At 71.4% G+C, this 102,925-nt stretch carries 92 protein-coding genes, 2 tRNA genes, 1 rRNA gene and 4 riboswitches; of the genes, 31 read left to right on the top strand and 64 right to left on the bottom strand.

The features are described from left to right. On the top strand, positions 1-595 hold a 595-nt coding region (locus BV907_RS18995), incomplete at its 5' end, for a PDC sensor domain-containing protein (protein WP_077490845.1). A 78-nt stretch (positions 596-673) separates the two neighbouring features. Here BV907_RS18995 and BV907_RS16590 read toward each other — a convergent pair. From BV907_RS16590 to glyA (BV907_RS16560), 7 genes are all read right to left on the bottom strand, one after another. Further along, positions 674-2,050 (bottom strand): L-serine ammonia-lyase, encoded by a 1,377-nt coding sequence (locus BV907_RS16590; protein ID WP_077490844.1) that lies wholly within the window; start codon positions 2,048-2,050, stop codon positions 674-676. 76 nt (positions 2,051-2,126) lie between these two features. Continuing rightward, entirely contained in the window at positions 2,127-3,014 is an 888-nt protein-coding gene (purU, locus tag BV907_RS16585; RefSeq protein ID WP_077490843.1) for a formyltetrahydrofolate deformylase, read from the bottom strand. A 3-nt stretch (positions 3,015-3,017) separates the two neighbouring features. Continuing rightward, positions 3,018-3,701: a sarcosine oxidase subunit gamma gene (locus tag BV907_RS16580; RefSeq protein ID WP_077490842.1), complete on the bottom strand. Its 684-nt coding sequence runs from the start codon at positions 3,699-3,701 to the stop codon at positions 3,018-3,020. Further along, a complete protein-coding gene (locus BV907_RS16575) occupies positions 3,694-6,660 on the bottom strand; it encodes an FAD-dependent oxidoreductase (RefSeq protein WP_077490841.1) in 2,967 nt (988 codons plus the stop codon). Before BV907_RS16575 ends, BV907_RS16580 begins: the two co-directional genes overlap by 8 nt. Continuing rightward, positions 6,657-6,971, bottom strand: a complete 315-nt coding sequence (locus BV907_RS16570; RefSeq protein WP_077490840.1) for a sarcosine oxidase subunit delta — start codon at positions 6,969-6,971, stop codon at positions 6,657-6,659. Before BV907_RS16570 ends, BV907_RS16575 begins: the two co-directional genes overlap by 4 nt. A 37-nt stretch (positions 6,972-7,008) precedes the next feature. Further along, on the bottom strand, positions 7,009-8,226 hold the full coding sequence (locus tag BV907_RS16565) for a sarcosine oxidase subunit beta family protein (RefSeq protein ID WP_077490839.1): 1,218 nt from the start codon (positions 8,224-8,226) through the stop codon (positions 7,009-7,011). Then, complete coding sequence (gene glyA / locus BV907_RS16560; protein WP_077490838.1) at positions 8,226-9,515, bottom strand: serine hydroxymethyltransferase; 1,290 nt, start codon at positions 9,513-9,515, stop codon at positions 8,226-8,228. The genes BV907_RS16565 and glyA (BV907_RS16560) overlap by 1 nt, the downstream gene beginning before the upstream one ends. A gap of 76 nt (positions 9,516-9,591) precedes the next feature. Between glyA (BV907_RS16560) and BV907_RS16555 the strand changes: the two genes are divergently transcribed. Then, positions 9,592-10,302 carry a GntR family transcriptional regulator gene (locus BV907_RS16555; RefSeq protein WP_077490837.1) on the top strand — a complete coding sequence of 237 codons (711 nt, stop codon included), beginning with the start codon at positions 9,592-9,594 and terminating at the stop codon, positions 10,300-10,302. A 91-nt stretch (positions 10,303-10,393) separates the two neighbouring features. Continuing rightward, on the top strand, positions 10,394-11,203 hold the full coding sequence (locus BV907_RS16550) for an IclR family transcriptional regulator (protein WP_077490836.1): 810 nt from the start codon (positions 10,394-10,396) through the stop codon (positions 11,201-11,203). Positions 11,204-11,281: 78 nt separating this feature from the next. Here the strand turns inward: BV907_RS16550 and BV907_RS16545 are convergent, their stop codons facing one another. Next, entirely contained in the window at positions 11,282-12,418 is a 1,137-nt protein-coding gene (locus tag BV907_RS16545) for an aromatic ring-hydroxylating oxygenase subunit alpha (protein WP_077490835.1), read from the bottom strand. A 72-nt stretch (positions 12,419-12,490) separates the two neighbouring features. Continuing rightward, positions 12,491-13,675 carry an NAD(P)/FAD-dependent oxidoreductase gene (locus BV907_RS16540; RefSeq protein WP_077490834.1) on the bottom strand — a complete coding sequence of 395 codons (1,185 nt, stop codon included), beginning with the start codon at positions 13,673-13,675 and terminating at the stop codon, positions 12,491-12,493. Between the two features lie 249 nt (positions 13,676-13,924). Between BV907_RS16540 and BV907_RS16535 the strand changes: the two genes are divergently transcribed. From BV907_RS16535 to BV907_RS16520, 4 genes are read left to right on the top strand one after another with little or no spacing between them, the layout of a single operon-like run. Beyond that, positions 13,925-14,275 (top strand): bifunctional 3-phenylpropionate/cinnamic acid dioxygenase ferredoxin subunit, encoded by a 351-nt coding sequence (locus BV907_RS16535; protein WP_077490833.1) that lies wholly within the window; start codon positions 13,925-13,927, stop codon positions 14,273-14,275. 38 nt (positions 14,276-14,313) lie between these two features. After that, the gene (locus BV907_RS16530; protein WP_077490832.1) at positions 14,314-16,275 is read left to right on the top strand and encodes a BCCT family transporter; all 1,962 of its coding nucleotides are present in this window, start codon (positions 14,314-14,316) and stop codon (positions 16,273-16,275) included. Continuing rightward, positions 16,272-17,204: a formyltetrahydrofolate deformylase gene (gene purU / locus BV907_RS16525; RefSeq protein ID WP_077490831.1), complete on the top strand. Its 933-nt coding sequence runs from the start codon at positions 16,272-16,274 to the stop codon at positions 17,202-17,204. The genes BV907_RS16530 and purU (BV907_RS16525) overlap by 4 nt, the downstream gene beginning before the upstream one ends. Before the next feature lie 22 nt (positions 17,205-17,226). Further along, entirely contained in the window at positions 17,227-19,734 is a 2,508-nt protein-coding gene (locus tag BV907_RS16520) for a GcvT family protein (protein ID WP_077490830.1), read from the top strand. A gap of 229 nt (positions 19,735-19,963) precedes the next feature. On the opposite strand, the gene BV907_RS16515 is transcribed toward BV907_RS16520, so the two are convergent. The 16 genes from BV907_RS16515 to BV907_RS16445 form a co-directional block, all read right to left on the bottom strand. Continuing rightward, positions 19,964-20,587 (bottom strand): MBL fold metallo-hydrolase, encoded by a 624-nt coding sequence (locus tag BV907_RS16515; RefSeq protein WP_077490829.1) that lies wholly within the window; start codon positions 20,585-20,587, stop codon positions 19,964-19,966. Further along, a complete protein-coding gene (locus BV907_RS16510) occupies positions 20,587-21,672 on the bottom strand; it encodes an S-(hydroxymethyl)mycothiol dehydrogenase (RefSeq protein WP_077490828.1) in 1,086 nt (361 codons plus the stop codon). The genes BV907_RS16515 and BV907_RS16510 overlap by 1 nt, the downstream gene beginning before the upstream one ends. Before the next feature lie 188 nt (positions 21,673-21,860). Continuing rightward, positions 21,861-22,319 carry a DUF2087 domain-containing protein gene (locus BV907_RS16505; protein WP_175637503.1) on the bottom strand — a complete coding sequence of 153 codons (459 nt, stop codon included), beginning with the start codon at positions 22,317-22,319 and terminating at the stop codon, positions 21,861-21,863. A 159-nt stretch (positions 22,320-22,478) separates the two neighbouring features. Next, complete coding sequence (locus tag BV907_RS16500) at positions 22,479-24,287, bottom strand: glycoside hydrolase family 15 protein (protein ID WP_245828039.1); 1,809 nt, start codon at positions 24,285-24,287, stop codon at positions 22,479-22,481. Positions 24,288-24,292: 5 nt separating this feature from the next. Then, positions 24,293-24,769 carry a hypothetical protein gene (locus tag BV907_RS16495; RefSeq protein ID WP_077490826.1) on the bottom strand — a complete coding sequence of 159 codons (477 nt, stop codon included), beginning with the start codon at positions 24,767-24,769 and terminating at the stop codon, positions 24,293-24,295. A 265-nt stretch (positions 24,770-25,034) separates the two neighbouring features. Beyond that, entirely contained in the window at positions 25,035-25,211 is a 177-nt protein-coding gene (locus tag BV907_RS18990; protein ID WP_175637502.1) for a hypothetical protein, read from the bottom strand. Between the two features lie 114 nt (positions 25,212-25,325). After that, on the bottom strand, positions 25,326-25,763 hold the full coding sequence (locus BV907_RS16490; RefSeq protein ID WP_077490825.1) for a nucleoside deaminase: 438 nt from the start codon (positions 25,761-25,763) through the stop codon (positions 25,326-25,328). Next, on the bottom strand, positions 25,760-26,836 hold the full coding sequence (locus BV907_RS16485; protein ID WP_077490824.1) for a zinc-dependent alcohol dehydrogenase family protein: 1,077 nt from the start codon (positions 26,834-26,836) through the stop codon (positions 25,760-25,762). The genes BV907_RS16490 and BV907_RS16485 overlap by 4 nt, the downstream gene beginning before the upstream one ends. 152 nt (positions 26,837-26,988) lie before the next feature. Next, entirely contained in the window at positions 26,989-27,924 is a 936-nt protein-coding gene (gene sucD / locus BV907_RS16480; RefSeq protein WP_077490823.1) for a succinate--CoA ligase subunit alpha, read from the bottom strand. A gap of 14 nt (positions 27,925-27,938) precedes the next feature. After that, positions 27,939-29,108 (bottom strand): ADP-forming succinate--CoA ligase subunit beta, encoded by a 1,170-nt coding sequence (gene sucC / locus BV907_RS16475; RefSeq protein ID WP_077490822.1) that lies wholly within the window; start codon positions 29,106-29,108, stop codon positions 27,939-27,941. Positions 29,109-29,267: 159 nt separating this feature from the next. Continuing rightward, positions 29,268-30,719: an NCS1 family nucleobase:cation symporter-1 gene (locus BV907_RS16470; RefSeq protein ID WP_077490857.1), complete on the bottom strand. Its 1,452-nt coding sequence runs from the start codon at positions 30,717-30,719 to the stop codon at positions 29,268-29,270. Positions 30,720-30,765: 46 nt separating this feature from the next. Beyond that, a complete protein-coding gene (gene pcrA / locus BV907_RS16465) occupies positions 30,766-33,306 on the bottom strand; it encodes a DNA helicase PcrA (RefSeq protein WP_077490821.1) in 2,541 nt (846 codons plus the stop codon). A 58-nt stretch (positions 33,307-33,364) separates the two neighbouring features. Continuing rightward, entirely contained in the window at positions 33,365-33,598 is a 234-nt protein-coding gene (locus tag BV907_RS16460; RefSeq protein ID WP_077490820.1) for a hypothetical protein, read from the bottom strand. A gap of 32 nt (positions 33,599-33,630) precedes the next feature. Then, positions 33,631-34,149, bottom strand: a complete 519-nt coding sequence (locus BV907_RS16455) for a DUF892 family protein (RefSeq protein ID WP_175637501.1) — start codon at positions 34,147-34,149, stop codon at positions 33,631-33,633. Positions 34,150-34,314: 165 nt separating this feature from the next. Further along, a complete protein-coding gene (locus tag BV907_RS16450; RefSeq protein WP_077490818.1) occupies positions 34,315-34,497 on the bottom strand; it encodes a hypothetical protein in 183 nt (60 codons plus the stop codon). A gap of 67 nt (positions 34,498-34,564) precedes the next feature. Further along, on the bottom strand, positions 34,565-35,398 hold the full coding sequence (locus tag BV907_RS16445) for an inositol monophosphatase family protein (protein ID WP_245828038.1): 834 nt from the start codon (positions 35,396-35,398) through the stop codon (positions 34,565-34,567). 34 nt (positions 35,399-35,432) lie between these two features. Between BV907_RS16445 and BV907_RS16440 the strand changes: the two genes are divergently transcribed. Continuing rightward, positions 35,433-36,083: a hypothetical protein gene (locus tag BV907_RS16440; RefSeq protein WP_077490816.1), complete on the top strand. Its 651-nt coding sequence runs from the start codon at positions 35,433-35,435 to the stop codon at positions 36,081-36,083. Here the strand turns inward: BV907_RS16440 and BV907_RS16435 are convergent. Next, positions 36,035-36,895, bottom strand: a complete 861-nt coding sequence (locus BV907_RS16435; RefSeq protein ID WP_077490815.1) for a hypothetical protein — start codon at positions 36,893-36,895, stop codon at positions 36,035-36,037. The genes BV907_RS16440 and BV907_RS16435 overlap by 49 nt on opposite strands. Before the next feature lie 82 nt (positions 36,896-36,977). On the opposite strand from BV907_RS16435, the gene BV907_RS16430 reads away from it, so the two are divergent. Together BV907_RS16430 and BV907_RS16425 are read left to right on the top strand one after the other, a co-directional pair. Beyond that, positions 36,978-37,051, top strand: a tRNA-Arg gene (locus BV907_RS16430). Positions 37,052-37,064: 13 nt separating this feature from the next. After that, on the top strand, positions 37,065-37,499 hold the full coding sequence (locus BV907_RS16425) for a DUF6314 family protein (RefSeq protein ID WP_245828037.1): 435 nt from the start codon (positions 37,065-37,067) through the stop codon (positions 37,497-37,499). Between the two features lie 87 nt (positions 37,500-37,586). Here the strand turns inward: BV907_RS16425 and BV907_RS16420 are convergent, their stop codons facing one another. Both BV907_RS16420 and BV907_RS16415 read right to left on the bottom strand, forming a co-directional pair. Further along, positions 37,587-37,988 carry an NUDIX hydrolase gene (locus BV907_RS16420; RefSeq protein ID WP_077490813.1) on the bottom strand — a complete coding sequence of 134 codons (402 nt, stop codon included), beginning with the start codon at positions 37,986-37,988 and terminating at the stop codon, positions 37,587-37,589. Between the two features lie 141 nt (positions 37,989-38,129). Further along, the gene (locus BV907_RS16415) at positions 38,130-40,025 is read right to left on the bottom strand and encodes an ABC transporter ATP-binding protein (RefSeq protein WP_077490812.1); all 1,896 of its coding nucleotides are present in this window, start codon (positions 40,023-40,025) and stop codon (positions 38,130-38,132) included. Positions 40,026-40,206: 181 nt separating this feature from the next. Between BV907_RS16415 and BV907_RS16410 the strand changes: the two genes are divergently transcribed. After that, positions 40,207-40,959, top strand: coding sequence for a hypothetical protein (locus BV907_RS16410; protein ID WP_077490811.1), 753 nt, complete (start codon positions 40,207-40,209; stop codon positions 40,957-40,959). After that, entirely contained in the window at positions 40,956-41,663 is a 708-nt protein-coding gene (locus tag BV907_RS16405) for a hypothetical protein (protein WP_077490810.1), read from the top strand. The genes BV907_RS16410 and BV907_RS16405 overlap by 4 nt, the downstream gene beginning before the upstream one ends. Positions 41,664-41,885: 222 nt before the next feature. On the opposite strand, the gene BV907_RS16400 is transcribed toward BV907_RS16405, so the two are convergent. The 11 genes from BV907_RS16400 to BV907_RS16350 form a co-directional block, all read right to left on the bottom strand. Beyond that, positions 41,886-44,939: an alpha-mannosidase gene (locus BV907_RS16400; protein ID WP_077490809.1), complete on the bottom strand. Its 3,054-nt coding sequence runs from the start codon at positions 44,937-44,939 to the stop codon at positions 41,886-41,888. Positions 44,940-45,138: 199 nt separating this feature from the next. Then, positions 45,139-45,996, bottom strand: coding sequence for a formate dehydrogenase accessory sulfurtransferase FdhD (gene fdhD, locus BV907_RS16395; RefSeq protein ID WP_077490808.1), 858 nt, complete (start codon positions 45,994-45,996; stop codon positions 45,139-45,141). A gap of 9 nt (positions 45,997-46,005) precedes the next feature. Continuing rightward, positions 46,006-48,333, bottom strand: a complete 2,328-nt coding sequence (locus tag BV907_RS16390; RefSeq protein WP_077490807.1) for an FdhF/YdeP family oxidoreductase — start codon at positions 48,331-48,333, stop codon at positions 46,006-46,008. 71 nt (positions 48,334-48,404) lie between these two features. Further along, positions 48,405-49,727, bottom strand: a complete 1,323-nt coding sequence (locus BV907_RS16385; protein ID WP_077490806.1) for a molybdopterin molybdotransferase MoeA — start codon at positions 49,725-49,727, stop codon at positions 48,405-48,407. Next, a complete protein-coding gene (locus BV907_RS16380; protein ID WP_245828036.1) occupies positions 49,724-50,086 on the bottom strand; it encodes a DUF6457 domain-containing protein in 363 nt (120 codons plus the stop codon). Before BV907_RS16380 ends, BV907_RS16385 begins: the two co-directional genes overlap by 4 nt. Then, positions 50,083-50,841: an NTP transferase domain-containing protein gene (locus BV907_RS16375; protein WP_245828035.1), complete on the bottom strand. Its 759-nt coding sequence runs from the start codon at positions 50,839-50,841 to the stop codon at positions 50,083-50,085. The genes BV907_RS16380 and BV907_RS16375 overlap by 4 nt, the downstream gene beginning before the upstream one ends. Beyond that, on the bottom strand, positions 50,805-51,305 hold the full coding sequence (locus BV907_RS16370) for an HNH endonuclease (RefSeq protein ID WP_077490805.1): 501 nt from the start codon (positions 51,303-51,305) through the stop codon (positions 50,805-50,807). The genes BV907_RS16375 and BV907_RS16370 overlap by 37 nt, the downstream gene beginning before the upstream one ends. A gap of 276 nt (positions 51,306-51,581) precedes the next feature. Continuing rightward, the gene (locus BV907_RS16365) at positions 51,582-52,322 is read right to left on the bottom strand and encodes an NlpC/P60 family protein (protein WP_077490804.1); all 741 of its coding nucleotides are present in this window, start codon (positions 52,320-52,322) and stop codon (positions 51,582-51,584) included. Positions 52,323-52,421: 99 nt separating this feature from the next. Next, positions 52,422-53,117 carry a C40 family peptidase gene (locus BV907_RS16360; protein WP_077490803.1) on the bottom strand — a complete coding sequence of 232 codons (696 nt, stop codon included), beginning with the start codon at positions 53,115-53,117 and terminating at the stop codon, positions 52,422-52,424. Between the two features lie 19 nt (positions 53,118-53,136). Further along, a riboswitch (cyclic di-AMP (ydaO/yuaA leader) is annotated at positions 53,137-53,306 on the bottom strand. Between the two features lie 221 nt (positions 53,307-53,527). Further along, a complete protein-coding gene (locus BV907_RS16355) occupies positions 53,528-54,319 on the bottom strand; it encodes a M23 family metallopeptidase (protein ID WP_077490802.1) in 792 nt (263 codons plus the stop codon). A gap of 10 nt (positions 54,320-54,329) precedes the next feature. After that, positions 54,330-54,571: riboswitch (cyclic di-AMP (ydaO/yuaA leader) on the bottom strand. 171 nt (positions 54,572-54,742) lie between these two features. After that, the gene (locus BV907_RS16350; protein WP_077490801.1) at positions 54,743-55,438 is read right to left on the bottom strand and encodes an iron-dependent transcriptional repressor DtxR; all 696 of its coding nucleotides are present in this window, start codon (positions 55,436-55,438) and stop codon (positions 54,743-54,745) included. 215 nt (positions 55,439-55,653) lie between these two features. On the opposite strand from BV907_RS16350, the gene serC reads away from it, so the two are divergent. Next, positions 55,654-56,790 carry a phosphoserine transaminase gene (gene serC / locus BV907_RS16345; RefSeq protein WP_077490800.1) on the top strand — a complete coding sequence of 379 codons (1,137 nt, stop codon included), beginning with the start codon at positions 55,654-55,656 and terminating at the stop codon, positions 56,788-56,790. A 75-nt stretch (positions 56,791-56,865) separates the two neighbouring features. On the opposite strand, the gene BV907_RS16340 is transcribed toward serC, so the two are convergent. Further along, positions 56,866-57,429, bottom strand: a complete 564-nt coding sequence (locus BV907_RS16340; protein WP_077490799.1) for a DUF3027 domain-containing protein — start codon at positions 57,427-57,429, stop codon at positions 56,866-56,868. A 2-nt stretch (positions 57,430-57,431) separates the two neighbouring features. Beyond that, complete coding sequence (locus tag BV907_RS16335) at positions 57,432-57,806, bottom strand: cold-shock protein (protein ID WP_077490798.1); 375 nt, start codon at positions 57,804-57,806, stop codon at positions 57,432-57,434. A gap of 184 nt (positions 57,807-57,990) precedes the next feature. Here BV907_RS16335 and BV907_RS19710 point away from each other — a divergent pair, with 184 nt between their 5' ends. The 7 genes from BV907_RS19710 (at position 57,991) to BV907_RS16300 (ending at position 66,099) form a co-directional block, all read left to right on the top strand. Continuing rightward, positions 57,991-58,272 carry a hypothetical protein gene (locus BV907_RS19710; RefSeq protein ID WP_342745573.1) on the top strand — a complete coding sequence of 94 codons (282 nt, stop codon included), beginning with the start codon at positions 57,991-57,993 and terminating at the stop codon, positions 58,270-58,272. Between the two features lies 1 nt (position 58,273). After that, on the top strand, positions 58,274-60,661 hold the full coding sequence (locus BV907_RS16325; protein WP_077490797.1) for a helicase-associated domain-containing protein: 2,388 nt from the start codon (positions 58,274-58,276) through the stop codon (positions 60,659-60,661). A 40-nt stretch (positions 60,662-60,701) separates the two neighbouring features. After that, the gene (locus BV907_RS16320) at positions 60,702-62,339 is read left to right on the top strand and encodes a DNA repair helicase XPB (RefSeq protein ID WP_077490796.1); all 1,638 of its coding nucleotides are present in this window, start codon (positions 60,702-60,704) and stop codon (positions 62,337-62,339) included. Between the two features lie 77 nt (positions 62,340-62,416). Continuing rightward, positions 62,417-63,130 carry a response regulator transcription factor gene (locus BV907_RS16315; protein WP_175637500.1) on the top strand — a complete coding sequence of 238 codons (714 nt, stop codon included), beginning with the start codon at positions 62,417-62,419 and terminating at the stop codon, positions 63,128-63,130. Between the two features lie 2 nt (positions 63,131-63,132). Then, positions 63,133-64,659: a sensor histidine kinase gene (locus BV907_RS16310; protein ID WP_175637499.1), complete on the top strand. Its 1,527-nt coding sequence runs from the start codon at positions 63,133-63,135 to the stop codon at positions 64,657-64,659. Between the two features lie 145 nt (positions 64,660-64,804). Continuing rightward, positions 64,805-65,086, top strand: coding sequence for a WXG100 family type VII secretion target (locus BV907_RS16305; protein WP_425441651.1), 282 nt, complete (start codon positions 64,805-64,807; stop codon positions 65,084-65,086). Positions 65,087-65,175: 89 nt separating this feature from the next. Continuing rightward, positions 65,176-66,099, top strand: coding sequence for a ribonuclease HI family protein (locus tag BV907_RS16300; RefSeq protein ID WP_077490794.1), 924 nt, complete (start codon positions 65,176-65,178; stop codon positions 66,097-66,099). 284 nt (positions 66,100-66,383) lie between these two features. Here BV907_RS16300 and groL read toward each other — a convergent pair whose 3' ends face one another. From groL to BV907_RS16280, 4 genes are all read right to left on the bottom strand, one after another. Beyond that, a complete protein-coding gene (groL, locus tag BV907_RS16295) occupies positions 66,384-68,012 on the bottom strand; it encodes a chaperonin GroEL (protein WP_077490793.1) in 1,629 nt (542 codons plus the stop codon). 271 nt (positions 68,013-68,283) lie between these two features. Beyond that, positions 68,284-69,582: an ABC transporter substrate-binding protein gene (locus tag BV907_RS16290; RefSeq protein ID WP_077490792.1), complete on the bottom strand. Its 1,299-nt coding sequence runs from the start codon at positions 69,580-69,582 to the stop codon at positions 68,284-68,286. A 1-nt stretch (position 69,583) separates the two neighbouring features. Then, a complete protein-coding gene (locus tag BV907_RS16285; protein ID WP_077490791.1) occupies positions 69,584-70,201 on the bottom strand; it encodes a LytR C-terminal domain-containing protein in 618 nt (205 codons plus the stop codon). Between the two features lie 45 nt (positions 70,202-70,246). Beyond that, a complete protein-coding gene (locus BV907_RS16280; RefSeq protein ID WP_077490790.1) occupies positions 70,247-70,558 on the bottom strand; it encodes a DUF3263 domain-containing protein in 312 nt (103 codons plus the stop codon). A gap of 30 nt (positions 70,559-70,588) precedes the next feature. On the opposite strand from BV907_RS16280, the gene BV907_RS16275 reads away from it, so the two are divergent. Together BV907_RS16275 and BV907_RS16270 are read left to right on the top strand one after the other, a co-directional pair. Then, positions 70,589-71,440, top strand: a complete 852-nt coding sequence (locus BV907_RS16275; protein WP_342745572.1) for a uracil-DNA glycosylase — start codon at positions 70,589-70,591, stop codon at positions 71,438-71,440. Positions 71,441-71,472: 32 nt separating this feature from the next. Further along, on the top strand, positions 71,473-72,351 hold the full coding sequence (locus BV907_RS16270) for a siderophore-interacting protein (RefSeq protein ID WP_077490789.1): 879 nt from the start codon (positions 71,473-71,475) through the stop codon (positions 72,349-72,351). A 151-nt stretch (positions 72,352-72,502) separates the two neighbouring features. Here the strand turns inward: BV907_RS16270 and BV907_RS16265 are convergent, their stop codons facing one another. Next, positions 72,503-74,104, bottom strand: a complete 1,602-nt coding sequence (locus BV907_RS16265) for a threonine/serine exporter family protein (protein ID WP_077490788.1) — start codon at positions 74,102-74,104, stop codon at positions 72,503-72,505. A 27-nt stretch (positions 74,105-74,131) separates the two neighbouring features. Next, a complete protein-coding gene (locus BV907_RS16260; RefSeq protein ID WP_077490850.1) occupies positions 74,132-75,244 on the bottom strand; it encodes a lipid II:glycine glycyltransferase FemX in 1,113 nt (370 codons plus the stop codon). 132 nt (positions 75,245-75,376) lie between these two features. Between BV907_RS16260 and BV907_RS16255 the strand changes: the two genes are divergently transcribed. Next, positions 75,377-75,931 carry a type 1 glutamine amidotransferase domain-containing protein gene (locus BV907_RS16255; protein ID WP_077490787.1) on the top strand — a complete coding sequence of 185 codons (555 nt, stop codon included), beginning with the start codon at positions 75,377-75,379 and terminating at the stop codon, positions 75,929-75,931. A gap of 152 nt (positions 75,932-76,083) precedes the next feature. Further along, positions 76,084-76,773, top strand: coding sequence for a haloacid dehalogenase type II (locus BV907_RS16250; protein ID WP_077490786.1), 690 nt, complete (start codon positions 76,084-76,086; stop codon positions 76,771-76,773). On the opposite strand, the gene BV907_RS16245 is transcribed toward BV907_RS16250, so the two are convergent. The 12 genes from BV907_RS16245 to BV907_RS16190 all read right to left on the bottom strand — a co-directional run bounded on the left by BV907_RS16245 (position 76,770) and on the right by BV907_RS16190 (position 91,004). After that, positions 76,770-77,465: an AAA family ATPase gene (locus tag BV907_RS16245; RefSeq protein ID WP_077490785.1), complete on the bottom strand. Its 696-nt coding sequence runs from the start codon at positions 77,463-77,465 to the stop codon at positions 76,770-76,772. The two genes, BV907_RS16250 and BV907_RS16245, sit on opposite strands and share 4 nt — an antisense overlap. Before the next feature lie 183 nt (positions 77,466-77,648). After that, the gene (locus BV907_RS16240; protein ID WP_077490849.1) at positions 77,649-79,100 is read right to left on the bottom strand and encodes an L-serine ammonia-lyase; all 1,452 of its coding nucleotides are present in this window, start codon (positions 79,098-79,100) and stop codon (positions 77,649-77,651) included. 92 nt (positions 79,101-79,192) lie between these two features. Next, positions 79,193-80,524 (bottom strand): serine hydroxymethyltransferase, encoded by a 1,332-nt coding sequence (glyA, locus tag BV907_RS16235; protein ID WP_077490784.1) that lies wholly within the window; start codon positions 80,522-80,524, stop codon positions 79,193-79,195. After that, positions 80,521-80,901, bottom strand: coding sequence for a glycine cleavage system protein GcvH (gene gcvH, locus BV907_RS16230; protein ID WP_077490783.1), 381 nt, complete (start codon positions 80,899-80,901; stop codon positions 80,521-80,523). Before gcvH ends, glyA (BV907_RS16235) begins: the two co-directional genes overlap by 4 nt. Before the next feature lie 39 nt (positions 80,902-80,940). Beyond that, the gene (gcvT, locus tag BV907_RS16225) at positions 80,941-82,113 is read right to left on the bottom strand and encodes a glycine cleavage system aminomethyltransferase GcvT (RefSeq protein WP_077490782.1); all 1,173 of its coding nucleotides are present in this window, start codon (positions 82,111-82,113) and stop codon (positions 80,941-80,943) included. A 32-nt stretch (positions 82,114-82,145) separates the two neighbouring features. Beyond that, complete coding sequence (gene gcvP, locus BV907_RS16220; RefSeq protein ID WP_139346838.1) at positions 82,146-85,061, bottom strand: aminomethyl-transferring glycine dehydrogenase; 2,916 nt, start codon at positions 85,059-85,061, stop codon at positions 82,146-82,148. A 39-nt stretch (positions 85,062-85,100) separates the two neighbouring features. Continuing rightward, a riboswitch (glycine riboswitch) is annotated at positions 85,101-85,198 on the bottom strand. 1 nt (position 85,199) lies between these two features. Continuing rightward, positions 85,200-85,298: riboswitch (glycine riboswitch) on the bottom strand. A 160-nt stretch (positions 85,299-85,458) separates the two neighbouring features. Beyond that, positions 85,459-85,644, bottom strand: a complete 186-nt coding sequence (locus BV907_RS16215) for a hypothetical protein (protein WP_077490780.1) — start codon at positions 85,642-85,644, stop codon at positions 85,459-85,461. Positions 85,645-85,760: 116 nt separating this feature from the next. After that, the gene (locus BV907_RS18575; protein WP_139346837.1) at positions 85,761-86,498 is read right to left on the bottom strand and encodes a hypothetical protein; all 738 of its coding nucleotides are present in this window, start codon (positions 86,496-86,498) and stop codon (positions 85,761-85,763) included. Between the two features lie 37 nt (positions 86,499-86,535). Then, positions 86,536-87,177, bottom strand: coding sequence for a GNAT family N-acetyltransferase (locus BV907_RS16205; protein WP_077490778.1), 642 nt, complete (start codon positions 87,175-87,177; stop codon positions 86,536-86,538). A gap of 56 nt (positions 87,178-87,233) precedes the next feature. Beyond that, the gene (locus tag BV907_RS16200) at positions 87,234-89,684 is read right to left on the bottom strand and encodes a Tex family protein (protein ID WP_245828041.1); all 2,451 of its coding nucleotides are present in this window, start codon (positions 89,682-89,684) and stop codon (positions 87,234-87,236) included. 159 nt (positions 89,685-89,843) lie between these two features. Beyond that, on the bottom strand, positions 89,844-90,701 hold the full coding sequence (locus BV907_RS16195; RefSeq protein ID WP_281250879.1) for a metal-dependent hydrolase: 858 nt from the start codon (positions 90,699-90,701) through the stop codon (positions 89,844-89,846). A gap of 66 nt (positions 90,702-90,767) precedes the next feature. Beyond that, positions 90,768-91,004, bottom strand: a complete 237-nt coding sequence (locus tag BV907_RS16190; protein ID WP_139346836.1) for a hypothetical protein — start codon at positions 91,002-91,004, stop codon at positions 90,768-90,770. Between the two features lie 113 nt (positions 91,005-91,117). Between BV907_RS16190 and BV907_RS16185 the strand changes: the two genes are divergently transcribed. The 3 genes from BV907_RS16185 (at position 91,118) to BV907_RS16175 (ending at position 94,762) form a co-directional block, all read left to right on the top strand. After that, on the top strand, positions 91,118-91,738 hold the full coding sequence (locus BV907_RS16185) for an L-threonylcarbamoyladenylate synthase (RefSeq protein WP_077490774.1): 621 nt from the start codon (positions 91,118-91,120) through the stop codon (positions 91,736-91,738). Between the two features lie 149 nt (positions 91,739-91,887). After that, positions 91,888-92,565 carry a hypothetical protein gene (locus BV907_RS16180; RefSeq protein WP_139346835.1) on the top strand — a complete coding sequence of 226 codons (678 nt, stop codon included), beginning with the start codon at positions 91,888-91,890 and terminating at the stop codon, positions 92,563-92,565. A gap of 16 nt (positions 92,566-92,581) precedes the next feature. Next, the gene (locus BV907_RS16175; RefSeq protein ID WP_077490772.1) at positions 92,582-94,762 is read left to right on the top strand and encodes a transglycosylase domain-containing protein; all 2,181 of its coding nucleotides are present in this window, start codon (positions 92,582-92,584) and stop codon (positions 94,760-94,762) included. A 43-nt stretch (positions 94,763-94,805) separates the two neighbouring features. On the opposite strand, the gene BV907_RS16170 is transcribed toward BV907_RS16175, so the two are convergent. Further along, a tRNA-Thr gene (locus tag BV907_RS16170) sits at positions 94,806-94,879 on the bottom strand. Between the two features lie 163 nt (positions 94,880-95,042). Continuing rightward, positions 95,043-95,951 carry a DsbA family protein gene (locus BV907_RS16165; RefSeq protein ID WP_077490771.1) on the bottom strand — a complete coding sequence of 303 codons (909 nt, stop codon included), beginning with the start codon at positions 95,949-95,951 and terminating at the stop codon, positions 95,043-95,045. Positions 95,952-96,168: 217 nt separating this feature from the next. Here BV907_RS16165 and BV907_RS18570 point away from each other — a divergent pair, with 217 nt between their 5' ends. The 4 genes from BV907_RS18570 (at position 96,169) to BV907_RS16150 (ending at position 101,253) form a co-directional block, all read left to right on the top strand. Continuing rightward, on the top strand, positions 96,169-97,638 hold the full coding sequence (locus BV907_RS18570) for an alpha,alpha-trehalose-phosphate synthase (UDP-forming) (RefSeq protein WP_139346834.1): 1,470 nt from the start codon (positions 96,169-96,171) through the stop codon (positions 97,636-97,638). Next, positions 97,635-98,441 carry a trehalose-phosphatase gene (gene otsB / locus BV907_RS18565; protein WP_245828033.1) on the top strand — a complete coding sequence of 269 codons (807 nt, stop codon included), beginning with the start codon at positions 97,635-97,637 and terminating at the stop codon, positions 98,439-98,441. Before BV907_RS18570 ends, otsB begins: the two co-directional genes overlap by 4 nt. Positions 98,442-98,680: 239 nt before the next feature. Continuing rightward, positions 98,681-99,763, top strand: a complete 1,083-nt coding sequence (locus tag BV907_RS16155; protein ID WP_077490847.1) for an ABC transporter ATP-binding protein — start codon at positions 98,681-98,683, stop codon at positions 99,761-99,763. A gap of 107 nt (positions 99,764-99,870) precedes the next feature. Continuing rightward, entirely contained in the window at positions 99,871-101,253 is a 1,383-nt protein-coding gene (locus BV907_RS16150) for a DUF4032 domain-containing protein (RefSeq protein WP_077490770.1), read from the top strand. Positions 101,254-101,269: 16 nt separating this feature from the next. On the opposite strand, the gene BV907_RS16145 is transcribed toward BV907_RS16150, so the two are convergent. The 3 genes from BV907_RS16145 to rrf form a co-directional block, all read right to left on the bottom strand. Continuing rightward, on the bottom strand, positions 101,270-101,902 hold the full coding sequence (locus BV907_RS16145) for a DUF2461 domain-containing protein (protein WP_077490846.1): 633 nt from the start codon (positions 101,900-101,902) through the stop codon (positions 101,270-101,272). A gap of 100 nt (positions 101,903-102,002) precedes the next feature. Next, a complete protein-coding gene (locus BV907_RS16140) occupies positions 102,003-102,548 on the bottom strand; it encodes an SRPBCC family protein (protein ID WP_077490769.1) in 546 nt (181 codons plus the stop codon). Between the two features lie 96 nt (positions 102,549-102,644). Then, positions 102,645-102,761: ribosomal RNA gene (gene rrf, locus BV907_RS16135) — 5S ribosomal RNA — on the bottom strand. Positions 102,762-102,925 lie beyond the last annotated feature (164 nt).

Below are 102,925 nucleotides of genomic sequence, written 5' to 3'. Positions count from 1 at the left end.
GGACGCCGTCCACGCCGCCCTCGACGCCACGGCCGACCGGCCGACCCCGGAGGATCTCAAGGGGGTCTACGACATAGCCCACCGGACCCTGGACGAGGCCTCGCCCGTCCTCTACGGCCTGGGCTTCTTCACCGAGTCGGCCTACTTCGGCGAGGCGGAGATCATCTGGTCCTACGTTCCCCCGGGCCGGACGGCGCCGCAGCGGCTCGACATGGACCTCGAGTTCTACGACTTCGCCAGCACCCCGTGGTGGCCCCGGGAAGGCACGGAGCACGCCGTGCAGAGCAGCTACGCCTACGTGGACGCCAACGGCTCCAACGCCTACATCATCAGCTTCAGCAAGCGCGTCATGCGGGACGGGCAGGTGGCCGGCGCGGCCACGGCCGACGTCCTCATCAGCCACCTCCAGGCCGACTTCGCCCCGCTCCTCGACGCCCTGCCCCCGGGCTCGTGCATCGTGGACCAGCTCGGCGTCGTCATCGCCACCAACGCCGGCAGCCTCATCGGCGAGGTCCTCACCCCGGCGGAGGACGGCGGCCGCACCGTGGATCTCCCGGCCGTCCCCTGGCGTCTCCACGTGGCCAAGGCAGGCTGACGGGACGCTCTTCCCGTTTAACCCAACAGGGGGCGCGTCGACGACGCGCCCCCTGCGGGCATCGAGAGCCGAAGGCCCTCAGCACTCGATGACGTTGACGGCGAGGCCGCCGCGGGAGGTCTCCTTGTATTTGACCTTCATGTCCGCGCCGGTCTCCCGCATCGTCTTGATGGCCTTGTCGAGCGAGACCTTGTGGGTCCCGTCCCCGCGCAGGGCAATGCGCGCGGCGTTAATGGCCTTGTTGCTCGCCATGGCGTTGCGCTCGATGCAGGGGATCTGCACGAGCCCGCCCACGGGATCGCACGTGAGGCCGAGATTGTGCTCGATCCCGATCTCCGCTGCGTTCTCGACCTGCTCGGGCGTCCCGCCCAGCACCTCGCACAGGCCGCCGGCGGCCATGGCGCACGCCGAGCCCACCTCGCCCTGGCAGCCGACCTCGGCGCCGGAGATCGAGGCATTGATCTTGAACAGGATCCCGACGGCGGCCGCGGTGAGCAGGAAGCGCACCACGCCGTCGTCGTCGGCCCGGGGGACGAACTTCTCGTAGTAGTGCAGCACGGCGGGCACGATCCCGGCCGCCCCGTTGGTGGGCGCCGTGACGATGCGCCCGCCCGAGGCGTTCTCCTCGTTGACCGCGAGCGCGAACAGGTTGACCCAGTCCATCGCACGCATCGGGTCCGTCCCGTCGTCGGTCGCCTCGAGGTCGGTCAGGAGCTTGGGCGCCCGGCGGGACACCTTGAGCCCGCCCGGGAGGAGCTTCTCGGTGCGCGTGCACCCGTTGTGCACGCACTCCTTCATGACGCCCCAGATGTGCAGGAGCTCGGCCCGCAGCTCCTCCTCGGTGCGCCAGGACAGCTCGTTGGCCAGCATGATGTCGCTGATCCGCAGGCCCTCCCGCCGGCAGTGCGCGAGCAGCTCGGCACCGGTCGTGAACGGGTACGGCAGGATCGTCGAGTCCTCGACGATCCTGTCGGCCCCGGCGGCGGCCTCGTCCACGACGAAGCCACCGCCTACCGAATAGTACGTGCCCTCGCGCAGGATCCCGCCCGCGCCGTCGAACGCCCGGAACACCATCCCGTTGGGGTGGGCGGGCAGGCTCCGGCGGCGGTGCATGATGACGTCGGTGTCCCGGCAGAACGGCACGTGCCGCTCCCCCGCGAGCCGGAGCTTGCCGTCCGCGGCTGCCTGGGCCACGCGCGCGTCCGCGGTGTCGGTGTCCACGGTCTCCGGGCTCTCGCCCTGGAGGCCGAGGATCACGGCCTTGTCCGACCCGTGGCCGTGCCCGGTGGCACCGAGGGAGCCGAACAGCTCTGCTTGGACCCGCTCCGTGCGGTCGAGCAGCCCGGCGTCGCGGAGCCCCTCTGTGAAGAGGCGCGCGGCGCGCATGGGACCGACCGTGTGCGAGGAGGACGGCCCAATGCCCACGGTGAACATGTCCAGCACGCTCAGCGCCATACCGCACGTCCCTCCGAGGTGTGGGACGCGGTCCCGGCGGCCCAGGTCACGCCGGCCGCTGTGCCGCCGGGGCAGGTCACCGCAGCACGACCGTCCGGTTGCCGTTGAGCACAACGCGCCCCTCGCAGTGCCAGCGCACCGCGTTGGAGAGGGCCTTGCACTCGGCGTCGCGGCCCACGGCCACGAGGTCCTCGGGCGAGTGGGTGTGGTCCACCTCGATGACCTGCTGGGCGATGATCGGGCCCTCGTCGAGCTCGGCGTTGACGTAGTGGGCGGTGGCCCCGACCGTCTTGACGCCGCGCTCCCAGGCCTGGTGGTACGGCTTGGCGCCCTTGAAGGACGGCAGGAAGGAGTGGTGGATGTTGATCACCTTCCCGGCCATCCGCGTCGCCAGCGCGTCCGAGAGCACCTGCATGTACCGGGCCAGGACCACGAGCTCGACGCCGTAGCTGTCCACGAGTGAGAGCAGCTTGGCCTCGGCCTCGGGCTTCGTCTCCGCGGTGACGGGGATGTGGTGGTACGGGATCCCATGCCACTCGACGAGCCCGCGGTGGTCCTCGTGGTTGGACACGACGGCCACGACCTCAACCGGCAGCTCCCCGATCCGGGCGCGGAACAGCAGGTCGTTGAGGCAGTGCCCGAACTTGGAGACCATGAGCAGCACGCGGGTCTTCTCCCCCGCCGGCCGCAGCCTCCACTCCATGCCGAACCGCTCCGCGATCGGGCCGAACTCGGCGCGCAGCCGCGCGCCGTCGTCCGAGCCGTCGCTGGCGGCGGCGCCGCCCGGCGCGGGCGCCTCGAAGTGCACCCGCATGTAGAAGTGCCCCGCGCGGCGGTCGCCGAACTGCTTGATGTCTACGATGTCGCACCCGCGCTCGGCGAGGAACCCGGAGACCGCCGAGACGATCCCGGGCCCCTCGGCGCAGTTGAGCGTCAGGACGAACTCAGGCGCCTGCGCAGCCATGGCCTACGGCACCTCCGGGGCGGCAAACTCACGCATCGCGTCGATCAGCCAGCGGCCCACGTGGTCCGCGAACGAGGCGCGCGGCAGGACGCGGAACGCGTCCTCGCCCGTCTTCCACACGAGCACCGGCACGTGGTCGAGCGAGGTCACGATCGCCTGGCCCACGGCGAAGGCCCGCGGGTGCAGGTCGAACGAGACGCCCTTCTCGAGGACGAGGCGCGCGCCCGGACCGGTCAGCTCGAACGTGGTGCGGTTCGCGGAGAGGTCGACGACGCCGCCCGGCGTCCGTGCGCCGGCCTCGCCGAGCGCCGAGGCCACCCGGGCGGCCTCGGCGGGGCCGCGGTCGGACGTGAAGTTCTCCGGGCTCTCGTCGCCGACGGCCAGGAACTCGTCCGGCCCGATCCACAGGACCGTGAAGCCGCCGCCCGCCGTCGTGCCCGCGTGGCCCGTGGGCAGCGGTGCGCCGAGCGCGGCCTCGACGGCCGCGGCGCCCTGGGAGCCGGGCACGGCACGGAGGCCGAGCTGGACCAGGAAGGGGATCTCGCGCACGGCCACCGCGCGCTGGGCACCGGCGGCGGCCGTGGCAGCGGAAGCCGCCTCGAAGGCCTCGGCGAGCTGGGCGGCGGGGCTGCGGCGCAGGGCCGACGCACCGGCGGGGACAGTCAGTTCAGCAATCGTCTCAGCCATCACGGCGCTTCCCTTCGGGGTCAAAGAGGACGGTTTCACCGACCAGGACATCCACGAGCCGGTCCCCGGCGACGGCGGTCAGCGTCTCGCCGATGCGGTTGCGGCCGTTCTTGATGAGGGCTAGGGCGAAGGAACGCCCCAGCGCCGCCGAGTGGTAGCTCGACGTGACGTGCCCCTGCATCGGCACGGGGCCGTACGCGGGGCTCGTGGAGATCCCCTGCTCGATGACCTGGGTGCCCTCCGGGAGGCGGAAGGACGGGTCGACCGGGGTCAGGGACACGAGGTGCTTGCGGTCCGTGCGGGCCGTGTCGATGCGCGAGTAGGAGCGCTTGCCCACGAAGTCCTTGGCCTTGGACACGATCCACTCCATGCCCGCGTCCTGCGGGGTCACGGTGCCGTCGGTGTCCTGCCCGACGATCGGGTAGCCCTTCTCGGCGCGCAGCACGTGCATCGTCTCGGTGCCGTACGGGGTGATGTTGAACTCGGCGCCGGCCTCGGCGACGTCCTCCCAGACCTTCAGGCCGTACCACGTGGCCACGTTGATCTCGAAGGCGAGCTCGCCGGAGAACGAGATGCGGCACACGCGGGCGGGGATGCCGGAGGCGAGGGTCGTCTCGCGCCAGGCCATGAACGGGAACGCCTCGTTGTCGACGTCGAGCTCCGGGGCCAGCTTGGAGATGACCGCGCGGGACTTCGGGCCGACGACGGCGACGGTGGTCCACTGCTCGGTCACGGACGTGAAGTTCACGTCGAGCTCCGGCCACTCCGTCTGGTGCCACTCCTCGAGCCAGTCGAGGACCTTCGCGGCGCCGCCGGTCGTCGTCGTCATGAAGAAGCGGTCCTGGTCGAGGCGCAGGGTCACGCCGTCGTCGAAGATCATGCCGTCCGGGCCGCACATGACGCCATAGCGGGCCATGCCCGGGGCGAGCTTCTTGAACGCGTTGGTGTAGATGCGGTTGAGGAACTCGCCAGCGTCCGCGCCCCAGATCTCGATCTTGCCGAGCGTCGTGGCGTCCATGAAGCCCACGGACTCGCGCACCGCGCGGCACTCGCGCAGCACGGCGTCGTCCATCGACTCGCCCGGCTGCGGGAAGTACCAGGGACGCAGCCACTGGCCCACGAGCTCGAACTCGGCGCCGTTGGCGACGTGCCACGGGTGGGCCGAGGTGATGCGCTCGGGGTCGAAGAGGTCACCGCGCTTGCGGCCCGCGACGGCGGCGAAGGCGATGGGCGCGTAGGGGGCGCGGAACGTCGTCGTGCCGATCCCGCCGATGCCCGGAGCCTCACCGTTCTCGCCCTTGAGCGCTGCCGCGATCACGCCGATCGCGTTCACGCCCGAGGTCTTGCCCTGGTCGTTCGCGGTCGAGATCGAGGTGTAGCGCTTGACGTGCTCGACCGAGCGCATGCCCGCGCCGGTCGCGCGCAGGACGTCGTGCACGGACTGGTCGCGCTGGAAGTCGACGAAGTGGGTGGTCCACTCCCCCGGCTCGCCGGTCTCGCCCGGGACGAGCCAGACCTGGCGGGTCGGCGCGGAGGCCGTGGCCGGGTTCGTCGGCAGGCTCGAGGCGTGGACGCCGGCCTCGGTCACGAAGCCCGCGTTGAACGCCGCGACGGCGCCGGCGTGCGCGCCCTCGGCGACGCAGTCGCCCAGGGCGTAGGAGCCGCGGGCCGAGCCGACGACCTGCTGGGCCGCGACGGAGCTCGCCGGCACGAAGCCCGCGAGGTCCTCGTCCCAGCGCAGCTTGCCCTGGCGCTGGCTGAACAGGTGCACGACGGGGCTCCAGCCGCCGGAGACGGCCAGGAGGTCCGCCTCGATCCGCTCGGCCTCGCCGGTCAGCTCACCGGCGGCGGAGAGCCCGCGGACGACGACGGCGCCCAGGCGGGTGCCAGCGCCGGCCTCGGTGCCCGCCACGGCGGAGCCCGAGATGACGCGGAGCCCGGCGGCCTCGGCGGCGAGGGCCACGGCGGACTTCTCGGCGCGGGCGTCGACGACGGCCGGGACGGCCACGCCGGCGGCGGCGAGGTCGAGGGCCCCGGCGTAGGCGGAGTCGTTGGTCGTGAAGACGACCGCGGAGGAGCCGGGGCGCACGCCGTAGCGGTTGAGGTAGGTGCGCGCCGCGGAGGCGAGCATGACGCCGGGGCGGTCGTTGTCGGCGAAGACAACGGGGCGCTCGTGGGCGCCGGTCGCGAGGACGACCTGCTGCGCGCGGATGTGCCACAGGCGCTGGCGGGAGACGCCCTGGGCGTTGAGCTCGCGGGCCTTCTCGGTGCCGAGGTGGTCGGTGCGGGACTCGAGCGCGACGACGTAGTTGGAGTCGTACGAGCCGAACGCGTTCGTGCGGTTGAGGACCGTGACCTCGTCCGCGGCGGCGAGCTCCGCGGCGGCCGCCGCGATCCACTCGGGCGCCGGCACGCCGTCGACCGTCTCCGCCGGGGAGGTCAGGAGCGAGCCGCCCAGCTCGGGCTGGTCGTCGATGAGGATGACGCGGGCGCCCGAGGCCGCGGCCTGGCGGGCCGCGGAGAGGCCCGCGGGGCCGCCGCCGATCACGAGGACGTCCGTGTGCACGTGCTTCTTGTCGTACACCGCCTCGTCCTTGCGCGGGTCCAGCTGGCCGAGGCCCGAGAGGTACTCGGCGCGCAGGCCGTCGACGAGCTCAACGGTCGAGGCGGGGAGCATCGACTCGTCGATGCCGCCGGCGCCGCGGTCGATGACCTTCAGGAGCGCGTTGGGCTCCTCGACGCCCGCGGCGAGGATGCCGCGCGGTCGGCCCAGGTACAGGGACGGGGCAGTCTCGATGACGCCGTGGGCCAGGAGGGCCGAGGCGACCGTGTCGCCCTTGAAGCCCGTGTACTCGGTGCCGTCGACCGTGAAGGTGACGACGCCGTCGCGCTGAACGCGGGCGGCCGGCGCCTGCTCGGCGGAGAGGCGGAACGCCTGGGTGGACTCGGCGGGGCTCACTGCTGGCCTCCATTCGTGCTGGTCGCGGATGCCGTGCCGGCAGGGGCTGCCGGGGCGGCGCCCGTGTAGACGCTCTTGAACTCATAGGTGACGGTGTCGCGCAGGGCGTTGAACCACTTGCGGCAGCCGGCGGTGTGGACCCAGCGCTCGGCGAAGAGGCCCTTGGTGTTCTCGCGGTAGAAGAGGTACTTGGCCCACTCCGCATCGTTCAGCTCGGAGGGGTTCTCGGGGTAGGCCACGTGGGCCTGGCCGCCGTAGTGGAACTCGGTCTCGTCGCGGGGCCCGCAGTTCGGGCAGGTGATCAGTAGCATAGGGACTCCTGGCTGTGTCTAATCCCGGGCAGCCCGGTCAGTGGGCCACGGCGGCGGCGCCGTGCTCGTCGATGAGCGCGCCGGTCTCGAAGCGCTCGAGGGCAAAGGGGGCGTTCAGCGCGTGGGGCTCGTCCTTGGCGATCGTGTGCGCCATGGTCCAGCCGGCGCCGGGCGTGCCCTTGAAGCCGCCGGTGCCCCAGCCGCAGTTGACGTACATGCCCTCCACGGGTGCCTTGCCGACGATCGGGGACGCGTCGAGGGTGACGTCGACGATGCCGCCCCACGTGCGCAGGAGGTGCGCCCGGGAGAAGATCGGGAAGAGCTCGACGGCGGCGGCCATCTGCTCCTCGATGACGTGGAACGCCCCGCGCTGGCCGTAGCCGTTGTACGCGTCGATGCCCGCGCCCATGACGAGCTCGCCCTTGTGCGCCTGGGAGACGTACACGTGGACGTGGTTGGACATGACGACCGTCGGGTGGACCGGCTCGTGCAGCTCGGAGACGAGCGCCTGGAGCGGGTGGGACTGGATCGGCAGGTCGAAGCCGGCGAGCTTGGCCAGGACCGAGGAGTGCCCGGCCGCGCACAGCGCCACCTTCGGCGTCGCGATCGTGCCGCGGGAGGTCTGGACGCCGACGACGCGGTTGCCGTCCTTGACGAAGCCCGTGACCTCGCAGTTCTGGATGATGTCGACGCCGAGCTCGTCCGCCTTGCGGGCGAAGGCCCACGCGACGTGGTCGTGCTTCGCGATGCCCGCGCGCGGCTGGTACGTCGCGCCGAGGACCGGGTAGCGGATGTCGTCCGACGTGTTGAGGATCGGGCAGAGCTCCTTGACCTGCTCGGGCTCGAGCCACTCGGCGTCGACCCCGTTGAGCTTGTTCGCGCCCACGCGGCGGACGGACTCGCGCACGTCCTGGAGCGTGTGCGCGAGGTTCATGACGCCGCGCTGGCTGAAGAGGAAGTCGTACTCGAGCTCCTCGGGCAGGGCCTCCCACAGCTTGAGCGAGTGCTCGTAGATCGCCGCGGACTCGTCCCACAGGTAGTTCGAACGGATGATCGTCGTGTTGCGGGCCATGTTCCCGCCGGCGAGCCAGCCGCGCTCCAGGATCGCGATGTTGGTCATCCCGTGGTGCTTGGCCAGGTAGTAGGCCGTCGCGAGGCCGTGCCCTCCGCCGCCGACGATCACGGCGTCGTAGGAGGGCTTCGGGTCCGGGTTGTGCCAGAGGAACTCCGGGTGTTCGGGCAGCAGGTCCGCCATCACTGGGCTCCGTTCGTGAGTGAGGGGTAGAGGGGGTGCTTGTCGGCGAGGACCGTGACGCGGGCGCGCAGCTCTGCGGCCAGCTCGTCGTCGAACCCGGGCTTGAGCGCGGCCGCGATGATCTCGGCGACCTCGGTGAACTCGGCGGCGCCGAAGCCGCGGGTGGCCAGAGCCGGGGTGCCGATGCGCAGGCCCGAGGAGACCATGGGGGGCCGCGGGTCGAACGGGACGGCGTTGCGGTTCACGGTGATGCCGATGCGGTGCAGGCGGTCCTCGCCCTGCTGGCCGTCGAGGTCCGAGTGGCGCAGGTCCACGAGGACGAGGTGCACGTCGGTGCCGCCGTTGACGACGCCGACGCCCGCCTGGGTGAGGTCCTCCGTCAGGAGCCGCCCGGCGATGATCCGCGCGCCCTCGAGGGTGCGGCGCTGCCGGTCCCGGAACTCCTCCGTCGCGGCGAACTTGAAGGCCACGGCCTTGCCGGCGATGACGTGCTCGAGGGGCCCGCCCTGCTGCCCGGGGAACACCGCGGAGTTGATCTTCTTCGCAAGGGCCTCGTCGTCGGTCAGGATGATGCCGCCGCGCGGGCCGCCGAGGGTCTTGTGGGTCGTCGTGGTGGTGACGTGGGCATGGGGCACGGGGTTGGGGTGCAGGCCCGCGGCGACGAGGCCCGCGAAGTGGCTCATGTCCACGAGCAGGTACGCGCCGACGAGGTCCGCGATCCGGCGGAACTCGGCGAAGTCGAGCTGACGCGAGTAGGCGGACCAGCCGGCGATCATGAGCTGCGGCTTGTGCTCGACGGCGAGGCGCTCGACCTCGGCCATGTCGATGCGGTGGTCCTTCTCGCTCACCTGGTACGGCACGACCTTGTAGAGCCGGCCGGAGAAGTTGATCTTCATGCCGTGCGTGAGGTGGCCTCCGTGCGCCAGATCCAGACCCATGATCGTGTCGCCGGGCTTGATGAGGGCGTGCATGGCCGCCGCGTTCGCCTGCGCGCCGGAGTGCGGCTGGACGTTGGCGAAGCCGGCACCGAAGAGGGCCTTGGCCCGGTCGATCGCGAGCTGCTCGATGACGTCCACATGCTCGCAGCCGCCGTAGTAGCGCTTCCCGGGGTAGCCCTCGGCGTACTTGTTCGTCAGGACCGACCCCTGGGCCTCCATGACGGCGGTCGGGGCGAAGTTCTCGGACGCGATCATCTCGAGGGTGCCCTGCTGGCGGCCGAGCTCGTCGGCGATCGCCGCGGCGATCTCGGGGTCTGCCTGGCTGAGCGGCAGGTCGAGAAGATTCTGCATGTTCCCTCCTGGGTCTGACATCCACTTTGATATCTGACTAATCATCAACTGATATATTAGTTCTGAGATCGATAGTATGGTTGAAGTCACAGGGAGTCAACCGATACCCGGAAGGAGGCGGAAGGTGACCATAGCGGCCGTGGAGGGCGCGGCGTCGTCCGTATCCCTCGCCGAGCAGGCGTACCTCACGCTGCGCGATCGGCTCATCATGCTCGAGATCCGTCCCGGCGATCCGATCAACGACACGGCGCTCGCCGCCGAGCTCGGTGTGGGGCGCACGCCCGTGCGCGAGGCGCTCAAGCGGCTCGAGGTCGACCACCTCGTCGTCTCCTATCCGCGCCGCGGCACGTTCGCGACGATCGTCGACATCACCGAGCTCGCTGACGTCTCGGAGATCCGCGAGCAGCTCGAGCCCCTCGCGGCGCGCCGGGCGGCCCGTGCGGCGTCGACGTCCATGCGCGCGCGTCTGCGCGAGACCGCCTCGACGATCGAGGGGCTCGCCGAGCCCATCGACCAGCGCGAGCTCATGCGCTACGACATCACGGTGCACCGGCTCATCTACGAGGCCGCCGGCAACCCGCACCTGACCGACGCGCTCATCCGCTACGACAACCTCGCGACCCGCATCTGGTGCCTCGTCCTGGACAAGGTGCCCTCCGTGGCCGGGCACATCAAGGAGCACGCGGACCTCCTGCGCGCGATCGCCGACGGCGACGCCGAGACCGCGGGCCGCATGGCCCTCGAGCACGTGACGAGCTTCGAGAAGACGATCCGTCAGGCCCTCTGAGCACGGGCCCCCACAGCCCCAGGTCCCGATGCGGCGCGCTCTGTGACGCGCGAGTAGTGTCCGTCGCCACAGCCGAAGTAGGATCGGGGCTATGGTGGCGAGTGGTGCACTGGAACCCGACGGCGAGGTCGAGGGACCCCAGCAGGGGGGCGTGCAGTCCGTCGACCGCGCCCTCGCGATCCTTGAGATCCTGGCCCGTCAGGGCCACGCGGGCGTGAGCGAGATCGCCGACGAGATGGGCATCCACAAGTCCACCGCCTCGCGCCTCTTGAGCTCCCTCGTGAACCGTGAGCTCGTCCACCAGAACAGCGAGCGCGGCAAGTACCAGCTCGGGTTTGGGATCCTGCGTCTGGCCAACTCCGTCCCGGGGCGCCTGAGCCTCGTCCGGGAGGCGCGGCCCGTGCTCGAGCGGCTGGCCGAGGATGCCAAGGAGACCGTCAACCTCGCGGTGCTGCGGTCCAACTATGCGGTCAACGTCGATCAGGCCATGGGGCCCTCGACGCTCGCGACCTACGACTGGGTGGGCAGTCTGACCCCGCTCCATGCGACCTCCAGTGGCAAGGTGCTGCTCGCGGCCCTGCCTGCCGAGGACAGGGACCGCATCCTGAAAGAGACGGGCCTCCCCCCGCGGACCCCGCTCACGATCACCGACCGGCGCAGGCTCGAGAAGGAGCTCGTCGAGGTGTCCCACAGGGGCTACGGCGTGACCCGCGAGGAGTACGAGATCGGGATCAACTCCGTCTCGGTGCCGATCTTCAACCACGTGGGCGCCGTGATCGGCGCCGTGAGCGTCTCCGGGCCGGTCTTCCGCTTCGACCCCGAGGAGATGCCCGAGCTCATCGAGCTGCTCAAGGAGGGCGGCCTCGAGATCAGCGCGCGCATGGGGTACATGCGGCGCTAGCCGCACGCCAGGCGGACTGGCCCCCCGACGCCGAGGGGGCCCGTCGATTACGACGGACCCCCCAGAGACACGCTGCTGCTAGGACTTCGGGACGACGTCGCCGACCTTCTCCTGGACCCAGTCGTGGAAGGCGCCGATGTGGTGCTCGCTCGGGACGAGCACACCGCCCTTGGAGTAGATCTTGGAGTGCATGCCCGGCTGGGTGCGCTCGCACGCGTCGAAGTCCTGCTGGTTGACGCGGTGGAACAGCTCGACCGAGGCCGTGACGTCCTTGCCGCTCTCCACGACGCTGGGGAGGTAGAGCCAGTCGCACTCAACGATCGTGTGGTCCGCCGCGAGCGGGAACATGCGGTGGATGATCACGTGGTCGGGAACAAGGTTCACGAACACCGTCGGCTTGATGGTGATGGCGTAGTAGCGGCGGTCCTGGTCCTCGCTCACGCCGGGGATGTGGTCAAGGCCCTCCGAGCCGTCCACGGTGAAGCCCTTGATGTTCTCGCCGAACTCGGCGCCGTGGCCCACGAAGTACTGCGCGGCCAGCCCGTCCGCGAACTCCGGCAGGACCTCGGTCAGCTCGGGGTGGATCGTGGCGCAGTGGTAGCACTCCATGAAGTTCTCGATGATGAGCTTCCAGTTGGCCTTCACGTCGTACTTGATGCGGCGGCCGAGGGCCAGGTTGGCCACGTCGTAGCCGTCGATCTTGTGCACGTCGCCCAGGCGCTCCTCGACGGCGCCCATGACGTCCTCCTCGAACGACGGCGGCTCGTCAGCGAGGCAGACCCACACGTAGCCGAGGTACTCGCGGATGGCGACCTTGACCAGGCCGTACTCGTCGCGGTCGATGTCCGGCATCTTCGTGAGGTTCGGCGCGGCGATGAGCTTGCCCTCGAAGTCGTAGGTCCAGGCGTGGTACGGGCACTGGAAGTTGCGGGCGGCTTCGCCCTGCTCCTCCATGCACAGCTTCACGCCGCGGTGGCGGCAGATGTTGTAGAAGGCACGGATCTCGCCTTTGCGGGTGCGGGAGATCAGCACGCTCTCCCGGCCGATCTGCACGGCGCGCCACGCGCCCGGCTTGTCGAGGTCGGCGGAGCGGATGGCGCAGAACCACATCTTCTCGAAGATGCGCTCCTGCTCGGCGCGGAAGACGGCCTCGTCCACATAGGTGGAGCCAGGAAGTGTGGGGATGAGGCTCGGGGAAATGACTTCGGCAGACAACGTGTCCTCCTTATAGACAATCTCGACAGCTGGAAAAACTCGGGCGAGGGCCGGAGGCCCTCGGGGTGGAATTCAGGACAGGGCGGCGGCGCCGGCCAGAGTGGCAGGCACGATGCTGCGCCGCCGCTTCGCGAAGAGGCGGGGCTGGTTCATGCCGAGGACGGCGATCGGTGCATCGCCCCGGTAGTAGACGGCGAGGAAGCTGTGCTCCGACGGATCGCCGGCCTCGATCTCGACGCGGTCATGGCCTTCCGCGTGGCCAGCGAACTGGAGCTTGACCCCGTGGACGTCGGACCAGAAGTAGTGCGGCTTGTGCTGCCGCTGCGGTGCCTCTTCGTCGAGGAGCGCCTCGACCGCGAGCGCGGCGCGCTCCAGCGCACCGGTCCAGTGGCTGCTGAGGCGGTGGGTGCCGGTCGTCTCGTCGAACCACGCTGCGCAGTCGCCGACGGCGACCACGCCCGGGGTCCCCGTGCGCCCCATGGCGTCGCACACGACGCCGGGCTGCAGCTCGAGGCCGGAGCCCTGGAGCCACTCGGTGTTAGGCTCCGCACCGATCCCGACGACGACGAGGTCAGTCGCGATGATGCGGCCACCGGCGAGCCGGACGGCCGTGACACGGCGCCGGGACGTGACGAAGCCGTCCACCGTGGCGGAGGGCACGAGCTCGATGCCGTGCGCGCTCTGGAGGGCGGCCACGACCGAGCCCATCTCCGCTCCCAGCTGCGCAGCGAAGGGCACGGGCTTGGTGTCGAGCACCGTGACCTCGAGACCGCGCGAGGCGGCGGAGGAGGCGACCTCGGCCCCGATGAAGCCCGCGCCGACCACGAGCAGGCGGCGCCCGGCGATGAGCTCTGGGCCGAGCCGCGCCGCGTCGTCGAGCGTGCGGAGCGTGTGGACATTCTCCACGTCGGCCAGCTCGGGCAGCTGGCGCGCCCGCGCCCCGGTGGCGATGACGACGCCGTCGGACGCCACCGAGCGGCCGTCCCGCAGGCGGACCGTCCGCGTCGCGGCGTCGAACGACACCGCCTCGGCGCCGAGGAGCCACTCGGCGTCGAGACTGTCAGTATCGGTCTCCAGGGACAGGTCTTCGGCCGTGATCTGGCCGAGCAGGAAGTCCTTGGACAGTGGCGGCCGGTCGTACGGCCGGTGGGGTTCGTCGCCGATGACGACGAGCCGCCCCTCGAAGCCCTGGGCCCGGGCTGCCCGCGCGGCGGACAGCCCTGCCAGTGAGGCTCCGACGATGGTGAGCGTCTCCATGTCGGCCCCCTTTCCTCAATTGCTGATTACGCAACATCAAGCGCGATATGCAACAGCGTGATCCAGACCACGCGGCATGTCAAGACGCGGTCTCCGGAGGCCTTCACATGTCGCCGGAAGAGGCCTGACCCTTGACAGAACTCTGTGACGAGGAACACCCTGTTGCATATAGCGAAGCGTGTTGATGGATGCGAAACCCAGCACTCGCTTTCAGTCCCCAGGTCCCCTAAGGAAGTAGAGGTCGACCAAATGCACAAGGCCTGCCCGCTCAGTGAGCTCGCGCCGGGGGAAGCGCTCCGGCTCAATACCGCGCCCCCCATCGCGGTCTTCCATACCGAGGACGGCGAGCTGTTCGCCCTCGATGACACCTGCACCCACCAGGACGCCTCCCTCGCCGACGGGTATGTCGAGGACTGCTGGGTCGAGTGCCCGCTCCACGCGTCCCGCTTCAACCTCAAGACGGGCGAAGTGGACGCGCCGCCGGCAAAGCTGCCGGTCCGCCGCCACGAGGTCACCGTGATCGACGGCGACATCATGGTCATCGAGTCCGACGAGGCTCCGAACCTCCCGCCCGGCCTGACCCCCCATGGCCACGTCTAAGCCCCCTGCCCACGACGTCAATCACAAGGAAGCCCCCCATGGCGATCAACAGTGACCTCAAACCCCCAACACCTGAGAAGAGTCCCCTCGGCAACGACGCCGACGGCACCGCCGAAGAAACGGCCGAGCAGCTGATCGAAGCAGCGGTCCCCGACGAAGTCGAAGCCAACATCGTGACGGATGTCGAAGAGCACGAGCAGATCCTTCAGGAGCTGCGCCAGACGAAGGCGGAGCAGGCTGTCGCTGCGCGGCGCAACCGCAAGCTCACCCTGGACAAGGTCACCTTCGGGATCACGGGCGCCATCGCCGTCGCCTTCGTGGTCTGGGGCTTCACCGGGCGTGACAGCCTGTCCGCGACGTCCAAGGGTGCCCTGAACTGGGTGATGGAGTACACGGGCTGGCTCTTCATGCTCCTGGCCTCCCTGTTCGTGATCTTCGTCCTGTGGCTGGCGCTGGGCAAGTTCGGCAACATCCCCCTGGGCAAGGACGGCGAGAAGCCCGAGTACAAGACCGTGTCCTGGGTCGCGATGATGTTCGCCGCCGGCATGGGCATCGGGCTCATGTTCTACGGTGTGGCGGAACCGCTCTACCACTACATCTCCCCGCCGCCGGGCACCGTGAACGGCCAGACCCCCGAAGCCATCCAGACGGCCATGGCCACCTCGATCTTCCACTGGACCCTGCATCCCTGGGCCATGTACGCCGTGGTCGGCATCGCCATGGCCTACGGCACCTACCGCCTGGGCCGCCGCCAACTGATCTCGGTCGCCTTCACCTCGCTCTTCGGCATCCGCACCGTCGAGGGCCCGGTCGGCAAGTTCATCAACATCCTGGCCATCTTCGCCACCCTGTTCGGCACGGCCGCGTCCCTGGGCCTGGGGGCGCTGCAGATCGGCTCCGGCATGACCTCCAACGGCTGGTTCGGCGAGGTCGGCACCCCCGTGCTCGTGGTGATCGTTGCCGTCTTGACCTTCTGCTTCGTCGCCTCGGCCGTCTCCGGGATCAGCCGCGGCATCCAGTGGCTGTCCAACATCAACATGGTCCTGGCAGTCGTGCTCGCCCTCGTCGTCTTCGTCGCGGGGCCCACCCTGTTCATCCTGAACCTCATCCCGTCCGCCGTGGGCGACTACGCCCGCGACCTGGCCGAGATGTCGTCCCGCACCGAGGCCGTGGGCGATGAGGCCCTGCGCGAGTGGATGTCCGGCTGGACCATCTTCTACTGGGCCTGGTGGGTTTCCTGGACGCCGTTCGTCGGCCTCTTCATCGCCCGCATCAGCCGCGGCCGCACGATCCGCCAGTTCGTCACCGGCGTGCTGCTCGTCCCGAGCCTCGTGTCCGTCATCTGGTTCGGCATCTTCGGCGGCACGGCCTTCCACATCCAGTCCGAGGCCGACAAGGCAGGCACCCCAGGCCTGGTCACGATGGTCGACGGCGCCCCGACCGTGAGCTTCAACGGAGCCCTGTTCGACCTGGTCAACAACCTGCCCCTGCCCGCCTGGGGGATCACCGCCCTTATCGTCCTGGCCATGGTCCTCGTGGGGATCTTCTTCATCACGGGAGCCGACGCGGCATCCATCGTGATGGGATCGCTCAGCTCCAACGGCGCGGAGGAACCCCGCCGCGGAGTGGTCATCTTCTGGGGCAGCCTCACCGGCGCCGTCGCCGCCGTCATGCTCCTGGCCGGTGGAGACGTACCCTCTGAAGCGCTGTCAGGCCTGCAGCGCATCACCATCGTCGCGGCACTGCCCTTCGTGGTCGTGATGCTCCTGCTCTGCTTCGCCCTCGCCAAGGACCTCCGCCGCGACCCGCTGTCCCTGCGCCGCCGCCTCGCCGACAACGTCGTCGAGCGCGCCATCCGCACGGGCGTCGAGCAGCACGGCGGCGTCCAGTTCGAGCTCGTGACGAGGTGCCCGAGCGACAGCGATGACGAGGAGCCAGACGCCCGCGCTTCGGCGACCGAAGCGGGCCCAGACAGCACAGCATCGAAGGAGAACAAGTGACAGCAGTGGCCGACGGCCACTCCGCAGTACGCACCCCGGCCGAGGCGGCTTCCGCCTCGGCCGGGGGCCGCACGCGGACCGCCGACTTCGTCCTGACCCTCTCGTGCCCCGAGCGGCCCGGGATCGTCCGCGCCATCTCCGCCTTCCTGGCCGACCGCGGGTTCGACATCGTCGAGCACCAGCAGTTCGACGACCACGTGAGCGGCAAGCTCTACCTCCGCACCGCGTTCACGGGCGGGAGCGCCGAAGCCGTTGAGGCGGACGCCCTCGCCTCCGAGTTCGAGGCCACGGCCGCCGAGTTCGGCATGGACTTCGAGCTGCACGACGGCCGCCCGCAGCGGCTCCTCGTCATGGTGTCGAAGGCCGGACACTGCCTCAACGACCTGATCTTCCGGTGGAAGGCGGGCAGCCTCGGCGCGGAGATCGCCGTCGTCGTCTCCAACCACGAGGTGCTCCGGCCGATGGCCGAGGCCGCCGGCCTGCCCTTCATCCACGTCCCAAACACGTCCGGCTCGAAGGCCGAGGCCGAGGCCCGGCTGCTCGAGATCGCCGCGGAGTACCAGACGGACCTCGTCGTCCTCGCCCGGTACATGCAGGTGCTCTCGGACGAACTGTGCCGCGAGCTGCGCGGGCGCGCGATCAACATCCACCACTCGTTCCTGCCCGGCTTCAAGGGCGCCAAGCCGTACCACCAGGCCTACGACCGGGGCGTCAAGCTCATCGGCGCGACCGCCCACTACGTGACCGCGGACCTCGACGAGGGCCCGATCATCGAGCAGGAGGTCTTCCGGGTGGACCACAGCCTGGACGCCGACGCCCTCGTGACCGTCGGCCGCGACGCCGAGTCGCAGGCCCTCGCCCGGGCGGTCACGTGGCACTGCCAGCACCGCGTCCTGCTCAACCGCACCCGAACCGTCGTCTTCCGCTAGAGACATCCCAGGAGAGAACCCCATGACAGCTTCCCCCCGCGTCGTCATCATCGGCGCCGGCATCGTCGGCACGAACCTCGCGGACGAGCTCGCGAACCGCGGCTGGACGAACGTCACCGTCGTCGATCAGGGGCCACTCGAGCTCGCCGGCGGCTCGACGTCCCACGCCCCCGGGCTCGTGTTCCAGACCAACGCGTCGAAGACGATGACCGAGTTCGCCCGCTACACCGTGGACAAGCTGCTCTCGCTGACCTCCGACGGCGTCTCGTGCTTCAACCAGGTCGGCGGCCTCGAGCTCGCCACGACCGAGGCCCGGCTCGAGGAGCTCAAGCGCAAGCTCGGCTACGCGACGTCGTGGGGCCTTGAGGGCCGGATCATCGACCCGGACGAGTGCGAGAAGCACTACCACCTGCTCGGGACAGAAGCGGGCGCCGAGCGGACCCCGGTCCTCGGCGGCCTCCTCGTCCCGAGCGACGGCCTCGCCTCGGCCGCCCGCGCGGTCCAGCTGCTCATCGGCCGCGCCCGCGAGGCCGGCGTGACGTTCCTCGGCTCCACGACCGTGACGGGCGTCGAGCAGACCGGCGGCAAGGTCACCGGCGTCGAGACGGACAAGGGCCTCATCCCGGCGGACATCGTCGTCTCCTGCGCCGGGTTCTGGGGCCGGGAGCTCGGCCGCATGGTCGGGCTCGAGGTGCCGCTCCTTCCGCTCGCGCACCAGTACGTCAAGACCACGCCCGTGGCCGAGCTCAAGGGCCGGAACGACCTGCCCGGCGGCGCGACCCTGCCCATCCTGCGCCACCAGGACCGCGACCTGTACTACCGCGAGTGGGGCGAGCGGATCGGCATCGGCAGCTACGCCCACCGGCCGCTGCCGGTGGACATGGCCACCCTCCCCCAGGTCCCCGCCGAGGAGATGTCCGACCGCCGCATGCCCTCCCGCCTCGACTTCACCCTCGAGGACTTCCTCCCGGCCTGGGAGGACAGCAAGGCCCTGCTCCCGGCCCTCCGCGGCGCGGAGATCGAGGACGGCTTCAACGGCATCTTCTCGTTCACGCCCGACGGCGGCCCGCTCATGGGCGAGCACCCGGACCTCGACGGCTTCTTCGTCGCCGAGGCCGTCTGGGTCACGCACTCCGCGGGCGTGGCCAAGGCCATGGCCGAGCTCCTCATCGAGGGCGGCTCGCGCACCGACCTGCACGGCTGCGAGCTGTCCCGCTTCGAGAAGGTCCAGACCTCCGACGCGTACGTCAGCGAGACCTCGCAGCAGAACTTCGTCGAGATCTACGACATCCTGCACCCGCTCCAGCCCAAGGAGTCCCCGCGGGACCTCCGCGTGAGCCCCTTCAACGTCCGGCAGAGGGAGCTCGGGGCGTTCTTCCTCGAGTCCGCCGCGTGGGAGCGCCCGCACTGGTTCGAGGCCAACCGCGGCCTCCTCGAGGAGCTGCCCGCCGAGTGGCAGACGCCCGAGCGGGACGCCTGGTCCGCTATGTTCCACTCCCCCATCTCCGCGGCCGAGGCCTGGAAGACGCGCACCGCCGTCGCCCTCTACGACATGACGCCGCTCAAGCGGCTCAGCGTGAACGGCCCCGGCGCCCTGGCCCTCCTCCAGCGGCTCAGCACCGGCAACATCGCCAAGAAGCCCGGGGCGGTGACGTACTGCCTGCTCCTCGCGGAGGACGGCGGCATCCGCAGCGACGTGACGGTCGCCCGGCTCGGGGAGGACACCTTCCAGCTCGGCGTCAACAGCAACGTCGACTTCGACTACCTGCGCGTCGAGGCCCGGAAGCAGTCCACGGCCGATCCGGCCCAGTGGGCGCACGTCGCGGACATCACCGGCAGCACGTGCTGCATCGGCCTCTGGGGCCCGCTGGCCCGTGAGGTCATCGGGAAGGTCAGCGACGACGACCTCAGCAACGACGGCCTGCGCTACTTCCGCGCGAAGGAGATCCACATCGGCGGCATCCCTGTCACGGCGATGCGTCTCTCCTACGTCGGCGAGCTCGGCTGGGAGCTGTACACGTCCTCCGAGTACGGGCTCAAGCTCTGGGACCTGCTCTTCGAGGCGGGCCAGGAGCACGGCATCATCGCGGCCGGCAGAGGGGCCTTCAACAGCCTCCGCCTCGAGAAGGGCTACCGCCTCTGGGGCACGGACATGACGACCGAGCACGATCCGTACCAGTCCGGCCTCGGCTTCTCCGTGGCCAAGGACAAGGAGGGCTACGTGGGCTTCGAGGCGCTCGCCGAGCGCAAGGCCGCCAAGCCCGCGAAGGTGCTGCGCTGCCTCACGGTCGACGACGGCACGTCCGTGGTCCTGGGCCGGGAGCCCGTGTACGTCGGCGGCGAGCCCGCCGGGTACGTCACGAGCGCCGCCTACGGGTTCACCATCCGCAAGCCCATCGCCTACGCGTGGCTCCCGGCCGCCGTCGAGGAGGGCAGCCAGGTCGAGATCGAGTACTTCGGCCGGCGCGTGGCGGCCACGGTCTCGGCCGAGCCGCTCGTGGACCCGGGCATGGAGCGCCTGCGCGGCTAGCCGCCGCTCGGAGGCCCGTCAAAGCCTGAGAGAGGTGGCCACCCAACCCGAGAGGGGTTGGGTGGCCACCTCTTGCGTCGTTGCGGGGTCACCTCCCAGCGTTGCGGGGTCACGTCCCAGCGTTGCGGGGTCACCTTCCGTCGGCTCCCTGCCGCACAAGAACGACGACGGCGACACCCCGCGAGGGGATGTCGCCGTCGTCGTCAGCTCACGCCGTGCGGCGCCGCCGCTACTTGTCCGCCAGCCGGGAGAGCGTCTCGCGCTCGGCCCCGATCGTCGTTGACTCGCCGTGCCCGGTCCGCACCACGGTCTCCGCCGGCAGCGGCAGGAGCCGCTCGCGGATCGAGGTCAGGATCGTCGGGTAGTCGCTGTAGGACCGCCCCGTCGCGCCGGGCCCGCCGTTGAAGAGGGTGTCGCCGGTGAAGACGGTGCCCTCGCTCGCGAGGAGGAAGCACGTGGACCCGGGCGAGTGGCCCGGCGTGTGGATCGCCTCGAGGGACGCCCCGCCCACCTCGAAAACGTCGCCGTCGGCGAGGAAGCGGTCCGGGCGGACGTCGGGGTAGACCTGCGACCACAGCACCATGTCCTCGGGGTGCAGGTGGATCGGCGCGCCCACGGCCTTGGCGAGCTCGAGCGCGACGCCGATGTGGTCGTTGTGCGCATGCGTCAGGAGGAGCGCGAGGACCTTGCGGCCGCGGACCTGCTCGAGGATCGGGGCGGCGTCGTGCGGGGCGTCGATGATGACGCACTCCTCGTCGTTGCCCACGACCCAGACGTTGTTGTCCACGTCCCACGTGCCGCCGTCGAGGGAGAAGGTCCCGGACGTGACGGCGTTCTCGATCTGGACGGCCATCAGAGCTCCACCACCGATCGCAGGACCTTGCCCTCGTGCATGCGCTCGAAGGCCTCCTCGACCTGGTCGATCGCGATGCGCTCGGTGACGAAGGCGTCGAGGTCCAGGTTGCCGAGCTTGTACTGCGCCACGAGCATCGGGAAGTCCCGGCTCGGGAGGCAGTCGCCGTACCACGAGGACTTGAGCGAGCCGCCGCGGCCGAACACGTCCAGGAGCGGAAGCTCGAGCTGCATCTGCGGGTTCGGGACGCCGACGAGGACGACGCGGCCCGCGAGGTCGCGCGCGTAGAACGCCTGCTTGTACGTCTCGGGGCGGCCGACGGCGTCGATCACCACGTCCGCTCCGTGCCCGCCCGTGAGGGCGCGGATCGCCTCGATGGGGTCCTCGGTCGAGGAGTCGACGCCGTGCGTCGCGCCGAGGGACTTGGCCATGTCGACCTTGTTGGCGTCGATGTCGACGGCGATGATCGTCGTCGCGCCGGCGAGCTTCGCGCCCGCGATCGCCGCGATGCCCACGCCGCCGCAGCCGATCACCGCGACGGACTCGCCGCGCTTGACCTCGCCCGTGTTGATCGCGGCGCCGATGCCGGCCATGACGCCGCAGCCGAGGAGGCCGACGGCGGCGGGGTCGGCGTCGTCGTCGACCTTCGTGCACTGGCCGGCCGCGACGAGGGTCTTCTCCGCGAAGGCTCCGATGCCGAGGGCGGGCGTGAGCTCGGTGCCGTCCTCGAGCGTCATCTTCTGCGTCGCGTTGTGCGTCGCGAAGCAGTACTGGGGCTGGCCCTTCGCGCACGCGCGGCACGAGCCGCAGACGGCGCGCCAGTTGAGGATGACGCGGTCGCCCGGCTTGACGTCGGTGACGTCGGGCCCGACGGCGCTGACCACGCCGGTCGCCTCGTGGCCGAGGAGGATGGGGAACTCGTCGGTGATGCCGCCGAGCTTGTAGTGCAGGTCGGTGTGGCAGACGCCGCACGTGAGGATGTCGACGAGCGCCTCGCCGGGCCCGGGGTCCGGGACGATGACGGTCTCGACCGTCACGGGCGCGTTCTTCTCCCTGGCGATGACCGCCTTCACTCTGTGAGCCATATTGCTTGTCTTCCCTTCCCGCGTCCGGGCAGGCTCATCGGCGCAGCAGGGAGCCATCCGAGGAGCCGGCGCGGGCGATGCGGACATTATCACGTTGCGGATAACGCAACAACACGCATATAGCGCGTCTTAGACAGGATATGGCACCCGTCACAGAAGGTGTCAATGGGGGTCCCCCGCGTGAAGGTTCAGCCTAACCGCCAATACGCGTGGCCATCCGCCTCGCGGGCCACGAGGCCCTCGTCGACGAGCGCGCGGCGCACGCCCGGGATGTCCAGGACCTGGTCACCGAGCCTCGCGTTGAGCTCCTTCTCCGGAATGCGCTCGTCAGCGCCGAGCACCGCATCGGCGACCTTGCCGAGAACCTCAAGCCGCAGGCGGTGCTGGCGGGGCAGGAGGTCGACCTTCCCCTCGGGCTTCGGCTCGAGCGTCCCCCGGGCGTGGTCCAGGAGTGCGCGCAGTCCGGGCCCGCTGATCCGCACCCTCCCATCGGGGAGCTCCTCCAGAGCGCCGGCCGCGACGAGGAGTCGGTCCGCGTCGGGATCGCCGGGGACGCCCGCCCCGCCGCCGATCTCGACGTCGGCGAAGCGGCGCCGCATCTGATGGTTCGCGAGGGCCGCCATCATCTGGATGAGCTGCTGCTGCATGCTTCCACTGTGCCGCATCCGGCGCGCCCTCGGGAGAGTGCCGTCGGAGGGCGTTGTCGTACCCGGAGTGGCCACAGGGCGTCGAGATGTGTACTAGGAATGGCAAAACGGCGGCGAGATGCGTACCCGGAACGTTCTCGCGGGCGCCTCGCCAAGGATCTAGGCGCCCCTCCCCTGCCCGGTGCCCGCGGTGTCGCGGAGGGCCAGGGCCGCCTGCACGAGCGCGGCGTGCGTGAGGGCCTGCGGGAAGTTCCCGAGCTGCTCGCCCGTCTCCGGATCCAGCTCCTCCGCGTAGAGGCCCAGCGGCGTCGACCGCTCGAGCAGCGATGAGAAGACCGCGACGGCCTCGTCCCGCCGGCCGGTCAGGGCCAGCGCCTGCACGAGCCAGAACGAGCACGGGAGGAAGGCCCCTTCGGTCCCGGGGAGGCCGTCGCGGCCGGGCGGGTAGCGGTAGACGAGGCCGTCGTCCCCCGCGGACAGCTCGCTCCGGATGCGGTCGATGGTGGCCCGGACCCGCGGGGACGCGGGATCGTCGAAGCCGAGCAGGGGGAGCATCAGGAGGGCCGCGTCGACGTCGTCCGCCCCGTAGGCGCGGGCGTAGCTGCCGGTCGCAGCGTCCACTCCGCGCTCCCGCACCTCCGCGGCCAGGGCAGCGCGCGCCTGCTCCCAGCGGCGCCGTCGGCCCCGCGACACGCGGTGGCGCTCGGCCAGGCGCAGGGCGCGGTCGAGGGCCAGCCAGCCCATGAGCTTCGAGTGCACATGGTGGGCGGGCGACCCCCGGACCTCCCAGATGCCGGCGTCGGGCTCGCGCCACCGGGCGGCGACCAGGTCGGCGAAGGCCCGCATCGCGCGCCACGTCTCCGAGTACAGGCGGTGCCCGCCCTTCTCGAAGACCCACGCGGCGTCCAGGACCCACCCGTAGCCGTCCAGCTGATGCTGCTCGGCGGCGAGGTTCCCGAGGCGCACGGGCGTGCTGCCCGCATAGCCGGGCCACGCCAGCTCCCTCTCGCGCGGCACCGTGCGGCCCATGAGCGTCAGGAGGGCGGGCAGGCGGGGGCGGGCCAGCCTGCTCGCGTGCAGCAGCCAGCTCAGGAAGCTGCCGGCCTCACGGGTCTTGCCGACGCCGAGGAAGGTCGCCACCCCGATGCTCGCGTCCCGGGGCCAGGTGAAGCGGTAGTCCCAGTTGCGGACTCCGCCGGGGTTCTCGGGCAGCGACGTCGTGGGGGCGGCGACGGGCGCCCCCGACGGGGAGTAGGTGAGCAGCCGCAGCGTGAGCAGGCTCCGCACGACGGCGGGCCGGAAGGGGAGGTCGGAGACGATCTCCGCGGCCCATGCCTCCCAGCGGGCCTCGTCCGCGGCGACCAGCTCCCACGCCGCCGCCGGGTCCACGTAGACGAGCGGCTCGCCGTAGGCGACGCCGAGCACGAGCGTGAGCGGCCGGCCGGGGGCGACGACGGCCCTCACCGGGGTCCCGGGCTCCAGCTGCAGCGTCGGCTCGCACCGGAGCGAGAGCGCCAGGGGGCCGGACTCGCAGACCAGGTGCCCATTCCGCCTCGACCACCGGCACTCGCGGGGCCTGGCGGGCCGGGGATCATAGTGCACCTCGACCTCCACTGGCTGGCCCTCGGCCGCGAGCCGGCGTACGAGGAGGCTCGTCGGCAGCAGCCGGCCAGAGACCTCGGCGACCATGGCCTCGGTGAGGGTGAGCCGCCCGCCGTCGGCCGCCCACACGGTCTCGAGGGTGGCGGAGTCGCCGCGGTAGCGGCGGGACACGAGGGTGCTGGGCCGGGCGGGGCCCACCCGGAAGGAGCCCGCGCCCGGGCCCCCGACGAGCCGCCCGAACACGGGCGGGCTGTCGAAGGCGGGCGCGCACATCCAGTCGATCGACCCGGAGCCCGAGACCAGCAGGGCCGTCCTCGTGTCGCCGAGCAGGCCATAGTCCCCTATCGGCACCGGGGGGATCGGCACCGCGCTCACCGGGCCCCGAGGAGCAGTCCGAGGACGACGCCGTAGAGCACATGCGCTGCGGCGGCGACCGCGGGCGTCTGGACGCCGTAGTTGAGGCCCAGCAGTCCGGGAGGCTCGAGGCCCGCGCGGCTCGACGGGCCCGCCCGGTGCGAGGCCATCCGCGGGTGGACCCCGGGCAGGAGCGGGAGGATGAGCGTCAGCGCCACGGCGCCGTGTAGGAGCCCGAGCAGCCCGCCGAGCCACCAGCTGCTCCAGCCCAGGAGCGCGAAGGTCCAGGCGTAGCCCAGGGCGAACGTCTGCCCGGCGATCAGATGGAGGAAGAAGCCCACGACGCGCGCGCGGTCGGGGTCTGGGGTGACGAGGGTGCCGAGGACCAGGGGCAGGTCCAAGCGGGTGAAGCCAGCCATCTGCGCGGCGATCATCACGGCGGTGAGGGCCCCGGTGGCCATCAGCCCGAACAACGCCCAGCCTGACCAGTCCATGCCAGACACTTCCTGTTACGTCCTCGTGTGGCATGTAGAGCGGCGCAGGAGCGGCCGCTATTCCCGGCACGGCACCTGGCACACGACGAGGCTCGGCACGCGCTACGCGACCGCGCTGCCCTCGTCGGTGCAGGTGTTCCTCGGGACGCTCGGCCCCGAGCGCGTGCGCGAGCTCCTGACAAGCGGCGCCGTCGCGTACGCGGAGGCGGACGACGCCGGCCTGGACGCCTATGCTGCCCGGCTCGCCGGCAACCAGGAGCGCCGGCTAGGCGTCCTCGCGCTCGCCGACGTCGATCCGCAGCACCCCGAGCCGGTAGCCGTGCTCGGTGCCGGGGACGGTCGGGCCCCGGGCGGCAAGGACCGGTTTCGCCCGAGGCCGGTCCGTCCTTGCGAGACAGGTCGGGAACGCACCGGTCTCGCAGAGCGGCACCTGTTTCGCCACGAGACCGGCGGCAAACAGCGCCGACGGCCTTGGCGGCTCGGCCCCCCGGACGGCAATCCCGCCCGAGACCGGTCCGTCCCCGCGAGACAGGTCGGGAACGCCCGATCTGTGACGCTACTCGGCGATGTCCTCCGCCCACAGCTCGGGATGCTGCCGCTGGAAGGCCTCCATCATCTCGATGCAGCGGCGGTCGTCGAGCACGACGACGTCGACCCCGCGCGAGCGCAGGAGCTCGAGCTCCCCTGGGAAGCTCCGCTGCTCGCCGACCACCACGCGCGGGATCTTGAACTGGATGACCGTGCCCGCGCACATCGCGCAGGGAGCGAGCGTCGTGTAGAGGACCGTGTCGCGGTAGGTCCGCTGCCGGCCCGCGGCACGGAGGGCGGACATCTCGCCGTGCGCGATCGGGTCGCCGCCCTGGACCCGCTCGTTGTGGCCGACGGCGACGACCTCGCCACCGCGGACCAGGGCTGCGCCGATGGGGATGCCGCCTTGCTGCAGTCCGTCCCGCGCCGCCGCGAGGGCTGCCTCGAAGCCCGGATCGCCCGTCACCGGCTGCCTCCCGGGACGAGCATGACCTTGATCGCCCGCCGCTCGTCCATGGCGGCGTAGGCCTTGGCGGCGTCCTCGAGGGGCATGACGGCGTCGAACACGAGCCCGGGGCTGATGGCCCCGGAGAGGACGTCCTCGAGCAGCTCGGGCAGGTAGTGCCGGGTCGAGGCGGCCCCGCCGCCGACGCTGATGTTCTTCGAGAAGAGCACGCCGATGGGCAGCTCGGCTCCGCCGGCCGGGACGCCGACGAACCCGAGGCTCCCGCCCGGCCGCGTGCAGCGCAGCGCCTGGTCCATGGACTCCTTCGTGCCGACGCACTCGAGCACCGAGTCGGCTAGCACCCCGCCGAGCAGCCCGCGGACCTTCTCGGCGGCCCCCGGGCCGCGCTCGGCGACGACGTCGGTCGCCCCGAGCCGACGCGCGATCGCGGCGCGGTCCTCGTGCCGGGACATCGCGATGATCCGCTCGGCCCCGAGCCGCTTGGCCGCGAGCACCCCGCAGAGGCCGACGGCGCCGTCGCCCACCACCACGACGCTGCGCCCGGGCCCGACGCCGGCGGCCACGGCGGCGTGGTGTCCCGTGCCCATGACGTCGGAGAGCGTCAGGAGACTCTTGAGCAGGTCCTCGTCGGGCACGGTGACCCCTGAGACTCCGGGGACGGGCACGAGCGTCCCGTCGGCGAGGGGCACACGGACCCTCTCGCCCTGGCCGCCGTCGACCGGGAGTCCGTCCTCGTCCGCGCCGCCCCACGAGGCGCGATGCTCGCACGCCACCTGGACGCCGTTGCGGCAGGGCGGGCACACTCCGCACGAGACCGCCCACGGCGCGACGACGAAGTCCCCGACGGAGAGCGTCGAGACCGCGTCGCCGAGGGCCTCGACGACGCCGACGAACTCGTGCCCGATCGGCTTCGGCCGGGCCACCTCGCGCACGCCGCGGTACGGCCACAGGTCGGAGCCGCACACGCAGGAGGCGACGACGCGCACGATGGCGTCGCCGGGGAGCCGGATCTCCGGGTCCGGGCGGTCCTCGACGCGGATGTCGCGGGTGCCGTGGATCATGGTCGCGCGCATGGGGCTCCTCACGCTGGGGCCGAACGGATACGGGATCCAACCTACCGCTGGTCCCTCCCGGCAGAGCGGAGGACGGCGGCCGGTCACCTTCCCTGGGGAAGGCGACCGGCCGCCGTCGTGCGTTCTGCCGGAACTGTCGGAACGTCAGCAGATCAGAGGTTCGACTCCGGGAGGTGCACCGGGTAGACCTCGCGGAGGAGGTGGGCGGTCTCGGACGGCGTCTTGCCGACCTTGACCCCTGCGGCCTCGAGGGCCTCCTTCTTGGCCTGGGCCGTGCCGGAGGAGCCGGAGACGATGGCGCCGGCGTGGCCCATGGTCTTGCCCTCGGGGGCGGTGAAGCCCGCGACGTAGCCGACGACCGGCTTCGTGACGTTGTTCTTGATGAACTCGGCCGCGCGCTCCTCGGCGTCGCCGCCGATCTCGCCGATCATGACGATCGCCTTCGTGTCCGGGTCCGCCTCGAACGCGGCGAGGGCGTCGATGTGGGTCGTGCCGATGACCGGGTCGCCGCCGATGCCGATCGCGGTCGAGAAGCCGAGGTCGCGCAGCTCGTACATCATCTGGTAGGTCAGGGTGCCGGACTTGGACACGAGGCCCACGCCGCCCTTGCCGGTGATGTTGGCCGGGGTGATGCCCACGAGGGCCTCTCCCGGGGTGATGATGCCGGGGCAGTTCGGGCCGATGATGCGCGTGGTCTGCTTGCCCTCGGCGTCCTTGCGGGACTGCGCGAGCGCCCAGAACTCGGCCGAGTCCTGAACCGGGACGCCCTCGGTGATCACCACGACGAGGCCGATCTCGGCCTCGATGGCCTCGACCACGGCGTCCTTCGTGAAGGCCGGCGGGACGAACACGATCGAGGTGTCCGCGCCGGTCTCGGCCATGGCCTCCTTGACGGAGCCGAAGACGGGCAGCTCGATGTCCGCGCCGTGCTGGTCCTGGTGCTTGACCGTGGTGCCGGCCTTGCGGGCATTGACGCCGCCGACGATGTTGGTGCCGGCCGCGAGCATGCGGGCGGTGTGCTTGGAGCCCTCGCCGCCGGTGATGCCCTGGACGATGACCTTGTTGTCCTTGTTGAGGAAGATCGACATTGTTCTCTCGTCCCTTACTTCGAGGCGTTCGCCAGCTCGGCGGCCTTGTCGGCGCCCTGGTCCATGTTCTCGGCCAGCGTCACGAGCGGGTGGTTGGCCTGGTGGAGGATGCGTCGGCCCTCGTCGACATTGTTGCCGTCGAGGCGCACGACGAGCGGCTTGTTGGCCGAGTCGCCGAGCTTGTTGAGGGCGCCGACGATGCCGTTGGCGACGGCGTCGCACGCCGTGATGCCGCCGAAGACGTTGACGAACACGCTCTTGACCTGCTCGTCGCCGAGGATGATCGAGAGGCCGTTCGCCATGACCTCGGCCGAGGCGCCGCCGCCGATGTCGAGGAAGTTCGCCGGCTTGACGTTGCCGTGGCGCTCGCCCGCGTAGGCGACGACGTCGAGCGTGGACATCACGAGCCCGGCGCCGTTGCCGATGATGCCGACCTCGCCGTCGAGCTTGACGTAGTTCAGGTCCAGGGCCTTGGCCTTGGCCTCGAGCGGGTCCTCGGACTCCTTGTCGACGAGCTCCTCGTGCTCCGCGTGGCGGAAGCCGGCGTTCTCGTCGATCGAGACCTTGCCGTCGAGCGCGATGATCTCACCCGAGCCCGTCTTGACGAGCGGGTTCACCTCGACGAGCGTGGCATCCTCACCCTTGAAGACGTCCCACAGCTTGACGAGCACGCCCGCGATCTTCTCGCGCAGCTCGGGGGCAAAGCCCGCGGCCTCGACGATCTCGGCGGCCTTGGCGGTGTCGATGCCGACGGCCGGGTCGACCGGAACCTTGGCGAGGGCCTCGGGCCGCTCGACGGCGAGCTGCTCGATCTCCATGCCGCCCTCGACCGAGCACATGGCCAGGTAGTTGCGGTTCGCGCGGTCCAGCAGCAGCGAGAAGTAGTACTCCTCGGCGATGTCGGCGCCCGCGGCGATCATGACCTTCTTGACCGTGTGGCCCTTGATGTCCATGCCGAGGATGTTCGTGGCGTGCCCGTGAGCCTCGTCAGCGGACTTCGCGACCTTGACACCGCCGGCCTTGCCGCGGCCGCCGATCTTGACCTGTGCCTTGACGACGGTGACCCCGCCGATCTTCTCGGCAGCAGCCTTGGCTTCCTCAGGGGTGTGCGCAACGATTCCGGCCAGCACGGGCACGCCGTGTGCCTCGAACAGATCGCGCGCCTGGTATTCAAACAGGTCCACGGTTCAGTGTCCTCTACGTCGAAGTAGTTCTGACTCGGAACACCCGTGGTTCGCCGCGGGAGCTACCCTGCGGCGGGCCCAGTGCTCCAAGGGGAAACTCTAGCCGCTTGGTTCCGGCGGAGGGCCCTGAGGGCGGTATTCGTGACGAAGGGCACAGCTCTACATCGTGTAGAATTCGCGGCCTGCGGCGGCGACCGATGCGGCGAGAACCGTGTCGTTGCGCGAGATCGCGTAGTGGACCACGGCCGCGACGGCGGCACCGATGAACCACGAGAACGGCGCGAGCGCGCCGAACGCCGGAACGAGGGCGAGGATCACCGCGGGGACGGCCGAGACGGCGAAGGAGACGATGGCCTTGGCATTCCAGCCGCCCGTGTAGGCGTAGTACCCCTCCTCCCGGAACAGGTCCCGGACCACTACATGCTGCCTGCGGAGCACGTAGTAGTCGATCATGATGATGCCGAACAGCGGCCCGAGCAGCGCCCCCAGCCCGCCGAGGAAGAGGTTGACCACGACCGGGCTGTTGAACAGGTTCCAGGGGGTGATGAGGAGGGCGATCACGGCGGCGGCCAGCCCTCCCCGCCTGAAGTCGATCTTGGCCGGCCACACGTTCGAGAGGTCATAGGCCGGCGAGACGAAGTTCGCGACGACGTTGATGCCCAGCGTCGCGACCGCAAAGGTGACGGCCCCCAGCAGCATGGCCCAGATGCTGTCGATCCGCCCCACGATCTCGACGGGGTCGTAGATGTGCTCGCCGTAGACCGCGAAGGTGCCCGCGGTGACGACGACGGAGACCACGGAGAACGCCATGAAGTTCACCGGCAGCCCCCACAGATTCGCGGTCCACACGGCCTTGCGCGTCGGCGCGAAGCGGGAGAAGTCGCAGAAGTTGAGCAGGAGGGTGGAGAAGTAGGTCACCGTGAGCGCCACGGCGGCGGAGAAGGCGTGGGCGACGCCGAAGGCTGCCGTTCCGCCGGGGAGGTCGAGGGAGACGGTCCAGCCGGCGTTGGCGAGGATGTAGACGACGAGCAGGGCCATCACTGCCCACACTGCGGGCCCGGCCCAGTCCTGGAACCGCCGGATCGTCTCCATCCCGTGCCGCAGGAGGTAGAGCTGGAGCGCCCACATCAGCAGGAACCCCATCCAGCCGAGGGTCGACTCGCCGAGGAAGTCGTTCCGCGTCAGCCCCTCCAGCTCGGGCCAGACCTGCAGGGCGATGACGATGACGGCCCGCGAGGCGAGCCACGTCTGGATGCCGTACCAGGCGATGGCCACGAAGGCACGGATGAGCGCGGGCAGGTTCGCCCCGAACGTCCCGAAGGAGATCCGGGCGAGCACCGGGTAGGGGATCCCCATCTTCTGGCCCGCATAGCCGGAGAGGTTCATCAGGAGGAAGACGATGATGATCCCCACGACCAGCGCGAGAAAGACCTGCCACGCGCCGAGGCCCAGAGCGAACAGCCCGGCGGCGAAGGTGTAGCCGCCGAGCGAGTGGATGTCGGACATCCACATGGCGAAGAGCGAGTAGAAGCCCCATCTGCGGTGCTCCGCCGGCGCGAGGTCTTCGTTGTAGAGACGCGCGCTCACGTCCGGTGGGATCGGCTGAGGCATCGTCACCGCCCCCTTCCAGGGCTTCTGGCGCTGTGGATTCGGTTGTTCAGCTCACCTTCGTCAGCGGCGCGTAGCGCAGCAGGAGCCGCTTCTCCCCCACGGAGAAGCTCACCTTCGCGACGGTCTTGTCGCCGTTGCCCTCGACGCCGATCACGGTGCCGTTGCCGAACGCGGTGTGGTTGACCCGGTCTCCGACGGCGACGGCGATGACCTCCTTCTGCGGCTGCACGCGCCCGGCCTTCTGGGCGGGGCTTGCCGAGATGGTCTGGAACTGGCTGCTCCGGCTCGTCCCGGCCCCCCACGACGAGCCGCCGTAGCGCGCGTCGGAACTGCCGTAGCGGCCGAATCGATCGCTGGCGCTGCCGACGGCTGGCGGCCGCTTGGAGCCCTCGCGCTTCCAGTCGATGAGCTCGGCCGGGACCTCGCCGATGAACTGGCTCGCGGGGTAGTACTCGCTCTGGCCCCAGAGGCTGCGCACCTCGGAGCGGGTCAGGTAGAGCCGCTTGCGGGCGCGGGTGAGCCCCACGTAGGCGAGCCGCCGCTCCTCGGCGAGCTCCTCGGGGTCCGTCGCGGAGCGCCGGTGCGGGAACACGCCGTGCTCCATGCCGGTGAGGAACACCACGGGGAACTCGAGGCCCTTGGCGGTGTGCAGGGTCATGAGGGTCACGACGCCCTGCCGCCGCGCCTCGGCGACGACGGCGTCGACCTCCTCCTGGCTCGCCCCCTCGGGCGCGTCCGGGATCTGGTCCGCGTCGGCGACGAGCGAGACCTGCTCGAGGAAGTCCCCGAGCGTGCCCTCCGGGTTGTCCCGCTCGAACTCGCGCACGACGGCGACGAGCTCGGCGAGGTTCTCGACGCGGGACTCGTCCTGGGGGTCGGAGGAGGCGCGCAAGGTCGCGAGGTAGCCCGTCTGCTCGAGGACGGCCTCGAGCGACGCGGCGGCGCCCGAGCCCTCCGCCACGGCGGCGAGGTCGTCGAGGAGCTTCACGAAGGCCCGGACGGAGTTGACCGAGCGCGTGGCCATGCCGGGCGCCTCGTCGGCGCGGCGCATCGCTGCCATGAACGAGATCCGGTCCCGCTGCGCGAGCGCGGCGATCGTGCCCTCGGCCCGCTCGCCGATCCCCCGCTTCGGCTCGTTGAGCACGCGGCGGAGGTTGACGTCGTCGTCCGGGTTGACGAGCACGCGCAGGTAGGCGAGGGCGTCCTTGATCTCCTTGCGCTCGTAGAAGCGCGTGCCGCCCACGACCTTGTACGGCAGGCCCACGCGCATGAGGATCTCCTCGAGGCTGCGGGACTGCGCGTTGGTGCGGTAGAAGATGGCCACGTCGCCCGGGCGGAACTCGCCGGAGTCGGTGAGCCTGTCGATCTCCTGGGCGATGAACCGGGCCTCCTCGTGCTCGTTCTCCCCCGCGTAGCCGATGATCTTCTCGCCGTCGCCCTCCGCCGTCCAGAGGCGCTTCTCGGGGCGGTTCGGATTGCGGGAGATGACGGCGTTCGCCGCCGAGAGGATCGTCTGCGTCGAACGGTAGTTCTGCTCGAGCTTGATCGTCCGGGCCTCCGGATAGTCCTTCTCGAACTCGACGATGTTGCGGATGTCCGCGCCGCGGAACGCGTAGATGGACTGGTCCGAGTCGCCGACGACGGTGAGTTCAGCGGGCTCCGGGCCGTGCCCATCTTCCGCGGCGCCCACGATCTCCCGCACGAGCGCGTACTGCGCGTGGTTGGTGTCCTGGTACTCGTCCACGAGGACGTGCCGGAAGCGCCGGCGGTAATTCTCCGCGATCGCGGGGAAGGCGCGGAACATGTACACGGTCTGGGCGATGAGGTCGTCGAAGTCCATCGCGTTGGCCTGGCGCAGGCGGTCCGTGTAGCCCCTGTAGACCTCGGCGACGCCGGCCTCGAAGGGGTCGTTCATGTTCGCCCGGGCCGCGAAGTCCTCCGCGTCGACGAGCTCGTTCTTCAGGGCCGAGATCTTGTGCTGGACCGCCTTGGGCGCGACCTTCTTGGGGTCCAGCTCGAGGCCCTTGTGCACGAGGGTGATGAGCCGCAGGGAGTCGGCGGCGTCGTAGATCGAGAAGTTCGAGTTGAGCCCCACACTCGAGGCCTCGCGGCGCAGGATCCGCACGCACGAGGAGTGGAAGGTCGAGATCCACATCCGCTGGGCGCGCTCGCCCACGAGATGCTCGATGCGCTCGCGCATCTCCGCCGCGGCCTTGTTCGTGAAGGTGATCGCGAGGACCTCGCCGTGGTGCGCCCTGTGGGTCGCCAGGAGGTAGGCGATGCGATGCGAGAGCACGCGGGTCTTGCCCGAGCCCGCGCCCGCGACGATGAGCAGCGGACGGCCCGTGTGCGTGACGGCCTCGAGCTGCTGGGGGTTGAGGCCCTCAAGGAGCCTGGCCGCGGCGGCCTCGTCCTCGCGCCGGGCGTCCTCGGCCGGATCCGACGCCGGGAGCCAGCCCTCGGGGAGCTCCTCGCCAGCTCCGTCCTCCCCCGGGGCAGGGGGCAGCTCCTCGGCGTCCGGTTCCTGCGCGCCCCCGGGCATGCCGGGCTTGGGCACGTTGGCAAAGGGATCGAAGAGCATCTCCATGATCCCTCCATTTTAGGTGGGCCCGCCGACACTTCTGGGCAGTGCCTGCCGACCGCCGCTAGTCGCCCGTGGAATCGCGGCGAACGCCGTAGTGGTGCCCCTCACTGTCGGTCTCGACGTCGATGCCCTCGAGCTCGCGCTGCTCCTTGACGTCCTCGGGATTGTGCCCGTGCCGCTCCGCCTCGTGCGCGTCACGGCGGTTGGCCGCCCCATACACGTTGCGCAGACGCCCCATAGCCCGCATGAACGCGTGCACGCGGCTCTCCGGGGCTCCCGGCTCGTGCCGTTTCATGGTTTCCTCCTCACTCACAGCGTGTCCGGGACTCACAGCGTGTCCGGGCGCGTCGCCTGCATCGTCTCGCTGCTCGCGAACACCTTGCGCATGAGCTCGAGGACCCTGTTCCGCGACGAGAGCTGCTCGACGACGCACTGCTCGAGCCGCTCGGCGATCGAGGCTCCCACCCATTCGCGCGCGTAGATCGTGAGCGGCTCGTAGGCCGCGATGGCGTTGTACTGGACCTCGAGCGCGAGCGGCAGGACCGCGAGGTCTGCGATGGCCTCGTCGGTCTTCCGCAGCACGGCGTGCGCCTCTCGGTCGAGCCCGTCCGCAAGGTGGCCCGGTGGGACCGCGACGTTGCGCTCCAGCTCGGCGAAGAGGTCCTCGAGGACGGCGGCGTGCAGCCGCGCCTCCTCCGCCAGATCCAGGACGAGCGCATTGACCTCGCGGCGCTGGGAATGCTGCTCGAGGACGCCGAGGGTCACAATGCCCCGGCGGCTCGTGCCGCGCGCGATGCCCAGCCGGTACACGAAGAGTTCATGTGCCTCGGTGAAGTGCTCGAACATGACAGTCCCTCGCCTCCTGCTGGGGGGCGGGTGTGAGTCTGGAACACTTGGGGAACATCCGCCCCGGTCGTATGCCCATTCTCCCGCCCCCTCAGGGCGTGGGCAATGGACGGTGCCGGGGGCATCCCCCGGCACCCTGCTGGCCATCGCGCTGCGCGCCGGCCATCACCCGTCGGCGCTGCGGTGCTGCTCCGCGATGTCGGCGGGATCGGCCTCGACCACGATCTCCTCGGAGTCGAACAGCCCGTCCTCCTCGTCCCAGACCGTCAGGTCCGGCTCCACAACGAAGTCCTCGGACGGATCCTCCTCGCGGCGTGCCTGCTCGCTGTCGTTCTCGATCATGACCACGTCGTCCTCCTTCCGCTCCTCGGGTGGGTCCAGCACAGCACCGCCGATGCGGCAGGTCAAGGGCCGCTCAGGTCAGCCGCGCGGAGGCGAGCGCCGCGACGATCTCGCGCACCGCCGTCGGCCCTCCCGCGGCGAACCACGTGAGCCCGTTGACCTCGACGGTGTCGGTCGTGCCGCCCGCTGCGGTCACGATCGCCTTGCCCGGGAGCCAGTCCCACTGCGGGCACGAATGCTGGAACCAGGCCCCGATCTCCCCCGCCGCCACGCGGGCCAGGTCACACGAGCCGGACCCGAGGATCCTGATCGACGCCGAGGCGACGGCGGCGGCGTGCCACGGCATGGCCGAGAGCGGCTGCTCGAGCCAGCGCGGCTGGATCGACGTCGCCACGCCCGTCACGCCGAGCCTCTCCTCCGTGGGTCCGGCGAGCGGGCTCCCGTTGAGGGTCGCGGGCGTGTCCACGCCGCCCCGCCAGAGCTTGTCCTCCTCCGGCTGGTAGATCGCGCCGAGGAGCGGAGTCGGGTCGTCGTCGGCCGTCGAGGCATCGCCGCGCAGGGCGATCGCGGAGCACCAGTAGCTCGAACCGGTGAAGAAGTTGAGCGTGCCGTCCACCGGGTCGATCACCCACGTGCGGCCCGAGGCAGAGGCGACGGAGGCGCCCTCCTCGCCGAACACGCCGTCGTCCGGGCGGCAGCGGCGCAGCTGTCCGAGCACGTAGGCCTCGGCGGCCTTGTCCGCTGCGGTGACGATGTCCGAGACGGACGTCTTGCGCTCCGCTGTCAGGCCCGCGCGGCGCATCGCGAGGGCCAGGCCGCCCGCCGTGCGCACGAGCTCGGCGGCCAGGTCGGCGTCGGAGAGCGCGGGGTCGAGGTCGGGCAGGGAGTCAAGGGGGTTCTCAGCCACGCAGGCCAGCCTACCGGGGCCGGATAATGGAGGCATGTCCAAGACCCCCGCCCAGCGGGCCCGCAAGCACGGAAACCGCGCCGCCGTCGCCCCCGGGGCCCGCGCCGGCCAGCCTGCCAACCCGACCACGCAGCGCACCCCCCGGCAGGCCGAGGGGAACGCGAAGCTCATCATCATCGCCGGGCTCGTCGCGAGCGCGTTCATGTTCTGGTACCTGCACCTGCTCACGCTCCAGCAGATGACCCAGCTCTCCGGCGGGCTCGCCATGCCGGACTCGCTCGTCGGCGGCTTCTCCCCCGAGTACATCGCCCAGCTCGCCGGGGCCATGAATGCGGACGCGCTCGGCCAGCTCAACTACGTGCACAAGACCGCCGGCACGATCTTCCCGCTCGCCGCGGGCTTCACGTTCCTGCTCGTCTTCGGCACGTGGCTCACGGCCAAGGCGCTCCGGTGGGCGGCGTTCGCTCTCGTGGCCGCGTTCGCCGTCGTGCGGCTGTGGGGGAACGTGGCCATCGACGCGGCCCTCGCTTCGCCCGCCGACACGGGCGCGGCCGTGCTCGCCTCGGTGCTCGTCGTGCTCGGGTGGGCGTTCCTGCTGCTCATGCTCGCGGGGGCCGGCGCCACGGTGCTTGTCGCTCAGCGCCGGGCGCGCGCCGCCGCCCGGGAGGGCACGCCGAGGCGATAGGCGATCACGGCGCCCGCGAGCGCGATGCCCGCCGTGATGGGGTAGCCCATGAACCGCTCGAGCGTGCCCGGCTCTGCGACCTCCATGCGCAGCGCCCCACCGACGACCGTCGCGGCGAACGACGCCGCCCCGCACAGGAGCACGGCCCACGCCGCAGCGGTGCGGCGCAGCCACAGGACGCCCAGGACCACGAGGGCGAGAGAGCCCGCGAGGAAGTAGGCGCCCGCGCCCACGAGGTGGACAGCCTGCACGGCGTCCTGGGGAACAAGCCCGACGACGATGACGCCCGTCCCGGCGAGCCCGAGCAGGACACGCACGGCGAGGGTCGCGGCCCACGGGACGGCTGCGGCCGGATGGCCGGAGCGGACCGCGGCGACCACCGCCCGCCCGGGGCGCGGGGCACCGCCGGGGGTGCCCGCCGTCGTGCGCGCCGCGAGCGCGGCGGCGAGCCGGGCCTGCGCCCGGACCGCCGGCCCGTGGGCCGCGACGCGGAGCACCGCGGAGGTGATGAGCAGGGCGGCAAGGACCATGCCGGCACCCTGCAGCGCGAAGGAAACGTTCATGAGCGCGTGCAGCGGGGAGCAGATCTCCCGCGTGCCGTGGAGCCCGCATGAGACCTGGCCGAGGTCGCTGATGAAGCCGAGCCGCCGGCTGTACGGGACCGGCCCGGCCCACCACGCGATCGCGGCGGCCTCCGCCGCGAAGAACTGCGCGACGCTCACCGCCGACCACGCGCCCAGGTACTGCCGGACGCCGTCGACCCCGGCTATGCCCTCCCGGTCCGTTCCCCTGCTCCGCGACGCCCTCGACATGGGCCCCAGCCTAGCCACGCCGGGGCGGCGCTTGGGGCAGCGCAGAGCCGGTATGCTTGAGCGTGCCCGGAGTTCCGGGCGGGCCCCCGTAGCTCAGTAGGATAGAGCGGCCCTCTCCTAAAGGGCAGGCCATCGGTTCGATTCCGGTCGGGGGCACTTGCCGTATCCAGTGCCGGACCTGCACGCGTACCTCGCGGGGACGTGGGACGTCGAGCGGAGCCTCACGGACCGCGCCACGGGCGCGCGCGGCAGCTTCGCGGGCACCGTCGCCTTCGAGCCGACGGACGACGGCGGGCTGCGGCAGAGCGAGTCCGGCACCCTGCGCTGGGGCACGCACGAGGGCCCCGCCGAGCGCGAGTACGTGTGGGCGGCCACGGGCTCCCCCGCTGCGATGGACGTCTTCTTCCCCGACGGCAGGCCGTTCCACCGGGCCGACTTGGCCCGCGGGGCCTGCGACTCTGACCACTGGTGCTCCCCCGACGACTACCGCGTGCGCTACGAGGCCCTCGGCCCCGACGAGCTGCGGTACACCTGGGATGTGCACGGCCCGGCCAAGGACCTCCTGCTCGAGAGCACCCTCCGCCGCCGTCGCCCCCACAGCTGACCCGGGGTCACCTCCCTGCGTTGCGGGGTCACCTCCCTGCGTTGCGGGTCACCTCCCTGCGTTGCGGGGTCACCTCCTGCCACCGGGTCACCTCAGGGCCGGAAGAATGTGATCCGTCAAAAGTGGCGCGAGGTCCGGCCCGGCCTCAGCGCCGGGATCAATCCATCGCAGCTCGGCGATCTCAGCGGCTGGATGCACCTCCGCCGGGTCATGCGTCCCCGGCGCGCGGAAGACAGTGGCTTCGATATCAATGCCTGCCTCGTTGGCGGCCGCGGCGACCCATACCCCCATGGGCTCGAGGGCTGACGCCGGGACATCGATGCCGACTTCCTCGGCGAGCTCGCGGCTCGCGGCCTCGGCAGCGGTCTCGCCGGGCTCAGGCTTGCCGCCTGGATGCATGAAACGGTCTGTGCCTCGCTTGCGGACGGTCAGGAGCCGCCCCTGCGCGGAGAAGACGCAGACGGCGGAGACAACGATGCGGTCTGCCACGGTTCGAGCTTAGCCAAAGCAGTGACCCCGCGTCGCTGGGACGTGACCCCGCATCCCAGGGACGTGACCCCCCAACGCAGGGAGGTGACCCCGCATCCCAGGGACGTGACCCCCCAACGCAGGGAGGTGACCCCGCAACGGTCAAGTGATCGTGTAGTCCTCGGCGGTGGCCGACGCCTCCGCGAACTGCGTGTAGTACAGCTCGGCGTAGCGCCCCTCGGCCGCCAGCAGCTCGCCGTGCGTGCCGCGCTCGACGATCCGCCCGTCTTCCACGACGAGGATCATGTCCGCCGCGCGGATCGTCGAGAGCCGGTGCGCGATCACGACGGCGGTCCGCCCCACGAGCGCCTCGGTCAGGGCGGCCTGGACGGCCGCCTCGTTGGTCGAGTCGAGCGCCGCGGTCGCCTCGTCGAGGATCACGACCCGCGGCGACGCGAGCAGGAGCCGGGCGATCGTGAGCCGCTGGCGCTCCCCGCCGGACAGGCGGTAGCCGCGCTCGCCGACGACCGTCTCAAGGCCGTCCGGCAGCGAGCGCACCATTGCCTCAAGCCGGGCCCTGCGCAGCACGTCCCAGAGCTCGGCGTCGGTGGCCCCGGGACGGGCGAGACGGAGATTGTCCGCGATCGACTCATGGAACAGGTGGCCGTCCTGGGTCACCATGCCCACGGTGCCCCGCATCGAGGCGAAGGTCGCGTCCCGCACGTCCACGCCCCCGATCCGCACGGCGCCGGAGTCGACGTCGTACAGCCGCGCGAGCAGCTGGGCGATGGTCGACTTCCCCGCGCCGGAGGAGCCCACGATCGCGACGGTCTGGCCGGGGTCGACCCGGAACGAGACGCCGTGGAGCACCTCCTCGCCGCCGCGGGCGTCGAGGACGGCGACCTCCTCGAGCGAGGCGAGCGAGACCTTCTCCGCGCTCGGGTAGGCGAACCGCACGTCATCGAACTCGACGGCCGCCGCGTCGTCAGGCAGGGCCCGCGCGTCGGGCTTCTCGCGGATGAGCGGCGTGAGGTCTAACACCTCGAAGACACGCTCGAAGCTCACGAGCGCGCCCATGATCTCGACCCGCGCGTTCGAGAGGCTGGTGATGGGCGCGTAGAGGCGCGTCAGCAGCAGTGCGAGGACGACGACGTCGCCCGCCGCGAGGCTGCCCCCGATCGCGAGCCAGCCGCCCACCCCGTAGACGAGCGCGAGGGCGAGCGCCGAGACGAGGGTGAGCGCCGTGATGAACGTGAAGGTGAGCATCGAGCTCCGGATGCCGATGTCGCGCACGCGACTCGCACGGACCGCGAACTCACGGGACTCGTCCGCGGGCCGGCCGAAGAGCTTGATGAGCGTCGCGCCGGGGGCCGAGAACCGCTCGGTCATCTGCGTGCTCATCGCGGCGTTGTGCGCCGAGGCCTCGCGGCGGAGGTCCGCCACGCGTGAGCCCATGCGCCGGGCCGGGACGAGGAACACGGGAAGGAGCACGAGCGCCAGCACCGTGACGAGCCAGGACGTCTGGATCATGACGGCGACCGTGAGCACGAGCGCGACGGAATTGCTCACGACGCCGCTGAGTGTCCCGGCGAAGGCGGCCTGGGCTCCGATGACGTCGTTGTTGAGCCTGCTCACGAGGGCGCCCGTGCGGGTGCGGGTGAAGAACGCGACGGGCATCTTCTGGACGTGGTCGAACACGGCGCGGCGCAGGTCGAGGATCACGCCCTCGCCGATCGTCGCCGACAGCCAGCGCGTGAGCATGCCGAACGCAGCATCCGCGACGGCGACGCCGGCGATGAGCGCCGCGAGGAGCACGACCGTCTCCAGGCCCTCGCGGGCCACGATCGCGTCGACCACCCGTCCCGCGAGGATGGGAGTCGCCACGGCCAGGAAGGCCGTGACGATCGAGCACGCGACAAAGGCCACGAGCCGCAGGCGGTGCGGGCGCGCGAAGGCCAGGACCCTGCCGATGGTCTCGCGATGGAACGGGTTCCGCCCGCCGTTGTCCCGCGTGATCTGGTGCAGCGAGCTCCACGCCGCGTTGTACATGCTGCTCATAGTGCTCCCGCCGTGAGGGTCCGGACCGGAAATGAAAGGCCCGCCGACTCGCGATTGGGGGGTGCGCGAGCCGACGGGCTGCAACCAGCATAGGCCACTGCGACGGGGACGTAAAATCTACTCAGCAGCGAGCCGCAACGGCCGCACACGAGCAGTCGGACGCCGACGAGGAGGGGGGACCGTGCCCGTCTCTGCCTTGGATTTCCGGCATTGGCTGCAGGAACTCGCCCCCGGTTCGAGCGCCGCCGACGTCTCCCGGCTGTCGGGGGTCAAGCGCAGCACCCTCGCCCAGCAGCTCGTCCGCGGGCGCGTCGCGGAGGCGACCGTCGTCGCCGTCGCCCGCGCCTACGGGCAGAACCCCGTCCTCGGCCTCGCGCGCTTCGAGCCGTACCGCGAGCTCGCCGTGAGTGTTGCCCCGCCCACCGATGCCGAACTCCTGAGCCAGGTGCCCACGGCCCGTCTCCTGCACGAGCTCCTCGTCCGCGGCGAGCATGCGGGAGGGCCGCCGGCCGCGGAGCCCGTGGGCGCGCTCCCGCAGGCCGGCGCCGCCCCTGCGGCGGGCGAGCCGACCGTCCGGCAGTGGGTCGAGGCGATCGACGACGGCGAGCTGCGCCAGCGCGTGAGCCACGCCTCCGGGATCGCGCCGCAGAACTTCTCCGCCCAGCTCAGCGCCAACCGGCTCAGCCCCGAACTGGCCGTGAGCACGGCCCGCGAGGCCGGCGTCGGGCTGCGCAACGGGCTCGTGGTCACCGGCCTCGTGACGCCGCGGGAGGCGGGCTGGCCGCCCGAGGCCTTCGAGCAGGCCGTGCTGCGGCTGGCCGACGCCGACCTGGCCCTCATGGCCGCCGACAGGCTTGCCGCCCTCGGCCGGGCCCTGCGCCGCGAGGAGCGGGACGCGCATGCGACGCGCCGGGTCTGGGAGCACCTCGGATGACGTGGCTCGCCTGGACGACGTTCGCCGTGGCCCTCGTCCTCGCGCTCGTGCGCGTCCCCGCGGCCCTGCGGGGCGAGAACCGGCTCATGCTCGGCCTCTTCGCCCTCTTCGCCGCCGCGATCCTCCTGAGCATCGGCGGCCCGTACGTCGCGATCGACAGCCTGCTCGGGGGCATCAACCTCGCGAACCTTCTGCTGCGCTTCATCATCTACGGCGTGTGCCTCCTGCTCGCGGTGCGCGTCTCGCGCGCCTTCGCCGCGCGCGGCGCCGAGGGAGTCCTGCTCGGGCCGTGGGGTCTCGCCGCGCTCGCGGTCGTGGCCGCCGGGACGGTGCTGTCCTTCCTGCTGATGAACCAGATGCCCTCGAGCGTCGGGCTCTCCGCCCTCGACAACGACCCGTGGTTCGACGTCTACGCCGGGCTCGGCCGGATCTACCCGACGTTCACGGGGGTCGTCCTGCTCCCGTCCCTGTTCCGCTCCGCCCGTGGCGGGGTCCGGGGCCCGCTCCGGGCCGCCGCAGGGCTCCTCGGGACGGCCTACGTGCTGCTCGCGTGCACCAACACGTTCGTCCTCATGCCCACCGGCTGGACCGGCGTCATGCAGGTGATGAACTACGGCACCCTCCTGCTGCTCTTCTCGGGCCTCGCGGTCATCTGGATCGCCGCGGTGAGGGGCCGCCGCCGGGCCCGGACCGCGCCCGCCTGAGGCGAGCTTCCACCGCAGCGGGGCGTAGCGGAGCGTAAAAAATCCACTCGTTCGCGGAATAAAGTTCACATTTTCATTAGTCCATGCCACAATCATGATTGTGTGAGCACGGCCTGTCAGGGGGACAGGGGTTCCTTGCATTGGGGGGATGAGTGGCGGCGGCCCGCAAGGGCCGCCACCACTCAGCCATTTAAGCCGAGGCATCGTTCGGTCCCGCCCGGCTCAGGCGCCGGGCCGCCGGAACCGCAGCGTCACGATCTCGAAGGGCCGCAGGCGCAGCCTTGTCCGCCCCTCTCCGAGGTCCTCGGCCGGATGGGGTGCCCCCGCGGCGAGGGGGCGCTCGAGCAGGTCAACGGCCTCGATCGCAGCGCAAGGGAAGCCCGCGGTGACCTCGGTCACGGTGCGCGAGCCGAGCGACTCGTAGAGCCTGACGACGACATCGCCCGTACCATCCTCGGCGAGCTTGACGGCCTCGACCACCGCCGCGGGATCGGCCACGGCGACGAGGGGCTCGACAGCCCGCCCACCCCGGACCCTGCGCTCGGGCAGGTTGACGCGGTAGCCCTCGCGCACGGCGTCGGCGATCCCCGCGCCCGGCAGGACGGTCACCGTGAAGCGGTGCGTCCCGGAGTCGGCCCCGGGGTCCGGGTAGAGCGGCGACTTGAGCAGCGAGAGCCGCACCACCGTCGTCGTTCCCCCGTCCGGGCGGATGGCGTGGGTGACGTCGTGGCCGTACGTCGCGTCGTTGGCCACGGCCACGCCGTAGCCGGGCTCGCCCACGTGGATCCAGCGGTGCGCGCAGACCTCGAACCGGGCCGCGTCCCACGACGTGTTCGCGTGCACGGGCCGGAACACGTGCCCGAACTGCGTCTCGGCGGCGCTGCGCTCGGCCCGGAGGTCGAAGGGGAAGCCGAGCTTGAGCAGCTTCTGCCGCTCGTGCCAGTCCACCTCGGTCTCGATCCTCAGGGACGCCGCCCCCGGCGCGAGGACGATGCGCTGGCGCGCGCGGGAGGCGCCGAAGGGCCGCTCGACCTCGAGCACCGCCTCCCCCGGCGCCCCTTCGCCGGCGCGCACCGCGTCGGCCCGTGGGAAGGCCTCGACGCTGTGCCGGTAAAACTCGTCGAGGTCCCACGCGTCCCACTCATTGGGCGTGTCTCGGTGGAGCTGGAAGAGATTGCCCGCAGCACCGGGCGCGATGGCCTCGCGCCCCGTCGCGGCGTCCACGAGCGAGACGAGGAGGCCGCGCTCGTCGACCTCGGCCCGAACGAGCCCATTGTCGAGCAGCCAGCGGCGGCCGCCCGGCGTCGTCCGCTCCTGGACGCGCGCGGGTGGGCCGGTGCGCACGACGGCGCCCGCGGCCAGGGCGGGCACGCCGTCGCGCTCCTGCGGGGCGGCGTTGAGGAGGAACTCCGTCTCCCCCGGGCCGAGGAGCGCGCGGGCGGCCTCGGCGATGAGCCGCTCGGCGTCGCCGACGATCTCGCCGTAGATCCGCTCGGCGTCGCGGTGGACCCAGGCGATCGCGCTGCCGGGGAGGATGTCGTGGAATTGCAGCAGGAGGGTCTGGTGCCAGAGCCGACGCAGCTCGTCAGAGGGGTAGCCGGCGGCCGCGCGCACCGCCGCGACCGTGCACCAGAGCTCGGCCTCACGCAGCGCATGCTCGGCGCGCCGGTTGCCCTGCTTCGTGCGGGCCTGGGCGGTGTAGGTCCCGCGGTGCTTCTCGAGGTACATCTCCCCGACCCACACGGGCGGTGGCTGGTACTCCCGCTCGGCCTCGGCAAAGAAGATCCGGGGCGAGGCAACCTCGACCCGCGGCGAGCCCTCGAGGTCGGCCCAACGCCGCGCGGCGGCCATCATCTCGCGCGTGGGCCCGCCGCCGCCGTCGCCGTGGCCGAAGGGGATGAGGGAGAGGCTCGCCCGCCCGTGCTCGCGGAAGTTCCGCTCGGCGTGCGCGAGGTCGGAGGCGCGCAGGTCGGAGTTGTAGGTATCCGCGGGCGGGAAGTGCGTGAAGACGCGCGAGCCGTCGATGCCCTCCCACAGGAAGGTGTGGTGGGGGAAGCGGTTGATCTGGTTCCAGGAGATCTTCTGCGTCAGGAACCAGCGGTTCCCCGCCGAGCGCGCGATCTGCGGGAGCGCCGCGGAGTAGCCGAACGTGTCCGGGAGCCACGTCTCCTCGCATTCGACGCCGAGCTGCTCGAGGAAGTAGCGCTTGCCCTCCAGGAACTGCCGGGCCATGGCCTCGCCGCCGGGCATGTTCGTGTCCGACTCGACCCACATACCGCCCACGGGGACGAAGCGGCCGTCGGCGATCCTCTCCTTGATCCGGTCGAAGAGCTCCGGGTAGTCAGCCTGGATCCAGGCGAACTGCTGGGCGGAGGAACAGGCGAAGACGAAGTCAGGGTCCTCGTCCATGAGGGCGATGACGTTGGAGAACGTGCGGGCGCACTTGCGCCTAGTCTCGCGCAAGGGCCACAGCCACGCGGAGTCGATGTGCGCGTGGCCCGTGGCGACGAGCCTGTGGGCGCTCGCCGAGGCCGGCTCGGCAAGCACCTCAGCGAGGGCCTCGCGCCCCGCGGCGGCCGTGCCGGCGACGTCGTATGGATCCACGGCGTCCGCCATCCTCTCGAGCGCGCGCAGGATCCTATGGCGGCGGGGCCTGTCGTCGGGGAGCTCGTGCATGAGCCCGCTCAGGCACGTCACATCCTGAACGAGCTCCCACGCGGTCGTGTCCCGCTCGGCGAGCACGAGCCTGCCGAGCCGGTAGAGCGCCTCGGGGCCCGCGGTCTCGCGGGCGCCGAGCGGCGTGGGCTGGAAGGTCCAGCCCTGGGCGATGTCGGGGTTGGCCGCCGCCTCGACGTAGAACTCCAGCCGCGGCCCGCCGCCGAGAAGCGCGACCGGGACGTAGTGGTTGCGCGGGTTGAGGGCCTTGGCGGTCGTGCCGTCGGAGCGCCATACGAGCCCCTCGCACTGGAAGCCGGGCAGCTGGTGGCTGAATCCGAGGTCGACGATGGCCTCCACGTCGGTGCCCGGCCCTCCCCAGCCGTCAGGGACCTCGGCCGTGAGCCGGAGCCACGTCGTGCCCCAGGCGGCCCCCCAGGCGTCCCCGGAAGCTGCCGGCGAGTACCTCTGGGCGAACGCCTCCTCGGCACGGACGGGCTCGCCGGGGGCATCCCACCGCTCGACGCCGAGCGCGAGTGCCCGGCGGTAGATGGCCGGTTGGAGGCGCTCGCGGAGGAACCTGTCGACGCGGGCCTCGGTGATGCGCCGGTCGTCATGCACGGAATGATCCAATCAGTTGACTAACCTCTTGGCATTCCAACCTACTCTGCCGTAGGCCCCAGCGGAACCCCCTTTCCCCACTCCCGTTTCGGGTACGTATCTCGACGCGTTTTCGCCCTCCCGGGTACGCAGAGATGTACCCGAAAGGGCGAATCGGCGACGAGATACGTACCCGAAACGTCGGGGGTGGTCGTCTGGGTCAGGAGGTGGGGAAGCGGTCGTGGCCCGCGTAGACGTTGAAGCCCGTGCCCCGGCTGAAGCCGACCAGGGTCACGCCGGACTCCTCCGCGAGCTCGGCCGCGAGCGACGACGGCGCGCTCACCGCGGCGAGCACGGGGATCCCAGCCATCGCGGCCTTCTGGACAAGCTCGAACGACGCCCGGCCGGAGACCTGCAGGACCGTCCCGCGCAGGGGCAGCATGCCCTCGCGCAGCGCCCAGCCCACGACCTTGTCCACGGCGTTGTGCCGCCCCACGTCCTCGCGCACGCACAGCAGCTCTGCCCGCGCGCCGTCGTCCTCGATGCGGAACAGCCCGGCGGCGTGCACCCCGCCCGTCCGGTCGAAGAGCGCCTGCGCCTCGCGCAGTCGGTCGGGCAGGGCGGCGACGACGCCCGGGTCCAGCCGCACACCGTCGTCCGCCGGGCCGTGATGTCCGGCGCGGCGAACGGCCTCGATCGAGTCCGTCCCGCAGATCCCGCACGAGCTCGAGGTGTAGACGTTCCGGCCGATCTCCGGCGCGACGACGCCCGGCCGCAGCTGGGCCTCGACGACGTTGAAGGTCTGCACGCCGTTCTCGTCCTCGCCCGCGCAGAAGCGCTCCGCGACGAGCTGCCCAGGCTCCCAGATGACACCTTCGGACACGAGGAAGCCGGCGACGAGGTCGAAGTCGTGCCCCGGCGTGCGCATGGTGACGCTGTAGGACATGGTCCCGGCGGGGGACGTCAGCCGGATCTCGAGGGGCTCCTCGACGGCGAGCACGTCCTCACGATGGCGCACGGGATGCTCGCTGCCCAGGACATAGCGGTGCACCCGGCGCCGCTGGCTCAGCCTGCCCACGACTGCATCCTAGCTCAGCTGGCCCACACGGGCCTCGTCACCGCTGGGCACGTGCGGCTCGAACCGGACCGTGAGGGCCTTGAAGCCCGGGGTGTTCGACTCGCGGGCCACGAGGTCGCGGTGGACGAGGACGTTCGCCTCGGGGAAGTAGGCCGCAGCGCAGCCCCGCGCCGTCGGGTAGGAGATGAGCCGGAAGCGGTCGGCCCGCCGCTCCTCACCGCGGAAGACGCTCACGACGTCGACGAGCTGGCGGTCCTCGAAGCCGAGCTCGGCCAAGTCCTCGGGGTGGACGAGGACGACGCGTCGGCCGTCGCGGATGCCGCGGTAGCGGTCGTCGACGCCGTAGAACGTCGTGTTGTACTGGTCGTGGCTGCGCACCGTCTGGAGGATGAGGTGCCCCTTGGGGGCCTCGAGGTACTCGAGCGGGCGCACCGAGAACTGGGCCTTGCCCTGGTCCGTCGCGAACGTGCGGGTGTCGCGCGGCGGGTTCGGCAGGACGAAGCCGTTCTTCGTGCGGATGCGCTCGTTGAAGTCCTGGAAGCCCGGGATGACGCGTGAGATGTGGTCGCGGATGACGTCGTAGTCCTCGGCCATCGCGCGCCAGTCAACCGCGTGGTCCTCGCCGAGGGTCGCGGCAGCCATGCGGGCGACGATGACCGGCTCGGAGAGCAGGTGGTCCGAGATGGGCTCGAGCCGACCCTGGGTCGAGTGAACGCAGGACATCGAGTCCTCGACCGAGAGGAACTGCTTCCCGCCCGGGTGCTTGTCGTCCCGGTCGGTCCGCCCCAGCGTGGGCAGGATGAGCGAGGTCTTGCCGGCCACGATGTGCGAGCGATTGGGCTTGGTCGAGATGTGGACCGTGAGGCCCGCATTCTGCATGCCGGCCTCGAGGCCCTCGGTCTCGGAGTTCGCCTGGGCGAAGTTGCCACCCATCTGCACGAACACGTCGACTTCCCCCGCCTCGAAGGCGTGGAGGGTCTCGGTCGAGTCGAACCCGTGGTGCCGCGGGGACGTGATACCGAACTCCTTGTCCAGTGCCTCGAGCAGCCACTCCTTGGGCTTCTCCCAGATGCCCATCGTGCGGTCGCCCTGGACGTTGGAATGACCCCGCACGGGGCACGCGCCGGCGCCCGGCTTGCCGAAGTTGCCCTGCAGGAGCAGGAGGTTGATGATCTCCCGGATCGTGTCCACGGAGTGCGGCTGCTGCGTGACCCCGAGGGCCCAGCAGATGATCGTGCCCTTCGAGCGTGCGAGCATGCCGGCGACCTCGGAGATCGCCAGACGCGAGAGGCCTGTGGCCTTCTCGGTCTCCTCCCAGTCGATCGTCGCGCGGGCCGCGGCGTAGGCCTCGAAGCCCTCGGTCTGCGACTCCACGAACGCGCGGTCGACGATCGTGCCGGGGGCGCGCTTCTCCTCCTCGAGCAGGAGGTGGCCGAGGGCCTGGAACAGCGCGAGGTCGCCGCCGACCTTGATCTGCAGGAACTCGTCGGCGATCGAGACCCCGTCGCCCACGACGCCGGCCACAGTCTGCGGGTCTTTGAAGTTCAGCAGCCCTGCCTCGGGGAGGGGGTTCACGGCGACGACCTTGCCGCCGCCGGCCTTGCAGTCGGCCAGCGCCGAGAGCATGCGCGGGTGGTTCGTGCCCGGGTTCTGGCCGACGACGAACACGAGCTCGGCGCGGTGGATGTCCTCGAGCGAGACGGTGCCCTTGCCGATCCCGATCGTCGGGTTGAGGGCGGAGCCGGAGGACTCGTGGCACATGTTCGAGCAGTCCGGGAGGTTGTTCGTCCCGACGCTGCGCGCGAAGAGCTGGTACATGAACGCGGTCTCGTTCGCCGTGCGGCCCGAGGTGTAGAAGACGCAGCGGTCCGGCGTCGAGGCCCGGATGTGCTCGCCGACGAGCTCGAAGGCGTCAGTCCACGAGATCCGCCGGTAGCGGTCGTCGCCGGGGCGCAGGACGACCGGCTCGGTGAGGCGGCCCTGCTTGCTGAGCCAGTAGTCGGTCTTGTCCTTGAGCGTCTCGAGGGGGTGCGCCTCCCACCACTCCGGAGTCACGGCAGAGACCGATGCCTCCTCGGCCACCGCCTTGGCGCCGTTCTCGCAGAACTCAGCCGCCTTGCGCCGCCCGTCCGACTCCGGCCACGCGCAGCCGGGGCAGTCGAAGCCGCCGCGCTGGTTGAGGCGCAGGAGCGCCCGGGCCGTGCGGGCCGGACCGGCCTGCTCGAGCCCGCGCTGGAGGGCCACGGTCACGGCCTTGAGCCCGGCCGCCGCGGTCTCGGGGGCCTCGACGTGGAGGGAATCCTCATTGATGTCCGTCACGGGCGAGTTGTGAGTCATGCAACCTATCGTGCTATGCGGAACAAATTCGCGGTAGGGGGTTCCACGATGCGGGCGTCCCCCTGCCATCCTCAGCCATCGAGGGCGCTCCAGTCCACAGGGTCCTTCGACGCCACCGAACGCCGCTTCGCCCTGCCCTGCCCGGCCCCGCCCGACGACGGCGCGGCGAGCGGCCGCCCCCACGGGAGCGGCAGGCACGGGACGGGTTCGCCCAGCTCGGCTCCGTGCGGCGGGACGACCATGAGGCCATCCGCCGAGGCCAGTCCGCGCAGCATCCCCGAGCCGACGCCCGTCGCCGGCGAGGCCATGCCGTAGACCCGCCGGAACGGGATCACCCGGGTGCGCTTGAGCTCGGCCTCGAACACCTCGCCGCTCGGAAGCTCGACGGCGGCGAGCGGCTCGCGTCCCGACAGCGCCGCAAGCAGCGGCTCGCCGACGGTGACGAGCCCCACGATGGCCGCAAGGGGATTCCCCGGCAGGCCGAGGAAGAACCTGCCGTCGGGAAGCTCGGCGAGGACCGTCGGGTGGCCGGGGCGCATCGCCACGCCGTCGACGAGGAGGCGCCCGCCCATCGCGGCGACCGTCTCGCGGAAGTAGTCGGTGCCGCCCTTGCCGGTGCCACCGGTGGTGATGACGACGTCGGGCGGCGCCGCGCCGTCGTGCTCCGCAAGTGCCGCCGCCCACTCCTCGGCGCCGTCGCCAATCTTCTCGTGGCCCACGAGGATGCCGCCGTAGGCCTCGAGCAGCGGCGGGATGAGGAAGCTGAAGACGTCCCGGACGCGGCCCGGACCCGGCAGCCCGCTCTCCTCGACCTCCCCGCCGGTGCGGACGAGGGTCACGAGTGGCCGGCCGGTGACGCGGAGCGTGTCGTAGCCCGCGAGGGCGGCCAGGGCCACCTGGGCGGGCCCGAGCACGGTCCCCGCCGGCAGCAGGGTCTCCCCCTCCTTGGCCTCCTGGCCCGCGGGGCGGATGTCGGCGCCGCCGCCGGGCGACCCGGGAGGCGCGCCCGGCCCCGTCCGCAGGTGCGGGAGACCGTCCTCGTCGGGGACGACCTCGCCGCGCTCGCGGCGCAGGACGGCGCGCGTGCCCGGCGGCAGGGCACCGCCGGTGACGATCGGGCTCGCCTGGTGCGCGGTGAGCGGCTCGCCCGGCTCGGCGAGGATCCAGGGGCCGGTGCCGCTCACGGCCCAGCCGTCCATGGCCGAGGACGCGTAGTGTGGCATGTCCCGCAGGGCGGTCAGGTCCTCGGCGAGCGTGCGGCCCGCGGCGCGGGCGAGCGGGACCTCGGACGGCGGGAGCGGACCGGCCCCCCGGGCGGCGGCCTCGCGCGCCTCCGTCCAGGTGTGCTCGAGCGCGTGGTGGTGGGAGTCGGCCGCGTCGGAGCCGGCCGTCATCCCTCGGTCCCGGCCGCCCCGTGTGCCTTCGCGAGGCTCAGGGCGGCCTGTATCGCGGACTCCATGGCGGGCCGTTCGTCGGCCTGGCCGCGGCCGACGGCGAGCCCGGCAGCGTAGGCGGCGATGAACGTCGTCAGCGGGGCGGCGGGGCGGACCACCCGGTGGGCGGCGACGCCGGCAAGGCCGAGGATGGCGCCGATGTCGATCTGCACGTCCTCCAGGCCCAGCTCGTCGAGGAGCCGGTCGCTCCACGAGCGCAGGAGCGCGTCCAGGTCCGGGGTGTCGTTCGGGCGGGCGGCGCCGGCCGCATCGGTGCCGGCGTCGTCCGCACGGCCTGCGCCTGTCGAAGGCTCGCTCATCGGGGGTCCTCTCGCCGTGCCGCGGCCCCCGGCGACTCCGGGCGGCCGATGCCCCAGCGCTCGGCGGCCTCCCAGGTGTCGACGTCGTCGGACAGGCCCGGCGGCAGCGGCAGGGGCAGCAGGTCAAGCCTAGCAACGAGCTCGCGCAGGGGCCGGTCGGCGAGGCCCTTCTCGCGCTCGATCTCCGCGACGGCTCGCTCGAGCGGCCCGCGCCGGTAGAGCGCAAGGAGCGGCTGGTTCCTCCCCGACTCGTCCTGGCCCACGATCCCGTCGACGGCCGGATCCGCCGCCGCGGCCCCGAGGAGCAGGGCGACCGCCTCGCCCACGCGCGGCAGGTCTGCGGCGAGCAGCGCCGTCCAGGGACCGCCGTCGGGGCCCGCCCCCGCGGAGGACAGGGCGGCGAGCCCTGTCCCGAGCGCCGCGAGCGGGCCGCCGAAGCGAGGCTCCTCGAGGGCGTAGACGACGCGCCGGGGCGAGGGCCTGCCCGCCGGCATGGCGGCAGTCCGCGGCGGCCCGCCGAGCTCCCCGGGCCCGGGGCCGACGACGACGGCCATCCGCGCAGCGCGCACCGCACCGAGGGCGCGCTCAAGGAGCGAGAGACCGGCGTAGTCGAGCTGCGGCTTGGGGTATCCGCCGAGGCGTGTGGCCCGGCCGCCCGCGAGCACGACGGCATCAAACTCCAGACCCACCGCGCCGGTGGCCCCGGGATCCGTCCCGTTCAGGCCGCCGACTCCGGAGCGAGGAAGGGGCTCCACTGCTCGACGGGCTTCTCGAGCTCCTTGATCTGCCAGAACGTCCCGGCCGGAGGGGCGGGCGTGAAGCGCAGCTTCCAGCCCATCTCCCCGGGGGTGTGGTCACCCTTGACGTTGTTGCAGCGCAGACAGCATGCCACGAGGTTCTCCCACGAGTCCGCGCCCCCGCGGGAGCGGGGCAGGACGTGGTCCACGGTGTGTGCCGCCTTGCCGCAGTACGCGCATGTGTGCCCGTCGCGACGGAGCACCCCGCGTCTCGTGACGGCGGTGGCGTAGGTTCGGCGGGGCCTGATGTACCGGTTCAGCAGGATCACCGACGGGCGGCCCAGCACCTCGCGCGGTCCGACGACTGGATCGCCGTCTTCCGCGACAATGCTCGCCTTGCCGGCGAGCACGAGCACGAGCGCCCGGCGGAAGGTGACAACCGCGAGCGGTTCATATCCTGCATTCAGAACGAGTGTGCGCATGCGCGTTCCTCTTAACGGCCGCACCCGGTCAGGGGCACAGGGCCGGCTGCCCTGTGCGTAGCCGGGCTGGATCGACTCTTCCAGCCTACTGAACGCGTCAACCGTTCACCGAACACAGGGGCTGCCCGAGCCAAGGTGTCCGCGAACGTTCACATGCGCGACACCTGCCGCTCGTCCTCCCCGGAACGCACAGGACGCCCCCTCCTGAAGCGGAGGGGGCGTCCTGTGCAGTGCGTATCCGGGGCCGTTCGCTACCCCGTGCACGTGTGGGATGTATCAGCCGCCGACGCGGATGAACACGGGGCCGGAGCCCACGTTGACGGAAAACAGGGTCGTGGTGTTGCCGTTCCAGCCGCCGTGCACGGCCTGGCCGTTGCCGACGTAGACGGCGATGTGGGCCCGGCCCATGCCGCCGTCGGCGTAGTAGGCGAGGTCGCCCGGCTGGGCCTCGGCGGCGCTCACGGTGCGGCCGAGGGACAGGTAGCCGGCCGGCCAGCCGTGGTAGTTGATGCCGACGGCCGCGAGGGAGTTGGTCACGAGCATCGTGCAGTCCTGCGAGACGCCGAGCTGCGCGTAGGCCGCAGAGGCGATCGCCGCGCCCATGCCGCTCGAGGCGACGGAGGCGACCGGGGTGGACGAGGCGACCCGGAGGGTCGCGGAGGCCTGGACGGTCGGCTCGGCCTCGGCCACGGGGGCCGGCGCCTCGACGACCGGGGCGGCGACGGACTCGACGGCCGGGCGCTCGAAGCTCAGGGCGGCCGTGGCCTCGGCGGAGACCGGGGCCTGGACGGCGGCCGAAGCAGCCTCGAGGGCGACCGGGGCGGAGGCCTCTCGCTGGGCGGTGGCCTCAGCGGCGTTGGCGGCGACGCCGCTCGTCAGGACGAGACCGCCGGCGGCGGCGATGACGGCGGCCTGCCGGCCCACGCCGCCTGCGTTCTCGGTGACGGCCTTGGCGATGACGGCAAGCGAGGACGTGGCCTCGGCTCGATGGCGGGCGATGCCTGCACGAGTGGTCATGGTTTCTCTCTTTCGTGTCCTCGGGCCTCAGGGGGAAACGGCCCGTGGCGGGCGCTGCGGTCAGGGGGCACCGCACCGCCCGGAGTCGGGGGGGTGGTCTCAGTTGAGGGTGTAGAAGACCGAGGAGCCGGTCGCGTTCACGGCGTGGAGCAGGGTTCCCTGCGAGGGGTTGAGGGCGCTGATCATCATCCCGTTGCCGACGTAGATGCCGACGTGGGCGCCACCGTTCTGGACCACCAGGTCGCCGGGGGCCGGAGTGGCCGTCTGCGTCATGACGCTCCACGCCTGGACGCGGGGGATGCTGATGCCGGCCTGCGCGTGGACCCACTGGGTGAAGCCGGAGCAGTCCCAGCCGGAGGGCGTGGTGCCACCCCAGACATACGGGCTGCCGATGCCGGTGTAGGCGATCGCTGCGAGGGAGGATCCGGCGACGCTCGAGCCGTCGAGAAGGCCGGCGACCTTCTGGCTCAGGGTCTCCGTGACCGTGGACTGGGTCTGGACCTGCTCGACGACGGGAGCGGCCACCGAGGCGACGGCGGGACGCTCGAAGTCGACCTGCGCCTGCTCGGGCGCGACGACGGTCGGGGCAGCGGTGCTGGCCACGTCGGAGAGGGCAGATGCCTCCCGCTGGGCTTCCGCGGCCTGGGCAGGGAGCCCGGCCGAGATGATCAGGCCCGATGCGGCCGCGATCACCGCAGCCTGACGGCCGATGGTGCCTGCATTGTCGGACATGGCGGACGCGACAGCCTCGAGCGGGCTGGTGCGGACCGGAACGGCGCGATGACGCGCAGTCATGGTGCGTGACGACACAGAAATAGCCTCTCCCAGTGCCTGCGAGGTGAGCTGTCGGGTTCGGATTGGAAGTATCCGGCCTCCCGGCTCGCGCCGGGCTGCTTGACCCCAAGGCCCTTACAAGGAGGACCGAAAGTGGTTCCCCCGCCTCTGCCAGACGAGTGTGCGAACGGACTCCGGGAAGTGGCAGAGCTAGGCATGCTCCCCGGATGTTCCAACTTGGTAGGAGCCGGAACAAGAACGACCCTACCGGACCCCCATCAAAAAGTCACATTCGGATCACGGCCCGATTACCGCGTGTCACGAAACGGACACGACAGATTCTTGAGGGTCGACGCGAACGAGCCCCAGAGCTGCGACAGCCCGGGGCTCGTGCGGCGACAGGAGGGGTGACAGGAGAGAAGGCGAAGGGCTCAGAGCCAGCCGTTGGGGTCGACGACCTCGCCGTTGACCATGACCTCGAAGTGGAGGTGGCAACCGGTCGAGGCGCCGCTCGTGCCGCTCAGGGCAATGAGCGCCCCGCGCTCGACCTTCTGGCCCACCGAGACCGATGCGGAGGACAGGTGGTTGTACGTGGTCTCGAGACCGTTGCCGTGGTCGATGACGACGCGGTTCCCCCCGCCGTAGGGGTGCCAGCCGGCAAAGGTCACAGTGCCGCTCGCGGCGGCCTTCACGGCGGTTCCGCACTGGGCAGCGAAGTCCTGGCCGCGGTGGAACTCGCCGGCCCAGCCGCTCAGGGGGCTCACGCGGTAGCCGAAGGGCGAGGACGCGACCATCGAGTCGAGCGGGGCGCCGAGCGTGTGCTTCGCCTGGGCAGGGGACACGCCGCCGGCGGACTGGACGCTGAGGAGCTGCTTGAGGCGGCCGTCCGGGTCCACCTGGCTGCCGACGGAAGTGCGGCTGAAGGCCACGACGGCCTCGCCCGAGGCGGTCACCTCGGGCTGCTGGGCCGTGTCGGCGACAGCAGGGGACATTGCGGCCTCGGTGCCCGCGGTCGGGAGGGTCACCGTCAGGACCAGGCCGGTCGCGGCCAGGGCGACGCCGGCCTTCTGGCCGACACCGGCGATCTCGGCGAGCTGGCGGACGGGGCCGGGGCGGGCGGCGGCGCGGCGGCCGCGGCGTGCGGCGTCGCGCGGGCGGAGGCCGTGGGCCTGGGCGGCCGGTGCCTCGGCGCGGCGGCGGCCGGTGGCAGCTTGCTGGGTCAAGCGACTTTCCCTCTCTGTACGGAAATCGCCTGCGAAGTTAGCTGTCGGGTTCGAGCCACAGAGTTCGGACTCGGCCCAGCCGCCGAAGGGATCCGGCACACGGGTAGCCAGGGCTGAACCTGCGTGCCGGAGCTTTCGAGCATGCTGCGGGCTTCACCCCAAGGTGGCTCGCGCCGCCACTGGTGGTTCCCCCGCCTCTGCCATGGATGGAACACCCCCAGTCCCGCTGGCAGAGCTCGGCGTACGGGCGGAGGTCACGCCGAAATCTCGGCGCTTGCCCCCCAGCATAGGACACTAGGGGCCGGATGTAATAATTCCGTGACCTTTAGTGAGACGAAACTCACATCCCAAATGTCACAACTGAATTAGTCCAAGACCTAGAGATTCTGTGCTTTTGTGTTCGCACGTGTGAAAACGGGCAAATCAGCCGATCGAAACGAAGACGTGCGAGGCAACCTCGAGCGGCAGCTCGAGGGCGCCGTCGACGCTGGCGACCCGCACGGAGATGTAGTCGCCAACCCGCGCGAGGGTCACCTTGGCCCCGGGGCGGATCCCGCCCTCCTCGAGCTGCTGGAGGAGTTCCGGGTCGACCTGGATCGGCTCCGCGAGCCGGCAGACGACGACGCGCGACCCGGGCGCGTACTCGTCCATGGCATCGACGAGCGTCACGACGCCCTCGCCGAAGCCCTCGGCGGGCGCCCCGCCGAGCGCCTCGAGGCCGGGGATGGGATTGCCGTACGGGGACTCGCTCGGCCGGCCGAGCAGCTCGAAGAGCCTCCGCTCCACCCGCTCGCTCATCACGTGCTCCCAGCGGCAGGCCTCGTCGTGGACGTAGGCCCAGTCGAGCCCGATGACGTCCGCGAGGAGGCGCTCCGCGAGCCGATGCTTGCGCATGACCTCGACGGCACGCGTGCGGCCCGTGGCGGTGAGCTCGAGGTGCCGGTCCCCGGAGACGACGACGAGCCCGTCCCGCTCCATGCGGGCCACCGTCTGGGACACGGTCGGACCGGAGTGGCGCAGCCGCTCTGCGATGCGCGCGCGCAGGGGGACGATGCCCTCCTCCTCGAGCTCGAGGATGGTCCGCAGGTACATCTCGGTGGTGTCGATGAGGTCGGACATGCGAGGCATCTGCTCCTGGGGACGAAGTGTGTGGGCGGTTGCGGCCGCAGCCACAAGTCTAGCTTATTTTGACCTGCTCAGATTAGTATTCGCCGGTCAGCCCGGCGTCTCACACCGTCCTCGAATTTCCGCGCCCCGGAGCGCGTGCGGCACACTTGTGCGGGGCGGAGGGGCACGGTCTCCGCCCGGACCCGAACCGTCAGGAGGCTTCACCCGTGGTCGAGACCAGCCAGCTTCTTCAGATCCCCGCCGAGATCCTCCCGGCCGACGGCCGCTTCGGCGCTGGCCCGTCGAAGGTCCGCGGGGAGCAGGTGGACGCGATCGCCGCGGCGGGAGCGAAGCTCCTCGGCACGTCCCACCGGCAGGCACCCGTCAAGAATCTCGTCGGCAGCATCCGCGAGGGCCTCAAGGAGTTCTTCAAGGCTCCCGAGGGCTACGAGGTGATCCTCGGCGTCGGCGGCTCGACGGCCTTCTGGGACGTCGCCTCCTTCGGCCTCGTCCGGTCCAAGGCCCAGCACCTCTCCTTCGGCGAGTTCGGCTCGAAGTTCGCCAAGGCAACGGACAAGGCGCCGTTCCTCGAGGGGTCCTCGATCCTCACGGCCCTGCCCGGCACGCGTCCGCGGCCCGCGGCGGAGGCCGGCGTCGACGTCTACGCGTGGCCGCAGAACGAGACCTCGACCGGCGTCGCCGCGCCCGTGCAGCGCGTCTCGGGCGCCGACGAGGGTTCGCTCGTCGTCATCGACGCGACGAGCGCCGCCGGCGGCCTCGCCGTCGACGTCTCGGAGAGCGACGTCTACTACTTCGCCCCCCAGAAGAACTTCGCGTCCGACGGCGGGCTGTGGCTCGCGCTGTTCTCCCCCGCTGCCCTCGAACGCGCCGAGGAGATCAAGGCCTCGGGCCGCTGGATTCCGGACTTCCTCGACCTCAAGACGGCGATCGACAACTCGAAGCTCAACCAGACGTACAACACGCCGAGCCTCACGACCCTCGTGGGCCTCAACGCCCAGGTGGAGTGGCTCAACGCCTCGGGCGGGCTCGACTGGGCCACCGCCCGCACGGCAGACTCCGCCGGCCGCGCCTATGCCTGGGCCGAGGCCTCGGAGTACGCGACCCCGTTCGTGGCCGACCCGGCGGACCGCTCGAACGTCATCGTCACCGTCGACTTCGACGAGTCGATCGACGCCGCCCAGGTCGCCAAGGTCCTGCGCGCCAACGGCGTCGTCGACACGGAGCCGTACCGCAAGCTCGGCCGCAACCAGCTGCGCATCGCGACCTTCGTCGCCATCGAGCCCGAGGACGTCACGAAGCTGACCCAGTCCATCGATTGGGTCGTGGGCCAGCTCAAGGGCTGACACCCGACCCGGCAGCAGACGACGGCGGGCCCCCACCTCAGGTGGGGCCCGCCGTCGTCTGGGGGGTGACTGCGCCTACGCGTCCTGCTCCTCGCTGGCGTCCTGCACCGCGGCTGACTCCACGTCGGCGGCGTCCTGCTCGGCGGCGTCCTCCCCTGCGGCGTATCGCTCGCCGGCGTCGTGCTCGGCGGCGTCCCGCTCGTCCGTTTCAGACACGTCGGTTTCAGACGCGTCCCTTTCCGACACGGCCAGGTCCTCGGCTGCCTCACGGTCCTCGGGCCGCACGCGCTCGGCCCAGGGGACCCACTCGGGGGCCAGGACTGCGTCCTCGGACGGGACGAGGCCGACCTCGTTGACGGTGACCGCCTTCGATCGGGCCACGCGCGCGACCGTCACGAACCAGTACCAGCCCCGGTACCCGGCCAGGCGCGATTCGAACAGGTGCGTCACCACCCGCTCGCCCTCGCTCTTGGCGGCCACATGCTCGCCGACCTCGTCGGCGCGGACGGTCTCGAGCAGCGCGCTGCGCGCGGCCTCGACCGCCGAGGCGAGGAAGGCGTCCGGCTTGCCGACGCGCCAGACGGGGACGCCGGCCTTGCGCTTCGGCGCCGACGAGGAGGGAGCAGTGGGAGCGACCATGGCTAGGCGTCGAGCTGGTCTGCGACGCGGCGGAGCGCGGCGGCGATCGCGGGGCCCTTCTCGGGGTAGCTGCCCTTGGCGAGCTGGCCCGAGAGGTTGTCGAGGACGCTCACGAGGTCCTGGACGATCGGGGCGAGCTCGCGGGCCGGGACCCGCTTGGCGCGGGCCACGGACGGGAGCTTCTCCAGGACGCGGACGCTGAGGGCCTGCGGCCCGCGGCGGCCGTCCGCCACGCCGTACTCGAGCCGCGACCCGGTCTTGATCTCGGCGTCGGCGGGCACGGCGGAGCCGGGCAGGAAGACCTCCTGCCCGTCGTCGCCAGCGATGAAGCCGAAGCCTTTCGCCTTGTCGAAGAACTTGACCTTGCCAGTGGGCACTGCCACAACCCCCATCTGTGAGGAATCGAAAAGAGAACACCCGCTGTCGGCGGACGGCACTCCCGGGCAGGGAACGGCCTGCCCGTGACGCGAGCGCTCGTGTACTGCTTCTAGGTTACTGTCTCGCACCGACCGTGTCGGCCTGTTTCCCGCGCCCCTTGCCGGTCGCTGTTAGGTTGTAGCCATGGTGCCTTCCCTTCCCCAGCAGGGACCCTCAGAGCAGACGGGCGGACAGCGCCCGCTCGGATCCGACGGCGCGCACGGCTGGCGCCGGGCCGCGACCGTGGGCGGTGCCCTCCTCGCGGGCCTCTCCCTCGCTGCCTGGGCGGCCACGCTCGCGCTCGCATCCGGGGGCGCGACGGCGCCCGCGTGGGTCACGGCGCTCGCGCTGTACGGCCTGCCGGTCGCCTTCCTCCTCATGGCGGCGGCCATCGTCGCCGGGGTCCTCGAGCGCAGGCGCCACTGAGATGTCGTCGATCCGCGCACTCGCCGAAGAGCTCTCCTCCCGGGGCAACGACGCCCTGCGCCGGCTGTTCTCAGCCCGCCCTGACCTCATCACGCCGGGTGTGCCGGATTTCGCCGCCCTCGCCGCCCGGGCGTGTGCCCGCATCAGCCTCCAACGCGCGCTCGAGTCGCTCTCCAGGCCCGAGCTCCAGGTTCTCGAGGCACTCGTCCTGACGACCAACGAGGACGAGGGACGCAGCGGCAGCAGCGTCGAGCTGCGTCACGCCGTCGGCGGCGCAACCCTCGGCACCCTCGAGACGCTCCTTGCCACGCTCTCCCAGCTAGGCCTCGTCTACCGCGCCGACCCCCCGGACACGATCCACTCGGCCTCGGGCAGCCGCCGCAGGTACTACCTGCCCGTCGCCCGCATCCGCGAGGTCCTCGGCAACTATCCCGCGGGGCTCGGCAGGCCGTACACGGATCTGGCAACGGCCTCTCCCCTGTTCGCGGAGCATGCCGCGCGGATCGCCAATGCGATCCCCGGCGCTGCGCAGCAGCAGCCGATCGAGCACCATATCGCCGCCGCGTATGCGCTCGAGCGCTGGGCGGCCCTGCCGGACGCGCTCGACGGCGCTCCCCCGCGGACGCACGAGGTCCTCGCCAAGTTCGAGAACTGGCCGGTTGGCGCGATCCCCCACGCGGCGGCGCGGATCCGACCCGGACGGCGCACGGACAACCCCGTCGACTGGCTCCTGTCGCACGGCCTCCTCGTCCCGCTCGACGACGAGCACGTCGAGTTCCCGCGCGCAGCGGGACTGGCCCAGCGTGGCGGCAAGATCGTCCCCGAGCTGGCCCTCGCGGCCCCGCCGATCGAGACCGCTGGCACGACCGACCTGCTGCGCCGCAACGCAGCGCTCGGCGCGATCGCCGACGTCCTCCGCCTCGTGAGCGCCCTCGCCGTCGAGGCCTCCGAGCGTCCCGTCGAGACGCTGCGGTCCGGGGGCGTGGGCACGCGCGAGCTGCGCCGCGTCACGGCGGCACTGCGCGCGGAGGCGGACTCCACGGTCTTCGCCCTCGAGCTCGCGGCGGCCGCCGGCGTCCTGGCCCTCGACCCGGACACGTCCTCGTGGCGCGCGACCGGCGCCGAGGAGTGGCTCGCCCTCTCGCGGCCCGAGCAGTGGCTGCTGCTCGCCACGGCGTGGCTCGACACGACGAGGGTGCCCTCCCTCGCGATGTCCGCCGAGGGCAGCGACCAGCTCGCCCCGCTCTCGGGCGAGGGGCAGCGGCCAGACGCCCCCGCCGTCCGGCGCCGCGTCCTCGAGGTCGCCGCGGCCCTCGCCGATGAGGCGGGCCTGCCCGAGGGACGCTGCGCCGTGGCCACCCCGGAGGCGATCCGGCGCCGGATCGACTGGCTCCAGCCGCGCCTCGGCCGCCGGCTCCGCGGGCTCCTCGAGGGGACCCTCGCCGAGGCCGCCCTCCTGGGCTTCACGGGCTCGGGAGCCCTGACCCGCGTCGGCGCGGCCGTCCTCGCTGACGACTTCGACGCGGCGCGGGACAGGCTCACGGAGCTCCTGCCCGCGAGCGTCGACCGGGTGCTGCTCCAGGCGGACCTGACCGCCGTCGCGCCCGGCTACCTCGATCCCGTGCTCGCCCGGCGGCTCTCCCTCCTCGCGGACCCCGAGGGCCAGGGCCCGGCCACGATCTACCGCTTCTCGGCCGCGAGCCTGCGGCGGGCGCTCGACGCCGGCGAGGACGCCTCGTCGATCCGCGCGTTCCTCGCCGAGCACTCGTCCACGCCCGTCCCGCAGCCGCTCGCCTACCTCGTCGAGGACACCGCTGCACGGCACGGTCGGATCCGGGTCGGCCGCGCGGGCAGCTTCATCGCGAGCGACGACGAGGCCGCCCTCGCGGGGCTCCTCGCCGACCCGGCGGCGCGGCAGCTGGGCCTGACGCAGATCGCGCCGACCGTCGTCGTGAGCAACGCCTCCCCCGGCGAGGTCGCCGCCGTCCTGCGCGAGCTCGGGCTCGCCCCCGCCGTCGACGCGTCGCTCGACCCGGTCGTCAGGCTGCGCCGCCGGCCCGGTGCCAACCCGCTGCCGACCCCGCGGCCGCGCGCCGCCACCCCGGACCCCGAGGCCGTGGAGGCGCAGCTCGCCGTACTCCGGACGCAGTCCCCCGTCGGGCCGCTCGCCGACGAGGCGACGCCGCTCCTGGGCATCGAGACGCTGCAGAAGGCCATCCGGCTCAAGCGGGCGGTACGCTTGAACATCGTCGATGCGCTGGGCAACTCGACCGTCGAGGAGCTGCGTCCCGTCTCGATCTCCGCGGGGCGCGTGCGCGTCTTCGACCCGGAGCGGGAGACCGAGAGGGTCCTGAGCGTGCACCGGATCATCGACGTCGAGCTGGCCTAGCGCCGGCTGCTGCGGGAGACGTTACGGCCAAGGAGGAGTTGTGGGCGACGGACCGCTCATCGTCCAGAGCGACAAGACGATCCTCCTCGAGGTCGACCACCCCGACGCCGTCGACGCCCGGCACGAGATCGCTGCCTTCGCCGAGCTCGAGCGCGCCCCCGAGCACGTCCACACCTACCGGATCACGCCCTTGGGGCTGTGGAACGCCCGCGCCGCCGGGCTCGACGCCGAGAAGGTCCTCGACGCCCTCCTGCGCCGCTCGCGCTTCCCCGTGCCGCACGCGCTCCTGATCGACATCGAGGAGACGATGTCCCGCTACGGGCGGCTCCGCCTCGAGAAGGATCCGGTGCACGGGCTCGTCATGCGCACCGAGGACTACCCCGTGCTCGAGGAGGTGATGCGGGCGAAGAAGATCGCGCCCATGCTCGGTCCCCGCATCGACGCCCAGACCACGGTCGTGCACTCCTCGCAACGCGGCGCGCTCAAGCAGGCCCTGCTCAAGATCGGCTGGCCCGCCGACGACCGCGCGGGCTACGTCGATGGCACGCCCCACCCGATCCGGCTCGAGGAGGAGGGCTGGTCGCTGCGGCCGTACCAGAAGGTGGCCGCGGAGAACTTCTGGGCCGGCGGCAGCGGCGTCGTCGTGCTTCCCTGCGGCGCGGGCAAGACGCTCGTGGGGGCCGCGGCGATGGCCCAGTCCTCCACGACGACGCTCATCCTCGTGACCAACACCGTCTCCGCGAGGCAGTGGCGCGACGAGCTGCTCAGGCGAACGTCGCTGACCGCGGACGAGATCGGCGAGTACTCGGGCGCGGTCAAGGAGGTCCGCCCGGTGACGATCGCCACCTACCAGGTGCTCACGTCCAAGCGCGGCGGCCTGTACCCGCACCTCGAGCTCGTGGACCGGAACGACTGGGGCCTCATCGTCTACGACGAGGTGCACCTCCTGCCGGCGCCGATCTTCCGCATGACGGCGGACCTGCAGGCCCGCCGCCGGCTCGGGCTCACGGCCACGCTCGTGCGCGAGGACGGGCGCGAGGGCGAGGTGTTCTCGCTCATCGGGCCCAAGCGGTACGACGCGCCGTGGAAGGACATCGAGGCGCAGGGGTACATCGCGCCGGCGGACTGCGTCGAGGTCCGAGTGGACCTGCCCCGGGACGAGCGCATGGCGTACGCGATCGCCGAGGACGCCGACAAGTACCGGCTGTGCGCGGCGAGCGAGACCAAGACCGGCGTCGTGACGCGGCTCGTGTCCCGCCACGCCGACGACCAGCTCCTCGTGATCGGCCAGTATCTGGACCAGCTCGAGGAGATCGGCGAGCGCATCGGCGCTCCGGTCATCACGGGCTCGACGAGCGTCAAGGAGAGGCAGCGGCTCTTCGACGCATTCCGGGCGGGCCAGGAGCGGCGGCTCGTCGTGTCGAAGGTCGCGAACTTCTCGATCGACCTGCCCGAGGCGTCCGTGGCCATCCAGGTCTCGGGCTCATTCGGCTCGCGTCAGGAGGAGGCGCAGCGGCTGGGGCGGCTCCTGCGCCCCAAGGCGGACGGCCGGGCGGCGCGCTTCTACGCGCTCGTGGCCCGGGACACGCTGGACCAGGACTTCGCCGCCAAGCGGCAGCGCTTCCTCGCCGAGCAGGGGTACGCGTACCGGATCCTCGATGCGGGCGAGATCCCGTGAGGCTCGGCTAGCCGTCGAGCATTTGCCGACCGGAAGCTCAGGAGACGTCCAGACGATTCACAGAAACTGGGCGCACCATGGGAACCGTGAAGAAGACAGAACCCGAGGCCAAGCTGCTCGTCGTCGACGATGAGCCGAACATCCGCGAGCTCCTCTCCACGTCCCTGCGCTTCGCGGGCTTCGAGGTCATCGCCGCCGGCAACGGCCGCGAGGCCCTCGCCGCCGCCGAGGAGCAGGCACCGGACCTCGTGGTCCTGGACGTCATGCTGCCGGACATGGACGGCTTCACCGTGACCCGCAAACTGCGCGCGGCGGGCCGCCACGTCCCCGTCCTCTTCCTCACCGCCAAGGACGAGACCGAGGACAAGGTCCAGGGCCTCACCGTCGGCGGAGACGACTACGTGACCAAGCCGTTCAGCCTCGACGAGGTCGTCGCGCGCATCCGCGCCGTCCTGCGCCGGACGCAGCCCGTGCTGGACGACGATGCCGTGATCCGCGTCGATGACCTCGAGCTCGACGACGACGCCCACGAGGTGCGCCGCGGCGGCGTCATCATCGACCTCTCGCCCACGGAGTTCAAGCTCCTGCGCTACCTCATGCTCAACCCCAACAGGGTGCTCTCGAAGTCGCAGATCCTGGACCACGTGTGGGAGTACGACTTCAACGGCGATGCCTCGATCGTCGAGTCCTACATCTCCTACCTGCGCCGCAAGGTCGAGGCCAACGGTCCGAGCCTCATCCAGACCAAGCGCGGCGTCGGCTACGTCCTGCGGACTGCGGAGAAGCGCTGACCGTGCTGGCCCTCTGGAAGGGCGCGTCGCTGCGCTCGCAGCTCATCGTGATCATGATGGTCCTGCTGACCGGCGCCATCTTCCTCACGGCCGCCGCGACCGTCACCCAGCTCAAGACCTTCCTCGTGGGCCAGCTCGACGACAAGCTCGAGAACGCCTCGATCTTCGCTCAGAAGAACCAGAACATTGCACTCCTGACGGACCCGAACCCGCTCCTGCCGAACGACTTCGTGCTCGTCATCTATGGCGAGGACGGATCCCAGCCGCGCCTCTACTCGAATGTGTCCAATGCCCCGGGCCGGCCCGACGTCGCCGTCCTGACGCCGGACGAGGCCGGCTGGATGCAGTCCGTGCAGGAGATCCGACAGTCCCGCGGCACCGAGCGCGACGTGGACTGGCGCTACACCGCGATCCCCGTGCGGGTCCTGGACACCGGCGAGCGAGCGACACTCATGATCGCGCTGCCCCTGACGAATGTCGACAACGCCGTCCAGCACACGCTCGGACTCACCGCCGCCCTCGGGATCATCACGCTCGCGTCCGCCTTCCTCATCGCGACATGGACCGTGACACATGCGTTCAGGCCCCTGAGACGGGTCGAGAAGACCGCCGCCGCGATCGCCGCCGGTGACCTGTCGCAACGCGTCGACACGGAAGCGCCCGGGACGGAGCTCGGCAGGCTCTCCTCCTCGCTCAACGCGATGCTCGCGCACATCGAGGTGGCGTTCCAGGCCCGGATGGCCTCGGAGGCGCGGATGCGGCGGTTCGTCTCGGATGCCTCGCACGAGCTGCGCACGCCGCTCGTGACAATCCGCGGCTTCTCCGAGCTCTATCGGCACGGAGCCCTCGGGACGGACGACGACGTCGCGACCGCTATGGGCCGGATCGAGAGCGAGGCCAAGCGCATGGGCGCCATGGTCGAGGACCTCCTCACCCTCGCCCGGCTCGACGAGCAGCGCCCCGTCCAGCTCAAGCCCGTCGACCTCCTCCCCCTCGCCCACGACGCGCTCGTCGACGCTCAGGCGGCGGCGCCCGAGCGCGCCTTCCGGCTCGTGGGGCTGGACGACGGCGGGCGACCGGGTCCCGCCCCGACGCTCGGCGACGAGGCCAAGCTGCGCCAGGTCGTGGGCAACCTCGTGGGCAACGCGCTGCGCTACACCCCCGACGGGTCGCCCCTTGAGATCGCTGTCGGCACGCGGGCGTCGGGCACCCGGCACGCGGCGGTCCTCGAGCTGCGGGACCACGGGCCGGGCATCGCCGCGGAGGACGCGACGAAGATCTTCGAGCGGTTCTACCGCGCGGACACCTCGCGCACACGCGACACAGGCGGCACGGGGCTCGGCCTCGCCATCGTGGCCGCGATCGTGGGGTCGCACGGTGGGACCGTGCGGCACGAGGAGACCCCCGGCGGCGGGGCGACGTTCATCATCGAGCTCCCCCACGTGGCCGTCCCCGAGCGGCCGGCCGAGCCGCCGTCGAGCGCCGCCGAGCCGGGCCGGGCGGTCGACGCGGCCTCCGAGCGGTCCTGACTCCTCCTCCACAGGGGCCCATTTCGGGCGCGTTATCCACAATCCGCAGGATCCGGCTCCGGGCGACCGGGAGGACTCCTAGGCTCGAAGGGCAGGCGCGGCGCGGCCGCGAACCGACCACGGAGAGCAGGATGGAATGGCCATTGTGAAGGTAGACACCGACGCGATCGACGTCAGCGCCCAGCGCGTCCTGGCGACGGCAGAGCGCGTCCAGGCGGAGGTCCAGACCATGAAGGGCGATCTCGAGAACCTTCGCGGCAGCTGGCAGGGGCAGGCAGCGAACAGCTTCCAGGCGCTCGTGGCCGACTGGGCGCGGACGCAGGCCCAGGTCGAGGCCTCGCTGGCACAGATCGGAGGAGCGCTGCGCAGCGCGGGCAGTGCCTACGGCTCGATCGAGAGCGACAACGCCCGCCGCTTCGCCGTCTGAGCCCTACGGCAGCGGCCGGAACCCGGCCGGGCCTTGCCCACCGTCAGGCGCGGGCCCGTCCACCGGTGCGGTCTGGCAGGATTGAGGCCATGACCATCACCGCCGCTGCAGACGGCTCCGCCCTCGGCAACCCCGGCCCCGCAGGCTGGGCCTGGTACGTGGACGACTCCCGCTGGCATGCCGGCGGATGGCCCCACGGGACGAACAACCAGGGCGAGCTCATGGCCGTTCTGGACCTGTTCCGGGCCACCGCGCACCTCCCTGAGGAGCCGCTGCGCATCCTGTGCGACAGCCAGTACGTGATCAACTGCGTCACGAAGTGGATGCCGGGATGGAAGAAGCGGGGATGGAAGAAGGCCGACGGCAAGCCCGTGCTCAATGTCGACCTGCTCCACCAGATCGACGCCGAACTCGCCGGGCGCACGTATACCTTCGAGTGGGTCAAGGGCCACGCAGGGCACACCCTCAACGAGGCCGCTGACGAGCGGGCCCGCGCGTGCGCGCTCGCCTTCCAGTCCGGCGCGGCGCCCGTCGAGGGGCCCGGCTTCGACGGGGTCCCCCACGGGCGCGTCCTCGCCGAGGCCGAGCAGCCGCTCGACACGCAGCAGCCCGGCCTGTTCGGCGACGAGTCGCTGCCCGGGGCGGCCGCGACTGGCGCCTCGTCGGCCGCCGAGAAGGACATTGAGGCGGTCGTCGAGCTCGAGCAGGAGCTCCTCGACCCAGAAGTGCGTGCGGACTATGGCCAGCTCGCCTACCTCCTGCACCCCGACTACTCCGAGGTCGGCGCCTCCGGGCGGCTGTGGGGCCGGGAGGAACTCATCGAGGAGCTGGTCGACGGGCCCGAGCTCCAGGTGCGCTTCGAGCTGGTGGACGCCGCGGCCGTGGGACCGGACGTGGTCCAGCTCGTCTACCGCACCGTCGGGGTCCAGGGCTCCGCCCTGCGCTCGTCGCTGTGGCAGCGCACCGACGGCCGCTGGCGGCTGCGCTTCCATCAGGGAACCCCGGAGGCCTGACGCCCCGTCCAGGCCCCCGTTTCGGGTACATATCTCGTCGCCCAATCCACGTTCCGGGTACGCATCTGGACGCACATTCCACGTGTCGGGTGCAGGCCTCGTCGTCCGTCCGCCCTGGAATGTCCGCGAGCGCCTGAACGCTCCCAAGTGCCGCCCCCGTCATGCCCCCGCACGCCGACGGCGGGGCCCCCACCGCAGTGGAGACCCCGCCGTCGTGCTTCTGCCGCGTACCCGAAACGCCGGAATCGCGACGAGATGCGTACCCGAAAGGGAGGGGGTGGGGGTTAGAAGCCGCCCATGCCGCCCATCTCGTCGCCACCGGGCATGGCCGGGGCGGCCTTCTCGGGCTTGTCGGCGACGACGGCCTCGGTCGTGAGGAAGAGGCCGGCGATCGACGCGGCGTTCTGCAGCGCCGAGCGGGTGACCTTGACCGGGTCGTTGACGCCGGCCGTCAGGAGGTCCTCGTAGACGCCCGTGGCGGCGTTCAGGCCGTGGCCGGCGGGCAGGCTGCGGACCTTGTCGACGACGACGCCCGGCTCGAGGCCGGCGTTGAAGGCGATCTGCTTCAGCGGGGCGTCGATGGCGACCTTGACGATGTTGGCACCCGTTGCCTCGTCACCCTCGAGCGTGAGGTTCGCGAACGCCTTGGCGCCAGCCTGGATGAGGGCCACGCCGCCACCAGGGACGATGCCCTCTTCGACGGCGGCCTTCGCGTTGCGGACGGCGTCCTCGATGCGGTGCTTGCGCTCCTTGAGCTCGACCTCGGTGGCCGCGCCGGCCTTGATGACGGCGACGCCGCCGGCCAGCTTGGCGAGGCGCTCCTGGAGCTTCTCGCGGTCGTAGTCCGAGTCGGAGTTCTCGATCTCGGCGCGGATCTGGGACACGCGGCCGGCGATCTGGTCGGCGTCGCCGGCACCCTCGACGATCGTGGTCTCGTCCTTGGTCACGACGACCTTGCGGGCCTTGCCGAGCAGCTCGACCGTGGCGTTCTCGAGCTTGAGGCCGACCTCCTCGGCGATGACCTGGCCGCCGGTGAGGATGGCGATGTCGGTCAGCATGGCCTTGCGGCGGTCGCCGAAGCCCGGGGCCTTGACGGCGACGGACTTGAAGGTGCCGCGGATCTTGTTGACGATGAGCGTGGCCAGGGCCTCGCCCTCGACGTCCTCGGCGATGATGAGGAGCGGCTTGTTGGTCTGCATGACCTTCTCGAGGACCGCGACGAGGTCCTTCACCGAGCTCACCTTGGAGTTGACGATGAGGATGTACGGGTCCTCGAGGACCGTCTCCTGGCGCTCGGCGTCGGTGACGAAGTACGCGGAGATGTAGCCCTTGTCGAAGCGCATGCCCTCGGTGAGCTCGAGCTCGAGGCCGAAGGTGTTGGACTCCTCGACGGTGATGACACCCTCCTTGCCCACCTTGTCGAGGGCCTCGGAGATGAGCTCGCCGATCTGGGTGTCGCCGGCGGAGATGGACGCGGTGGCGGCGATCTCCTCCTTGGTCTCGATCTCCTTGGCGGACTCGAGGAGCTCCTTGGTGACGGCGTCGACGGCCTTCTCGATGCCGCGCTTGAGGGAGAGCGGGTCGGCGCCGGCGGCGACGTTGCGGAGGCCCTCCTTGACGAGCGCCTGGGCGAGGACGGTGGCGGTCGTGGTGCCGTCGCCAGCGACGTCGTCGGTCTTCTTGGCGACCTCCTTGACGAGCTCCGCGCCGATCTTCTCGTACGGGTCGTCGAGCTCGATCTCCTTGGCGATGGAGACACCGTCGTTCGTGATCGTGGGGGCGCCCCACTTCTTCTCGAGGACGACGTTGCGGCCACGGGGGCCGAGGGTGACCTTGACGGCGTCGGCCAGCGTGTTCAGGCCGCGCTCGAGACCGCGGCGGGCCTCCTCGTCGAATGCAATGATCTTGGCCATGACGGCTTGGAGTCCTTCCGGGACGTGACTGTCTTAGTGGCCACCTGCTGCAGCGCCCGCGACGGCCGGCTCCCTGGCCCGCTACGCGAACGGTCCTGGTCGCCTCACCCCAGCGAGGTGTTCCCTTCCCCCCGCTGGCGACGGCGCCTCGCCGGCCCGTCCGGGCCCGCTCGGTTAGCAGTCTGCCTGCGGGAGTGCTAGGTCAATCATTAGCACTCGACCCCTCCGAGTGCAAGCGCGGGGGACGCCGGATGAGGCCCCGGGCGGCGCCTCAGCGGGCGACCGTGACCTCGCCGTCGACCTTCGGCAGGTTGTCCGCACCGAAGCGCAGCACCATGAACCGCGCCGTCGTGATGTCCCCGTGCCCGTCGAACGCCACGGGCCCCGACTGGCCCTCGTAGTCCACGGCCCTACCGGCCCGGGCGAGCTCGAGGCAGGCTGGCAGGCCAGTGCAGTCCGTACGGTCCGGGCTCCCCGTGCCTGGGTCCCCGCCCGAGACCGCGGTGAGCCGCGAGGCGATGGAGGCGCCAGCATCGTCCTCGGCGACCGCGGCGGCGAGGATCGCGAGCGCTGCCGCGTCGTAAGCCTCGGCGGCGAACGCCATGTCGGTCAGATCCTCGTCCTGGCCGAGGATTGCGGTCTGGAACTCGGCGCTCGGGAAGACGCCCGGGACGACGACGCGCGCGCCCTCGAGGGAGCGGGCCGCGAGCGCGGACCCGTAGCGGCCCACGAGCCCGTCCGAGAGCACGAGCCTGCCGCCGGAGAGACCCGCCTCGGCAAGCTGGGCGAGGATGGCCGGCCCGCCGTCGTGGGCGACGACGGCGACGGCGTCCGCTTCCTGGGCGCCGAGCGCGGCGGCCGCCGCGTCGTGGCCCCTGAACTCGGCGCTGCCCGCGTCCTCGAGGCCGGCCGCGCCGAGCGCCGCCTTCGCCCCGTCGGCGACGGCCTTCCCGCGGGAACCGGCCTGGTTCAGCACCGCGACGCTGCGTGCGCCGGACTGGCGCGCGAGCTCGACGAGCGCGGCGCCTTCGGCGGCCTCCGCGGCCGTGGTGCGGAAGTAGAAGCCGCTGCTCGGGTACGAGCTCAGCGGCGTTGAGGTGTTCGCGGGCGAGATGAGCGTGACCTTGGCGTGGGCGAGGACGTCGATGGCGGCCGGAGCGCGGCTCGAGTCGGTCGGTCCGATGACGACGTCGGCACCCGCCTCGACGAGCCGCCGCGCCGCCGCGCCCGTGTCGGCGGACGGCTCGGCGTCGAGGAGCTCGACCGGCTTGCCCGCGTGCCCGCCCGCGGCGTTGGCCTCCTGGACGGCGAGGACGACGGCGGCGAGCTGGGCGTCGTTGAGGTAGGCCGACTCGCCCTCGTTGTCGAGGAGGAGCCCGATCCGCAGCACGCCGTCCCCCGAGGGTCCGGGCTGCGCAGTCCGCGCGTCTCCGCCCGGCGTGCACGCGGCGAGCGCGAGGGCCGCCGCGGCGCCGCCCGCGAGGGCACGGAGGAGGCCGGCGCGGGCCTTGCCCGCCCTGTGGGGTCGGGGGTCAGCACCGCGGCGGGTGCGCGCGATCAAGGCGGCCATGTCAGCCGGCGTACCCGGGGCCGATCACCGCGGCGAGCGGGATGCCGAGGCCTGGCGCCTCGAGGACGGTCGGGATGCCGAGGTCCGCCGCGAGCGCCTGGGCGGAGGCGGCGTCCCCCGCGCTCCGGTAGAAGACGATCGATGTGTTCACGGGCCCCCCGCTCCAGTTCCCCACGGACGTGACGGCCCAGCCGGCCGCGCGGGCCTGGTCGCCGACCCGGCTGGCGAGGCCCGCAGTGCCGGTCGAGTTGTAGACACCGACCTCGAGGGCGCGGTTGGCGCCGCCGGACGAGGCCGCGGTGGCCGTACCGGCGGCCGACGGCGAGGGGCTCGCCTCCGTCGGGCTGGCCGACGGCGAGGCGCTCGTCCCCGTCGAGCTCGGCGTCGGGGCCCCGCTCGGGGCGGCGGACGACGGCAAGGGGACACCGGCCATCGAGGACGTGTCGGCAAGGCGCGGCATGAGGAAGAATGCGGCCGCGCCGATGATCAGCGCGGCGATCCCGGCCGCGATGATCCAGCCCAGGCCGCGCCGAGGCTCCGTTGACCGGGTGCGGTGCACGCCCTGGCGGCGCGGGGACTCGGGGACTGCATCGAACTCGTCGCGGAGGTAGGTGCTCATGCCTGCGTGGGGTCCTCGGTTCTCGGCCTGCTGGGAGGGGCAGCGTCAGGCGTCCCCGCCGAGACGGCGGGCGGTGCGCGCGCGCTGCCGCGACGTCCTCAGTCTACGCAGCCTCTTGACGAGCATCGGGTCGTGCGCCAGTGCCGCCTCCGTGTCGATGAGCGCGTTGAGAAGCTGGTAGTAGTGCGTCGCCGAAAGGTCGAAGAGCTCGCGGACGGCCTGCTCCTTGGCGCCGGCGTATTTCCACCAGCCGCGCTCGAGGGCGAGCATCTGCACGTCGCGTTCCGAAAGTCCCGTGGTGGGGCGACCCTGCGCCCCAAGATCGAGCCCATGGGTCTTCTGCGCTGCTGCCGACATGCCCTCCAGTCTAGGGAAGGAACTACAGGCATGTCATTCGACGCGGCCGCCGGGGCCCCGGCCTCCTCTGGCAGACTGGGTGCGGTGATGGACTCCGAGCCGCTCTTCGACCTGCCCGTTGCAAGGGCAGGCACCGCGGCGTCCCGCCCGTCCGGCGCAGCATCCGACATCCCGCCTGACCCGGAGGCCGACGCGCGGGACCTGGGCGGCATGGCCGGCGCGCCCCTCGAGGAGCTTGTGCACTCTGAATGGGTGCACGCGCTCGCTCCCGCGGAGCCCGCCCTGCGGCGCTCACTCGGCGCGCTCGCCGCGGAGGCCGGGGACGGCGCCGTCGTGCTTCCCCCGCCCCGCCGGATCCTGCGGGCCTTCCAGCAGCCGCTCTCCGCGGTGCGCGTCCTGCTCCTCGGCCAGGATCCGTACCCCACGCCTGGGCACGCGATCGGGCTGAGCTTCGCGGTCGACGCCGCGGTCGCCCCGCTCCCCCGCAGCCTCGCGAACATCTACCGCGAGCTCACCGCGGACCTGGGTGTCCCCCCGCCGCACGACGGCGACCTCTCGCCGTGGGCGGACGAGGGCGTCCTCCTGCTCAACCGGGTCCTGTCCGTGCGCGCCGGCGCGGCCGGCTCGCACCGGCGGCTCGGCTGGGAGGAGGTCACCGACGCGGCGGTGCGGGCCGTCGTCGCGCGCGGCGCCCCGCTCGTCGCCGTGCTCTGGGGCAAGGACGCCCAGTCCGTGAGGCCCCTGCTGGGAACGACGCCGGTCATCGCCTCCGCGCACCCCTCGCCGCTGAGCGCGTCCCGGGGCTTCTTCGGCTCGCGGCCCTTCAGCCGCGCCAACGAGCTCCTCGCGTCACAGGGCGCCGCTCCCGTGCGTTGGGCCTGAGGGCCGGCGGGCCAGCCGGTAGTCTGGGGCGCATGACTCTGCCCGCCCAGACCCCCGTGCCACAGGACGCGGCCGAATCCGGCCCCTCCACCCCGGCCAGGAAGGCGCGCCCGACGCTCGACCTCGTCGTCGTCCGCACCGAGCAGCTGAGCCCCCACCTCGTGCGCGTCGTGGCCGGCGGTCCCGGCTTCGACGCGTTCGCCGACAACGGCTTCACGGACAAGTACGTCAAGGTGTCCTTCCCCACCGCGCTGCCCGGCGGGACGTGGCCCGAGGGCCCCGTGGACCTCCCCGCGCTCAAGGAGCAGCTGCCGCCCGAGCAGTGGCCCGTGATCCGGACGTACACGGTGCGCTCGTTCGACCCCGAGGCCCGCGAGCTCGCCCTCGACGTCGTCGTCCATGGGGACGAGGGGCTCGCCGGCCCGTGGGCCGCCGCCGCGCAGCCAGGCGACCGGATCGTGTGCGCGGGCCCCGGCGGGGCCTACTCCCCCGATCCCGACGCCGAATGGCACCTCTTCGCCGGCGACGAGGCCGCGCTGCCGGCGATCGCCGCGGCCCTCGAGGCGCTCCCCGAGGACGCCAAGGGGCTCGCGTTCCTCGAGATCGGCTCCGCCGACGACGTCGTCGAGATCTCGGCGCCCGCCGGCGTTGAGGTGCGATGGCTCTCGCGCGAGGGCTTCCCGGCCGGCGAGACGCTCGTGCTGGCGGAGGCCGTGGCCGAAGCGACGTGGCTGCCCGGCACGCCGAACGTCTTCGCGCACGGCGAGCGGGGGGCCATGAAGGAGCTCCGGGCCATCTTCAAGGAGCGCGGGATCCCGCGCGAGAAGCTCTCCCTCTCGGGCTACTGGGCCCTGGGCCGCGCCGAGGACCAGTTCCAGGCGGAGAAGAAGCTGCCCATCGGGCAGATCTGAGCGGCCGGGCCTGACGCTGGGGCGTGCGAATCTCCCCGGCTTTGGCCTTCAACCTGCGGCGTGTCGGCCCATTCTCCGGCGTGTCGGGGCGCTCGTAGCCTCAAAGCTGGGGAAACCTGTACGGCGGAGGCGCGGACCGCACGTGAGGGCGTCAGCGGCGGCGGGACCTCCGGCGCTGCTCGAGCGCCGCGACATTGCGCGTGAAGGGCCGGGCGAGGTTGTCCCCGAGCACGATCCCGCCAGCGGCGCCGAGGATGATCGCCATGGCGGTGAGCATCCCGCCCGCCCCGGTGACGATCTGCGCGGCGTCGACGCTCGCGACGTACATGGACCGGAAGATCGTCAGACCGGGCAGGAGGATGAGCGCGGCGGGCACGGCGACGACGAGTTGCGGCGCCCCGAGCCGCAGTGCCACGATCCGTGCCAGGAATCCCATGACGACGGCGCTCGCGGCCGGGGCGATGCTGTCCCCCGCCCCGAGCAGCCCCACCGCCGTGAGGGCGAGGTACCCGGCCACGCCGACGCCCGCCGTCGGCAGCACGAGCCGTCGCGAGGTCTGCTCCGTGACGGCGATCGCCGCGACGGCGGTCGCGATGAGCAGCACTTGGACCACGTACGGGTAGGCGGCCGGGAACGTCTCGGTGACGTCGATGCGCTCGACGCCGAGCAGCTCGCCCGCCGCGGACGCGACCGCGATGCCTCCCACGACGGCGGCGAACGTCAGGAACGCCGAGAGGAACCGGCCGGCGGCGGTCACGGGGAAGCCGTTGATGGCATCCTGCGTCGCGGAGACGAGCCGCGCCGTCGGCAGGAGCAGCAGGATGCCGCCCACGACGACGATCGCCGGCGCGATGGGCAGCTGGGCCCAGTACAGCAGCAGCGCGATGATCGTGACGAGGAACGAGCTCGCGAGCGTCGTGAAGAAGTCCGGGACGCGCCAGCGGCCGAAGACCCGCGCGACGAGCGAGATGAGCAGGTTCGAGCCGAACGCGATGAGCGAGGCGAGCTGCCCGCCGCCGAGCACGGCCACGAACACGGCGGCGAACACGCCGAAGGCGGCCGTGACGGACCACTTGGGGAACGGCTTGGCGCGCCGCGTGATGCCCTGGAGGCGGCGCATCGCCTCGTCCCGGCCCACGCCGCCGGAGGCAATCTCGCTCACGAGCTGGTGCACGAGGGTCAGGCCAGCGTAGTTGGACGTCCACGAGCGCACGACGCGCAGGAGGTTGATGGGAGTCCCGTCCTGGGGCGCGTAGTTGATCGCCACGGACTGGTTCGTGATGTCAACCTCGACATGCTGGAGCCCGAACGCGGCCGTGACGGCGATGATCGACGTCTCGACCTCGAGCGCGCCGGCGCCGTAGCGGAACATCGTCTCGGCGAGCTTGAGCACGAAGTCCAGGGTCCGGCGGGCCGAGTCGTCGGCGCCCTGCCGGATCGTGAGATTCGCGTAGGGGCTGCCAGCGAGGCGGTCCACGATGCTCAGCGGCGCCGTGGGCGGGTTCTCGCCGCGCACGAGCCGGGCCAAGACCCGTTTGGCGGCGGCGTTGGCGCGGACCTGCGAGGCGGTGATCGGCTCCCCCGGGGTCGCGGGTCCGGCCACCTCTGGCACCGGTGAGGTCAGGGGCGCCGGCACCGGCTCGGCGGCAGCGGGCGCGGCGGGCACGTCGGTGAAGGCGACCGGGGTGATCTTGGGGATGGCCCCGGCCGGGATGTCCCCGCCGGAGCGGTCGGTGTGCTCCGTCTCAGCCATGGGCCCGTGTCCGTTTCGTGCGAGGCCTCAGTAGAACTGCTGGCCGGTGCGGCGCGTGTACAGCTGGCGGGCGATCCGCTCGCCAGCGAGGGACCAGGCCCTGTACCGCGCCGGGTCGATGACGAAGTCCCAGCAGCCCACGAAGTCCGTGACGGTCTTCGAGAACGAGGTCTTGAACAGGCCCAGGCCGTGGAACGGGTGCTCCTTGTCCTTCACCTGCGCGGCGGGCGGGGTGCCGCAGAAGTCGTACTCGGTGCAGCCGAGGGCCTTGACGTCGTTGATGGCGCGCCACTGGACGAGGTGCGAGTCGCCGTACTGCGAGCGGTTCTGCAGCGAGCCCCCGTCCTTGTACGTACCCTTGCGGCCATAGTTGATGACGAACGCTCCCACGGACGGGCGGCCGTTCTCGTAGACGAAGTACAGCCGGCCCTGGCCGCGCGAGGTGAACTCGGTCCAGAACTGGCGGTAGTAGTCCAAGCCGCGCACCTGTGCGCCCGTGCGGGACTTGGTGGTCAGGGTACCGGTCATGAGCTCGTGCATGGTCCGGTAGTTCGCGGCGGTGGGTTCGGCCTCGACGACCTCCACGCCCTCGCGCTCGGCGCGGCGCACGGCGTTGCGCCCGCGCGAGGAGATGCTCTTGAGCACGAGGTGGGGCTCGGAGCCGATGTCCAGGACCGCCGTCGAGTCGTTCGGCTGGAGGTTGGGGACCTTGACCAGGCCGGCTCGCGCGAGGACGGCACGGGCCTCCTCCGAGTCCACGATGTCCGGCTCGATCTTGACCGCGAACACGCCGAGGCGCTCCCGGCGCACGAGGTCGCGGACGGCGTCGAGGGCCGCGGGGATGTCCTCGACGGAGGCGACGTCGGGGCCCTTGATGAGGTACCAGAAGCGACCCAGGAGTGGGAAGGACTTCTCGAGCACGAGGTTGTAGCTCGGCTGTGCGGCTTCCCCTCCGGCGCCGCCGGTCGGCTCGAGCACGAGGTGACGGATATCCCAGCCGAAGTTCCGTTTGACCGCCGCGAAGGCCGCGGACTGCAGGAGATTGCCACCGTTGGGGTTGGCCGTGACGTGCTTGTCCCAGTTCTCGATCTCGGACTCGCTCGCGAAGCGTGCATTGAGGCTGGCGGAGAGGGTGGTCACGGGCACGGGATCCCTTCGGTCTGACTGCGGGCCCTTGCCAGTCTAGCCAGTCTGCGACCGGCGCCCGCCCCACTCGCCGGTGCCGGGACGCGGGTCGGTTTGGGTCCGGCCAGAGAAGGGAAAGCGGAGGGCATGGCACACAACATCACTGGCAAGAAGGTCGCGTTCCTCGCGCGCAGGGGCGTCGAGCAGGCCGAGCTCACGGAGCCGTGGAAGGCGGTCGAGCGGGCCGGAGGGCAGCCCGTCCTGGTCTCCCCCGAGGAGGGACACGTCACGGCCATGAAGGGCGACTGGGAGCACGGCGAGTCGTTCCCGGTCGACGTCCCCCTCTCCGCCGCGAGCGCGGACGACTTCGACGCGCTCGTCCTGCCGGGCGGCACGCTCAACGCGGACAGGATGCGGCTCGAGAAGGAGGGCGTGGCCCTCGTGAAGTCCTTCGTGGAGGCCGGGAAGCCGGTCGCGGCCATCTGCCACGGCCCGTGGATCCTCATCGAGGCCGACGCGGTCCGTGGCCGCACCATGACCTCGTACCCCTCCCTCGAGAGCGACCTGCGCAATGCCGGGGCCGAGTGGGTGGACCAGGAGGTCGTGACCGACCGCGGCCTCACGACCTCCCGCAGGCCCCGCGACCTCGAGGCGTTCTGCCGCGCGATGATCGAGGAGATCGCTGAGGGCCGGCACGGCTAGGGCAGGCTTCGCAGGCCTGCCCGCCCCGCTCCTGCGAACCAATCTCACCAGGCCCCTTGACGGACCCTTCGGACCGTTATACATTCAAGACGCATAAAAAATGTCGTCGACAATCGACAACCGCGCTCGTGCCCGGCACCGAGGAGAAGACCATGGCATTCGACACCCTGCCGAAGTTCGTCACGTTCGACATGAACGGAACGCTCATCAAGTTCGCGATCAACGACACGATGCGTGACGTCCTCGGCGACCGGCTCCCTGCGGAGGTCGCCGATGAGTACCTGCGGATCTGCAAGGCGTACCGGATCGACGAGTGCATGGGCGCGTACAAGCCCTTCCACCAGATCGTCGCCAACTCCATGGAGCGCGCCTCGCGCAAGGTCGGCCTCGAGTTCCGCGCGGACGAGGCACGCGAGGTGTACGACCGGATCCCCACCTTCGGCCCGTACCCCGGCGTCACGGCGGCGCTGAACCGCCTGGCCGAGGCCGTCCCGCTGGTCATCATCACCAACAGCGACACCGCGCAGGCCGAGCGCCTCGCAGAGAAGCTCAAGGCCCCGTTCGAGGTCATCATCACGGCCGAGCAGATGGGCTGCTACAAGCCGCGCCTCGCCGCGTTCGACTACCTGTTCGAGAAGCTCGGGGTGACCCCGGACGAGCTCGTCCACGTCTCCGCGAGCCCGATGTACGACCTGCGCTCCGCGGCCGTCATGGGGATCGAGAAGAAGGTGTACGTGGACCGCGGCTTCGAGCACGACGAGCACTGGCTCGGCTACGAGCGCATCACCGACATCGCCGATCTTCCCGTCCTCTTCGGCCTGCCGCGGCCCGACGCCTCCTAGGAGAGAGCTCTACCGCCCCGCGGTTCCCGCGCGGGTGAGCCGGAGACCGCGGCGCCCAGCGCGCCGTCGACCGCCGCGAGCACGCGGGCTGCCGCCTCCTCCTCGGTGCCCGAGGCGTCCACGCGCAGGAATCCGGGGAACGCGCCGAGGGAGCGGTAGGCGGCGTCGAAGGCCGCGAGATCAGCCTCCGTCTCGACGTCGGTCCCGCGCCGGCGCACACGCTCGGCGGCGAGGGCTGGCGGCACGTCGAGGTACACGACGAGGTCCGCCGGCGGCAGCCTGTCCGCGAGCCGGCTGAACCAGCGGGGCGTCGCGACGCCCCGCGCGGCGTCGAGCGCGAGCTGGCACACGGCGTGGCGGTCGTGGACGACGACGGCGGGCGGCCGGGCACGCGAGGCGAGCCGCCGCTCGCCGCGCAGGAGATTCGCGGCCCGCACGCCCGCTTCGAGGAGGCTCAGTCCCCGCGCGCCGAGGACGCGAATCGCCGTCGTGCCGGCGCGGCGGGCGAGCGTGTCGAGCCTGCGCCGGCCTCCGGGGGCGGCGAGCAGCTCGCTCTCGATGCCCCGCGCGGCGAAGGCGTCGGCGAGGGCGCGCGCCGCCGTCGACTTGCCGGAGCCGTCGACGCCGGCCAGGACGATTCTCATGGGCGCGCCGCCCAGGGAACCGGGCTGGCGGGGCGAAGGGTAGGACATGGGGACCTCCTGGGGTTGACCACAACCCTAGAGAAGGAGCGTCAGCCGCCGCTGGGCGTCCCCTGTGCGCCGGCTGAAAGCCCTCCCCCCACACACACAACGCCGCATCGCAACACGCTGTTATGGCAGCGCCATAACAGCGTGTTGCGATGCGGCGTTGGGCGTAGGAGGGAGGGAGGCTGGTCAGCACTCGACGACGTTGACCGCGAGGCCTCCCATCGCCGTCTCCTTGTACTTGTGGCTCATGTCCTTGCCGGTCTCGCGCATGGTCACGATGACCTCGTCGAGCGAGACGCGGTGCGAGCCGTCGCCCCACAGGGCCATCTTCGCGGCGTTGATCGCCTTGGCCGCGGCGATGGCGTTGCGCTCGATGCACGGGACCTGGACGAGCCCGCCGATGGGATCGCACGTGAGGCCGAGGTTGTGCTCCATCGCGATCTCGGCCGCGTTCTCGACTTGGGCGGGGGTGCCGCCCATGACCTCGGCGAGCCCCGCCGCCGCCATGGACGACGCCGATCCGACCTCGCCCTGGCAGCCCACCTCCGCGCCGGAGATGGAGGCCTGCTCCTTGTAGAGGACGCCGACGGCGCCGGCGGCGAGGAGGAACGTGACGACGACGTCGTCCTTGTCCTCCTGCGTGGCCTGGTCCATCCCGGGCGCGTAGTTGAGGGCGTAGTAGAGGACGGCGGGGATGATGCCCGCGGCCCCGTTGGTGGGGGCCGTAACGACCCGCCCGCCCGAGGCGTTCTCCTCGTTCACCGCGAGGGCGATGAGGTTGACCCACTCCTGCCAGTACTTCGGGTCGCGGTCCTTGTCCTCTTTGAGGAGCCGCTCGTGCCAGTCGGGCGCGCGGCGGCGGACCTTGAGCCCGCCGGGCAGGAGGCCCTCGCGCTTGAGGCTGGATTCGACACAGCCCTCCATGACGGACCAGATGTGCTTCAGGCCCTCGCGGATCTCCTCCTCGGAGCGGGAGGCCTTCTCATTGATGAGCATGATGTCGCTGATCGAGAGGCCCTTGGAGGCGCACCGGCCGAGGAGCTCGGCGGCGGTGCGGAACGGGAACGGGAGCTCCTTCTTGGACTCGTCGAGCTCTGTCTGGGCGGACTGCTCCTCGCCCTCGCGGACGATGAAGCCTCCGCCGACAGAGAAGAAGGTCGCCTCGTGGAGCAGTTCGGGTGAGCCGGAGGGGCCGTCGGCACCGGCCGAGCCCTCGGCGTCGGCGGCGCCGTCACCCGCAGCGAAGACCTGAAACCGCATGCCATTCGTGTGCCGGGGCAGGACGGTGAGCGGGTGCAGGACCATGTCCTCGACGCCGTACGTCAGCAGGGCCCCGCCCGCGAGGTTGAGCTTGCCGGTGCCGGCGATCGAGGCGAGGCGCTCCTCGACTTGGTCGGGGAGGATCTCCTCGGGTTCGAAGCCCTCCAGCCCGAGGAGGACGGCGGTGAAGGTGCCGTGGCCGTGGCCCGTGGCCGCGAGGGAGCCGTACAGGTCGACGCGCAGCGACGCGACCCGGTCGAGGAGGCCCTTCTCGCGCAGTTCGCGCGCGAAGACCGCACCGGCCCGCATGGGCCCGACGGTGTGGGAGCTGGAGGGGCCGATGCCCACGGAGAAGAGCTCGAAGACGCCGACTGCCATGTCGACCACTCCTTCCTCGAGAAGACGGTGAAGGGTACGCGCGCCCCGCGGGCCGGCCGGTGGGCCGGTGCGGGGCGCGCGCGTCCCGGTGCTCAGGCGAGGTCAGCCACGCCCGGGTAGAGGGGGTGCGCCGCCGCCAGGGCGTCGACGCGGTCCTTGAGGCCGGAGAGGTCCTCGTCCGGGCCCGCGATGAGGGCCTGGGCGATGATGTCCGCGACCTCGCGGAAGGCGGCCTCGCCGAAGCCGCGGGTCGCGAGGGCCGGGGTGCCGATGCGCAGGCCCGAGGTGACCATCGGGGGCCTCGGGTCGAACGGGACGGCGTTGCGGTTCACGGTGATGTCGATCGCCGCGAGCCGGTCCTCGGCCTGCTGACCGTCGAGGGCGGCGTCGCGCAGGTCCACGAGGACCAGGTGCACGTCGGTGCCGCCCGAGACGACGCCGATGCCGGCGGCCCGGACGTCGTCGGCCGTGAGGCGCTCCGCGATGATCTTCGCGCCCGCGAGGACGCGCTCCATGCGCTCCCGGAACTCCTCGGACGCCGCGATCTTGAACGCGACGGCCTTGCCCGCCACGACATGCTCGAGCGGGCCGCCCTGCTGGCCCGGGAAGACCGCCGAGTTGATCTTCTTGGCGATGTCGGCGTCGTTCGTGAGGATGATGCCGCCGCGCGGGCCCGCGAGGGTCTTGTGCGTCGTGGACGTCGTCACGTGTGCGTGCGGCACGGGCGAGGGGTGCAGTCCCGCGGCGACCAGGCCCGCGAAGTGGGCCATGTCCACCATGAGGAAGGCCCCGACCGAGTCGGCGATCCGGCGGAACTCGGCGAAGTCGAGCTGGCGCGCGTAGGCGGACCAGCCCGCCACGATGAGCTGCGGCCTGTGCTCCTGCGCGAGCCGCTCGACCTCGGCCATGTCGATGCGGTGGTCGTCCTCGCGCACCTGGTACGGGATGACGTTGTAGAGCCGGCCGGAGAAGTTGACCTTCATCCCGTGCGTGAGGTGGCCGCCGTGCGCGAGGTTCAGGCCCATGATCGTGTCGCCGGGCTTGATGAGCGCGTGCATGACGGAGGCGTTGGCCTGCGCGCCGGAGTGTGGCTGGACGTTCGCGTACTCGGCGCCGAAGAGGGCCTTGGCGCGGTCGATCGCGAGCTGCTCGATGACGTCCACGTGCTCGCAGCCGCCGTAGTAGCGCTTGCCCGGGTAGCCCTCGGCGTACTTGTTGGTCAGCACGGAGCCTTGGGCCTGCATGACGGCCACGGCCGTGTGGTTCTCGGATGCGATCATCTCGAGGCCGCCGCGCTGACGGGCCGCCTCGGCGTTGATGCTCGCGGCGATCTCGAGGTCGAGGACGGCGAGGTCGGCGTCGAGGGAGGCGGAGCGGACCTGCTGGAAGGCGGCGGCGTCCTGCCTGATGGCCCCGGCGTTCACAGCTCGCCGCCGTTCTTGGACGCGTACTCCTCGGCGGAGAGCAGCGGGCCCTCCTCGGACACCTCGACCGCGAAGAGCCAGCCCGCGCCGTACGGGTCCTCGTTGACCAGGGCCGGGTTGTCGATGGCGTCCTGGTTGACCTCGACGATGGTCCCGGTCACGGGGGAGTACAGGTCGGAGACGCTCTTCGTGGACTCGATCTCGCCGCACGTCGCACCCGCCGTGACCTCGCTGCCGACCTCGGGCAGGTCGAGATACACGACGTCGCCGAGCGCGTCGGCGGCGACCTGGGAGACGCCGACCTTGGCCGGGGCGGCGGCGGTGTCGAGCCATTCGTGCTCTTCGGAGTACCGGAGGCCGGTCTGGACCTTGCTCATGTCAGTGCTTCCTTCTTTCGTCGCTGGAAAGGCTGGGGGCTACTTCTGGCGCTGGTAGAACGGCAGCGCGACGACCTCGAAAGGCTCGGCCTTGCCGCGCAGGTCAGCGTCGAGGCGCGTCCCGGGGGCGGAGTGCTCGACGTCGATGTACGCGAGCGCGACCGGGTAGCCGAGCGTCGGGCTCGGCTGTCCCGAGGTGACCTCGCCGACCTTCACGCCATCCTTCAGGACCGGGTAGTGCGAGCGGGCCGCACGTCGCCCGAGGCCGCGAAGGCCCACGAGGCGCTGGCCGCTCGTGGCGCCCTCGCCGTCGTCCTTCGCCGCCTGCAGCGCGGCGCGGCCCACGAAGTCGCCCTCCTTGCTCTTGAGCGCGACGACGCCGCCGAGGCCCGCCGCGAACGGGGTGCGCTCGCGCGAGAGCTCGTTGCCGTAGAGCGGCATGCCGGCCTCGAGGCGCAGCGAGTCGCGCGAGGCGAGGCCGCAGGGGATGAGCCCGTGGCCCTCGCCCGCCGCGGCGAGCGCCTTCCACAGCTCGGCGGCGCGCCCGTTGGGCACGAACAGCTCGAAGCCGTCCTCGCCCGTGTAGCCCGTGCGGGCGAGGAGCACGGGGATCCCGGCGGCCTCGAGCTCGACGGCGGCGTAGTACTTCAGGCCGACCACGGCCGCGGCGTCGTCGGGGTGGACGACGGCGAGCACGATCGCCTCGGCGTTCGGGCCCTGGACGGCGACGAGGGACGTCTCGGCGGAGGCGTCGCGCAGCGTCACGGCGGCCGCGCCGCGAGCGGCCTCGAACGCGGCCAGACGGGCCTCCAGCTCGGCGGCGACAGTCGGGGCATTGCCCGCGTTCGGGACGACGAGGAAGTCGTCCTCGGACACGCGGTAGACGATGAGGTCGTCGATGATCCCGCCGTCCGTGGCGCAGATGAGCGAGTACTTGGCCTTGCCGACAGGGATCGCCGAGAGCTTGCCGACGAGCGCGTAGTCGAGGAGGGCGCCCGCGTCGGGTCCCGTGGCCCAGATCTCGCCCATGTGGGAGAGGTCGAAGAGGCCCGCAGCCTCGCGCACGGCCCGGTGCTCGGCGAGCTCGGAGCCGTACTTGAGGGGCATCTGCCAGCCGCCGAAGTCGGTGAAGGATGCCCCGAGGGCGGCGTGCTCCTCGTGGAGCGCGGTGTGCTTCTCTGCAGCGGTGGGCGCAGTGGTGGTCTCAGTCATGGAGGTCTCCTGGGAGGTGGGGAGCGGCCGCGTCAGTTCTCGAGGGCTGTGTTCTGCTCGAACGCTTCGAGCGGCGGGCACGCGCACACGAGGTTGCGGTCGCCGCCGGCGCCGTCGATCCGGCCCACGGGCGCGAAGTACTTGTCCTGGGTGCGGGTCCGGCCCGGGAAGGCCGCCTGCTCGCGCGTGTAGGGCCGCTCCCACTCGGTGGACACGACCGCGGCAGCCGTGTGCGGTGCGCGGCGCAGCGGGGAGTCCGCGAGGGCGAAGTCGCCCGCGGCGACCTGGTCGATCTCGGCGCGGATCGCGATCATCGCCTCGATGAACCGGTCGATCTCGCCGAGGTCCTCGGACTCGGTGGGCTCGACCATGAGGGTCCCGGCCACCGGGAAGGCCAGGGTCGGGGCGTGGAAGCCGAAGTCGATGAGGCGCTTGGCCACGTCTTCGGCGGTGACGCCGGTCTTGGCCGTGAGCTGGCGCAGGTCGAGGATGCACTCGTGCGCGACCAGCCCGCCCTCGCCCGTGTAGAGGACGGGGAAGTGCTCGTCGAGGCGCTTGGCGATGTAGTTCGCCGCGAGCAGCGCGGACTTCGTGGCCTCGGTCAGGCCGTCCCCGCCCATGAGCTTGACGTAGGCCCACGAGATCGGCAGGACGCCGGCGGAGCCGAAGCGCGAGGCCGAGATCGGCACGTCGCTTCCGCCCTGCCAGTCCGCTGCGTTGCCCGGCATGAACGGGGCGAGGTGTGCTCGCGCAGCGACGGGGCCGACGCCGGGGCCGCCGCCGCCGTGCGGGATGCAGAAGGTCTTGTGCAGGTTCAGGTGGGAGACGTCGCCGCCGAACTGGCCCGGCTGGGCGAGGCCGACGAGGGCGTTCATGTTGGCCCCGTCGATGTACACCTGGCCGCCCGCGGCGTGGACCGCGTCGCAGACCTCGCGCACGTCGGCGTCGTACACGCCGTGCGTGGACGGGTAGGTGATCATGATCGCCGCGAGCCGGTCCCGGTTCGCTTCGATCTTGGCGTAGAGATCCTCGTGGTCGATCGTGCCGTCGGCGGCGGTGGCCACGACGACGACCTTCATGCCCGCGAGGACGGCGGAGGCGGCGTTCGTGCCGTGCGCCGAGGCGGGGATGAGGCACACGTCTCGCTGGGCCTCGCCGCGGGAGTGGTGGTAGCCGCGGATCGCGAGCAGGCCCGCGAGCTCGCCCTGCGAGCCGGCGTTCGGCTGGATCGAGACCTGGTCGTAGCCGGTGATCGCGGCGAGGTCCGCCTCGAGATCGGCGATGAGCTCGCGCCAGCCCTCGGTCTGGGAGTCCGGGGCGAAGGGGTGGATGCCGGCGAACTCGGGCCACGTGATGGCCTCCATCTCGACCGTCGCGTTGAGCTTCATCGTGCACGAGCCGAGCGGGATCATCGTCCGGTCGAGCGCGAGGTCGCGGTCAGAGAGGCGGCGCAGGTAGCGCAGCATCTGGGTCTCGGAGCGGTAGGAATGGAACACCGGGTGCGTGAGGTAGGCGCTCGAGCGGTGCGCGGCGTCCTCGAGGCCGAACCCGCCGGCCGGCTCCCCCGATCCCGCGGTGTCGACGCCGTCGCCCGGCGCACCCGCCTGTGTTGACGCAAACACACCGGCGACGGTGTCCACAATGTCAGCCGTCGTCGCCTCGTCGCACGAGATCCCGACCGTGTCGGCGTCGACGAGGCGCAGGTTCACGCCCTGCTTCTCGGCCGCGGCGACGAGCGCGCCAGCGCGGCCCGGGACGCGGGCGGTGACGGTGTCGAAGAAGCTGCGGTGCGCGATCTCGACGCCGGCGCCCTCGAGGGCTGCGGCGAGCGAGCGGGCGTGCGCGTGGGTGCGCTGCGCGATCGCCTTGAGGCCCTCGGGTCCGTGGTAGACGGCGTACATCGAGGCGACGATCGCCAACAGCGCCTGCGCGGTGCAGATGTTCGAGGTCGCCTTCTCGCGGCGGATGTGCTGCTCGCGGGTCTGGAGCGCGAGGCGGTAGGCGGGGGTCCCGGCGTCGTCCTTCGACACGCCCACGAGCCGGCCCGGGAGCTGGCGTTCCAGGCCCGCGTGCACCGCCATGAACGCCGCGTGCGGGCCGCCGTAGAACAGCGGGACGCCGAATCGCTGGGCGGAGCCGACGGCGATGTCAGCGCCCTGCTCGCCCGGGGACTTGATGAGGGTCAGTGCGAGGAGGTCGGCGGCGACCGTGACCATCGCCCCGCGCTCCTTCGCCTCCGCGATGAGGGCCGTCGCGTCCGCGACCCGCCCGGACGCGCCGGGCTGCTGGAGCACGACGCCGTTGATCGGCCCCTCGGGCAGACCCTCCGAGAGGTCCGCGACCTCGACCTCGAAGCCGAGCGCCTCGGCGCGGCCCTTGACGATCGAGATCGACTGCGGGAACAGGTCCGCGTCCAGGACGGTCCTGCCGTTGGAAGCGGCCTTGTCCTTGTTGGCGCGGCGCATGAGCAGCACCGCCTCCGCGACGGCCGTGGCCTCGTCGAGGAGGGACGCGTTGGCGATCGGCAGGCCCGTGAGGTCCTCGACGGCGGTCTGGAAGTTCAGCAGCGCCTCGAGCCGGCCCTGGGAGATCTCCGGCTGGTACGGCGTGTAGGCCGTGTACCAGGCCGGGTCCTCGACGACGTTGCGGCGGATCACCGGCGGGGTCACGGTGTCGTAGTAGCCCTGCCCGATCATCTGGACGCGGGGCTGGTTCTTCGCGGCGAGGCGGCGCAGGGCGGCGAGTGCCTCGGTCTCGCTGAGCGCGCGGGAGAGGACGAGCGGCTTGTGCTGCTTGATGCTGTCCGGGACGGCGGTGGCTGCCAGCGCATCGGCGCTGTCGAAGCCGACCGTGTCGAGCATGTGCTTGATGTCCGCATCGCGCCGCGCGCCGATATGGCGCTCGACGAAGGCTGCGGGTGCTGAAAGGTCCGTCACGGGGAACTCCATCAATCTGGCCGACCCGAAGGTGCGGCGATGTAACAGGTTCCTCCCCGCTCTGTATCGGACCTGAGAGATTCCGCCGGCTCTCGGGCCGGCTTGCACCGTCGGTGAGTCCAGCATCGCTGGGCTGCTTTCCAGAGTTGCCTTGCCGCGACGGTACAGGTGCCTGAGAGATTCCTGGGGAGGTGTTGCTCCTACGGCGCCTGCTTGCTCATGCTCGCAGGACTCTCCCGCCGCAGATCAGAGGCTTATTCGGTTGTGCTGCCTTCCAATTCTGCTATGCCCGGCGTCATTACGGCAAATGCCGGGCCCCTGGAGGGCGGCATCCCGGCCGGGTGGCCAGTACAGGGGGGCCCGGCGATCCGAAGATCACCGGGCCCCGCCGGACGCCGCAGCCACGCGCTCAGCGAGCGGCCTGCGAGCGCCTCGCCCATCGATCGGTCGCCACGTCCGCGGACCGGTGCACGCTGCGGATCGCACCGAGCAGCATGGTCGCACCGACAAGGGCCAGGATCGCCAGGACAAACAGCAGCCCACCCAGGGCAACGGTGCCGAAGAACACGGCCGTCTGAAGGTTGAACTCGAACATCGCTCCACTCGCTCTGGGCCCCGCGCCTCCCGGGACCCCACTCAATTCTGAGGCCGCTCCGAGGGGCGCACGGCGTGTCCACGGTGTGAGTTCAGACACACTGGCGCCGAGGCCGGTCAGGAGCAGGATTCGCCGCTGCCGCCGCCTGACGAGTACCCGGGCAGGCCATCGAGGAGGGTGCCGATCCCCTCGTCCCCTTCGGTCCGGCACTCGGCCGTGGGCGAGGGCGGCGGGGAGGGTGCCGGCGTCGCCGAGATGGTCCGTGCGGGGGCGGGCGCGGGGGCTTGGGCGGACGGCGCTGCGGCCCCCGGGGCCGCGGGGCTCGCGGCGGGCGACGACGGACTCCCGGTCGGAAGCGGCGTCGCGGTCGGGGCCTGCGACGCCAGGGCCGGCGGGAGGGCGGTCGGCGACACCGACGGCGGCGGGGACGACGGCGAGGGCGAGGATCCCGCCGTCGTGCCCCCGACGCCGGGCGCGGGGGCGGGGTCCGGGGACGTGAGGCCGCTCAGCGCCGAGGTCCAGGCGCCGAGGACGCCCTGCAATGAGGCGGCGCCGAGGGCGAGGAGGAGGGCGACGACGGCGCCCCAGATCAGGGCGGTCGGCACATAGCGCGCGGTCGCGGGGCGGCGGCCGGACGGCCTCCAGATCAGGGCCGCGCACAGGACGGCCCCGGCGACGACGAGGACCACAAGGGGTGCCGCGGCGAGGCCCACGATCGCCGCCGCCGCGAGGAGCGCCCCCGCGGCGGCCGCAGCCAGAGTGCGGACGGAGAGCCGGGAAGGTTCGCGAAGCTCCCGCCGGGACCTGAGCGGCCCTCCGGCGGTTCCTGCGCGGGGTCGAGTTAGAGCTGGCACCGCGGCCCATTGTGCCATGGGTCCGTGAACGGGTCTGTCACGCCCCCGACGGCGTCCGTTCCTCCCATTCGCTGCGCAGGATCCCGCACACGACGGCGTCGTACAGTTGGCCGCGGACCTTGCGCGCCTGCCGGAACCGGGCCTCCTCCAGGAAGCCGAGCTTCTGGCCGATGCGGAGCATGCCGGCGTTGCCGCTCCACGTCGCGTAGTCGAGGCGGCCGCTGTCCGTGGCGCCGAAGAGGTATCCGGTCCACAGGGCGAGGGCCTCGGTCCCGTACCCGCCGGACCAGTGGGCCGGGTCGAAGATGACGAGGCCCATGCGGCGCCACGGGAGCAGGCCCGTGCCCTCGGCGTCCTGCTCGCCCGGCTTCTCCTCCCAGTACCACGAGACCTGGCCGACGAATTCTCCGGTGGCCGCGTCCGCGACGGCGAGGGCCTCCCGCGGTTCCGGCCAGTCGCCGTCGCGCACACGGCGCTGGAGGCCGTCGCACCAGCGGTTCGCGCCCTCGGCCGTCCAGCGGGAGTAGAACGGGCCATCGTAGAGCTGCCACTCGTGGACTCCCCGGCTGCCCCCGCCGGGGGCGGGTGGGACGATCCAGCGGCGGTAGGACTCGACGTCGTCGTGCGTCCAGTCGCGCAGCACGACGCGCGAACCGGTCAAGAGGAGGGGTTCGGTCACGCGCCCACCCTACCGACCCGCGGTGACCATCCCTGCCCGACTGGCCCGGCTCGCCGTCAGCGGGCCAGGCCCGCCCGCCGGAGGGCGTCCGCGAGGGCCGTGTCGGCCGAGCCGCCCTGGGGCTGGCCGCCCTGCTGCCCTTGACTCCGCTGGCCCTGGCCTCGACCGCCCCGGCCGCGGCCCCCCTCGCGCGACGCTGCCTCGCCCGACGGGCGACGCCGGTCCTCGCCGCCGCGGCCGCTCTTCCCGCCGCGCTCGGCACCGGGCTCGTCGTCGAGGCGCAGCGTGAGCGAGATCCGCTTGCGGGCGACGTCGACGTCGAGAACCTTGACCGTGACGACCTGCCCAGAGGTGACCACCTCGCGCGGATCCGAGACGAACTTCGTGCTCATCGCCGAGACGTGCACGAGCCCGTCCTGGTGCACGCCGAGGTCGACGAAGGCCCCGAACGCCGCGACGTTGGAGACGGTCCCCTCGAGCACCATCCCGGGCCTGAGGTCCGAGATGGTCTCCACGCCCTCGGCGAGCGAGGCCGTGACGAACTCGGGCCGCGGGTCGCGGCCGGGGCGAACGAGCTCGGCCATGATGTCCCGGACCGTCGGCAGGCCGAACCGCTCGTCCACGAACTGCGCCGGGTCGAGCGTGGCGACTCGGTCCTTGGAGCCGCCGGCCGCGGCGAGGATACGCGCGGCGAGGGCGTAGGCCTCGGGGTGCACGGCGGAGGCGTCGAGCGGCTGCTTCCCCCCGGTGATCCGCAGGAAGCCCGCGCACTGCTCGAAGGCCTTGGCGCCGAGCCGCGGGACCTTCTTGAGCTCCGCGCGCGTGGCGAAGGCGCCGTTGGCATCCCGGTACTCGACGATGTTCCGGCTCAGGGTCGGGCCGACTCCGGCCACCCGCGAGAGCAGGGCCGGCGAGGCCGTATTGACGTCCACACCGACGGCGTTGACGCAGTCCTCGACGACGGCGTCGAGGCTCCGCTCGAGCTTCGCGGGCGTGACGTCGTGCTGGTACTGGCCCACGCCGATGGACTTGGGGTCGATCTTGACGAGCTCCGCGAGCGGGTCCTGGAGACGCCGGGCGATCGAGACGGCCCCGCGGAGGGAGACGTCGAGGTCCGGCAGTTCGGCGGAGGCGAGCGCGGAGGCGGAGTACACGGAGGCCCCGGCCTCGGACACGATGACCTTGGCGTTGCGGGGCTTGCCCAGGCGCGTGAGCAGCTCGCCGGCGAGCCTGTCGGTCTCGCGGCTCGCGGTGCCGTTGCCGACTGCGACGAGGTCGATGCCGTGCCTGCGGGCGAGCCCCTCGAGGGTCGCGAGCGCCTCGTCCCACTTCTTGGCCGGGGCATGCGGGTACACGGTCGCGGTGTCCACGACCTTCCCGGTCGGGTCCACGACGGCGACCTTCACTCCCGTGCGCAGCCCCGGATCGAGGCCGAGGACAGCGCGGTTCCCGGCGGGGGCCGCGAGCAGGACGTCACGCAGATTCGCCCCGAACACCTTGACGGACTCCTCCTCCGCCGCGTCGAAGAGGCGGGCGCGGAGATCCGACTCGAGCTTGGCGAGGAGCCGGCCCTGCCATGCGACCCGGACGGTCTGGGCAAGCCACTTCCCGGCGGGCGTCCCGGAGCCGCCGCGCACGCCGAGGGCGCGCGCAACCGCATTCTCGTAGCCGGCGCGGGCCTCGGCGAGGCCGTCTTCGTCGCGCGGATCCGCCTCGGCGATCTCGAGGGACAGGGCGCCCTCGCGCTCGCCACGCAGGAGCGCGAGGACCCGGTGGCCGGGCACGGAGGCGACGGGCTGGACCCAGTCGGCGAAGTCGTCGTACTTGCCGGCGCCGTCGGCGGCCCGGCGCTGGGCCGGGGCCGTCGCGGAGCCCTCGGAGGCCGCGCCGCCCTTGGCCGCTGAACGCAGCCTCCCGCCGGAGAAGAGCCGCTCGCGCAGCGCCGAGACGAGCGTTGCGTCCTGGCCGACCCGCTCAGTGAGGATTGCTCGGGCGCCCGCGAGCGCCTCGGCCGCCCCCTCGATCCCGTGCTCGGGGTTGAGGTAGGCGGCGGCGAGGGCCTCGGGGTCCCGGGAGGGATCGGCGAGGATCGCGTCGGCGAGCGGCTCGAGGCCGGCCTCGCGGGCGACCTGCGCGCGCGTGCGGCGCTTCGACCGGTAGGGGAGGTAGAGGTCCTCGAGCTCGCCCTTCGTCGCTGCCGCGAGGAGCGAGTCGTGGAGTGCGGGGGTGAGCGCGCCCTGCTCGGCGACCGAGGACAGGACTGCCCGCCGGCGGTCCTCGAGCTCGCGCAGGTACCGCAGGCGCTCCTCGAGCTCGCGCAGCTGCGCGTCGTCGAGCGTCCCCGTGGCCTCCTTCCGGTAGCGGGCGACGAACGGGACCGTCGCCCCGCCGTCGAGGAGTTCGACGGCGGCGCGGACCTGCCACGCCTGAACCCCCAGCTCGCCGGCGATCGTCCGGGCGATCGCCGCGGCAGTCTCCTCGGCGCTGGGCAGGGCGGGCTCGGCGATCGTCGTGCCGGCGGCCGGGGCGGCTGGCCCCTGGGCGGGTGGCGCGGCGGGACGGTTCACGGTGGGGGCAGGCTCAATGCTCACCGTCCTACTGTGCACCATCCCTCCGACATTCCGCGCAGCCTTTCGGCGAACGTCCCCCGGGCGCCCGATCCCCTCTCAGCCCCCGATGCCCCAGCTCAGCGCGAGCGCAACGACCCCGGCCTTGCCGAGCGTGAGCAGGGCGGCGCCGACGCCTGCCACGGCGTAGAGCCCCACGGGCACGAGGACGAGCCATTCGCGCCAGGACCCGGCGTCCCCGAGGACGGGGATGGAGAGGTGGCCGCCGCGGCGCCACATCCACCGGATGACGGGCACCTTGTGCAGCGCCCGCGGCCGGCGGAGCCGGAGGGGCCACAGGAGGTTGCACCCGCCCGTCGTGAGCATGTCTCCGGCAATGTGGACGGCGGCGCCGAGTCCGACGGCCAGCGGGAACCAGTCCTGCTCCTGGGGCGCGTACAGCGCGATGAAGAGCGCGAGCGGCACGGAGAGGATCCACGGCAGCTTCTGCAGGCCGTCCGGGAGGATCCCGAGGACCTTCGCGGCGAAGGAGACGAGAAGGAGCGAGACGAGCCCGGCCCCGACGTAGACCGTCCCCCACTCCTGCGTCTCAAGGGTCCATTGGCCCGCGAGCCAGGCGAGAGCGACGAAGAACCCGACTCCGAGGAGGGAATGCGTCCCGTTCCGGTGGCCGCCCGAGACGGCGCCGATCGCGCGGCAGAGAAGGCTCGAGACGGGCGGGAGGGACTGGGCGATGGTCGCGCTGCGATGGTCGGCGTCGGGCAGCAGCGCCGCGCCCGCGGTGACGAGTGCGCCGACGACCACGCCGACGGGCGTGGCCTCGATGACGGGCCAGCCGAGGTCGATGGCAGCCGGGCCGAGCCCGAGGGGCGCGGTGGCGCCGGAGAGGTCGATGTGGACATGCGTAGTCACTGCGACCCAGGCTGCTGCGCCACAGGCCGCGTGGTGGGCTCCCATCATGCTGTGGAGCCCTCCCTCGCCGGATGAGGGACGGTGCGATGGCAGTGCTTCACGCGCGGCGGCTCACGCGAGGCAGTCGGCGCACGCGCCGGCATCGAGATCGGCATCCCTCAGGACGCGGCCGCAGTCTCGGCACTCGCTGTGGAGGGCCAGGTCGGCGCAGCCCGCGCACCGGTGCACCTCGAAGTCCGCGAGCGCCGAACCGCAGTCGAGGCAGGCGTCCTCGACGACGGCCAGGCCTGCCCGCCGTGCCTCGTGCCCGCCGGAAGCTTCACGTGTCATCACTGCTGCTGTGCTCATGGAACGAGGCTACGGACGCCCTCCGACATTTCTCCGGCTCCCCCGCCGCGCAGGGCCCGATCCGCCGCGAGGAAACCGCTCCACGTCCCGAGCGGCGGCGTAGGCTGTCCAGCATGGCGAGATTCTTCGACGTCCATCCGGTCGACCCGCAGCCGCGCGCGATCAGCCAGGCGGTGCAGATCCTGCGGGACGGCGGCCTCATCGCATACCCGACCGACTCGTGCTACGCGCTCGGCGCCGTCATGGGCAACCGCGAGGCGCTCGACCGCATCCGCCAGATCCGTCAGCTCGACGACAAGCACCACTTCACCCTCGTCTGCCGCGAGTTCTCCCAGCTCGGACAGCTCGTGGACATGCCGAACGACGTGTTCCGGGCCATCAAATCCGTGACCCCCGGCCCCTACACGTTCATCCTCCCGGCCACGCGGGAGGTCCCCAAGCGCATGCTCCACCCCAAGAAGAAGACCGTGGGCGTGCGCATCCCGGACCACCCGGTCGTGCAAGCGCTGCTTGCCGAGCTGGGCGAGCCCCTGCTCTCCTCGACGCTGCTCCTGCCGGGCGAGGACGAGCCGCTCACCGATGGGTGGGAGATCAAGGAGCGCCTCGACAACGCGGTGGACGCCGTGATCGACGATGGCGCCACGCGGTCCGAGCCGACGACGGTCGTCGACTTCTCCTCGGGCACCGCCGAGATCGCCCGGCGCGGAGCCGGGGACCCGAGCCGCTTCGAATAGGGCGCGCGGATGGCGGCGGGCGTTGAGGGACGCCCGCCGCCGGGTGAATCCTGACGGGGATAACAGGTCTTTGGCACGCTCGACAGTTCCAGTCATGGGACTGTTGAGGGGGACGGATCCTAGAATGGAGGGAGCCAGAGGAGGTCCCCATGGGACATATCCACTATCGGGTCCGGCGCCCGCGGCACGGCCGCCCGTACCGCGCTCCCGCAGCGGTCGTGCGCCGAACGCCTTCCCTCCCCCAGCCCCAGCCACCCACCGGGCGGGGGCAGATGCGGAAGGAGGGCCTCGGCGTCGTGAGCCGGAACACGACCGCCGCCTGGCGCGGTCTCCTCGCGCCCGACGGCACCCCGCCCGCCCGCCCTCTGCAGATCGCCTACGTGCGCCGCGCGGTGTGGCGCGAGACGGGCACGATGCCCAGCCTCAAGGGCCTCACCATCGGGCAGGCCGAGCGAGTGCTCGGGGCCGTCGGGGCCGACGCCCGCCCCCTGTGGCGCGCGGGCCGCAGCGCGGGGGCCGCCAATCTCGCGGCCGTCGTCACGAAGTGGCTCATCGTCGTGCTGCTCTGCATGGAACTCCTCGCTCTCGGACGCATTGCGGGCGTGCCGTTCGTCCTCGTGGTCATGGGCGTGGCGACGCTCGCCTTCACTCGCCGCCAACGGCGCCAAGCGTTCGAGGACAGGCACTACCGGGGACCCGGGGCGCCCGGAACCACATCGGAGACCCAGGACGGCCAGCCCCCGCCCGATGGACCAGTGAAGCCTCCGCGCGGTAGCCCCTACGACGTCGCCACGTACCTGAGGCGCCTCAACGAGGACGGACCCTAAGGATGTGACATGACCCATGAGCTTTCTCGATGGCATGCCCACAGCTCTCAAAAGTCTCACCACCTTCTTCGCCGTCAGCGCCCTGTGCGGGGTGCTCGCCGTCGGCTTCCTCGCGCCCGTGACCGTGGCGACGTGGGCCGCCGCGGACAGCTCCGCGAAGTTCTTCGACAGCCTCCCGACGGAGCTCGAGGTGACCCCGCCGGCACTCGTGACGAAGATCCTCGCGGCGGACGGCTCGCTCATCGGCACCGTCTTCACCCAGAACCGGACCCCGGTGACTCTCGACCAGATCTCGCAGCACGCCAAGGATGCCCTGATCGCGATCGAGGACTACAGGTTCTACGAGCACGGCGGCGTCGACCCGACGGGCGTCGTCCGGGCCGCCATCGCCAACCTCCGCGGCGACCGGCAGGGCGCGTCGACCCTCACGCAGCAGTACGTGGCCAACGTCCTCAAGGAGAACAAGCTCGCCCGCGGCGGCGATCCGGCGGCCGTGCTCACCGGCCCGAAGAGCCTGGGCGACAAGCTGCGCGAGATGAAGCTCGCCATCGCACTCGAGAAGCGCTATTCCAAGGAGCAGATCCTCGAGGGGTACCTCAACATCGTCTACTTCAGCACGCACGCCTACGGCATCCAGGCGGCGAGCCAGTACTTCTTCACGGTCGACGCCAAGGACCTGTCCCTGCCGCAGGCCGCGCTCCTCGCGGGGATCGTCAATGGGCCCTCTGTCTACAGCCCCACGACCCAGCCCGACGCTGCGCTCGAGCGGCGCAACCTCGTGCTGGACACGATGCTCGAGCGCGGCTACATCACCCAGGAGCAGCACGACGAGGCCGTGGCGACCCCGATTGAGCTGCGGCTCAGCCCGTCCCGGCAGGGCTGCGCCTATGCCGTCCAGGCGCAGTACTTCTGCGACTACGTCCTGCACCAGGTCCTCAACGATCCGGCGTACGGCGCCACCCCCGAGGACCGCGCCCTGACGGTCCAGCGCAGCGGCCTGGTCATCACGACCACGCTCGACCCGCGGCTCCAGGGGCCGGCCCAGACCCAAGTGGACGCGACAGCGGGCGCAAACCCGGACAGGTGGGGCGCCTCGCTCGTCACGGTCCAGCCGGGGACGGGCAGGGTGCTGTCGATGGCCCAGAACACCCGGATGCTCGAGGGCCAGGGCCTCGACTTCGTCACGAGCTACAACTTCAACGTCGACCGCACCGACGCCAACGGCAACCAGCTCGGCGGCGCCGGCGGCTTCCAGCCGGGATCCGCGATGAAGCCCGTGACGCTCGCGGCCTGGCTCAGCGAGGGCAAGCCGACCGATCAAGTCGTCAACGCGGCCCAGCGCCGCTACCCGCTCAACCACCCGTGGAGGAACACCTGCGCACGTGTCACCGGAGCGTTCGACGACACAACGGTCAGCCTGGGGACCGCTCCAGACCTTCGGAACAACGACGAGGGCTGGTACCGGCCCCTGACCGTCCGCGAGGGCGTCTACAACTCGATCAACACCGCGACCTTCGCCTCCGCGGCAGGCCTGCGTGACTTCTGCAGCATCCAGCGGGCCGCGGACGCCCTCGGGATGCACGACGGCGAGGGGCGGGCCGCGCCGCTGGACATGTCGACCCTGGGCAACCTGCTGGGCGGCCCGAACGTGTCCCCGCTGACGATGGCGAACGCGTTCGCGACCTTCGCGGCGAACGGGACGCACTGCGTACCGATCTCGATCACCGAAGTGAAGGACGCGAACGGCAACAGGCTCGGTGGCCAGACGCCGCAGTGCCGCGCTGGGGCCCTGTCACCCGATGTCGCGAAGGCTGCGACGAACGTCCTCCAGGACGTCCTGACGAAGGGCTCGGGGTACCACATCAAGGACAACTCCGACCGGACCATCTCCATCGGCGCGCCCGCCGCCGCCAAGACCGGGACGAACCAGTTCAACAGCCAGACCTGGGTCATGGGGTACACACGCGGCCTCTCCACCGCATCGTTCTTCGGGGAGGCGCTGGGCAATCCGGAGGACCGCGTGGGCCGCAACGTCGTCATCAACGGGAAGTTCTGGCCCAACATCGACGGCGCCTACATCGCCGGGCCGCAGTGGGCCTACTACATGCGCACCGTGCTGGTCCATTACGACCGTGGGGGCTTCGATCCCCCGCCCCCGCACCTGATCCGCGCCGGGGCTCCTCCGCCCCGGCCCTGACCTCCCGCCCCCTGCGCTGACGGGCGACGGCGGGGGTCTGCAGAGCCCCCTGCCGGATTCGAACCGGCGACCCTCTGTTTACAAGACAGATGCTCTGGCCAACTGAGCTAAGGAGGCGCGGCGCCCGGCGCGGCTCGGAGCCGTCGGACGCTCCCACCAGCGTAGCGTGAACGGCGGGTCGGCGGGGAATTGTCGCTCGCGCTGCGCTGGACCCGCCAGAGATGGGACGGGCCCGGCCCCCCGCGAGGGGACCGGGCCGGCGTCGTGCGCGTGCGAAGCGTCAGGCGGCGGCAGGCACCTTCGCCGCCACCGCGGCGTCGACGAACTGGTCGAAGCCCTGCTGGGCGGACTCGCCGATGCCCCACTGCTTGCCGTCGACGAACGCAGTCGGGGTGCCGGTCACGCCGGAGGCCGAGGCGAGCTGGGTGTCGTACTTGACCATCGGGCGGTAGGTCTTGTCCTCGACACACTGGTCGATGGTGGCGCCGAGGCCGCGGGCGATTTCCTTGAGCTTGTCGTCGGACAGGCCCGCGCCGCCCTCGGCAGGCTGCTGCGCCATGAGCTCGTCGACGAACGCCGCGTAGTGCTGCGGCGTCGAGTTCACGACGCATGCGGCGGCGTTCGCGGCGCGCGAGGAGTAGTTGGTCGTGGACTGGCGGTCCAGGAAGCCGATGGCGCGATACTCCACGGTGACCTTGCCCTCGTCCCGCAGCTGCGTGAGCTTCTCGCCGTACGTTGCCTCGAACTGCTTGCAGGCTGGGCAGATGAAGTCGATGTACAGGACCACCTTGACCGGCTCGCCCGCGGGGGATGCCTCGACGCCGGGGGCGCTCGCGGGCTGGCCCGCTGTGGGCTGCGATGTGGGCGCGGGCACGGAAGCGACGTCGACCGTCGAGGCCGGCACGGCGGTCACCTCAGTGCCCTTGCCGAGGGTGACGCCGCCGTACTGGTTCGAGTTCGCCGCGCGCGGCCCCGTGTCCGCGATGGGCGCGTTCTGGCGGAGGGAGGTCGTGACGACGAGCGCGACGACGGCGACGACGGCGACGAGCGCGGCCACGACGCCCCAACGGAGGAGGAGCTTGTTGCGCTTCTCCCTCTTGAGCTGCTCCTCGCGGATCTGGCGGGCCTTCTCGCGGGCGGCCGCGGTACGCTCGGCCTTGGTCTGTCGTGGCTGGTTGGCGGGGCTCATCGTTCCTCGTGATCGGTTCGCGGCGCGCACGAAGCACGCACGTGGTCGGCGACGGGGTCAGTGTATTCCAGTGCGCTGGACTGGCCCGGGCCGGGTAATTCCTCTTCGCGCAACGAGCCGCGCCCGCCCGCAGTTCCCCGCCGCTGTGTGACGTGCGGCTCAGGCCCACGGGTAGGGTGGACGGCAAGACCAACGGACCAAGTCCAGGGAGCCGAACGTGAGTCAGAAGACCGTCAGCAGTCCGCTCGAGGATCAGGAGGATAGCACGCGGCCGAACGCCGCGCCCTCGGACGCCTACGACTTCCTCGTCGTCTCGAACCGGCTCCCGGTGGACCGGGCGGGCGACGGCGACGACAACGGCTGGCGGCGGTCGCCCGGCGGCCTGGTGACCGCGCTCGCGCCCATCATGGAGAAGTCCGACGGCGCGTGGGTAGGCTGGCACGGCGCGGCGGACGAGGAGCTCGAGCCCTTCGAGCACGACAGCATGGCCCTCGTGCCGGTGCCGCTCAGCGCGGACGAGCTCGAGCTCTACTACGAGGGCTTCTCCAACGCCACGCTGTGGCCGCTCTACCACGACGTCATCGCCCCGCCCGAGTTCCACCGGGCATGGTGGGAGGCCTACCAGCGCGTCAACCAGCGCTTCGCGGACGCTGTGATCGCCCACGCGGCCCAGGGCGCCATGGTGTGGGTGCAGGACTACCAGCTCCAGCTCGTCCCAGCGATGCTCCGAGCCGCGCGCCCCGACCTGAAGATCGGGTTCTTCAACCACATCCCCTTCCCGCCGCAGGAGATCTTCGCCCAGCTTCCGTGGCGGCGGCAGGTCCTCGAAGGCCTCCTCGGCGCCGACCTGCTCGGCTTCCAGCGCCCCAACGACGCCTCGAACTTCGCGCGCGCCGCCCGCCGCTTCACCGCTGCGACGGGCAAGGGCACGCGCCTGGCCGTCATGGAGGGCGGCCGCGAGCGCCTCGTCCGCGCCGAGGCCTTCCCCATCTCCATCGACACCCAGCGCATCTCCGAGCTCGCCTCACGGCCGGACATCATCGAACGGGCGCGCCAGATCCGCCACGACCTCGGCGACCCGAAGACGATCATGCTCGGCGTGGACCGCCTCGACTACACGAAGGGCATCCGCCACCGGCTCAAGGCCTTCGAGGAGCTCCTGACGGACGGGCGGGTCAAGGTCGGCGAGGTCACGCTGATCCAGGTCGCGAGCCCGAGCCGCGAGCGCGTCGAGCAGTACCGGCTCCTCCGCGAGGAGGTCGAGGGCACCGTGGGACGGATCAACGGCACGTTCGACACGATGCAGCACACCGCCGTCCGCTACCTCCACCATTCCTACCCCGTCGAGGAGATGGTCGCGCTGTACCTCGCGGCCGACGTCATGCTCGTCACGGCCCTGCGGGATGGCATGAACCTCGTGGCCAAGGAGTACGTGGCGGCGCGGCGCGACGGCACCGGGGCGCTCATCCTCAGCGAATTCACGGGCGCGGCGGACCAGCTCAAGCAGGCCCTCCTCATCAACCCGCACGACATCGCCGGCCTCAAGAACGCCATCACGACGGCGATCACCCTCCCCTCGGGCGTCGCGGGCCGGCGCATGAAGGCGATGCGGAGGCAGATCCTCGTGCACAACGTCGAGGAGTGGTCCTCCATCTTCCTCTCCCGCCTCACGGAGGTGTGCCGGTGAGCCTCGACGGGCCCCTGCAGGCGGCGCTGCGGCGCCTCGCCGGCGTCGAGCGCCTCCTCGTCGCCCTGGATTTCGACGGCGTGGTCTCGCCGATTGTCGAGCGCGCGGAGCAGGCGCGGCCCACCCCGGCGACGGCCGACGCCGTCGTGCGCCTCGCCGCCCTCCCGCTGACCTGGACGGCGTTCGTCTCGGGCCGCTCGCTCGCGAGCCTGCAGTCCGTCGCGTCGCCCGACCCACGGACGCTGCTGATCGGCAGCCACGGCGCCGAGGTGCGGCTCGGCGGCGAGGAGCACCCCGTGGTCCTCGACCCGGACCAGACCGCCGCCCTCGCGGACCTGCACCGCGTCTGCACGGAGGTTTCGTCCCAGGCTCCGGGGACGTGGGTCGAGGAGAAGCCGGCGGGCCGCGTGCTGCACACGCGCCAGGCCAGCGCCGACGTCGCCGAGGCCGCGGTCGCGGAGGCACGGCGGCAGCTCGACGGGCGCACGGACATCTTCCTCAAGACGGGCAAGCAGGTCCTCGAGGGCTCGGTCGTGCACGCGACGAAGGGCGAGGGGCTCGCGTTCCTCCGCCAGGTCGCCGAGGCCGACGGCGTGTTCTTCGCAGGCGACGACGTCACCGACGAGGACGGGTTCCGGGCCCTCGAAGCGGCGGACGTCGGGATCAAGGTCGGGCCCGGGGAGACGGTCGCACGGTTCCGGGTCGACACGACCGAGGACGTCGCGCGCATCGTGGAGTTCCTCGCGCGGCTGCGCTCGGAGCTCACCGCCGAGCGGACGGCTGGGGAGGCCGAGCCCCGCTGACACCCGGGCGTCCACATCATGGGATGTTGCGGAAGTCACATTTCCTCCCGCGTGTGATGCATGCCATACTCGAGTCTGTGAGCGAGGGCACTGCCCCCGCTGAGGTGGTTGTGCCAAAATGGGCGCCGTCAGGATCGACGGCCTGTTCTGGCCGGGCTCCTTTCGCACACAACTGAACAACAAGAACCATTCACTACGGATCGTCCGGCACGTACCTGCCGGTGAAGGGATTGATGACTGTGGCTACAGTTACTTTCGATAATGCGACGCGTCTGTACCCGGGCACTGACAAGCCCGCCGTCGACAAGCTCAACATCGAGATCGCAGACGGTGAGTTCCTCGTCCTGGTCGGCCCGTCGGGCTGTGGCAAGTCGACCTCCCTCCGCATGCTCGCTGGCCTCGAGGACGTCAACTCGGGCCGCATCCTCATCGGCGACCGCGACGTGACGGACGTCCCGCCGAAGGACCGCGACATCGCGATGGTCTTCCAGAACTACGCGCTGTACCCGCACATGACCGTCGCGGACAACATGGGCTTCGCCCTCAAGATCGCCGGCATCTCCAAGGAGGAGCGCGCGCAGCGCGTCCGCGAGGCCGCCAAGCTCCTCGACCTCGAGCAGTACCTCGACCGCAAGCCGAAGGCCCTCTCCGGTGGCCAGCGCCAGCGTGTCGCCATGGGCCGCGCGATCGTCCGCAACCCGCAGGTCTTCCTCATGGACGAGCCGCTCTCGAACCTCGACGCCAAGCTCCGCGTCCAGACCCGCACCCAGATCGCCTCCCTGACGCGCCGCCTCGGCGTCACGACCGTCTACGTCACGCACGACCAGGTCGAGGCCATGACGATGGGCGATCGCGTCGCCGTCCTCAAGGACGGCCTCCTCCAGCAGGTCGACACCCCGCGCAGGCTCTACGACCGCCCGGCGAACGTGTTCGTCGCCGGCTTCATCGGCTCCCCGGCGATGAATCTGCTCGAGCTCCCCGAGGTCGACGGCGGTGTGAAGTTCGGCGGCGCCGTGTACCCGGTCTCCCGCGAGGTCCTCTCCGAGGCCCACGGCAGCACGGTGACCCTCGGCGTCCGCCCGGAGGACCTCGAGACGGCCTCCGTGGGCGACGGCCTCGAGGTCGAGGTCGACGTCGTCGAGGAGCTCGGCGCCGACGCCTATGTGTACGGCCACACGACGCTCAACGGCGAGAACCACGACATCGTCGCCCGCGTCGACGGCCGCCGCCCCCCGATGAAGGGCGAGAAGATCTGGGTCCGCCCGCAGCAGGGCCACGTCCACCTCTTCGACACCAAGACCGGCCTGCGCCTCGGCGACTGACTGTTGCGAGACGCCTGACGCCGTCAGCTGTGCCCGCCGGGTCTCCCGGCGGGCACAGCCGTGTGCGGGGCTGGGTGACGCAGACTATCGAGGGAAGAATGGGAAACATGACGGAACAGAGCAGCGCCACGTGGCAGGACGAGCCCACGGACTACGACGAGTTGGGCAAGCTCCCCCGGCGCGAGCCGCTGGCCGAGCCGCCGTCCGCTCCCGTCCTGGGTTCCCTGAGCATCACGGCCGCTGCCGCCGACCCGGAGCTTCTGGACCTGCCCTGGCACATCCGGCTCGAGGAGTGGCCGGACGAGCACCTCGCCGCCCTACCCCGCGGCATCTCGCGCCACATCGTGCGCTTCGCCAAGCTGGGCAACTCCGTCATCGCCGTCAAGGAGACCGGCGAGCACATCGCCCGGCACGAGTACCACATGCTGCGGAAGCTCCAGCGGCTCGACGTGCCCTGCGTCGAGCCGGTCGCCGTCATCCGCGACCGGCAGGCCCCCGACGGCACGCCGCTCGACCCGGTCCTCGTGACCCGGCACCTGAAGTTCTCACTCCCCTACCGCGCGCTCTTCTCGCAGACCCTGCGCCGCGACACGCTCACGCGCCTCATCGACGCGCAGGCCCTCCTGCTCGTTCGCCTCCACCTCGTGGGCTTCTACTGGGGCGACGTCTCGCTCTCCAACACGCTCTTCCGCCGCGACGCGGGCGCCTTCGCCGCCTACCTCGTTGACGCCGAGACGGGCGAGCTGTACCCGGACCTCTCGACGGGCCAGCGCGAGTACGATCTCGAGATCGCCCGCGTGAACATCGCCGGCGAGCTCATGGACCTCCTCGAGGGCGGGCTCATCGACGAGGAGGTCGATCCGGTCGCCACGAGCGAGCGGATCATGGACTCCTACCGGAACCTGTGGGCCGAGCTCACCGAGAAGGAGTCCTTCGAGCTCGGCGAGCGCTGGCGCGTCGGGGCGCGCATCCGCCGTCTCAACGAGCTCGGCTTCGACGTCGAGGAGTACGCGATCAAGACGACGCCGGACGGCGCGACGATCCAGCTCCAGCCAAAGGTGGTCGACGCAGGACACCACCAGCGCCGCCTCCTGCGGCTCACGGGCCTCGACGCGCAGGAGAACCAGGCCCGGCGCCTCCTGAACGACATGGACTCGTTCCGCGCGGACAACTTCCCGGATCAGGACGAGGAGATCAGCGCGCACGCATGGGTCAGCCAGGTCTTCGAGCCCGTCGTCAAGGCCATCCCGAAGGAGCTCTCCGGCAAGCTCGAGCCCGCCGAGGTCGTGCACCAGGTCCTCGAGCACCGCTGGTACATGTCCGAGAAGCTCGACCGCTACGTCCCCCTCGCGGAGACGCTCCAGTCGTACATCGACAACGTCCTGCGGCACCGCCGGGACGAGGCAGCGATCATGCTCAACCCCGACACCCAGACGCTCAAGGTCATCGAGACAGAGGACGCGCGGCACAGCGAGGACGACGACGACTGACGCCCGAGCGGGCCCGTCAGGCCACGTGCTCGGCGAGCCACTCGACGAGGGGGCGCAGCTGCCGCCACCGCTCGCGGATGCGATCCTCGGCCGCCGGCTCGTCGAGCCAGTCCGGCTGCCCGAAGGTGATGCCCGCGGTGAGCGACTTGTGCTTGAGCAGCTCCGCCCTCGGGTGGTCTTTCGGGAACTCCCGCGGCACGGTCTTGAGCCGCTCGCCGCCGATCGTGAACCCGGCACCCTGCACGTCTCCGACGACACGCTCGAGCTCGGCGCCCGGGCCCTCGGCGTTGACCGCCCGCCGGAAGCGGGCCACGGTCTCGGGCGTGTGGGCGTGGAAGCCTCCGCCGACCATGAGCCCCGACGCGTCGAGGTGCAGGTAGTAGCCGATGCCCTCTGCCGCCGCGACGAACCCTCCCTGGTGGGTCTTGTACGGAGACTTGTCGGGGCTGAACCGCACGTCCCGGTTCGGGCGGAACGCCTTGCCGGGCCCGAACTCCTCGGACATGGCGTCGAGCAGCGCGAGCATGGGCTCGTGCACGGCCCGCTCGTACACGTCCTTGTGCTCGATCCACCAGTCGCGGGTGTTGTTCTCTTCGAGCTCGGCGTAGAAGCGCGGACCGTCGGCGGGGAAACCCTCGAATGCGCCCATGCCCAGCATCTTCCCCCGCGCCTCGGGACGCGTCCAGAGGCCGGGTCGGCGGCGCGCAGGGACTTCATCGTCCCGTCCAGCACGGCTGCGCCCCGCGAGGCTACTGGGCGGAGCCCTGGGAGCCCATGAACCGGGCGTAGCGGGCAAAAGCGCGGGGCAAGAACTCCGCGTAGACGGCGCGTTCAGCGTGGTCAACCTCGCTCGTGGCCCATCCGACCTGCACGAGCTCGACCCTTGTCCCGCCGGCAGCGACAGGAATCCAGCGGATCTCGACCTCCGTCGAGCGGCCCGCCGGTCCTCCCTGGTGCCAGGCCAGACCGAGTCGAGTGGGCGGCTCCCACGCCGTGACGTCGGCCCACTCCGTGAGATCGCCCTCGGCAGACGTCTCGACGAGCGACCCTTCCTCGAAGCCGGCGTAACTCCCCGGACCGTGCACGCTCAGGTCCTCGAAGGGCCACCAGAGGTGCAGGTACTCTGTGAAGCCCGCGAAGGCATGGTCCAGTGCCGCCGGCACGTCCACGGCGCATTCGACCGGTCGAGCAGGCGCCATGGGCGCCGCGGAGGCAGACGCATCCGCGGGGAGCGGCTCGGGATGCGAGAAGAGCGGAGCCGTGGGGACAGGGCGGAGCTCGTCCTCGGCGTTCATGGCATTCCTCCTCGGGTGGGCTTGGTGGTCTCGCGTGGGCGTGGTTGTTAAATGCCGGAGGGCCCCCTGGTGTGGGGGCCCTCTACGGGTGGTGTTGTCCGGCGGTGTCCTACTCTCCCACACCCTGTCGGGTGCAGTACCATCGGCGCTGTGGGTCTTAGCTTCCGGGTTCGGGATGGGACCGGGCGTTTCCCCCACGCTATGACCGCCGTAACCCTGTGTCCCGGCCCGCACGCGCGTGGTGTGGGTGGGAAGTCTTGTGGTCACGGTGTTTCGTGAGCGTTATTCGGTTGTGGTGGTGCCCCTGCCGCTGCCCCCCGTTGGTTGGGGGGCGGGGTTTGTTGTCTGGGGACCGTAGAGTGGACGCGTGCAGTTCC

Source organism: Sinomonas mesophila (assembly GCF_001999765.1).
In the GTDB taxonomy this organism is placed as follows: Bacteria; Actinomycetota; Actinomycetes; order Actinomycetales; family Micrococcaceae; genus Sinomonas; species Sinomonas mesophila.
The sequence above is the reverse complement of the archived record's forward strand: the minus strand, read 5'-3'. Positions and strand labels throughout refer to the sequence as shown.

Excerpts from the sequence above, each read along its gene's own strand:
- BV907_RS16380 (WP_245828036.1), bottom strand. The coding sequence starts at position 50,086 with ATGAGCGAGCCTTCGACAGGCGCAGGCCGTGCGGACGACGCCGGCACC.
- BV907_RS16300 (WP_077490794.1), top strand. The coding sequence starts at position 65,176 with ATGACCATCACCGCCGCTGCAGACGGCTCCGCCCTCGGCAACCCCGGC.
- BV907_RS16550 (WP_077490836.1), top strand. The coding sequence starts at position 10,394 with ATGGTGGCGAGTGGTGCACTGGAACCCGACGGCGAGGTCGAGGGACCC.
- BV907_RS16390 (WP_077490807.1), bottom strand. The coding sequence starts at position 48,333 with ATGACTCACAACTCGCCCGTGACGGACATCAATGAGGATTCCCTCCAC.
- glyA (WP_077490838.1), bottom strand. The coding sequence starts at position 9,515 with ATGCAGAATCTTCTCGACCTGCCGCTCAGCCAGGCAGACCCCGAGATC.
- BV907_RS16505 (WP_175637503.1), bottom strand. The coding sequence starts at position 22,319 with ATGCAGCAGCAGCTCATCCAGATGATGGCGGCCCTCGCGAACCATCAG.
- BV907_RS16370 (WP_077490805.1), bottom strand. The coding sequence starts at position 51,305 with ATGCGCACACTCGTTCTGAATGCAGGATATGAACCGCTCGCGGTTGTC.
- gcvT (WP_077490782.1), bottom strand. The coding sequence starts at position 82,113 with ATGACTGAGACCACCACTGCGCCCACCGCTGCAGAGAAGCACACCGCG.
- BV907_RS16470 (WP_077490857.1), bottom strand. The coding sequence starts at position 30,719 with ATGCCTCAGCCGATCCCACCGGACGTGAGCGCGCGTCTCTACAACGAA.
- BV907_RS16285 (WP_077490791.1), bottom strand. The coding sequence starts at position 70,201 with ATGAGCACCTACCTCCGCGACGAGTTCGATGCAGTCCCCGAGTCCCCG.
- BV907_RS16145 (WP_077490846.1), bottom strand. The coding sequence starts at position 101,902 with ATGGGCGCATTCGAGGGTTTCCCCGCCGACGGTCCGCGCTTCTACGCC.
- BV907_RS16520 (WP_077490830.1), top strand. The coding sequence starts at position 17,227 with ATGACAGCTTCCCCCCGCGTCGTCATCATCGGCGCCGGCATCGTCGGC.
- BV907_RS16165 (WP_077490771.1), bottom strand. The coding sequence starts at position 95,951 with ATGAGCCCCGCCAACCAGCCACGACAGACCAAGGCCGAGCGTACCGCG.
- BV907_RS16365 (WP_077490804.1), bottom strand. The coding sequence starts at position 52,322 with ATGACCACTCGTGCAGGCATCGCCCGCCATCGAGCCGAGGCCACGTCC.
- BV907_RS16565 (WP_077490839.1), bottom strand. The coding sequence starts at position 8,226 with ATGGCGGACCTGCTGCCCGAACACCCGGAGTTCCTCTGGCACAACCCG.
- BV907_RS16245 (WP_077490785.1), bottom strand. The coding sequence starts at position 77,465 with ATGTCCTACCCTTCGCCCCGCCAGCCCGGTTCCCTGGGCGGCGCGCCC.
- BV907_RS16190 (WP_139346836.1), bottom strand. The coding sequence starts at position 91,004 with ATGAGCACAGCAGCAGTGATGACACGTGAAGCTTCCGGCGGGCACGAG.
- BV907_RS16185 (WP_077490774.1), top strand. The coding sequence starts at position 91,118 with ATGGCGAGATTCTTCGACGTCCATCCGGTCGACCCGCAGCCGCGCGCG.
- BV907_RS16150 (WP_077490770.1), top strand. The coding sequence starts at position 99,871 with ATGACGGAACAGAGCAGCGCCACGTGGCAGGACGAGCCCACGGACTAC.
- BV907_RS16280 (WP_077490790.1), bottom strand. The coding sequence starts at position 70,558 with ATGTCGGCAGCAGCGCAGAAGACCCATGGGCTCGATCTTGGGGCGCAG.
- BV907_RS16360 (WP_077490803.1), bottom strand. The coding sequence starts at position 53,117 with ATGACTGCGCGTCATCGCGCCGTTCCGGTCCGCACCAGCCCGCTCGAG.
- BV907_RS16275 (WP_342745572.1), top strand. The coding sequence starts at position 70,589 with ATGTCATTCGACGCGGCCGCCGGGGCCCCGGCCTCCTCTGGCAGACTG.
- purU (WP_077490843.1), bottom strand. The coding sequence starts at position 3,014 with ATGGCTGCGCAGGCGCCTGAGTTCGTCCTGACGCTCAACTGCGCCGAG.
- BV907_RS16405 (WP_077490810.1), top strand. The coding sequence starts at position 40,956 with ATGACGTGGCTCGCCTGGACGACGTTCGCCGTGGCCCTCGTCCTCGCG.
- groL (WP_077490793.1), bottom strand. The coding sequence starts at position 68,012 with ATGGCCAAGATCATTGCATTCGACGAGGAGGCCCGCCGCGGTCTCGAG.
- BV907_RS16485 (WP_077490824.1), bottom strand. The coding sequence starts at position 26,836 with ATGCGCGCGACCATGATCCACGGCACCCGCGACATCCGCGTCGAGGAC.
- BV907_RS16195 (WP_281250879.1), bottom strand. The coding sequence starts at position 90,701 with ATGGGAGCCCACCACGCGGCCTGTGGCGCAGCAGCCTGGGTCGCAGTG.
- BV907_RS16495 (WP_077490826.1), bottom strand. The coding sequence starts at position 24,769 with ATGGACTGGTCAGGCTGGGCGTTGTTCGGGCTGATGGCCACCGGGGCC.
- BV907_RS16265 (WP_077490788.1), bottom strand. The coding sequence starts at position 74,104 with ATGGCTGAGACGGAGCACACCGACCGCTCCGGCGGGGACATCCCGGCC.
- BV907_RS16535 (WP_077490833.1), top strand. The coding sequence starts at position 13,925 with ATGCACAAGGCCTGCCCGCTCAGTGAGCTCGCGCCGGGGGAAGCGCTC.
- gcvH (WP_077490783.1), bottom strand. The coding sequence starts at position 80,901 with ATGAGCAAGGTCCAGACCGGCCTCCGGTACTCCGAAGAGCACGAATGG.
- BV907_RS16385 (WP_077490806.1), bottom strand. The coding sequence starts at position 49,727 with ATGACGGCCGGCTCCGACGCGGCCGACTCCCACCACCACGCGCTCGAG.
- BV907_RS16515 (WP_077490829.1), bottom strand. The coding sequence starts at position 20,587 with ATGGCCGTCCAGATCGAGAACGCCGTCACGTCCGGGACCTTCTCCCTC.
- BV907_RS16340 (WP_077490799.1), bottom strand. The coding sequence starts at position 57,429 with ATGGTCGCTCCCACTGCTCCCTCCTCGTCGGCGCCGAAGCGCAAGGCC.
- BV907_RS16530 (WP_077490832.1), top strand. The coding sequence starts at position 14,314 with ATGGCGATCAACAGTGACCTCAAACCCCCAACACCTGAGAAGAGTCCC.
- BV907_RS16555 (WP_077490837.1), top strand. The coding sequence starts at position 9,592 with ATGGTTGAAGTCACAGGGAGTCAACCGATACCCGGAAGGAGGCGGAAG.
- BV907_RS16580 (WP_077490842.1), bottom strand. The coding sequence starts at position 3,701 with ATGGCTGAGACGATTGCTGAACTGACTGTCCCCGCCGGTGCGTCGGCC.
- BV907_RS16290 (WP_077490792.1), bottom strand. The coding sequence starts at position 69,582 with ATGGCCGCCTTGATCGCGCGCACCCGCCGCGGTGCTGACCCCCGACCC.
- BV907_RS16180 (WP_139346835.1), top strand. The coding sequence starts at position 91,888 with ATGGGACATATCCACTATCGGGTCCGGCGCCCGCGGCACGGCCGCCCG.
- pcrA (WP_077490821.1), bottom strand. The coding sequence starts at position 33,306 with ATGGAGATGCTCTTCGATCCCTTTGCCAACGTGCCCAAGCCCGGCATG.
- BV907_RS16460 (WP_077490820.1), bottom strand. The coding sequence starts at position 33,598 with ATGAAACGGCACGAGCCGGGAGCCCCGGAGAGCCGCGTGCACGCGTTC.
- BV907_RS16350 (WP_077490801.1), bottom strand. The coding sequence starts at position 55,438 with ATGTCCGACCTCATCGACACCACCGAGATGTACCTGCGGACCATCCTC.
- BV907_RS16315 (WP_175637500.1), top strand. The coding sequence starts at position 62,417 with ATGGGAACCGTGAAGAAGACAGAACCCGAGGCCAAGCTGCTCGTCGTC.
- BV907_RS16570 (WP_077490840.1), bottom strand. The coding sequence starts at position 6,971 with ATGCTACTGATCACCTGCCCGAACTGCGGGCCCCGCGACGAGACCGAG.
- BV907_RS16175 (WP_077490772.1), top strand. The coding sequence starts at position 92,582 with ATGAGCTTTCTCGATGGCATGCCCACAGCTCTCAAAAGTCTCACCACC.
- gcvP (WP_139346838.1), bottom strand. The coding sequence starts at position 85,061 with ATGGAGTTCCCCGTGACGGACCTTTCAGCACCCGCAGCCTTCGTCGAG.
- BV907_RS16255 (WP_077490787.1), top strand. The coding sequence starts at position 75,377 with ATGGCACACAACATCACTGGCAAGAAGGTCGCGTTCCTCGCGCGCAGG.
- BV907_RS16440 (WP_077490816.1), top strand. The coding sequence starts at position 35,433 with ATGTCCAAGACCCCCGCCCAGCGGGCCCGCAAGCACGGAAACCGCGCC.
- BV907_RS16590 (WP_077490844.1), bottom strand. The coding sequence starts at position 2,050 with ATGGCGCTGAGCGTGCTGGACATGTTCACCGTGGGCATTGGGCCGTCC.
- BV907_RS16140 (WP_077490769.1), bottom strand. The coding sequence starts at position 102,548 with ATGAACGCCGAGGACGAGCTCCGCCCTGTCCCCACGGCTCCGCTCTTC.
- BV907_RS16415 (WP_077490812.1), bottom strand. The coding sequence starts at position 40,025 with ATGAGCAGCATGTACAACGCGGCGTGGAGCTCGCTGCACCAGATCACG.
- BV907_RS16215 (WP_077490780.1), bottom strand. The coding sequence starts at position 85,644 with ATGTTCGAGTTCAACCTTCAGACGGCCGTGTTCTTCGGCACCGTTGCC.
- BV907_RS16325 (WP_077490797.1), top strand. The coding sequence starts at position 58,274 with ATGTCGTCGATCCGCGCACTCGCCGAAGAGCTCTCCTCCCGGGGCAAC.
- BV907_RS16510 (WP_077490828.1), bottom strand. The coding sequence starts at position 21,672 with ATGGCTCACAGAGTGAAGGCGGTCATCGCCAGGGAGAAGAACGCGCCC.
- BV907_RS16240 (WP_077490849.1), bottom strand. The coding sequence starts at position 79,100 with ATGGCAGTCGGCGTCTTCGAGCTCTTCTCCGTGGGCATCGGCCCCTCC.
- BV907_RS19710 (WP_342745573.1), top strand. The coding sequence starts at position 57,991 with ATGGTGCCTTCCCTTCCCCAGCAGGGACCCTCAGAGCAGACGGGCGGA.
- BV907_RS16250 (WP_077490786.1), top strand. The coding sequence starts at position 76,084 with ATGGCATTCGACACCCTGCCGAAGTTCGTCACGTTCGACATGAACGGA.
- BV907_RS16270 (WP_077490789.1), top strand. The coding sequence starts at position 71,473 with ATGACTCTGCCCGCCCAGACCCCCGTGCCACAGGACGCGGCCGAATCC.
- BV907_RS16540 (WP_077490834.1), bottom strand. The coding sequence starts at position 13,675 with ATGGAGACGCTCACCATCGTCGGAGCCTCACTGGCAGGGCTGTCCGCC.
- BV907_RS16435 (WP_077490815.1), bottom strand. The coding sequence starts at position 36,895 with ATGTCGAGGGCGTCGCGGAGCAGGGGAACGGACCGGGAGGGCATAGCC.
- sucD (WP_077490823.1), bottom strand. The coding sequence starts at position 27,924 with ATGTCGATCTTCCTCAACAAGGACAACAAGGTCATCGTCCAGGGCATC.
- BV907_RS16455 (WP_175637501.1), bottom strand. The coding sequence starts at position 34,149 with ATGTTCGAGCACTTCACCGAGGCACATGAACTCTTCGTGTACCGGCTG.